The 115343-nt window shown below is 61.6% G+C and carries 92 protein-coding genes and 2 tRNA genes (2 of these 94 cut by a window edge); 45 read left to right on the top strand and 49 right to left on the bottom strand.

Translation table 11 applies throughout. The features are described from left to right. The 13 genes from PLO63_08620 to PLO63_08560 form a co-directional block, all read right to left on the bottom strand. Positions 1 to 731, bottom strand: partial view of a flagellar hook-length control protein FliK gene (locus PLO63_08620; protein ID HOI74195.1) — the start only. The gene continues 1117 nt to the left of window position 1, outside the view; the window shows 731 of its 1848 coding nt (coding positions 1-731); its start codon is at positions 729 to 731; its stop codon lies beyond the left edge, outside the window. A 228-nt stretch (positions 732 to 959) separates the two neighbouring features. Further along, complete coding sequence (locus tag PLO63_08615; protein ID HOI74194.1) at positions 960 to 1565, bottom strand: hypothetical protein; 606 nt, start codon at positions 1563 to 1565, stop codon at positions 960 to 962. Further along, on the bottom strand, positions 1562 to 2002 hold the full coding sequence (fliJ, locus tag PLO63_08610) for a flagellar export protein FliJ (GenBank protein ID HOI74193.1): 441 nt from the start codon (positions 2000 to 2002) through the stop codon (positions 1562 to 1564). The genes PLO63_08615 and fliJ overlap by 4 nt, the downstream gene beginning before the upstream one ends. A 4-nt stretch (positions 2003 to 2006) precedes the next feature. After that, positions 2007 to 3320 carry a flagellar protein export ATPase FliI gene (gene fliI, locus PLO63_08605; protein ID HOI74192.1) on the bottom strand — a complete coding sequence of 438 codons (1314 nt, stop codon included), beginning with the start codon at positions 3318 to 3320 and terminating at the stop codon, positions 2007 to 2009. 4 nt (positions 3321 to 3324) lie between these two features. Continuing rightward, positions 3325 to 4044: a FliH/SctL family protein gene (locus tag PLO63_08600; protein ID HOI74191.1), complete on the bottom strand. Its 720-nt coding sequence runs from the start codon at positions 4042 to 4044 to the stop codon at positions 3325 to 3327. Further along, complete coding sequence (fliG, locus tag PLO63_08595) at positions 4031 to 5026, bottom strand: flagellar motor switch protein FliG (protein ID HOI74190.1); 996 nt, start codon at positions 5024 to 5026, stop codon at positions 4031 to 4033. Before fliG ends, PLO63_08600 begins: the two co-directional genes overlap by 14 nt. Before the next feature lie 39 nt (positions 5027 to 5065). Continuing rightward, complete coding sequence (gene fliF, locus PLO63_08590; GenBank protein ID HOI74189.1) at positions 5066 to 6655, bottom strand: flagellar basal-body MS-ring/collar protein FliF; 1590 nt, start codon at positions 6653 to 6655, stop codon at positions 5066 to 5068. Positions 6656 to 6735: 80 nt separating this feature from the next. Beyond that, positions 6736 to 7029, bottom strand: coding sequence for a flagellar hook-basal body complex protein FliE (gene fliE / locus PLO63_08585; GenBank protein HOI74188.1), 294 nt, complete (start codon positions 7027 to 7029; stop codon positions 6736 to 6738). Positions 7030 to 7095: 66 nt separating this feature from the next. Further along, a complete protein-coding gene (gene flgC, locus PLO63_08580; GenBank protein HOI74187.1) occupies positions 7096 to 7521 on the bottom strand; it encodes a flagellar basal body rod protein FlgC in 426 nt (141 codons plus the stop codon). A 1-nt stretch (position 7522) separates the two neighbouring features. Continuing rightward, the gene (gene flgB / locus PLO63_08575; protein ID HOI74186.1) at positions 7523 to 7906 is read right to left on the bottom strand and encodes a flagellar basal body rod protein FlgB; all 384 of its coding nucleotides are present in this window, start codon (positions 7904 to 7906) and stop codon (positions 7523 to 7525) included. Between the two features lie 71 nt (positions 7907 to 7977). After that, the gene (locus PLO63_08570) at positions 7978 to 9369 is read right to left on the bottom strand and encodes a sigma-54 dependent transcriptional regulator (protein ID HOI74185.1); all 1392 of its coding nucleotides are present in this window, start codon (positions 9367 to 9369) and stop codon (positions 7978 to 7980) included. A gap of 32 nt (positions 9370 to 9401) precedes the next feature. Further along, the gene (locus PLO63_08565; protein HOI74184.1) at positions 9402 to 10223 is read right to left on the bottom strand and encodes a histidine kinase dimerization/phospho-acceptor domain-containing protein; all 822 of its coding nucleotides are present in this window, start codon (positions 10221 to 10223) and stop codon (positions 9402 to 9404) included. Then, a complete protein-coding gene (locus PLO63_08560) occupies positions 10190 to 12544 on the bottom strand; it encodes a tetratricopeptide repeat protein (GenBank protein ID HOI74183.1) in 2355 nt (784 codons plus the stop codon). Before PLO63_08560 ends, PLO63_08565 begins: the two co-directional genes overlap by 34 nt. Positions 12545 to 12778: 234 nt before the next feature. On the opposite strand from PLO63_08560, the gene PLO63_08555 reads away from it, so the two are divergent. From PLO63_08555 to PLO63_08545, 3 genes are read left to right on the top strand one after another with little or no spacing between them, the layout of a single operon-like run. Continuing rightward, positions 12779 to 13318, top strand: a complete 540-nt coding sequence (locus tag PLO63_08555; GenBank protein HOI74182.1) for a PilZ domain-containing protein — start codon at positions 12779 to 12781, stop codon at positions 13316 to 13318. A 3-nt stretch (positions 13319 to 13321) separates the two neighbouring features. Next, positions 13322 to 14179: a flagellar motor stator protein MotA gene (gene motA / locus PLO63_08550; protein ID HOI74181.1), complete on the top strand. Its 858-nt coding sequence runs from the start codon at positions 13322 to 13324 to the stop codon at positions 14177 to 14179. 20 nt (positions 14180 to 14199) lie between these two features. Further along, positions 14200 to 15090 (top strand): flagellar motor protein MotB, encoded by an 891-nt coding sequence (locus PLO63_08545; GenBank protein HOI74180.1) that lies wholly within the window; start codon positions 14200 to 14202, stop codon positions 15088 to 15090. A 64-nt stretch (positions 15091 to 15154) separates the two neighbouring features. Here PLO63_08545 and PLO63_08540 read toward each other — a convergent pair whose 3' ends face one another. The 10 genes from PLO63_08540 to PLO63_08495 form a co-directional block, all read right to left on the bottom strand. Continuing rightward, the gene (locus PLO63_08540; GenBank protein ID HOI74179.1) at positions 15155 to 18046 is read right to left on the bottom strand and encodes a PAS domain S-box protein; all 2892 of its coding nucleotides are present in this window, start codon (positions 18044 to 18046) and stop codon (positions 15155 to 15157) included. Positions 18047 to 18155: 109 nt separating this feature from the next. Continuing rightward, positions 18156 to 19079 carry an MBL fold metallo-hydrolase gene (locus PLO63_08535; protein HOI74178.1) on the bottom strand — a complete coding sequence of 308 codons (924 nt, stop codon included), beginning with the start codon at positions 19077 to 19079 and terminating at the stop codon, positions 18156 to 18158. A gap of 1 nt (position 19080) precedes the next feature. Continuing rightward, complete coding sequence (locus PLO63_08530) at positions 19081 to 19956, bottom strand: HDOD domain-containing protein (protein HOI74177.1); 876 nt, start codon at positions 19954 to 19956, stop codon at positions 19081 to 19083. A 35-nt stretch (positions 19957 to 19991) separates the two neighbouring features. Further along, positions 19992 to 22493: a PAS domain S-box protein gene (locus PLO63_08525; GenBank protein ID HOI74176.1), complete on the bottom strand. Its 2502-nt coding sequence runs from the start codon at positions 22491 to 22493 to the stop codon at positions 19992 to 19994. Between the two features lie 242 nt (positions 22494 to 22735). After that, positions 22736 to 23209 (bottom strand): chemotaxis protein CheX, encoded by a 474-nt coding sequence (locus PLO63_08520; protein ID HOI74175.1) that lies wholly within the window; start codon positions 23207 to 23209, stop codon positions 22736 to 22738. Positions 23210 to 23232: 23 nt separating this feature from the next. Beyond that, positions 23233 to 23607 (bottom strand): response regulator, encoded by a 375-nt coding sequence (locus tag PLO63_08515; GenBank protein HOI74174.1) that lies wholly within the window; start codon positions 23605 to 23607, stop codon positions 23233 to 23235. A 24-nt stretch (positions 23608 to 23631) separates the two neighbouring features. Then, complete coding sequence (locus tag PLO63_08510) at positions 23632 to 24090, bottom strand: chemotaxis protein CheX (protein ID HOI74173.1); 459 nt, start codon at positions 24088 to 24090, stop codon at positions 23632 to 23634. A 27-nt stretch (positions 24091 to 24117) separates the two neighbouring features. Further along, on the bottom strand, positions 24118 to 24963 hold the full coding sequence (locus PLO63_08505) for an HDOD domain-containing protein (protein HOI74172.1): 846 nt from the start codon (positions 24961 to 24963) through the stop codon (positions 24118 to 24120). Further along, positions 24964 to 25443, bottom strand: coding sequence for a chemotaxis protein CheD (locus tag PLO63_08500; GenBank protein HOI74171.1), 480 nt, complete (start codon positions 25441 to 25443; stop codon positions 24964 to 24966). 122 nt (positions 25444 to 25565) lie between these two features. Then, positions 25566 to 26936 carry a sigma-54 dependent transcriptional regulator gene (locus PLO63_08495; GenBank protein HOI74170.1) on the bottom strand — a complete coding sequence of 457 codons (1371 nt, stop codon included), beginning with the start codon at positions 26934 to 26936 and terminating at the stop codon, positions 25566 to 25568. A 361-nt stretch (positions 26937 to 27297) separates the two neighbouring features. On the opposite strand from PLO63_08495, the gene PLO63_08490 reads away from it, so the two are divergent. The 9 genes from PLO63_08490 (at position 27298) to PLO63_08450 (ending at position 39471) form a co-directional block, all read left to right on the top strand. Beyond that, positions 27298 to 29172 carry a methyl-accepting chemotaxis protein gene (locus PLO63_08490; protein HOI74169.1) on the top strand — a complete coding sequence of 625 codons (1875 nt, stop codon included), beginning with the start codon at positions 27298 to 27300 and terminating at the stop codon, positions 29170 to 29172. Position 29173: 1 nt separating this feature from the next. Beyond that, on the top strand, positions 29174 to 30013 hold the full coding sequence (locus PLO63_08485; GenBank protein HOI74168.1) for a protein-glutamate O-methyltransferase: 840 nt from the start codon (positions 29174 to 29176) through the stop codon (positions 30011 to 30013). A 27-nt stretch (positions 30014 to 30040) separates the two neighbouring features. Next, the gene (locus tag PLO63_08480) at positions 30041 to 30463 is read left to right on the top strand and encodes a response regulator (GenBank protein ID HOI74167.1); all 423 of its coding nucleotides are present in this window, start codon (positions 30041 to 30043) and stop codon (positions 30461 to 30463) included. A 24-nt stretch (positions 30464 to 30487) separates the two neighbouring features. After that, a complete protein-coding gene (locus PLO63_08475) occupies positions 30488 to 31519 on the top strand; it encodes a chemotaxis response regulator protein-glutamate methylesterase (protein ID HOI74166.1) in 1032 nt (343 codons plus the stop codon). Positions 31520 to 31522: 3 nt separating this feature from the next. Beyond that, positions 31523 to 33727, top strand: a complete 2205-nt coding sequence (locus PLO63_08470) for a chemotaxis protein CheA (GenBank protein HOI74165.1) — start codon at positions 31523 to 31525, stop codon at positions 33725 to 33727. Positions 33728 to 33736: 9 nt separating this feature from the next. Next, entirely contained in the window at positions 33737 to 34843 is a 1107-nt protein-coding gene (locus PLO63_08465) for a methyl-accepting chemotaxis protein (protein ID HOI74164.1), read from the top strand. 7 nt (positions 34844 to 34850) lie between these two features. After that, positions 34851 to 35366, top strand: coding sequence for a chemotaxis protein CheW (locus tag PLO63_08460; protein HOI74163.1), 516 nt, complete (start codon positions 34851 to 34853; stop codon positions 35364 to 35366). Positions 35367 to 35991: 625 nt separating this feature from the next. After that, complete coding sequence (locus PLO63_08455) at positions 35992 to 37506, top strand: methyl-accepting chemotaxis protein (GenBank protein HOI74162.1); 1515 nt, start codon at positions 35992 to 35994, stop codon at positions 37504 to 37506. Between the two features lie 27 nt (positions 37507 to 37533). After that, positions 37534 to 39471, top strand: a complete 1938-nt coding sequence (locus PLO63_08450; GenBank protein ID HOI74161.1) for a methyl-accepting chemotaxis protein — start codon at positions 37534 to 37536, stop codon at positions 39469 to 39471. Between the two features lie 163 nt (positions 39472 to 39634). On the opposite strand, the gene PLO63_08445 is transcribed toward PLO63_08450, so the two are convergent. The 3 genes from PLO63_08445 to PLO63_08435 form a co-directional block, all read right to left on the bottom strand. After that, a complete protein-coding gene (locus tag PLO63_08445; GenBank protein HOI74160.1) occupies positions 39635 to 40576 on the bottom strand; it encodes a chemotaxis protein CheX in 942 nt (313 codons plus the stop codon). Between the two features lie 28 nt (positions 40577 to 40604). After that, on the bottom strand, positions 40605 to 43388 hold the full coding sequence (locus PLO63_08440; GenBank protein ID HOI74159.1) for a PAS domain S-box protein: 2784 nt from the start codon (positions 43386 to 43388) through the stop codon (positions 40605 to 40607). Positions 43389 to 43537: 149 nt separating this feature from the next. Next, positions 43538 to 43957 (bottom strand): response regulator, encoded by a 420-nt coding sequence (locus PLO63_08435; GenBank protein HOI74158.1) that lies wholly within the window; start codon positions 43955 to 43957, stop codon positions 43538 to 43540. A 617-nt stretch (positions 43958 to 44574) separates the two neighbouring features. Between PLO63_08435 and PLO63_08430 the strand changes: the two genes are divergently transcribed. Further along, a complete protein-coding gene (locus PLO63_08430) occupies positions 44575 to 45126 on the top strand; it encodes a gamma carbonic anhydrase family protein (protein HOI74157.1) in 552 nt (183 codons plus the stop codon). On the opposite strand, the gene msrB is transcribed toward PLO63_08430, so the two are convergent. The 3 genes from msrB to PLO63_08415 all read right to left on the bottom strand — a co-directional run bounded on the left by msrB (position 45110) and on the right by PLO63_08415 (position 47250). Further along, positions 45110 to 46141, bottom strand: coding sequence for a peptide-methionine (R)-S-oxide reductase MsrB (gene msrB / locus PLO63_08425; GenBank protein HOI74156.1), 1032 nt, complete (start codon positions 46139 to 46141; stop codon positions 45110 to 45112). The two genes, PLO63_08430 and msrB, sit on opposite strands and share 17 nt — an antisense overlap. Positions 46142 to 46452: 311 nt before the next feature. Next, complete coding sequence (locus tag PLO63_08420; protein ID HOI74155.1) at positions 46453 to 46902, bottom strand: PaaI family thioesterase; 450 nt, start codon at positions 46900 to 46902, stop codon at positions 46453 to 46455. A gap of 30 nt (positions 46903 to 46932) precedes the next feature. After that, positions 46933 to 47250: a hypothetical protein gene (locus PLO63_08415; GenBank protein ID HOI74154.1), complete on the bottom strand. Its 318-nt coding sequence runs from the start codon at positions 47248 to 47250 to the stop codon at positions 46933 to 46935. 825 nt (positions 47251 to 48075) lie between these two features. Between PLO63_08415 and PLO63_08410 the strand changes: the two genes are divergently transcribed. The 4 genes from PLO63_08410 (at position 48076) to PLO63_08395 (ending at position 51981) form a co-directional block, all read left to right on the top strand. Next, complete coding sequence (locus PLO63_08410) at positions 48076 to 48858, top strand: PhzF family phenazine biosynthesis protein (GenBank protein ID HOI74153.1); 783 nt, start codon at positions 48076 to 48078, stop codon at positions 48856 to 48858. Positions 48859 to 48969: 111 nt separating this feature from the next. Continuing rightward, positions 48970 to 49626, top strand: coding sequence for a flavodoxin family protein (locus PLO63_08405; protein HOI74152.1), 657 nt, complete (start codon positions 48970 to 48972; stop codon positions 49624 to 49626). Positions 49627 to 49657: 31 nt separating this feature from the next. Beyond that, the gene (locus tag PLO63_08400; protein ID HOI74151.1) at positions 49658 to 50359 is read left to right on the top strand and encodes a type 1 glutamine amidotransferase; all 702 of its coding nucleotides are present in this window, start codon (positions 49658 to 49660) and stop codon (positions 50357 to 50359) included. 260 nt (positions 50360 to 50619) lie between these two features. Next, positions 50620 to 51981, top strand: a complete 1362-nt coding sequence (locus tag PLO63_08395) for a DEAD/DEAH box helicase (protein HOI74150.1) — start codon at positions 50620 to 50622, stop codon at positions 51979 to 51981. An 84-nt stretch (positions 51982 to 52065) separates the two neighbouring features. On the opposite strand, the gene PLO63_08390 is transcribed toward PLO63_08395, so the two are convergent. Further along, the gene (locus tag PLO63_08390; GenBank protein ID HOI74149.1) at positions 52066 to 52386 is read right to left on the bottom strand and encodes a cupin domain-containing protein; all 321 of its coding nucleotides are present in this window, start codon (positions 52384 to 52386) and stop codon (positions 52066 to 52068) included. A gap of 123 nt (positions 52387 to 52509) precedes the next feature. Continuing rightward, on the bottom strand, positions 52510 to 52929 hold the full coding sequence (locus tag PLO63_08385; protein ID HOI74148.1) for a secondary thiamine-phosphate synthase enzyme YjbQ: 420 nt from the start codon (positions 52927 to 52929) through the stop codon (positions 52510 to 52512). 470 nt (positions 52930 to 53399) lie between these two features. On the opposite strand from PLO63_08385, the gene PLO63_08380 reads away from it, so the two are divergent. Genes PLO63_08380 through PLO63_08370 form a run of 3 tightly spaced genes read left to right on the top strand, consistent with a single transcriptional unit; the run spans position 53400 to position 55686 of the window. Continuing rightward, a complete protein-coding gene (locus PLO63_08380; protein HOI74147.1) occupies positions 53400 to 54683 on the top strand; it encodes a [FeFe] hydrogenase, group A in 1284 nt (427 codons plus the stop codon). A gap of 15 nt (positions 54684 to 54698) precedes the next feature. After that, the gene (locus PLO63_08375; protein ID HOI74146.1) at positions 54699 to 55025 is read left to right on the top strand and encodes an iron hydrogenase small subunit; all 327 of its coding nucleotides are present in this window, start codon (positions 54699 to 54701) and stop codon (positions 55023 to 55025) included. 13 nt (positions 55026 to 55038) lie between these two features. Further along, on the top strand, positions 55039 to 55686 hold the full coding sequence (locus PLO63_08370) for a cytochrome b/b6 domain-containing protein (protein ID HOI74145.1): 648 nt from the start codon (positions 55039 to 55041) through the stop codon (positions 55684 to 55686). Positions 55687 to 55857: 171 nt separating this feature from the next. On the opposite strand, the gene PLO63_08365 is transcribed toward PLO63_08370, so the two are convergent. From PLO63_08365 to PLO63_08350, 4 genes are all read right to left on the bottom strand, one after another. Next, positions 55858 to 57396, bottom strand: coding sequence for a response regulator (locus PLO63_08365; protein HOI74144.1), 1539 nt, complete (start codon positions 57394 to 57396; stop codon positions 55858 to 55860). 8 nt (positions 57397 to 57404) lie between these two features. Continuing rightward, a complete protein-coding gene (locus tag PLO63_08360) occupies positions 57405 to 57788 on the bottom strand; it encodes a response regulator (protein HOI74143.1) in 384 nt (127 codons plus the stop codon). Beyond that, the gene (locus PLO63_08355; protein HOI74142.1) at positions 57763 to 59721 is read right to left on the bottom strand and encodes an ATP-binding protein; all 1959 of its coding nucleotides are present in this window, start codon (positions 59719 to 59721) and stop codon (positions 57763 to 57765) included. The genes PLO63_08360 and PLO63_08355 overlap by 26 nt, the downstream gene beginning before the upstream one ends. Positions 59722 to 59828: 107 nt before the next feature. After that, complete coding sequence (locus PLO63_08350; protein HOI74141.1) at positions 59829 to 60551, bottom strand: enoyl-CoA hydratase/isomerase family protein; 723 nt, start codon at positions 60549 to 60551, stop codon at positions 59829 to 59831. Between the two features lie 298 nt (positions 60552 to 60849). Between PLO63_08350 and PLO63_08345 the strand changes: the two genes are divergently transcribed. The 3 genes from PLO63_08345 (at position 60850) to PLO63_08335 (ending at position 67021) form a co-directional block, all read left to right on the top strand. After that, a complete protein-coding gene (locus PLO63_08345) occupies positions 60850 to 62349 on the top strand; it encodes an FAD-dependent thymidylate synthase (protein ID HOI74140.1) in 1500 nt (499 codons plus the stop codon). Next, positions 62346 to 62555 (top strand): hypothetical protein, encoded by a 210-nt coding sequence (locus PLO63_08340; GenBank protein ID HOI74139.1) that lies wholly within the window; start codon positions 62346 to 62348, stop codon positions 62553 to 62555. Before PLO63_08345 ends, PLO63_08340 begins: the two co-directional genes overlap by 4 nt. Positions 62556 to 62764: 209 nt before the next feature. Beyond that, on the top strand, positions 62765 to 67021 hold the full coding sequence (locus tag PLO63_08335) for an acyl-CoA dehydratase activase (protein HOI74138.1): 4257 nt from the start codon (positions 62765 to 62767) through the stop codon (positions 67019 to 67021). Here PLO63_08335 and PLO63_08330 read toward each other — a convergent pair. Beyond that, positions 66933 to 68180, bottom strand: coding sequence for a class I SAM-dependent rRNA methyltransferase (locus PLO63_08330; GenBank protein ID HOI74137.1), 1248 nt, complete (start codon positions 68178 to 68180; stop codon positions 66933 to 66935). The two genes, PLO63_08335 and PLO63_08330, sit on opposite strands and share 89 nt — an antisense overlap. A 157-nt stretch (positions 68181 to 68337) precedes the next feature. Here PLO63_08330 and sfsA point away from each other — a divergent pair, with 157 nt between their 5' ends. From sfsA to PLO63_08315, 3 genes are all read left to right on the top strand, one after another. After that, the gene (gene sfsA / locus PLO63_08325; protein ID HOI74136.1) at positions 68338 to 69486 is read left to right on the top strand and encodes a DNA/RNA nuclease SfsA; all 1149 of its coding nucleotides are present in this window, start codon (positions 68338 to 68340) and stop codon (positions 69484 to 69486) included. 105 nt (positions 69487 to 69591) lie between these two features. Then, complete coding sequence (locus PLO63_08320) at positions 69592 to 70662, top strand: mannose-1-phosphate guanylyltransferase (protein ID HOI74135.1); 1071 nt, start codon at positions 69592 to 69594, stop codon at positions 70660 to 70662. A 206-nt stretch (positions 70663 to 70868) separates the two neighbouring features. Next, positions 70869 to 72203, top strand: a complete 1335-nt coding sequence (locus tag PLO63_08315; protein ID HOI74134.1) for a pyridoxal phosphate-dependent aminotransferase — start codon at positions 70869 to 70871, stop codon at positions 72201 to 72203. Positions 72204 to 72393: 190 nt separating this feature from the next. Here the strand turns inward: PLO63_08315 and PLO63_08310 are convergent, their stop codons facing one another. Together PLO63_08310 and PLO63_08305 are read right to left on the bottom strand one after the other, a co-directional pair. After that, positions 72394 to 73170 (bottom strand): ABC transporter permease, encoded by a 777-nt coding sequence (locus tag PLO63_08310; protein HOI74133.1) that lies wholly within the window; start codon positions 73168 to 73170, stop codon positions 72394 to 72396. Then, complete coding sequence (locus PLO63_08305) at positions 73167 to 74102, bottom strand: ABC transporter ATP-binding protein (GenBank protein ID HOI74132.1); 936 nt, start codon at positions 74100 to 74102, stop codon at positions 73167 to 73169. The genes PLO63_08310 and PLO63_08305 overlap by 4 nt, the downstream gene beginning before the upstream one ends. Before the next feature lie 334 nt (positions 74103 to 74436). Between PLO63_08305 and PLO63_08300 the strand changes: the two genes are divergently transcribed. The 11 genes from PLO63_08300 (at position 74437) to PLO63_08250 (ending at position 92369) form a co-directional block, all read left to right on the top strand. Beyond that, positions 74437 to 74637, top strand: coding sequence for a hypothetical protein (locus PLO63_08300; GenBank protein ID HOI74131.1), 201 nt, complete (start codon positions 74437 to 74439; stop codon positions 74635 to 74637). 84 nt (positions 74638 to 74721) lie between these two features. Then, positions 74722 to 75687 carry a tetratricopeptide repeat protein gene (locus tag PLO63_08295; protein ID HOI74130.1) on the top strand — a complete coding sequence of 322 codons (966 nt, stop codon included), beginning with the start codon at positions 74722 to 74724 and terminating at the stop codon, positions 75685 to 75687. 290 nt (positions 75688 to 75977) lie between these two features. Beyond that, positions 75978 to 77303, top strand: a complete 1326-nt coding sequence (locus PLO63_08290; GenBank protein ID HOI74129.1) for a TolC family outer membrane protein — start codon at positions 75978 to 75980, stop codon at positions 77301 to 77303. Between the two features lie 110 nt (positions 77304 to 77413). After that, complete coding sequence (locus PLO63_08285) at positions 77414 to 77887, top strand: DUF2846 domain-containing protein (GenBank protein HOI74128.1); 474 nt, start codon at positions 77414 to 77416, stop codon at positions 77885 to 77887. Between the two features lie 117 nt (positions 77888 to 78004). Continuing rightward, positions 78005 to 78652 (top strand): hypothetical protein, encoded by a 648-nt coding sequence (locus PLO63_08280; protein ID HOI74127.1) that lies wholly within the window; start codon positions 78005 to 78007, stop codon positions 78650 to 78652. A 59-nt stretch (positions 78653 to 78711) separates the two neighbouring features. After that, positions 78712 to 79950, top strand: a complete 1239-nt coding sequence (locus PLO63_08275; protein HOI74126.1) for a tetratricopeptide repeat protein — start codon at positions 78712 to 78714, stop codon at positions 79948 to 79950. 1333 nt (positions 79951 to 81283) lie between these two features. Continuing rightward, the gene (locus tag PLO63_08270; protein ID HOI74125.1) at positions 81284 to 87223 is read left to right on the top strand and encodes a tandem-95 repeat protein; all 5940 of its coding nucleotides are present in this window, start codon (positions 81284 to 81286) and stop codon (positions 87221 to 87223) included. A gap of 61 nt (positions 87224 to 87284) precedes the next feature. Then, positions 87285 to 88286 carry a hypothetical protein gene (locus tag PLO63_08265; GenBank protein ID HOI74124.1) on the top strand — a complete coding sequence of 334 codons (1002 nt, stop codon included), beginning with the start codon at positions 87285 to 87287 and terminating at the stop codon, positions 88284 to 88286. After that, entirely contained in the window at positions 88283 to 90439 is a 2157-nt protein-coding gene (locus PLO63_08260) for a type I secretion system permease/ATPase (GenBank protein ID HOI74123.1), read from the top strand. The genes PLO63_08265 and PLO63_08260 overlap by 4 nt, the downstream gene beginning before the upstream one ends. Then, positions 90429 to 91823: an HlyD family type I secretion periplasmic adaptor subunit gene (locus PLO63_08255; GenBank protein ID HOI74122.1), complete on the top strand. Its 1395-nt coding sequence runs from the start codon at positions 90429 to 90431 to the stop codon at positions 91821 to 91823. The genes PLO63_08260 and PLO63_08255 overlap by 11 nt, the downstream gene beginning before the upstream one ends. Positions 91824 to 91886: 63 nt before the next feature. After that, positions 91887 to 92369 (top strand): toxin-activating lysine-acyltransferase, encoded by a 483-nt coding sequence (locus PLO63_08250; protein ID HOI74121.1) that lies wholly within the window; start codon positions 91887 to 91889, stop codon positions 92367 to 92369. 455 nt (positions 92370 to 92824) lie between these two features. On the opposite strand, the gene PLO63_08245 is transcribed toward PLO63_08250, so the two are convergent. The 4 genes from PLO63_08245 to PLO63_08230 form a co-directional block, all read right to left on the bottom strand. Beyond that, on the bottom strand, positions 92825 to 94327 hold the full coding sequence (locus PLO63_08245; protein ID HOI74120.1) for an ATP-binding cassette domain-containing protein: 1503 nt from the start codon (positions 94325 to 94327) through the stop codon (positions 92825 to 92827). 127 nt (positions 94328 to 94454) lie between these two features. Continuing rightward, positions 94455 to 94952: a hypothetical protein gene (locus tag PLO63_08240; GenBank protein HOI74119.1), complete on the bottom strand. Its 498-nt coding sequence runs from the start codon at positions 94950 to 94952 to the stop codon at positions 94455 to 94457. Between the two features lie 41 nt (positions 94953 to 94993). After that, the gene (locus PLO63_08235) at positions 94994 to 96175 is read right to left on the bottom strand and encodes a PilT/PilU family type 4a pilus ATPase (protein HOI74118.1); all 1182 of its coding nucleotides are present in this window, start codon (positions 96173 to 96175) and stop codon (positions 94994 to 94996) included. Between the two features lie 43 nt (positions 96176 to 96218). Then, positions 96219 to 97301: a type IV pilus twitching motility protein PilT gene (locus PLO63_08230; GenBank protein ID HOI74117.1), complete on the bottom strand. Its 1083-nt coding sequence runs from the start codon at positions 97299 to 97301 to the stop codon at positions 96219 to 96221. A 254-nt stretch (positions 97302 to 97555) separates the two neighbouring features. Here PLO63_08230 and moaA point away from each other — a divergent pair, with 254 nt between their 5' ends. The 3 genes from moaA (at position 97556) to amrS (ending at position 100422) form a co-directional block, all read left to right on the top strand. Next, entirely contained in the window at positions 97556 to 98563 is a 1008-nt protein-coding gene (gene moaA / locus PLO63_08225) for a GTP 3',8-cyclase MoaA (GenBank protein ID HOI74116.1), read from the top strand. Between the two features lie 67 nt (positions 98564 to 98630). Next, complete coding sequence (locus tag PLO63_08220; GenBank protein HOI74115.1) at positions 98631 to 99398, top strand: class I SAM-dependent methyltransferase; 768 nt, start codon at positions 98631 to 98633, stop codon at positions 99396 to 99398. 13 nt (positions 99399 to 99411) lie between these two features. After that, on the top strand, positions 99412 to 100422 hold the full coding sequence (gene amrS, locus PLO63_08215; protein HOI74114.1) for an AmmeMemoRadiSam system radical SAM enzyme: 1011 nt from the start codon (positions 99412 to 99414) through the stop codon (positions 100420 to 100422). Positions 100423 to 100455: 33 nt separating this feature from the next. On the opposite strand, the gene PLO63_08210 is transcribed toward amrS, so the two are convergent. The 3 genes from PLO63_08210 to PLO63_08200 all read right to left on the bottom strand — a co-directional run bounded on the left by PLO63_08210 (position 100456) and on the right by PLO63_08200 (position 103347). Beyond that, positions 100456 to 100716: a DUF2007 domain-containing protein gene (locus PLO63_08210; GenBank protein ID HOI74113.1), complete on the bottom strand. Its 261-nt coding sequence runs from the start codon at positions 100714 to 100716 to the stop codon at positions 100456 to 100458. A 118-nt stretch (positions 100717 to 100834) separates the two neighbouring features. After that, positions 100835 to 102628 carry a transglutaminase domain-containing protein gene (locus PLO63_08205; protein HOI74112.1) on the bottom strand — a complete coding sequence of 598 codons (1794 nt, stop codon included), beginning with the start codon at positions 102626 to 102628 and terminating at the stop codon, positions 100835 to 100837. Positions 102629 to 102753: 125 nt separating this feature from the next. Next, positions 102754 to 103347 (bottom strand): pyruvate kinase alpha/beta domain-containing protein, encoded by a 594-nt coding sequence (locus tag PLO63_08200; GenBank protein ID HOI74111.1) that lies wholly within the window; start codon positions 103345 to 103347, stop codon positions 102754 to 102756. A 162-nt stretch (positions 103348 to 103509) separates the two neighbouring features. Between PLO63_08200 and PLO63_08195 the strand changes: the two genes are divergently transcribed. From PLO63_08195 to PLO63_08175, 5 genes are all read left to right on the top strand, one after another. Next, entirely contained in the window at positions 103510 to 103812 is a 303-nt protein-coding gene (locus PLO63_08195; GenBank protein ID HOI74110.1) for a hypothetical protein, read from the top strand. A 430-nt stretch (positions 103813 to 104242) separates the two neighbouring features. Next, a complete protein-coding gene (locus PLO63_08190; protein ID HOI74109.1) occupies positions 104243 to 105853 on the top strand; it encodes a tetratricopeptide repeat protein in 1611 nt (536 codons plus the stop codon). A 32-nt stretch (positions 105854 to 105885) separates the two neighbouring features. Continuing rightward, positions 105886 to 109812, top strand: a complete 3927-nt coding sequence (locus PLO63_08185; protein HOI74108.1) for a FecR family protein — start codon at positions 105886 to 105888, stop codon at positions 109810 to 109812. Between the two features lie 206 nt (positions 109813 to 110018). Continuing rightward, complete coding sequence (locus PLO63_08180; GenBank protein HOI74107.1) at positions 110019 to 111890, top strand: glycosyltransferase family 39 protein; 1872 nt, start codon at positions 110019 to 110021, stop codon at positions 111888 to 111890. Between the two features lie 156 nt (positions 111891 to 112046). Next, complete coding sequence (locus PLO63_08175) at positions 112047 to 112505, top strand: hypothetical protein (protein ID HOI74106.1); 459 nt, start codon at positions 112047 to 112049, stop codon at positions 112503 to 112505. An 81-nt stretch (positions 112506 to 112586) separates the two neighbouring features. Here PLO63_08175 and PLO63_08170 read toward each other — a convergent pair. The 4 genes from PLO63_08170 to murJ all read right to left on the bottom strand — a co-directional run. Further along, positions 112587 to 112680: transfer RNA gene (locus tag PLO63_08170), tRNA-Ser, on the bottom strand. 47 nt (positions 112681 to 112727) lie between these two features. After that, a tRNA-Ser gene (locus PLO63_08165) sits at positions 112728 to 112813 on the bottom strand. A 6-nt stretch (positions 112814 to 112819) separates the two neighbouring features. Next, complete coding sequence (gene serS, locus PLO63_08160; GenBank protein ID HOI74105.1) at positions 112820 to 114091, bottom strand: serine--tRNA ligase; 1272 nt, start codon at positions 114089 to 114091, stop codon at positions 112820 to 112822. Positions 114092 to 114186: 95 nt separating this feature from the next. Continuing rightward, a protein-coding gene (murJ, locus tag PLO63_08155; GenBank protein HOI74104.1) for a murein biosynthesis integral membrane protein MurJ crosses the window boundary here: on the bottom strand, positions 114187 to 115343 show its 3' portion. It continues 451 nt past the right edge of the window; 1157 of the gene's 1608 nt are visible here — the last part of the coding sequence; the start codon falls outside the window, past its right edge; it ends in the stop codon at positions 114187 to 114189.

Raw genomic sequence — 115343 nt, 5'->3', positions numbered from 1 at the left:
TCAGCCGGCCGGAGGTCGGAGTCGCTGTAGAACCGGGCCGTCAACCCGGCGGCATGGGAATTCTTCGTCGCGGGTCCTTGAGCGGCCGATTCCATGACCTCCTCCGACTCCATCCCGGTCAGGCCGGAAAGGGTGTCGAGGGGTCTCTGGTCCACGGTTGCGGCTGCGGCCTGATCGTCCGTCATGGTCCCGGGACCTGCCATTTCGACGGGGGCGGGCATTCCCCCGGCAACCGGCGGAGCGGGAAAAATTTTCCCGGTGGCATCCGGTCCGGAAGAATTGGAGGAGTCCGTGAAGGGAACCGTCCCTGTCGTCCCGATTCCTGGTTCCATTTCCTCCGCCTGCCCGGCGGGGAGCGGAACGGGTGGGATGACGGGCTGGGCCTGGAGAAGGGCAAGGGCATCCGTTGGGACGGATTCGGTCTTTTCCCCGTCGGAGGCCTTCCCGGTGTTTTCTTCCGTTTCGTGAACGACGGGCTCCGCATAGCCGTGACCGGTGATCGCGGCCTTTTCTTCTCCATCGGCCGCCTGTTTCGGCTCCGCCGTCTGCTCGGCGAGAATGCGGGAGAAAGAAGGCTCCATGGATGCGGCCGGACGCGAGGCCCGGTCTTTCCCGACAGCCGTAAAGCCGTCCGGAGATTTTACGGGAGCGCCCGCCGGCATGGATCCTTCCCTGAAGAAGGGAGTCTCGCCGATCGGGAATGTCATCATCTGTGTCGCTGCTGGGGTCATCGTTCCATGTTTCCTTTGCCGACTCCTGATTGCAACGGCCGTGCCATCCCACACATCAAACGAAACATGTGCAATTACATTATGTTACAATATGGCCTCCTGGCAAGATGCACCCGGAAGGAAAAACTTTCCGGCCCTGGGAAAGGCAAAAACATCCCGTCGAAGGAACGAAAAAGGGGGGCAGGTTTCAACCTGCCCCCCTCCTGTTGCACTGCTGAACAAACGACCCTATTTTTCCGGCTGGGTCGGCGTCGAATGGGTGATTTCCTTCGTGATCTGGACGGCCTTGTCGACGTTGAGATGCTTCAGCACCAGGCCGGCCCTGTCCTTCTTCATGTACATCGTGATCGCCGCCGCGGTCTTCGTGTCCAGTTTCTCGAGCATGGCCCCCGCCTTGTCCGGGGCCGTCGCGTCGTAGACCTTCGCCAGGTCCTTGAGCCGCTTCACATCCTGGTTCTTTTCCGCCTCCAGGCGCGCGTCCAGCCGCTTCTCCAGGGCGCCCAGGGCGTTCATCTTGTCCAGGATCTCCTTTTTGAGGGCCAGGAGCCTGTCCTCATCGGCACGCACCAGCGCCTCGCGCCTGTCCAGCTCCGCCTTCCGCTTGTCCAGTGCCGCGACAAGGTCCCGTTCCCGCTGCAGTTCATCATCCAGGACGTCCTTGACCCCGGACGGGTTCGCGGATCCACCCTGTCCCGCCGAGGTTCCAGCCCCGGCCAGGACCGGCCGCTCCGATCCGGTCGCCCCGGCGCTCGACAGGGCGCCGCCCGTGGCCGCCAGTTTGATGACCAGGGCAAGAACCACGAGGATCTGCAGGATCCAAAAGGCTTTTCTCATGTTTTCTTCCTCCGGGAGCCGATGACGGCCCGCTCATCCATGGCGGCCTGCTCACGCGTCTCCTCTTCCTTCTTCTGCTCGGAGTCATGACGGTCCCGAAGGGCTTCCATGACCTTCCGCTCCCTCATTGCCTCCACAAGCCGATCCCGCCTTGCCTGCACCTCGTCTTCCTGCTGCTCCACCAGGGATTGCTGCTCCCGGACCAGGCGGCGGCAATTCCGGATATGAACGAGGTGCATCTCCATCTCCATGACCTCGACCGTCTTCTCCTGAAGCTCCCGGAGCCGGCCCAGGGCTTCGCCCACCTGTCTCTCCAGCCCGCCGAGCCGCTCTTTTTCCTCCTTCAGGCGCCGCACCTCTTCCGCGAATTCCATCAGGGAGCGCTCTTCCTGGCGCTTGCGGACATCGAGAACGGTCTGGAGCGGAAACGGCGTCATGTCGTCAGGCTGCCAGCAGGGTCAGAAGCTCGTGCCGCGCCCGGGCAAAATCGATTTTTTCATCCATTCCCTGGCACAGGTAGGCGTTGACCCGGTCGATCATGGCGATGGAGCGGTCGATCTCCGGGTTGCTGCCCTTCACGTAGGCCCCGATGTTGATCAGGTCCTCCGCCTTCCGATAGGTCGCAACGATGTTCTGCAGCTCCCCGGCACACTTGCGATGCTGGTCGTCCGTCACGTCGATCATCACGCGGCTGATGCTCTGCAGAACGTCCACCGCGGGATAATGGTTGCGGCTCGCCAGGGTCCTGGTGAGCGTGATGTGCCCGTCCAGGATGGAGCGCGCCGCGTCGGAGACGGGCTCGTTGAAATCGTCCCCCTCCACGAGGATCGTGTACAGGCCGGTGATGCAACCTTTCCCCTCCACGGGGCCGCACCGCTCCAGGAGCTTGGGCAGCATGCTGAACACCGAGGGCGTGTATCCCTTCGTGGCGGGCGGCTCGCCCACCGAAAGCCCGATCTCCCGCTGAGCCATGGCATACCGGGTGAGGGAATCGATCATGAGCAGGACGTTTTTCCCCTGGTCCCGGAAATACTCGGCGATGGATGTGGCCAGGGAGGCGGCCCGCATGCGGATCAGGGGATGCCGGTCGGAGGTCGCCACCACGACGACGGACCGTTCCAGTCCTTCCCGGCCCAGGTTCTTCTCCAGGAATTCGCGCACTTCCCGCCCCCGCTCGCCGATCAGCCCGATTACGTTGACGTCCGCCTCGGTGCTCCGGGCGATCATTCCCAGAAGGACGCTCTTGCCCACGCCCGATCCGGCGAAGATCCCGAGCCGCTGGCCCTTCCCGCAGGTGAACAGGCCGTTGACAACCCGGACGCCCAGATCCATGGGCTCCCGGATCCGTCCCCGCAGGAGGGGGTTGATGGGGTCCGCATAGAGCGGATAGGAGTCGGTACCCTCGATGGGCCCCCCCACGTCCATGGGGTTGCCCAGGCCGTCGATCACGCGACCCAGCAGGCTGCTGCCGACCCAGACGGAGGCCTTGCGGCCCAGCGACTGGATCTGGCAGCCGGGGCTGAGTCCCTGCATTCCCTCCAGCGGCATCAAAAGGACCTTCCCCTGCCGGAATCCCACCACCTCGGCATGGACAGCCTGGTCCGGACCGGAATGGATGGTGCAGACCTCGCCGATGGAGACGGCGGGGCCGTGTCCCTCCACGACCAGGCCGACGATCTCGCTGATCTTTCCGTAGACCCGGATGGGCTGGATGGAATCCATTCGCTGCCTGAGACGGGACAGGTCAAGCCTCACGAATTCAGCCCCCTCCCTTTTGTTCCGGCGCGCGCGGCCCCGCCGCCGGCCCGGAGGGTCTACCTTTTAAAAGCTCCGCTTTCAGTTCTGTAAGCTGGCGGTCCAGGCGGGCATCCACGTCGCCGAAACGCGTCTCAATGAAGACGCCCCCCCGCCTGACGCCTTCGTCCTGCTCGAAGACGACGTTCCGGAGACCGTCCGTCTGGCGCATGAAATCCTCCCGGATATCAAGCAGGTGCTGGTAATCCTGGGGGTGCATGCGGATCTTGACGCCGTCCCGGTCCATGACGTTCTTCATCGCCGCCTTCAGGACATGCACGACCGAGTCGGGCTGCCGCTCCACTTCCCGGCTGAGAACCTTTTCCGCAACGGTGAAGGCCAGTTCGAGGATGTCCGGCTCCGAATCCTCAATGATCGTTCGCTTCAGGGATGCCATCTCCGCCAGGAGCCCGGCAAGCGTGTCAAGCTGCCGGCGCGCCTCGGCCCGTGCGGCATCCCGGCCCCGCTTCACGCCTTCCCGGAGGCCTTTTTCATAGCTTTCCGCCGCGGAGCGCTCGATCTTCTCCTCGAACTCCAGCCGGAGTCGCTCGCCGTTGGAGCCCTTCCCGCCCTCGCCGGACGCCCCATCACCCCCGGGATACCCCCCCGGAGACGGGAAGCCCGCCGGCCTTTCCACCATCCGGACGTCCGAGGGCCGGAGGATTTTCGACTTAGACGAACTCATCCGCATCCTCTCCCCGGAGGATCACGATCCGCCCTTCCGTCTCCAGGCGCTTGGTGACATCCAGGATGCTCCGCTGGCTGGCCTCCACCTCGGACACCCGCACCGGAGGCATCATCTCGATCTCTTCCTGGAGCATCTCGGCGCCGCGTTTCGACATGTTCTTGTAGACCTTCTGCCGGAGACTCTCGTCCACCATCTTCATGGCCTTGGAAAGCTCCTCCGAGCTGACCTCCCGGAGCAGCTCCTGCAGGCTCCGGTCGTCCAGCTTCAGGACGTCTTCGAAGGTGAACATGAGGCCGCGGATCTCGCTTGCCAGCTCCGGGTCCTGTCCCTCGATGGACGTCAGGATGGCCCCCTCCGTTGAGCGGTTCATCCGGGTCAGGATCTCCGACGCCGTCCGGACGCCGCCGATCAGCTGGTCGGTCATCGAGCCGGTCACGATCTCCTGCTCCAGCGTCCGGGCCACCTCTTCGATGAATTCCTGGGGAACGCTCTTGAGGGTCGCGACCCGTCGGACCACCTCGGTCTGCATCTCCGGCGTAAAGCTCTCCAGGATCATGGCGGCCTGGTCCGGCTTGATGTTGGCCAGGATGAGCGCAATCGTCTGGGGGTGCTCGTACCGCGTGAAATCCATGAGCAGCTTCGGATCGATGTCCCGGAGCTTGTCGATGATGGGATTGTCGCTGCTCCGGGCGGTTCCGACGTCGGAAAGGATTTCCTGGGCATCCTTCTCGCCAAGCGCCTTGGTGACGATGTTCTTCGTCACCCCTTCCTGGACGACGACGGTCCCGCCTCCCTCCTGGGCCATGACGAGGAACTCCCTGGCGACGCCCTGGATGACATCAGCCGGGATGCTGCTGATGCGGTTCATGTACTTGCCCACCCTCCGGATCTCCGACGGCCGCAGGTTGCGAATGACTTCCGCCGCCAGATCCTCGTCCAGGGCCAAGAGCATGATTGCCGCCTTTTCCTCGCCCGTCATGATTTTGTTCCTTCCCTCATGAAGCGTCCGCTTCCTTCTTTATTTCAGCCAGTTTCTGAGCAGTTCGGCAAACTTCTTGGCATCCGCCCCGGCGAGCTGCTGCACCATGGCATCATGGGAAAGCGACGTCAGGTCCGGTCTAGGCTGTGGCAGCGATGCAGCGCCCTCCCTGCTCACACCGGGGATCTCCCGGGAAGCGCCGGGCAGGGACAGAGAAGGGGCCTCCGTACCAACGGCGGCCGGCGGCATCGCCGACAGCAGGCCCCGGAGAAAGGGCCGGACGATGAAAAGAACCACCAGGGCGAGCGCGGCGAGGATCACGATGTAGCGCACAAAAGGCAGAAACGGGGTGAGGCTGTCCTGCCATCGGGCCGACGTGCCGGGACCGTCCGCCTCGGCCCGGCTGAAGGGCATGCTCGTGACGGTCACCTGGTCTCCCCGGGTTGTGTTGAGTCCCGCCGATTTGCGGACCAGGTCTTCCAACTGCTCGACGTCCTTCTTGGGGCGCTCCTGGAACGCCTCCTCCCCCTTGTCGTTCTTCGTATAGACGCCGTCCACCACGACGGCGATGGAGAGCTTCCGGATCTCCCCCGCCGGCAGGACGGTCTTGTTCACCACGCGGTTGATTTCATAGTTGACGGTTTCGTCGGTTTTTTCCTTCTCCGAGCCGGAGCCCGCCGTCGCGGCGCCTCCCGGGGTGGCTGTGGCGCTTCCCGCGCCGCCCCCGGCCGTGCTCCGCTCAGACTGCTTCTGGGTGCTGCGGACCACCGCCGAATCCGGGTCGTAGGTCTCCTCCGTCTTCTCGGTCACGCGGAAATCCAGGTCCGCCGACACGCGGACGACGGCCTTTCCCTTGCCCACCACGTTTTCCAGCATGCTCTGGATCTGGCCGGCCATGTCCTTCTCCACGTTTCGCTGGTACTCGACCTGGGAGGTCGTCAGCTTGGCCAGCCGCGTATCTCCCGGGGCCCGCGACAGGATGTTCCCCTTGCTGTCGACCACGAGCACGTCGTCGGGACTCATTCCCTCGACGCTGCTTGCGACCAGGTAGGCCACTCCGTCCACCTGGTTCTGCCGGAGCGAACGCCCCGACTTCAGCTTCAGGGTCACCGAGGCCGTGGGTCTCTTCTGCTGGTCGATGAAGAGGGAATCCTTGGGAATGGCGATATGGACGCGGCTCTGCTGGATCTCGTCGAGGCTGTTGATCGTCCTCGCCAGCTCCCCCTGCATGGCCCGGCGATAATTCAACTGCTGCTCGAACTCCGTCGCCCCCAGGGATTTCTGATCGAAGATTTCATACCCCACGTGCCCTCCCCGGGGCAGACCGGCGGAGGCAAGCTCCATCCTCAACTCCGGGATGCGGTCGGCAGGCGCCGACACGGTTTCCCCGGACGGGGAGAGCTTGTAGGGAATCTTCTTTTCCTGGAGGCGCTGTACCACCGCCCCCGCATCCTCGCTGGAGAGACCCGAATAGAGAACGCCGTAGTCCACCTGGTTCGACCAGTAGACGAGTCCGAAGACGAGGGCGATGGAGGCGAGCCCCGTCGCAAGAAGGGCCAGCCGCCGTCCCGGCGGGAGGGCCGTCAGGGTCTGTCGAAGGGAGGCGATAATGGCTGAAAAAGGCTGCATGGATCCTTGTTTCCCCCTTTGTCAGCGGCAGGCGTCTCCCTGCCGGAGCAATGGCATTCTTCTCTTGAAGTGACGGCCGCCTACACCGTCATGCGCATGATTTCCTGGTAGGCATCCAGGACCTTGTTGCGTACCTGGATCATGGTCCTGAGCGAGAGATCCGCCTTCTCCATGGCGATCATGGTGGCATGGATGCTGCCGCTGTCCTGAAGCTGGACACGGTTGATCTCCTGGTCGGCCTGCCTCTGGAGCGAATCGATTTCCTGTACGGCCTTCTTCAGGGCATCTCCGAAGCCCTTGCCTGCCGCCCCCTGGCTTTTTCCCGCCCCTGCCGGGGAAATGCCCGCCCCGCCGGTGATTCGCATGTCACTCATGACCGTCTCTCCTCCTGCCCGGTTCCCCGGGCCGCTTCCGTCCGGCCCCACGATGGAGGCCCGGCATTATTTTCCGATCTCCAGGGTCTTCAGGGCCATGTTTTTGGCGGCGTCAAAAGCGGTGACGGTGGCCTCGAAAGACCGGTTCACCGCGATCAGTTCCGCCATCTCGACGATGGGTTGCACATTCGACATCGTCACGACCCCCTTGTCGTCCGCATCGGGATGAGCGGGATCGTAGACCTTGCGGAATCCCTGCGCATCCTCCCGGATGCCATCGATCTTGACGGATCGCACCGAGTCTTTCAGCGCGTCTTCGAAGCTCCCCCCAACCTCCTGGGATGACATGGACACGACCTTGCGGCGGTACGGCCCCCCCTCCGGCGTCTTGGTGGTGGAGGCGTTCGCCAGGTTGCTGGCCACGACGTCCATCCGCGCCCGCTGTGTCGCCAGCGCGTCTCCGCAGATTTTAAATGATGTCATGAAATCCATCTTACTTCGTCTCCTTCAGGACATTGCCGATCCCGCGGAACTTGCGGGCCAGCATCTCGACCGTCATGTTGTACTGAAGCTGGTTTTCCGCCAGGCGGGTCATTTCCCTGTCAAGGCTTGCCCGGCCCTCTTCCCTGCGGACCGAGTAGGAGGCGTCCTTTCCTCCTGTCCGGCCGTCCAGGTGCCGGGGATGGTCCTTCGTGAGCGGCATCGCCCCGCCGGAATGCATCGCCTGCCTGAGGTCCCGGTTGAATTCGAGGTCCGAAGACCGGTAGTCGGGTGTATCGAGATTGGCGACGTTGGACGTGAGAAGCTGGTGGCGCTTTGACCGATAATCCAGCATTTTCGATAGCATATCGATTGTTTTACCGAAAAGTGCGTCCATGTCTCCACCTGTCTCCGTTTGGGGAACAGTCTTGCAAACCCCGTACCACGCTCCTGCTTTTTTCAGCATGGTCAGGATCGGCGATCTTCCTCTTCATATTCGTGAAGCTTGTTCCTCATGGTGCGAACACTGATTCCCAGGATCTTCGAGGCGGCAGTCCGGTTTCCGTTTACTTCTTTCAACGTCTTGAATATCAAGGCCTTCTCCGCATCCCGGAGCGTCATGGCCGGGGTTGCCTGGGCCTCTTCCGGGGACTCCGCGGCAACAGAGGGCGGAGGAGACGGCGGCCGCTCGTCCCGGAACCCTTCCAGGTGAAGGTGTTCCGGACGGACAACCCCGTCCTCGCAGAGGAGAACGGCCCTCTCCATGACGTTTTCCAGCTCCCGCACGTTCCCCGGCCAGTCGTACCGCAGCAGGAGGTCCAGGGACTCCCTGCTCAGGGACGGCACGGACCTTCCGTTCGCCTGGCTGTATTTCCGGAGGAAGTGGGAGGCCAGGAGAGGAACGTCATCCTTGCGCTCCCGGAGTGCGGGAATTTTGACGGGGATGACGCTGAGCCTCCAGTATAGATCCCGACGGAATTTTGACTCCTCCGCCGCCTTTTTCAGGTCCACGTTTGTGGTGACGATGATGCGGACGTCGACGGGAACGGGCTCCCGGCCGCCGACGCGGTCCACCTGCGATTCCTGGATGACCCGGAGCAGTTTGGCCTGCAGGTTGACGTCCATCTCCCCGATCTCGTCCAGGAGGAGGGTGCCGCCGTGGGCCAACTCGAATTTTCCGATTTTCCGCTGGACGGCTCCCGTGAAGGCCCCCTTTTCATACCCGAACATCTCGCTTTCCAGGAGCTGCTGCGGAATGGCGGCGCAGTTGACGGCCACGAAGGGCTTCCCGCTGCGGCCGCTGTTCAGGTAGACATAGCGGGCGAAGAGCTCCTTGCCCGTGCCGCTCTCCCCCTGGATCAGGACGGTGGAGCGGCTGTCGGCGACGCGCTTGAGCAGATGGAGCATCTCCAGGATGGCGGGGTCCGCCGTGATGATGCCGGCCTGGCCGGCGGGGCCGGGGGCGGGACCGGTTTCCGCTTTTTCGGGCGCTTCATGGGAAGCAAGGACGTTGCGGATGATGAATTCCAGGTCGTCCAGGGTGAACGGCTTCATGATGAACTCCGAGGCGCCTTCCTTCATCGCCTCGACGGCGGTGTTCACGGTTCCGTAAGCCGTGGCGAGGATCACCGGCGTGCCGGGGGACTGCCTCTTGATCTCCCTCAGGACGTCCATCCCCCCGACCCGGGGCATTCTCATGTCCGTCACGACGACGTCGTATTTTCCCTCGGCGAACATTTTCAGGGCGACGGCTCCGTCCTCCGCCGTATCCACCGCAAAGCCGCATATCTCAAGGGATTCCGACAGGGCATCCCGCATGGAGGAATCGTCATCGACGACCAGCACGTGCGTTGCTTCCATTCCTTTTCCTCATGTCACTGCATTTCCCCGCTTCACCGGGACGCCGATTCGTTGCCGCCGGAACCGGCCGCCTCCTGGATGCAGGGTAGATAAAGAACCATGGAGAGGCCCGAGGCTTCGTCCTCGACAAAGCGGATGATTCCCCGATGGGCCTCAACGATGTTCCGGATCACGGCCATGAAAATCCCCTGTTCGCTGCTTTTCGCCCCGAAGACCGCCCGGATTCCGGCATGGGAGGGGCTCCCCCCGCCCATCCCGAAGAGGCGGAAACGGATGGCCGCCCAGGCGGCCTCCCCGTCCCGGGAGAGCGCCACAGGGCAAGAGGTCTCGATGACCAGGCGGCCGCCCGCGGTCGAAGCCGTGAGCGCCTTCAGAACCATCTGAACAAGCAGATGCTTCAGCATCGGGCGGTCTCCCCGGATCAGGGGATCTCCCGCGCCGTAGCGGATTTCAAGAAACGTCTCGTCACCATCCATGAACGTCTCGGAGGACTGGAAGATCTCCCCCAGGACCTCGTGGATGCGGACCGGGCGGAGGCTGAATCCGTAGATCCAGCTCGCCGACAGCAGGCTGGAGATTCTTCCCTCGATCTCGCGCACGCAGGACAGGATGCGCTTCAGCCGGAGCCGGACCTTCTCGTCCTCGATGTCCCGGAGCAGGAGGGCCGTCGTCAGTTCGATCGAGCCCAGGGGGTTCCGGATCTGGTGAGCCACCTCCTCCGCCATCCCCCCGAGCGCCGCGAGGGTCTCCCGGCGCCAGAGGGCCTCATCCTCTTCCCGGGAGCGGCGCACGGGCTGATCATCCGGCGTTCCCGGTCCGCTCAGCGGATGACGTCCCTGAATTTTCTCGACCAATGCGCATCCTCCTTCGAAAAGTCGGCCACTTTCCCCCAGAATTCATCCTCTCCCGCGCCTTTCACCTGGGCAAACGCCTTGTCCGCCCCGGCCAGGTTGCCCTGCTTCTCCAAAGTCCGACCCATGCGGTACCAGGACCACCGGCGAAGTGACGCATCCGGGGCCGTGTTCGAGACCTCCGCCAGGAGCTTCATCCCCTCCTCGGCTGCACCCTCTTTCAGATAGGAGTCCGCCAGCCGGAGGCGTCCGTCAGCCAGGAGGGTCGCCTGCCGCTCCGGGTCGGCGGAAAAACCCTGGAGCGCTTTCCGATACTGGTCGATCGCCTGGGGAATCCGCCCCTCCGCCTCCAGGAGCATGGCCAGCTCCCGGTGCAGAAAAGGATCCTCCACCTGGTCGGCGTGAACGTTCAGGGCCTCCCCATACCGCAGGATCGCGTCGCTCTTCCGTCCGGCGATCCGGTCAACCCCCGCGCGGAGCGCGGCCAGCTCCTTCTGCAGGCCCGCGTCCCCGGGTTGCCGGATCTCCTGCAGGATGCGCGTCGCCTCCGCTGTATCCCGCCGTTCGAGATTCAGCCTGGCGATGGAAACCGCCAGCCGATCCCGGGCCCGTTCGTCCGGCGCCTGCCGGCGGAGGGCCATCCACAGGGATTTCGCATCCGCGTCAAGGCCAACGGCGGCCAGGCTCTTGCCGATTCTGTAGAGGCGATCGAAATTGAGACCCTGCCGGAGGTCCCGGAAGGGGACCTGGAAATACAGGGCGGCCGCCATGGTGTGATCGCCCGCATGGAAAGACTCATCCAGAACCTTCTCCACGGAGGCCATCATCCAGTTGCGGCTGGAGGCGGCAAACGCCCCGAGAGGATAGGTCGCCACCACATGCTGAAACTCGCGGTAGGCTTCCCGGTGACGCCCTTTCCGCCACAGGCCGTAGGCTCTCTGAAACCGGACCCGCTCGATGAGGCCGTGATTTGTGGTCGCCTTCAGGATCTGGTTGTACGTCTCCAGGGGATCCCGGAATGCCGGGGCCAGGGCCAGGAAGAACGGGACCTTCAGGTCCGGCCTGGCCAGCCCGATATTCGCCGCGGCGAGCGTGCTTTCCACACCCTCCCAGGAATCGGGCTTCATCTCCTTGACCCGGCTGAACACCGCCATGGCGGCGGCCGGCCTGTCCGCGTTGTAGAGCGTACATCCCAGGACATAAAGCGTGACCGCTGTTTTCTCGCCTGCCGGATGGAGGCTGGCTGCAAGGGAGAGGATCCGGATGGCCTCGGCATGCTGATTCGACCAGTAGTGGGCCAGGCCCAGGTTCAGCAGGGCGTCCGCGGGCAGGGCCGACAGGTCCGGCCACCGGGCCAGGGCGGCCTGCGCACTTTTCAGGGCCGAATCGATCCGCCCCCCGGAAAGGTGGATTCCAACCAGATGCAGGATCGCCTCCCGGGCCTTCGGATGATCCGGACGGCGGGCCAGGAAGTCTTCCAGGCGCGCGGCCGCCAGGTCCAGTTTCCCCGTCTTCATGTTCATTTCGCCGATGAACAGGGGGGCATCCGCGGCCAGAGGGGAATCGGGATAGCGAATCAGCAGCTTTTCCATTGCCGCCGCGGCCTCGTAGTAGAATTTCAGCTTCTCATAGGCTTGGGCCAGGTTGAAATAGGCCCGGTCGTTTCCGGCGACGGGATCCGGATGCCCCTCCAGGATCCGCTTGTAGTCTTCGACCGTCTCCAGCAGTTTTTTGTTGTTTCCTTCCGCCAGATGAAAGGAGCAGTCCGCCAGGAGGCGCTTCGCCTGCTCCTGCGCCGTTGCGTCGACATTATTTTGACGCAGCAGCTCCGACAGCATTCCGGCGGCCCGTTCATAGCGGCCGCCGTCATACTCCGCCCGGGCGGGCTGAACGAGGGGATGGACGGATACGGCGGACGGTGTTGAGCCTCCGGAGGCCGCCGGCGTCGACGCAGCGACTCCGCGTTCCGCCCCGCCGGAGGCATTCTCCATCTTGTCAATCTCTTGACGCGTTGCCTTTTCTGACTCCGAAGCGGGAGCGGGGGGGGCCACGGAAGGAGCAGCGGGAGCCGCCGTAGAGTCGGCCCGGCTGACCACAGCGGGGACGGCAACGTCCGCCGGACCGCCCATGGCAAAATGCCAGACGGCGGCGGAGGCCGATGCCAGGACGATGACGCCCAGAGAGAGGATCATCGACATCCTTTTGACCCGCGAACCCTGGAAGGCCCTCTTCAGGGCCCCGGCAATCCGGGTCCCTTGGTTCCGGATCGTCCCGGCATAGCTGCCCATCACCCGGAACCCTCGTCCGAACAGACTGAACGACACCTTTCCCTCCCGTGAAGATCCGTCCCCGGCCTGCGGAGACGGGTGGTTGAATGCAGACAAGATGAAGATCCGCAAGGATCCCGACCCTGGAAAAGCAAGTTGCATACCATTCCATCATGAGAGGACTGCACCCTGGCCGTCCTCCTGGCATTTCCTTTGCATTAAAACCGGGTCGAAGCGATGTCGGTTCGAGCCACACACGAACACGGAATACAAAAGGATGAGATGACACCCATGGAAAAGGAAACATCGGCAAACCGCAGGGAATTCTCGAGAGTGTATGCGTATATCCCCATGTCTTTCCGCAAGATCCTGCCGGAGGAGCGTCCCATCGTGCGCTGCCGTATGGCAGGGGATTCCCTGCTCACGGGATCGAACGTTCCCGTCCCCGAAATCGGAGACCGTATCCTTTATGAATGGCTGAAGATGCTCAACAACAAGCTGGACGGCATTGTACGGCTGCTGACGATCCACGCCGAGGGCTTTCAGTCCCTCCAATCCAAGGCGGTCCAGATCAGCGGAAGCGGCATGAGCTTCTCCTCGGCGGAGCCGTTCGAACCGGGGGACATGGTGGAGATCAAGATGATCCTCACCGTAAACCAGCCGGCGGCCCTCTTTGCCTACGGGGAGGTCATCAAGGTGGACCGGCAGACCAGCGGGCATATTATAGCCACATCCTTCGTAAAAATGGACGACCAGATCCGCGACGAGATCGTCCGGTTCGTATTCGAGCGCGAGAGGGAAATCCTCCGTGAAAAAAGGCAGGCGGAGTAGTTCATGATCGTCATCATCGGTTGCGTCGTCGTACTGGTCGCCGTCATCGGCGGCTACCTCATGGAGCATGGGAACCTCTCGGTCCTCTTCCAGCCCGCGGAGCTCGTCATCATCGGCGGGGCGGCCATCGGAGGCCTCATCATCGCGACGCCCATGAAACTGCTCAAGAGCATCATGGCTTCGTTCCTCGACCTCTTCACGGGCAAGTCCCTCGGATCCGCGGACTACCTGGAGGCCCTGATGCTTCTCAACGGCCTCTTCTACAAGATCCGCCAGGAGGGGCTGGTCTCCGTCGAATCGGACGTGGACCAGCCGGAAAAGAGCGCCCTGTTCAACAAATATCCCAAGATCCTGAAGAACCCCCGCGCCATCGGCCTCGTGACGGACACGCTCCGGATGGTCATGACCACGACCATCGCCCCCCACGAGTTGGAGGCCCTCATGGACACGGAAATCGAAGGGCATTTCGAAGAGATGATCAATCCCTCCAAGACCGTGACCTTCGTGGCCGACGGCCTCCCCGGACTCGGTATTGTCGCCGCGGTCCTGGGCGTCGTTCTGACCATGGGAAAGATCGGCGCCCCGCCGGAGGTCCTCGGGCACAGCATCGGGGCGGCCCTGGTGGGAACCTTTCTCGGCGTCCTTCTGTGCTACGGGTTTGTCGGACCCATGGGCCGGAACATGGAGCACAAGGCCATGGAGGAGATCCAGTACCTCCAGGTCTACAAGGCCGCGCTGATCGCCTTCATCGGCGGGGCGGCGCCGAAGGTGGCCATTGAATTCGGACGGAGGGTCATCCCCTCCCACGACAAGCCCAGCTTCCTCGATGTCGAGGCGGCCCTGCGGAAAGCGAAGCGCTGACCGCAGCGGAGGAAACCGGCATGGAAGATCGCGCTCCCATCGTCATCCGCAGGATCAAGAAGAAGAAGCACGCCGAGCATCACGGCGGCTCCTGGAAGGTGGCCTACGCCGATTTCGTCACGGCCATGATGGCCTTTTTCCTTCTCCTGTGGCTGATCACCATGGTTTCGCCCGACAAGAAGCTTGCCGTTTCCGAATATTTCAAGAATTTCAATGTATTTAAAGAGGAGTCCGCAGGTGGCCGCTCTTTCATGGACAAGAACGCCGCGGTCCTGACCCTGACCAACAAGGCCATCCGCCTGGGCCCCCAGGACCTGGCAACGAAGCTCAAGAAAGCCGTGGACGAAAAGCTGGGGCAACTGAAGGACCAGGTTCAGGTGGACATCATCGAGGGAGGGGTTCGCATCCAGATCATCGACCTGGAGGGCAGCACGATGTTCCAGAGCGGCAGTGCGGACCTGACCGACAAGGCCAGGACGATCCTCAACCTTGTTTCGGAAAACCTCCGGGAGCTGCCGAACCGGATCGCCGTGGAGGGACACACGGACTCGGCCCCGTTCCGGGGATCCCAGATCACGAACTGGGAGCTTTCCACGGCCCGGGCATCCGCCGCACGTCGGGAAATGGAGAACGACGGCGTCGACCCCGGCAAGATCGCCCGGGTCGTCGGCTACGCGGACCAGGAGCTCTACATCAAGGAGAATCCCAAGGACCCCCGGAACCGGCGCATCAGCGTGATCGTCCTGCAGGGAGAAGGAACCGCGGCATCGCCCCCGGCGGCACCGCCCATTCCTCCCGGCGCGACCGTGCCGATCCCGGCGGCCACCCAGGTGGGAACGGGAACATCGGAAGCGCCGCCGGCACCTTCACAGGGCCCGACCCAGGGCGGCTCCGCTCCCGCGTCCCGCTGAGCGCGGGACCCGCCATACCCGCTTTCCTGCCGCAGGAGCATCGTCCGCCAGAGTTCTTTCGTGCTCAGGCTTCGATGACCTCGCGGATCTTCCGGGAAAGCTCGTCCAGGCGGAACGGCTTCTGGAGAAACCCCTGGACCCCCTTCTCCAGGATCTCCGAGGCCTGGCCCTCCAGGCTGTACCCGCTTGACAGAAGGACCCGGACCCCCGGCCGCATCGCCTGCAGTGCATCATTCACCTCGCCGCCGCCCATCCCCGGCATGATCATGTCCAGGATCACCACGTCGATCTCCGACCCCCGGGATCCGAAAACCTCCAGAGCCTCCGGACCGCTCTCCGCTGTCAGGACCTGGTATCCCAGCCCCGTCAGCATCTCCCGCGTCACCTCCCGGACCATCGGCTCATCATCCACCACCAGAATCACCCCCCGGCCCCGCTCGATCCCCGACGGTGCCGGCTCTTCCCGCAAGACAGCCTCCCCCGTCGCCGGGAGATACACCTCGAACGTCGTCCCCCGGCCGGGCTCACTGGACACGGTGATGATCCCCCCGTGACCTTTCAGGATGCCGTATGCCGACGCCAGTCCCAGGCCCGTTCCCCGGCCCATCCCCTTCGTCGTGAAAAACGGATCGAAGATCCGCTGCAGCGTCCGCTCGTCCATCCCGACCCCCGTGTCCGATACGGACACCTTCACGTAGCGGCCCGCCCCAATCCCGTATATCCGGCAAAACACATCATCCAGCTCCACGTTCGACGTCTCCAGGCTCAGGTCCCCTCCCCCGGGCATCGCCTGCCACGCGTTCACGAACAGGTTCAGAAACACCTGCTCCAGCTGGCCCCGGTCCACCTCCACGCTCCACAGCGATCCATCGTACTTCTCGTCGACCCGGATCTCCTTTTTTGTCCGGCCGAACATTCTGGCTGTCTTCGCCACCAGCTCGTTCAGGTCCGTCGGCTTCACCTCGTAACGTCCGCCGCGCGCAAGCCCCAGGAGCTGGCGCGTCAGTTCCGACCCGCTCCGGACCTGCGACTCGATCGCCTTCAGCTTCTCAAGGTGCGGATGCCCCTCCTCCAGGTCCAGCATCATCAGCGACGCATACCCCTGGATCCCCATGAGGAGGTTGTTGAAGTCATGGGCAATCCCTCCCGCCAGCGTCCCCAGGGACTCCAGCTTCTGTGCCTGCAGCAGCTGCTCCTGCATGTGCTCCAGCTTCTCCCGGGCCTCCCGGATCTCCGTAACGTCCATGTTGTTGCCCAGGACCGCCGCCTGCCCCTGGTAGGTAACCGACGTCACCGACTCGAGAATCCAGCGGATCTCTCCGCTCCCGTTTACGATCCGGTACTCGTAGGGCGGACCCGGTTCCCCTCTCAGCATCCGCCGCGCCTTCGTCCTCACCATGTCCCGGTCCCCCGGGTGCACGATCTCCCGGGTGGAGGTCCCGATCAGATCCTTCTCCGAGAGACCCGTGTACTGCAGCACGTGGCGGTTTACGAACCGGAACGTCCCGCCGATGGCGATAAACTCCCCCGCCTGGGAGTTGTTCGCCATGATGCGGTACTGCTCCTCCGCGCGGACCCGTTCCGTGATGTCGCGGAAAACGCCCCGGAAACCCGCGGGACGACCGTCCGCATCCCGGATAACCGATGCGGAGTGCTCGACGGTGCGACGCTCCCCCTTCCTGGAGAGAAGGTCCAGCTCATATCTCCGGATGGGCGCCCCTGTGAGGAACATCTCGCCATAGGCCCGGGCAATGTGCCTGCGCACGTCCTCGTCCGCCGTGAATTGTTTGTAGCTGGAGCCGAGGATCTCCTCCTCCCCGTAGCCCATGGCCCGCCGGAAGGATTCGTTGCAGAAGGTGACATGCCCGCCGATGTCGAACTCGACGTAGCCTTCCTCGATCTCCTCGAGGATCGTGCTGTAGCGTTGCTCGGTCCTCCGGAGCGCCTCTTCCGCCGCCCGGCGGTCCGTCACATCCAGGAGGATCCCGTTGAAGACGACCTCATCTCCCCTCCATGTCGGCACGGACAGGCCCCGGAACCACATTACATCACCGGAATCTCTCACGTACCGGCCCTCGAAATCCCATCGGCGAAAGGCTGCGACCGACTCCGCAATCGAATCCACGAATCGTTTGTGGTCGTCGGGGTGGACCCGGGAGGAAAACTCCTCGAAGAATGCCGCCGTGTCCCTGGATAATCCAAAAAGCTCCGCGGCCCGGTCGCTTAGGTAAGAAAGCCCCATCTCGCCGTTCGGGCGGGCATAGAACTGATAGACGAGACCCGGCAGGCTGGCAGTGACGGCGGACACCTGCTCCGTCCTCCGCTGCAGTGCCTCCTCGGCCTTCTTGCGTTCCGAGAGCTGCTCCCGGGCGGACCGCAGCAGGTCCTCCTGCGCCCGGAAGGATTGACGGAGCGTCGCCGCCAGGAGGACGATGCCGAAGGCGAGGGTGATCCAGCGGGCCAGGGGCGGCTGGGGGAAAAAGTACAGCGGCAGGACTCCCCGGATCTCCAGGACGGCCAGCGTGAGGCAGGTCAGGACGGCCAGTGCGATCGTCCAGACGGCCGCCCGCCAGCCCAGGATCAGCCCCGCCACGGCCGGCAGGACGACGAACTGGACCAGGTTCGTGTCTTTCATGCCGCTGCCCAGGATGACGACCGCGAGGAAGTGGATCCAGAGCCCGGCGATCACGAACGCGCCGGCCGCGCGGATGCGCCGGCGGTGCATCAGCAGGTAGCCGCCCAGGACGACGAGCAGGGCAAACAGGCTGGTGGCGGCGCTGGCCAGTTTCTCACCGTAGATGAAGGGGACTCCGACAAGGAGGGAAAAAAGCACCAGCGCGAGCATGAACGCCAGCATGGTGGCGAGCACCCCGGCCGCGCGGGTCTGGAACTCGTCGTCCGGAAACACGGGGGGACGGAGCCAGGAGCGGAGCGTCGTCAAAACATCCATCGGCATGCGGCAGGCCTCCTTTCCCGCTCTGCCACCCGTGCCCGTTCCGGAAGGGCATCACGGACCCGGCGACAGGATCGCAGCAGCAGCGGTTTCCGTTTTAACGTCGCGAGCGTTACCCGATATCCAACTCCAGGCCCTCGCGGGCAAACAGCACCTCCGGCCGGCCTCCCGTGCCGGCCGGGCAGAGTGTTGCCGCCAGGGCGTTCATCCCGGCATCGGTCCGCATCGGCTCATGGTGGAAAAGGACCAGCTTCCCGACACCGGCCCTTCCGGCCGCCTCGATGGCGTGCTCCATCGGCGAATGCCCCCAGCCGGTTTTCCCGTTTTCATACTCCTCCCGGGTGTACTGGGCGTCATGGACCAGGCAGTCGGCGCCCCGGAAGAACGCCTCGAGGCGCTGGTTCCGTTCCCTGGCAACGGCTTCCCCCTCCGCGGCCATTTCCGCGCTGTAGGAGGGATCGTCGGGATCCGTCGCAAAGATGTTCCGGAACGGCTCCGTGTCGAAGACGGTGCAGAGAACCGCGCCCTCCCGCTCGAACCGGTATCCCAGGCTCAGGACGGGATGGTTGAGATAGATGGTCGAGACCCGGAGCCCCTCTCCCAGGTCGATATGCTCTTCCTTCAGGTCAAAATACCGGATCTCCGCGGCCAGGTCCGTCCAGCGGACCGGGAAGTACCGGTAGGCCATCTGCCCGCCCATGACATCCCGCATCGTCTCCGCTTCATAGGTCGCGGGCCCGTAGATGTTGATCCTCGTTCCGGGAACGTAGACGGGCGTGAAGAAGGGAAAGCCCATGATGTGGTCCCAGTGGGTGTGAGTGAGAAAGAGGTCGGCACGGATCGGCCCCCCGGGGAGGTCGCGGGCCATCATGAGGTTGCCCAGTTCCCGGATGCCTGAACCGGCGTCGATGATCACGGTCCGTCTGGAGCCTTCAAGCCGAAGCTCGATGCAGGGGGTGTTGCCGCCGTATTGGACGGTGTCGGGCCCGGGGCAGGGGATGGATCCCCGAACCCCCCAGAACCGGATCTTCATCATGTCAGGCCTTCCCCGCGATGCTCAGGAATATCTTCGCCCGCTCGATTTCGTCCGTGACGGCGTCGCGGAGCTCCCCGACCGCCGGCATGTCCATCCCGGTCTCCGCCCCCAGGCGGGCGACCCGGGGATCGTCCGCGGAGAGTTCCCGGCTTCCGCAGCGCCTGAATAGATGATAGCAGTCATCCGCCAGCCGGACGATCGTCACCATGGGCCGCCACTCGTCCTTCGCGGCCGGGGGATCGTGGTGGCAGCGCATCACTTCCCGCATGGACTCCGCCTGTCGCCATTTGTCGGCGATCAGGACGCCGATCCGCCCGTGATTCATCCCCAGGACCCGCTCCTCCGCCTCGCTGCTGGATTCGGCTGTCCCGTCCTCCAACAATGCGACCGCGTCACCGTAATCATCCGGAAACACGCTGCTCAGGGGGATTTTCCCCAAGTCGTGGAGCAGACCCGCCACGAAGTATTCCTCCCGCCGGATCGCGGGAACGCCCTGCCGGGCCGCCAGGGATTTGGCAATCACCCCCACCCCGATGGAGTGGGTCCAGAACTCATCCATGGACAGCGCCTTGCGGCCTCCGCCGCCTCCCAGAGCCTCCAGGATCGCCGTGCTCAGGGCCAGGTTCTTGACGGTGTTGATGCCCAGGACGATGATGGCCCGGGTGAGGGACGTCACTTCGTCGGGAAGGGAATAATATGCGGAATTGATCAGGTGGAGCACCCTTCCCGTCAGGACCGGATCGAGTGAAATCACCCGGTTCAGGTCGTTGGGAGACGTGTCCGGCCGGTTGCAGATGTCCAGGACCTTCGCGACTGTCGTGGAGAGGCTCGGCATGCGGCCGATATAGGCTTCAACCTGCTTCAGGCGCTCATCCATGGGGTACCCCGCCTCCGTCTGCCGTTCATGACGGCTCACTCCGCCAGGACGCTGCGGACCTTCCGGGAGAGATCCTCGATGCGAAAGGGCTTCTGGAGGAACTCGCGAATGCCGCGCTCCATGATTTCCCGTGCCATCCCGTCGATGCTGTATCCGCTGGAGAGGATCACACGAACCTCCGGATTCATGGCCCGCAGAGCATCATAGACCTCTCCGCCCCCCATTCCCGGCATGATCATGTCCAGGATCACCAGGTCGATTCCTCCGCCCCCGGAAGCGAACAGGGAAACCGCCTCCTCGCCACTCCCCGCCGTCAGGACCCGGTACCCCAGATCTTCCAGCATCTCCTTCGTCACGTCGCGAATGAAGGTCTCGTCATCCACCACCAGGACCGTTTCACACCCCGTCTTCATCGCATCGTCTCGGGATTGTGCTTCTTCCTCCGGCGCCCGGTCCGACGCCGGCAGGAAAATCCCGAACGTCGTCCCTCGGCCGGGCTCACTCGACACCTGGATGAATCCTCCGTGTCCCTTGACGATCCCGTAAGCGGAGGCCAGTCCCAGGCCCGTCCCCCGTCCCATCTCCTTGGTTGTGAAAAACGGATCGAAGATCCGCTGTCGCGTCCGTTCATCCATTCCCACGCCGGTATCCGCGATCACGGCCTTCACGTAGCGCCCCGGAGCAACCAGGTGGACCCGGCTGTCCTCCTCGTTCAGCATCACGCCGGACGTCTCCACATAAAGCTCGCCGCCCCCGGGCATCGCCTGCCAGGCATTGACGAGCAGATTCAGGAAGACCTGCTCCATCTGCCCCCGGTCCGCCTCGACCGCCAGGGGACGGCCCGCATACTTCTCGAATACGCGGATCTCCTTTCTGGTCCGGCCGAACAGGAGTACCGTTTTCCGGAGCAGATCGTTGAGATCCGTCGGCTTCACCTCGTATCGCCCTCCCCGGGCAAAACCCAGGAGTTGGCGGGTCAGATCCGAGCCACTCCGGACCTGCGACTCGATCGCCTTCAGTCTTTCGTGATGCGGATGGCTCTCCTTCGTCTCCAGCAGCATCAGCGATGCATAGCCCTGGATGCCCATGAGCAGGTTGTTGAAGTCGTGGGCGATGCCGCCCGCCAGCGTCCCCAGCGACTCCAGTTTCTGTGCCTGGAGAAGCTGCTCCTGCACCCGTTCGAGCTCTTCCCGGGCGTCCCGCAATTCCGTGACATCCATCATTTCGCCGAGAACGGCCCGCTGTCCCTGGTACATGGCCGGGGTGAACGTGCCCATGAGCCACCGGACACCGCCTGTCTTCGTCCGGATCCGGTATTCGCAGGGAGTGGTCCGCCTGCCCGCCAGCATGTCCCGGGCCTGCCGGCCCGCCGTCTCCCGGTCCTTCGGATGGACGTAACGAATGCTCGACGTTCCCAGGAGCTCTTCCTCCGCGTATCCGGAAAGGAAGACGGCCTTGGGATTTATGTAGCGGAGAAGTCCGTCCGTGGCAATAAAGATTCCCGACTGGGAATTGTGCAGCGTGATGCGGCGCTGCTCCTCCTCCCTTCTCCGGGCCGTGATGTCCCGGCAGACAAAGACGGCGCCGAAGGGGGAGCCGTCCTCGCGGCGGAGGACGTCACCGTTGACCTCCGCGGTGAGCCGCCCGCCACTCTTCAAAAGGAATTGGTACTCGATCGGGCCCAAAGGGGCCTCCTGCATCCGAATCGTGTTGAGGAAGGCCCGGTCCCGGTCGTCGGGTGCGAGGAAGGACAGCATATCGGCCCCGACCATTTCCTCCCGCCGGTAGCCTCCGACCTCCAGCGCATGATCATTCACGTATTCGATCACCCCCTCCCCGTTGACCCGAATCACGACATCGGGAATCGTGTTCACCGTGCGGACAAACAGTTCCCGGCTCTCCTGCAGGGAATCGAGTGCAGCCAGGCGCTCCCGGCTCTCCCGGCGGGACGTCCGGAGAGACCGGTCCAGGGTCCGGAGGGCGTCGTTCAACATGAGGACGGTGACCAGGATGGCGAAGGTGGCCTGGCTCCACTGCGAAAACGGAGGCTGGGGAAAGAAGCGAAGGGGCAGGAGACCCCAGGTTTCCAGCAGCGTCAGGACCAGGAGCATCGCGACGGAAGCGGCCGTGGCACCCAGGGCGGCGCGCTGCCCCAGGAGGAGCCCCGTCATCACGATGAGTGCGGTGACAAATGTGATGTTTGCGTCCCCGAGACCCTTCCCGGCGATCATGACCAGGAATATGACGATCCAGAGGGAGGAGAGAAGGAGGGCTGCGCCCCTGCGGACGGCACCCCGGTGCAGGAGATGCCGGCAGACGAGGACGAGGACGAGGACCACGGCTACGAACACGGCGCTGGTCCCCTTGCGCTCATAGAAAAAGGGGATGACGATCAGGACGGCCGGCAGGCACAGGAGCAGGATGCCGTTCGTCAGGTGATGGAGAAGAACGGCCGCATGGCGGACATCCTCCTCTCCCGCTACGCGGGGGGGCTGAAAAAAAGAGCGGAGACGCGAGAACGCTTCCCGGCTCGTCATGACGGTTCCTCCGATGTCGGCGCTTTCCTTCGGCCCGGCCGGAGACGACCGGTGATCCGGTCAATCACCCATGCGGCGATTATCCTGGTCCCGTTCGGGAGAGGTCATCGCCGTGGGCCGCGCGGACCGGGAACTTCCCGGGTGTTCCGGAGAAGATCGATCCCCCGGGGGGGGGGATTCCCGCCGCTTGTTGTCGTTTCACCGCGTTCATCGATCCGATACCGTCCTTGAGGGGAATCGTTTCAGGAACCGTTGGCGAGTATCAGGCAGACATCCACAAAAAAGGGACCGTAATCCGTCTCAAAAGGAATGATGATGGAAGGGCCTCCGAGAACGTGCCGGATGGAATGCCCGCCGCCGGACACCACCGTGGGGATGGCTGCCGTAACGCTCAGGCCTTCCGACTCCAGCTTCTTGCGGGCGGATCCGGAGACCATGTTGGTCAGCTCCCCCACAGCATCTTTGACATCGCCGTTGATGGAGGTCTGTTCCTCGCCCAGCATGTTCGAAACGACCTTCAAAATGCAGGATTCGCTGAACGTGAGGGCCAGCGAACCGCGAGCGGCACCGGTTAGGCCGATGACGCCGGAGACATCCCCCTTGGCCGCGTTGTCTTTCTTCAGGAAGGCCTTCCCCGGCCTCGGCTCCACGAAAGCCATCATCTGGAGCACATCCGTGGTGCCGGCCAGGAATGCATTGATAAAGCGAACGTCCATAGGTCTCTCCTAACCGTTCTTCACTACCCCAGAATTTTCTGCAGCTTTTCATTCATCGCTTCCGCCGTGAAGGGCTTGACGATGTAATTGCTCACCCCCGCCTTGACCGCCGCCACGACGTTTTCCTGCAGCGCCTCGGCCGTGACCATGAGGAAGGGTGTCGCCTTGAGCTCTTCATCGGCGCGGACGGCCTTGAGGAGTTCCAGGCCGGTCATGTTGGGCATGTTCCAGTCGCTGATGATCAGGTCGATCTTCTGGGACTTGAGTACTCGGAGCGCAATTGATCCGTCTTCCGCCTCCACGACGTTCTCATACCCGATCTGCTTGAGAATGTTCCGGATCACCTTCCTCATGGTGGCGAAATCATCAACAATCAGAAGTTTTAATCCCTTGTCCATATTGGGTGCCCCTTTCTATGTACCTTATGAAATCGTTGCCCTGAACACGACCTGCATCCCGTCGGCATCGAACCGGAGATGGATCTCCCCCGCCTCCCCGCCTTCCGCCGGCACAGGTGCCGCATCCGCCCTTCCGCAGGACGGCAGCGTGAGATTCGCAATGCGGTCGGAGTCGACCAGCCGGAGAAAACTGCCACATATCATGTTGACGCACTCCTTGAGGCAGTCCTCCCTCAGGGCGTCCGTCACATCATCCCCTTCCAGGACCAGGCTGTTCTCCACCATTGCCGTGGCGATCTCCCCGCTGAACCAGGCGTCAAACCGTCCGTTCAGGACTCCCGTGAACCCGATCGAGGCCTGCCATGACGGCGCGCTCTCTTCTCCCTCCAGCGGCTCCAGGTACAGGTAATACATCTTCTCAAAGACATCGAAGATGGCCTTGACCAGTTGCTGCTCGGTTTCTCCGTATCCCTGCTTCTTCATACTCTCTCCCCTCTGGAATCCGCCCTTTCAATTGACCAGATGCAGGACGTCCGCCGCCTTGTCGAGCTCGTCGAGAAGGACGATCAGGTTCTTTTCCAGGTCGACCTCCCGGAGCTGGAACTGTTTCATGACCGAACCGATGCCCCGGTGGGCAAGGCCGTCGAGTCCTCCGTCAATGCCCGCCATCAGGCAGAACTGATCGGAAAGATAAATCAGGCCGGCATTGGAATTTTCGTCCTCGAGGAGGTCCGGGCGATGGTGGAACGCAATCCCGTCCCGGATCGCCGGCGGAAAATTCCACTGATCGGCGATCCTTCCTCCCAGCTCCGCATGGTTGATTCCCAGGATCTCCTCCTCCGCTTCCAGGAAGGAACAGCTTCTGCGTTCCATCAGGACCTGGATCTTCTCGAAGGCGTCCTGGACGAATTCCCCCAGGATCAGTTTCCCGATGTCGTGCATCAAGGCCGCTGTGTAGAGCTCCTGGTCCTCGCGCTTGCGCAGCTGCCGGGAGAGGATCTGGGACATCACGGCTACGGCGACCGAGTGTTCCCACAGCGCCTTCCCCTTGTCCACGTAGCCGCCCTTGGACGCCTGGAAAAAACGGGACGCGCCGGCGGTGAACACGGCGGACTGGAGATGTCTCCGCCCCAGGAAGACCACGGCTTCATGGATGGTCCGGATCTTCTGCCTTGAGCCGAAATACGCGGAGTTGCTCATTTTCATAATGTTGGCGGTGATGGCCTGATCGTACTGGATGACCTTCACCAGATCCTGGGTCGAATAGTCGTCGTCCCGCAGCAGATCCGCGACTTTCTGCACGGAGGCCGGAAACGCGGGCAGCTTTCGGATGGACTGCAGTATTTTCTCGACCATTTAGATTTCCTTCAAAGTTCCGTTCGACACCTTGACGAGGCACTTGCCGTCGGACACGCTGAGTCGAACCGTCCGGTTGAAATTCAGCCCCGTATCTTCCGCATTGATCAGGACATTGTTCCTCCAGAAGATCTTTCTCATGGCCGTGATGTTTTTCTTCCCGATCCGGAAGTAGTCCGTATCGTTCAGAATGCTGGCTCCACCGGCCACCTTGACGGTCATTCTCTTCTTCTCGGCGCCCAGTTGATAGCAGGACTTGAACAGCATGGGGATCCCCGTATCGGCGAACATGGCCGGCGCCTGGCCCGCCTTCGCCTGGTCGAGGGTGGAATCGGGGAGCATGAAATGAAGCAGTCCCGCCACCCCGGCCACGGGATCATGGACGGCCACGGCGATGCAGGATCCCAGCGCATAGGTCACGAGGACGTCCTCTTTCCGGTTGCTGCACTTGATGTCAGAAATGCCGACGACGATATCCACCTTGCCATCCTGAGCGAGGAATCATTTCAGGATGCGGCAATGCAAATTCGAGACCACACTCAAAAAGGCCTCGACGCCGGACGACAAAGGAAGGTCCATTTCGGGAACAAAACAGGAAGTGGTTACAATCGTTTCAGTTTTTCCACAAGGGTAGTCCGATTGAGATTCAGCAGCTTGGCGGCTCGATTCTTGACTCCCCCCGATTTTTCCAGGGCCTTCAGGAGAAGATCCTTCTCGAACTGGATCACCATGTCGTTAAAATTGACGCCCTCGTCAGGAAAGTCGACAGAGTAGACCTGCTCGACCCTGCTCTTGCGCGAGGCGATTTTCTCCGGAAGATCCTCGACGGTGATCTCCCCGGAATCCTTCATGACCACGAGCATCTCCACCATGTTTTCCAGTTCCCGGACATTGCCCGGCCAGGGGTAGTCCATGAGGGCCTGGATCGCCTCGGCGGAAAACCGGGGCACCGTCTTTTTGTTCTGCTTGTTGAATTTCTTGAGAAAGGAGTTCGCCAGGATGGCCACGTCCAAGCCCCGTTCCCGGAGGGGCGGCAGGTAGATCGGGATCACGTTGATGCGGTAAAAGAGGTCCTCCCGGAAACGCTTTTCCCGGACGGCATCCTCCAGGTCCTGGTTCGTTGCGGCGATGATCCGCACATCCGCGTTGAAGGTCCGGACTCCGCCGATGCGCTCGTACTGCCTTTCCTGGATGACCCGGAGCACCTTGACCTGCAGCGCCTGGCTCATGTCGCCGATTTCATCCAGGAAGATCGTGCCTCCCTGGGCCAGTTCGAACCGTCCCATCCGGGTCCGGATGGCCCCCGTGAAGGCGCCCTTCTCGTGGCCGAAGAGCTCGCTCTCCAGGAGGTCTTCGGGAATGGCTCCGCAGTTGACCGGCACCAGGGGCGCCTCCTTGCGTTCGCTGTTGAAATGGATCGCCCGGGCGGCCAGCTCCTTCCCCGTCCCGCTTTCCCCGTGAATCAGGATCGTACTGTCGGTGGTGGAAACCTTTTGAATCTTCTCGAAGACTTTCTTCATGGTCTCGCTGTAGCCGATCAGCTTGCCCAGATCGAATCGCTCTTTCAGGTGGTCCCTCAGAACCACGTTTTCTTCCTTCAGTTTATGGAAGGACAGCGCCCGGTTGACGGAGATCTTGAGACGGTCTTCCCGGATGGGCTTGGTGATGTAATCGAACGCGCCCATTTTCATGGCGTCCACCGCCGTGTTCACCGTTCCGTAACCGGTAATCAGGATGACCAGCGCATCCGGATTGATTTCCTTTATGAAGGATAGAAGCTCCAAACCATCGATGCGGGGCATTCGCAGGTCCGTCAGGACCAGGTCGTAGCGGTCGGTGACATAGGCATCCATGGCCTCCTTGCCGTCGGTGAAGGCGACGGCCTCGTAACCGCTTTCCTCCAGAAGGTCCTTCAGATTCTGGCGGCTCATGTCATCATCTTCGGCGATCAGGATCCGGTGGCGCTTCGCCATGGGTTTTTCTCCTCCGACTCCAAGGGTTTGACGGATTGTCAATTTCATGACAGGAATTGTCAAGCAATTTGTAAGGCTGGAATCATTATCTTTTCGTCCCTCCCGGTTACCCCTCGCACCTGTCCCGTCTTTCGATCCGTCGGAGAAACGGTGGCACATCGCAGCAATACCGCAGAACCGGCTTTCCCTGCTGCATCGTGATTCCCTGTCGTTTTCCCGCTACGCGACGGGCAGGCGATACGAGATCGTCCGGAACAATCGCAAAATCAAGATGGCCCTAAAATTGCTTTGGACTGCCCAGACGCATAATTCCCGCAACGACCCCGCGAGGGCCGAAATAGATGCAAGGAGGCGATTTTTCATGAAGAAGCGGTCTTTGAACTTCAAACTCATCACCGGCGGAATCCTGATTGTCCTGATCCCGCTGATCGTGGTCGGCACGTTCAGCGCCTGGAAGTCGTCCGAGGCATTGACCGACATCTCGGAAAACCAGGTCGAGCTCGTCGCAAAGAACGTAAGCGGACTCGTCAACATGGCGCTCCTGGAGGAAATAAAGCTCATCTCCGGGATCGCAGCCGACGTGAACGTAATCGAGGCGACAAGCGGCAAAATCGACGGGGCGACCCAGCGCCTGACGGCAACCATGAAGAAGATCGGCCATGACTACGAGACGATCTTCGTGACCGATTCGACCGGCGCGATCCGCGCGGACGGCGTCGGCGGATCCTATGTCGGCATCAACATCGGCGAACGGGACTATTTCGCCGCGGCGAAGGCCGGCAAGGCAAACGTCGGGTCCGTCATCAAGTCCAAGAAGACGGGGAGTCCCGTCGCGGTCGTGGCCGCCCCCATTGTGGGAGGCAACGGCGAGTTCCGGGGGATCGTGGCGGTCGCCCTGAAGATCGACTTTCTCGTCGAGCAGATCGTCTCTGTCAAGATCGGGAAGACAGGGTACGCCTATATGACCGACCACGTGGGTACCGTCATCGCCCACCCGAAGAAGGAATTCATCCTGGAGCTCAACGCTACCAAGATGCAGGGCATGGAAAAAATCTCCCAGCGGATGATCGCGAAAGACACCGGCACGGAGAAGTATGTCTTCAACGGCGTCGCCAAGATCGCCGGCTTCGCCCCGGTTCAGCTCACCGGCTGGTCCGTTTGCTTCACCCAGGATCAGCAGGAGTTTCTCGCGGCGGCCCACATGATCCGGAACTTCATCCTGGTCATCGCCGTCGGCTTCCTGGCCCTGACCGTCGTGGGCGTCCTCTTCTTCGCCCGCAGCATCAGCCGTCCCATCACACACTCTGCCGACCAGTTGGGCGAGGCGGCGCAGCAGGTTTCCGCAGCGGCGGGTGAGGTCTCCGCCTCCAGCCAGTCCCTGGCGGAGGGAGCCTCCGAGCAGGCGGCGGCCCTGGAAGAGACCTCCTCCTCCCTGGAAGAGATGTCCTCCATGACGAAACAGAACGCCGGCAACGCCTCCCAGGCGGACGCCCTCATGAAGCAGGCCAACACCGTCGTGAAGAAGGCCAACGATTCCATGGAACATCTGACCAGCTCCATGCGGGAGATCACTGCGGCGAGCGAGGAGACCTCCAAGATCATCCGGACCATCGACGAGATCGCCTTCCAGACCAACCTCCTGGCCCTGAACGCGGCCGTGGAGGCGGCGCGGGCCGGGGAGGCCGGGGCGGGATTTGCCGTCGTGGCGGAAGAGGTCCGGAACCTGGCCATGCGGGCCGCCGAGGCCGCGAAGAACACTTCGGGCCTGATCGAGGGCACCGTCAAGAAGATCCGGGAAGGGTCCGATCTGGTGGGGAAAACAAGCGAGGCCTTCAGCGAGGTTGCCGTAAACTCCGCCAAGGTCGGGGAGCTGGTCGGGGAGATCGCCGCCGCCTCCAGCGAGCAGGCCCAGGGCATCGACCAGATCAACAAGGCCGTCGCGGAGATGGACAAGGTCACCCAGCAGACGGCGGCGAACGCCGAGGAATCGGCCTCCGCCTCGGAAGAGATGAACGCCCAGGCTGAGCAGATGAAGCAGGTGTCCATGGAGCTCCTTTCCGTCATCGGCGGCAGCAGCTCCAACGGGCACGGTGCCCTACATCTGTCGGAAGGTCCTGCGCGAAAGCTCCGCCTTCCGACCCTGAAGCGTCCCCCCGCGGCCGGCACAGCCCCGGCAAAAGGGATGAAACCCAAGGACATCATCCCCCTCGAAGACGGCGAGTTCAAGGATTTCTAAGATGACACTCTTTCAGTCCGCCACAGAACTGAAGGATAACGAGTACGACAAGATCAGCCGTCTCGTCTACGAGCAGTGCGGCATCTGCCTGCACGAGGGCAAGAAGGACCTGGTCAAGGCAAGACTCGGCAAGCGCCTGCGGGAAGGGGGGTTCAAGTCCTTCCTGGATTACTACAAGTATGTGACGACGGCGGAGGGAACGGAGGAGCTGATCACCATGATCGACTCCATTTCCACCAACGTCACGTACTTCTTCCGGGAGGAAAAGCATTTTCAGAAACTGACGGCCCTCCTTCCCGAGCTTGCCAGAGAGAAGGAGAAGAAGGGAAGGACGGAGGCAATCCGGATCTGGACGGCGGGCTGCTCCACCGGCGAGGAGCCCTACTCCGTCGCCATGTGCTTGAGCGAGGGTCTCAGGGACCGGCCCGTGCCTTTTCAAATCACCGCCACGGACATCTCCACCCGTGTTCTCCGCACGGCCATGCAGGGCGTGTACCCGGCGGACAAGGTGAAAGGCGTCCCTCCGCCGATGATGAAACGGTACTTTCAGTACGGCACGGGCGCATCCGAGGGCCAGCTCCGGGTCAAGCCGGAACTCCGCCGGCAGATCAGCTTCGAGCGGTTCAACCTGATGGAGGTCCCCCGTTTCACGCATCCGTTTGACCTCATTTTCTGCCGGAACGTGATGATCTATTTCGACAAGAAAACCCAGAGCGGGGTCGTCAGGCGCTTTCACGACGTCCTTTTGCCCGGCGGCCACCTCTTTATCGGCCACTCGGAAACCCTGACGGGCCTGGACCACCAGTTCCACTACGTGCAGCCCAGCATTTACAGGAAATAGGGCGGGCCGCCGCACAAAGGAGACCACATGTCCTTCAACATCCTCATCACCGACGATTCGCTTTCCATGAGGGCCGTCATCCGCAAGGTCATCAACCTGTCGGGGATCCCCGTAGCGGAATGCTTCGAGGCGGCCAACGGACGCCAGGCCCTGGAGATCCTTTCCCGGCACTGGGTGGACGTCATCATCTCCGACATCAACATGCCGGAAATGAACGGAATGGAACTATTGCAGGAGCTGAAGAGGGACAAGCTGTTCCAGGAGATTCCCGTGATCATGGTCTCCACCGAGGGAAACCGCGAGCGGATCGAAGAGGCGGAGCGCATGGGTGCCCGGGGGTTTCTCAAGAAACCCTTTGTACCGGAGGAGCTGCGGTCGGAGTTGTACCGCATCCTGGGACTCACCGAAGAAGGGACATACCAGGACGACTCGGGAACCAGTGATTTCTAACAACGAGAAGGACGGATCGCAGCCATGATCAAAGTGCTCATTGTAGACGACTCGGCCATCGTCCGGAACGTATTCACAAAGGAGCTGTCCACCTATCCGGACATCGAGGTGGTCGGCACCGCACCGGATCCCTTCGTCGCCCGGGACAAGATCGTCCAGCTCAAGCCGGACGTTCTGACCCTGGACATCGAGATGCCCCGGATGGACGGGCTGACCTTCCTGAAGAAACTGATGAAGTACTATCCCGTTCCCACCGTCATCGTCAGCTCCCTGACGCCCAAGGGCAGCGCCATGTCGCTGGAGGCCCTGGACGTCGGGGCCGTGGATGTCGTGGCCAAGCCGGGCGGCTCCTACTCCGTGGCGGATATCCGGGCCGAGCTGGTAGACAAGATCCGGGCCGCTTCCGTCGCCAACCTGTCTCGCGACCGGTCGCAGGAGAAACAGGAGACCGTCGTGGAAAGAACCACGGTCAAGCGGTCCATGACGGAGACGACCAACAAGGTGATCGCCATCGGGGCCTCCACGGGCGGCACGGAGGCCATCAAGGCGGTCCTGACGAAGCTTCCCGCGGACATGCCGGGCGTCGTGATCGTCCAGCACATGCCCGCCAATTTCACCGCGGCCTTTGCAGACCGGTTGAACGGAATCTGCCAGATGACGGTGCGCGAAGCGAAAAACAACGATCCCGTGGTGCCGGGCACGGCCCTCGTCGCGCCGGGCAATTTTCACATGATCCTCCGGCGCAGCGGCGCCCAGTACTACGTGGAGGTCAAGACGGGCCCGATGGTGCACCACCAGCGACCCGCTGTGGACATTCTCTTCAAGTCGACCGCGCGATACGCCGGCGCCAATGCCGTCGGCGTCATCCTGACAGGGATGGGGAGCGACGGCGCGGAAGGGCTCCTGGAAATGAAGAAGGCAGGGGCGAAGACCATCGCCCAGGACGAGAAGTCCTGCGTTGTTTTCGGAATGCCGAAGGAAGCCATCAAAGCCGGCGCAGCGGACCGGGTCATGTCCCTGACCTCCATCGCCGGCGAAATTATCCGAATGGTATGAGACATGGAAAAAGACAAGCTTGCAGGCAAAATCGATGAAATGGCCTCTGATTTCCTGTTCCTGGAAGGACAGGAAATCGACATCCCCACGGCGGGTAAGTTCCTCAACCACCTGGAGGGCCTTCTCCAGGAAGCGGCCTCGGAAGAATTCGCGCCGCTCCGGACGATTGCCGACGGCATGAATCTCCTCCTGGAGCGAATGGTGCTGGACTCCCTGGACGACAAGAAGGCCGGCTTTGCCGCTCTCGAGTCGGGCCTACAGCTGCTGCAGGGCATGGTCCGGGACGCGGACCTTCCTGCGCAGCCGGGACCGGATCAGACGGCGTTTCTCCGGAGCGTGACAGCCCTCACCGGAGTCACCCTGGGAGAAAGCGGAGCGGAGGAAGCGGCCGCGTCGCCGGAAACCGCCGCCCCGGAGGAAAAGCCGGAGGCCATCGTGTTTCAGGACGAGGCGCTGGTGCGCGATTTCATCATAGAATCCCTGGAATACATCGGGGAGATCGAAGTCAACATCCTGAACCTGGAGCAGAATCCGGAAGACCGCGAGTACATCAACGTCATCTTCCGGCCGTTTCATTCCATCAAGGGTGTTGCCGGCTTCCTCAATCTGAACGTCATCCGCGATCTGGCCCACAACCTGGAAAACCTTCTGGACAAGGCCCGCAACGGCGAGTTGACGGTGACCCCTCCCGTCATCGATGTCGTGCTCGACGGCTCGGACGCCTTGAAGTCCATGATCCTGCAGATCAAGGAACAGCTGGAAGGCCGGATTGAAGCGGCGGAGTTTGCCGATACGACATCCATCTACGAGCGCATCAAGGCCATTGATGAGGGCCGCGCGGAACCGGCCCAGAAGCCGGCAAAGCTGGGCGAGATCCTCAAGACCGACGGCGTCATCACGGAAAGGGGCCTGGATGCGGGTCTCAAGGCGACGCAGGCCGAACCGGGAAAGAAGCTCGGCGAGGCCCTGATCGAGGAGGGAATCGCCACTCCGAAACAGGTCACCCAGGCGCTCCGCAAGCAGGCTGAGCAGGCCGCCGATACGGCCACGATCCGGGTCGACATCCGGAAGCTCGACGACATCATCGACATGGTGGGGGAACTCGTCATCACCCATTCCATGATCCAGCAGAACATCAGCCGGACGCTCAGCGCCGACCGGGCGCTCACCCAGAACGTGGCCCAGTTCTCCAGGATCACATCGGGGCTCCAGCGGGCATCCACCAGCCTGCGCATGGTTCCCATCAAGCAGACATTCCAGCGCATGTCCCGCCTCATCCGCGATCTGGCGAAGAACAACGGGAAAAACGTCGGCATCGAGCTGGACGGGGAGGACACCGAAATCGACCGCAACATGGTCGACGAGATCTACAATCCCCTGGTTCATCTGGTGCGAAATGCCGTCGATCACGGCCTGGAAGCACCGGAAGAGCGGCTCCAGAGCGGCAAGCCGGAGCGCGGTCTCGTCCGTCTGAAGGCCTATCACCGGGGAGGGAACATCATCATTGAGATCTCCGATGACGGGCGCGGCCTGAACCGGGAAAAAATCATCAAGAAAGCCGAGAAGAACGGCCTCATCTCGGGAGGGGAGATTCTGACGGACCAGGAGGTGTTCCGGCTGATCCTCCTGCCGGGGCTGTCCACAGCGGAGAAAGTCACCGACGTCTCCGGCCGCGGTGTGGGGATGGATGTAGTCAAGCAGGCCGTGGAAAAACTCCGGGGCAAGATCGAGATCGAAAGCCGATCGGGAGCGGGAACGAGATTCGTCACGAGTTTCCCCCTGACACTGGCCATCATCGACGGAATGATCGTCCAGGTGGGGCCGGAACGGTACATTCTTCCCACAACGGCCATCCGGCAGGCGCTTCGTCCCGCCTCGGATGCCTACACGAACGCCGTCGGCAAGGGAGAGATGATCCACGCCATGGGCCGTCTCTACCCGCTGGTCCGCCTGAACGACCTGTTCTCCATCAGCGACTCCATCCAGAACCCCATGGAGGCGATCATGGTCCTCACGGAGGGCGAAGGCCGCAGCAAGTGCCTCATGGTCGACGAGATCCTTGGGAAAACAGAGGTCGTGATCAAGAGCCTGGGCGACGGGATGAAAAACCTCAGGGGGATCTCCGGCGGTGCGATCCTGGGAGACGGACAGATCGGGCTGATTCTTGATGTGGAGGGGATCTTCGAACTCAGCGAAACGAACACATAGGAGGGAACCATGAATCTGCGGCAGAGCATGTTGCTGAACAATCTCTTTTCATCCGCACTGATTCTCGGCGGGGGGACAATCGGATATGCCGGATCTGCGAATCTTCTGAAAAACTACCTCAGTCCGGGAGCTCAGGCCGCCCTTCTGATCGGGGGAACCCTCGCCGGCGTCATGCTCTGCCTGCTGGGCGGCTGGTTCACGATCCGATCCGTCAGCAACCGGTTCTCAGGCATCCTGGCGGGCCTTTACGAAAGCACACACCAGATCTCCAGCGCTTCCGTACAGGTGGCCGCCAGCAGTCAGGCCCTGGCGGAGGGGACCTCCACGGCGGCATCGGCCATCGAGGAGACGTCCGCATCCCTGGAGGAGTTGTCGTCCATGACCCATAAAACGTCGGACCACTCTACCAGCATGACCAGATCGGGGGATGTGACCTTCGGGCTCATGAAAAGCTGCCACAAGTCCCTCCGCGAAACCGACTCCTGCATGAAGCGGATCGGCGATGCGGGGGATCAGGCCGCCAAGGTGATCAAGACAAGCGACGAGATCGCCTTTCAGATCAACCTGCTGGCCCTGAATGCGGCCGTCGAGGCGGCCCGGGCCGGGGAGGCCGGCGCCGGTTTCGCCGTCGTCGCCGAAGAGGTCCGGAATCTGGCGACCCGTTCGGCGGAAGCGGCCAGGGACACGGAACGGATCATCGGCGCCATGTCCGGCCATATCCAGGAGGGGGCCTCTCTCGTGAGCAAGACCCTGGAGCAGTTCTATTCCATGGGAGACGAGGGCAAGAAGACCAACGCCCTCATCAAGGAAATCAATGCTGCCTCGGGGGAGCAGGCCCAGGGAATCGTGCAGATCAACCAGGCCATCGCGGAACTCGACAAGGTGACCCAGCAGGCCGCTTCCGGCGCGGAGGAATCGGCAAGCGCGGCGGAGGAGCTGGCCGCCCAGGCCCAGCAGATGAGCATGCACCTCGGAGAGGTTACGTCACTCTTCGGCACCAGCCTGGACACCATTGACAACCGGGCCGGGAGGCCGGCGGATCAAGGCGAGCGTTTTCCTGCAAACGCTCCGGAGCAGCTTGAGCACATTCAGACAGCAAACACACTCAGGAGGTAAAACAATTATGAGCCAGAATGAACATGAAGCAATGGAACTCATGGGAAAATCCACAGTCGAGCGCGAGGGGAAATATCTGACCTTCACGCTGCACGACGAGGAGTACGGGATCGGTATCCTCAAGGTCAAGGAGATCATCGGCATGATGCCGATCACGACGGTCCCCAAGACACCAGAGTACGTCAAGGGGGTCATCAACCTCCGGGGCAAGGTCATTCCCGTTGCGGATCTGCGGTTGAAGTTCGGAATGGACCCCATGGATTACACTGAGCGGACCTGCATCATTGTCGTGGAGATCAGCGGTGCGGGAAAGAAAATCCATATGGGCATCGTCGTGGACTCCGTTTCGGAAGTCCTGAACATCAAGGCGGGCGACATCGAAGACACCCCCAACTTCGGCAGCCGCTTCGACACGGACTATATTCTCGGAATGGCCAAGGCAGGCGGCGGGATCAAGATCCTGCTGGACATTGACGAGATTCTGAACATCGACGAGATCGCCGTTCTGGAGCGGGCGGCCTGATCCGGGGCCGGAGCGGGCAGGCGAAGCAGTCGGATAGGGTTTCACTGCTTCCTGCGTTTCGCCTGCCCGCCCTTCGGGCCGACGGCTTCTGAAGGCCGTGGGATTTCTTCCGGACAGGATTTTCCTCCACCGGCCGTTGCGACGGCGGGAAGGGTGATCCCTGTCCGGCAGCGGCCCGGCCGTCCAAGGCAACAAAGAATAAATATCATGGAGGATTGACAAGTCTTTCCATCCAGGGCGGCTCCCAAGACGGCGGGTAACCGCAGGCTGTCCCGAAAAGCAGTTACGATCATCATCGAGGAAGGGACCGGATGAATCCCGGCCCCTTATTGAAATCGCACGAGAGCGGAGGGCATCGGAATGCTGGCAGGCGTGCAGGCCCACTATTTCATCAATATCCTGATACATGCTCAGGTACATCACAACCTGGTGATCTCGGCAGTACATCCATCCCGCACCCTTTCCCCACCCGAAACTCGCGCAGTAGACCAGACAACGGAACAGCAGACCTGACGTGAACGGCTGACCCGCCGGACCTGTTGAAGGCGGCGGTCCGCAGACCCTACGGAAGGCGCGAACCCGATGATCGCTCGGGTATTTCCGTCCGATCGATAAGGAGACAACCATGTTCTCAACCCTGCGCTTGCAGACCAAGACATTGATTCTACTCGTTCTATTCGCCGTTTTCTTCACCGGTGCAATCCTGTTTACCGTCATGACGGTTCGCGAAAAAATCATCCTGACCGCCCAGGAGAAACTGAAATCGGACATGGCCTTGGGATACGCCATGTTCAACGACCGGCATCCGGGAGACTGGTCCGTCCGGGAGGGCAGGCTCTTCAAGGGAGACCTGCAGATGAACGACAACTTCACCGCCATCGACCGGATCGCAGAGATGACGAACGACGCCGTGACCGTCTTCCAGGGAGACACGCGGATCGCCACAACCGTCAAAAATGCATCCGGAGCGCGGGCCGTGGGAACGAAAGCGGCAGCCAACGTCGTCGAGACGGTCCTCCGGAAAGGCCAGCCCTACACGGGCAAGGCCAACGTCGTCGGCACCTGGTACCAGACGGCCTACGAACCGATCCGGAACGGCAGCGGCGACGTCGTGGGCATGTTCTACGTCGGCGTCCCGGATACACGCTACAACCAGGTGGTCTACGACATTGTCGTGAAGGTGGCGATCTTCGGCGCTGTCAGCCTGCTGATCGTCTTCGTCCTGGGATTCCTCGTGGTTCGCTCCATCACCGGACCGATCCAGCGCATCGCCCGGGGGCTGTCGGAAGGCGCCGACCGGGTCGCCTCCGCGTCCGGCCAGGTGGCTTCGGCAAGCCGGTCCATGGCCGAGGGAGCCGGGGAGCAGGCCGCCTCCGTCGAAGAGACGTCCGCCTCCGTCGAGGAAATGTCCTCCATGACGCGGAAGAATGCCGACAACGCCGGCCTGGCGAAAGCACACATGTCGGAGGCCCGGGTCATCGTGGAGCGGGTCAGCCGGCACATGGAGGGCATGGCGGAGGCCATCGGGGAAGTCACCCGGTCCAGCGAGGAGACCGGGAAAATCATCAAAACCATCGACGAAATCGCATTCCAGACGAATCTCCTGGCCCTCAATGCAGCCGTTGAGGCGGCCCGGGTGGGAGAAGCGGGGGCGGGCTTTGCCGTCGTGGCCGGCGAGGTCCGCAACCTGGCCACGCGTGCGGCGGAAGCGGCCCGCAACACGACCGGCCTGATCGACAACACCATCGGCGTCGTCAAGAGAAGCGGCGAGATCATGAACCAGACGCGCGAGGCCTTCGAAGAAAACATGCAGGTGGCATTCAAGATCGGAACGGTCATCGACGAAATTGCCGCCGCCTCGGAAGAGCAGGCCTCGGGCATCCAGCAGATCAACAAGGCCGTCTCCGAGATCGAGAAAGTCACGCAGCGGGCGGCAACGCATGCCGGAGAGTCCGCGGCCGTCAGCGGGGAACTGAACGCCCAGGCGGAGACGATCAAGGAACTCATGGCCGCCCTGTCGGCCCTGGTATCCGGGAAAAATGCCCTTGCGGAACGGGGCCGTCCGCACGACACGCCGGTCCCGGTTGTCGGAAACGCGCTCTTTCCGCTGCGCGAATCCGTTTCGAACCGTTTAACCTGATCAACTTCAAGCAGAAAGGAGAGGAAGATGTTGAAAAAATTTTCATTCAGGAAAGGTGGATTGCGGTCGAAACTCATGATCGGCGGCTGCCTGATGGCGCTCGTTCCGGTCGTCATCCTCGGGTCCATTGCCGTCTTCAACACCATCTCGACCATCCGGCAGGAAACCGGACAGCAGATCACGGCGGTCTCAAAGAGCACTGCGGACATGGTGGACGCGGTCCTGACATCGGAGATGGCCTCCATCGCCATGCTCGCGCATCGTGATTCGGTGATCCAGGCCATGAAGGAAGCCAATTCCGGGGGCGCAGGACCGAAGGCCGACGCCCTGCTGAAGGAGATGACCAAGCTGCATCCCATCGTGCAGGAACGCTATGAGGTTTTGATCGCCGTCGGGGCGGACGGTACGACGTTTGCGGACAGTCTGAACGGCGCCATCCGGGGCATCAAGATCAACGACAGGGACTACTTCAAGGAAGCGATCCAGGGCAAAGCAAGCTTGAATTCCGTTGTGATCTCGAAAAACAGCAAGGAGCCGGTCTGCACGGTCGCCTATCCTGTAAAGGATGAAAGCGGCAAGGTGCTCGGGATCATGGCCGGAATCATGAAGACAACCTTTCTGATGGCCAAGATCAACGAGATCAAGCTGGGGAAAACAGGCTATTCCTACATGATCAACAGGGAAGGCCTGGTCATTATTTATCCCGACAAGAAACAGATCCTCCAGTTGAACCTGGCCAAGCAGCCGGGCATGGAAGAGGTGATGAAGAGGACCGCTTCGGGAGAGACGGGCGTTCAGGAGTACACATATCAGGGTATCCGTAAGTATGCGGGATTCGCCCCGGTCAAGATCAACGGCTGGAGCGTCGTGTCGGCCGTTCCCGTCGAAGAGATGCTGCAGTCAGCCTATACGACGAGAAACATCATTTTCATCGGCGTCATCATTTTTGTGGTGCTCGCGGCCATCCTGGCCTATTTCGCCGCCGGATCGATCGCCGTTCCCGTCCAGAAGGCCGTAAGAAAACTGATGGCCAGCTCCGAAGAGATCTCCGCGGCTTCCGGCGAGGTCGCCTCGTCCAGCCAGTCCCTGGCGGAAGGAGCCTCCGAGCAGGCGGCATCCCTCGAAGAGACCTCCTCCTCCCTGGAAGAGATGTCCTCCATGACGAAGCAGAACGCCGGCAACGCTTCCCAGGCGGACGCCCTCATGAAGCAGGCCAACACCGTCGTGAGCAGGGCCAACGACTCCATGGAACACCTGACCGGCTCCATGCGGGAGATCACCGCCGCAAGCGAGGAGACCTCCAAGATCATCCGGACCATCGACGAGATCGCCTTCCAGACCAACCTCCTGGCCCTGAACGCGGCCGTGGAGGCGGCGCGGGCCGGGGAGGCCGGGGCGGGATTTGCCGTCGTGGCGGAAGAGGTCCGGAACCTGGCCATGCGGGCCGCCGAGGCCGCGAAGAACACTTCGGGCCTGATCGAGGGCACCGTCAAGAAGATCCGGGAAGGGTCCGATCTGGTGGGGAAAACAAGCGAGGCCTTCAGCGAGGTTGCCGTAAACTCCGCCAAGGTCGGGGAGCTGGTCGGGGAGATCGCCGCCGCCTCCAGCGAGCAGGCCCAGGGCATCGATCAGATCAACAAGGCCGTCACGGAGATGGACAAGGTCACCCAGCAGACCGCGGGGAACGCCGAGGAATCGGCCTCCGCCTCCGAAGAGATGAACGCCCAGGCGATGTCCATGAGAGAGGTCGTGCAGGAGCTCATGCTCGTGATCGGCGGAAGCAGCAATGGGAATCATCCCGCCGCCACGCGCGCCGTCCCGGGACAACGAACGAGGGTGCAGCTGCCGGAGCGCAAGATCATGGCGGGACAGGCATCGGCAAAGGGAAAAGGCATGGCGGCACTGCCCGTAAAACCAAGCCAGGTCATCCCCCTGGAAGAAGAAGGGGAATTCAAGGATTTCTAAAAAGACGGGCTGATCCGGGGGAGGCCCCAGGGCCTCTCCCGATCCCTTCGGCCTGTACAAAGACCGGAGCCGAACCGGAGCCTCCCGGGTTTTCGATCTGCGCCGGGAGGAGAGCGGACGGTGCGCGCACCCGGGACAACACGGTCCGCAGGAGCGCAACTTGCTACGATTTGTCCTTGGGGCCGTAGTGCTGGTAATGACGGGTGATTGTCGGATTGTCCAAATCGTCCTGGGACAGCTTGGTCAGCATCTCCAGGGCCTGCATGTCCAGCTTGAGGCGCTTGATCTTCTCGTCCAGGAAGGGCAGCTTTTTCTTGTAGGCCTTCCGCTGTTCCACCGCCATGAACGGTTTGTCCCGAAGCTCCTGGAAGATGTGGTTCCGGGCCTTGACCATTTCGGAGAGCGCTTTCTTCATGTGATCGATCCGCTCCGCTTCGGTCATCGAGGCAACACTTTTCGCCGGCGGGGCGTCCGGGGCACCCTCCGCCGCAGGGGCCGGCCGGGGCGGCTGCGAAGGCGCCGGCGGGGGAACGACCGGGGATGTCCCCGGCCCTTCGGCTCCGACAGGGGCCGCGGCCTGTTTTTGGACCTGCGTGCGGACGTTCATCACCTGGTAGCCTTCCTCCTTCTTCTCCGACTCTTCGGAGCGGCGGATGCAGACGTCCAGGACAAAGTTCCCCTGTTCCGTGGAAAAGGGGATCACGATGCTGGGGGTCTTGAGGATATGGTTGAGCTGGTGATTTTTCCCGTGAATGACCGAGGGAATGGCGGCATACACCGACAGCCCGTCCTTTTCAATGCCGCGGCGGGCAGCGCCGGATATCATGTTCGTGAGCTCCCCCACGGCGTCGAGCACGTCGTCGCTCACCTCGGAGATCGTTTCGCCGAGCATCTGGCCGGCAATGCGGCAGATGCAGGACTCGGTGAAGCTGATTGCCATGGAGCCGAGGGCATCGCCGGTGATGCCGATGATTCCGGAGACGTCCCCGTATGCCGTATCGTCCTTCTTCAGAAACGGCTTCCCCACGACGGCGTTCGTGGACGCCATGGTCGAGAGAACCTCGCGGGTTGCGTTCAGGAAGGGGTTGATGATCCTCACATCCATCGTTATGCCTCTGTTTTCTGGAGTTCCTTCACGAGTCGAGGATCTGCCTGATTTTCAGGGACAGTTCCCCCGGCTGGAAGGGCTTCTGGATGAAACCGTTGCAGCCCTTGTCCATGATTTCCTGGGCCTGATCGCCGAGGCTGAATCCGGTGGACAGGAGAATCCGCGCCTCCGGATTCATCTCCCGGATCCGGTCGAAGACTTCGCTTCCGCCCATGCCCGGCATGATCATGTCGAGAATGACCAGTCCGATCTCCTTTCCCATCCCGCGGTAGAGATCGACCCCCTCCCGTCCGCTCGCGGCCGTCAATACACGATACCCCATGAGCTCGACCAGTTCGCGGGTCACATCCATGACAATCTCTTCGTCATCCACGATCAGGATGGTCTCCTTTCCCGGAACGACACCCTCCTCCACGGGCTGCTCTTCGACCGCCGAAACCAGCCTGGCCGGGAGGTAGATGTCGAAGCGCGCCCCGGCATTGAGGCTGCTGGTGACGAAGATATATCCCTGGTGCGCCTTGACCACGCCGTAGACGGCGGCGAGGCCGAGGCCGGCCCCTTTTCCCATGAACTTCGTCGTGAAAAACGGCTCGAAGATCCTTTTGCGGGTTTTTTCGTCCATGCCCATCCCGGTGTCGGTGACGGAGAGCCGGACGTAGCGGCCGGGGATCATGGGAACCTCCATGACGTCGGAGTCGCGGATGAGACGGTTGTCCGATTCGAGGAAGAGGTTCCCTCCCCCCGGCATGGCCTGGCCGGCATTCACGTACAGGTTGAGGAGAACCTGCTCCACCTGCGCACGGTCCACCATGGCGCTCCACAGCGCGGGCTCCAGCCGCTCATGGACCACGACATCCTTGCGCGTCCGGCCGAACAGCTCGGCGGTCTTGCGGATGAGGTCGTTCAGGTTCGTCGGCTTCATTTCATACTGCCCGGCCCGTGCAAATCCGAGGATCTGGTTCGTCAGACCGGCACCGGTGGATACCTGCTCCTGGATTTTCTGCAGTTTTTTCACATGCGGATGCTCCGGAGCCAGTTCCATGAGCATCAGGGAGACCAGCCCCTGAATTCCCATGAGCAGGTTGTTGAAGTCGTGCGCAACTCCTCCGGCCAGCGTGCCGACGGCCTCCATCTTCGCCGCCTGGGCGAGCCGGGCCTCCATCTTCTTCCGTTCGGTAATATCGATAAAGCTTACCAGGGCGGCCTCTTCCCCCGCATAGGGAATCGGAACCGCCGACAGCAGGGCGGCAAAGGTCTCGCCGCCGGCGCCCCGGAAGATCCTCTCCACATTCGCGATGCTCTTGGATCGGCGAAGCTCTTCCCGGAGAGCGTCCCTCTCGGCCGGATTCTCGTAAAATTCGTGGACCGTTTTCCCCCTCACCGTCTCTTCGGAGAGTCCGAAGATCTTGGCCGCCCGGGGGTTGAAGTAGAGGATCCCGTCATCGGAAAGGCGGGAAACAACGACGGCGATGGGGATTCCGTCAAGAATCCTCCGGAGTCCCTGTTCCGATTCCTTGAGGGATTCCTCCATCAGCTTCCGGGACGTCACATCGTAGAACGTCCCAAGGCCGGCGGGTTTCCCTTCCCATTCCACGGCCACGGCGAAACAATCCACCCACCGGTCGGCTCCCGCTTTCGTCCGGATCTTGAACTCATAGTGCGACGGGGCTTCCTGGCCATGAGGACTCGAAAACCCATGCTTCCGGAGCATATCCCGGAAATCGGGATGCGCGATATGCCAGAAGGGCATGCTCAGAAGCTCCCGGGAACCGAATCCCGTGATGGCCTCCATCCCCGCATTGACGTAGCGGTAGCGATCGTCCTGGTAAATGAAGATCGCGGCGGTCGTGGCTTCCGTCAGCTTGCGGAAACGATCCTCACTGCTCCGGTAGGCGTTCTCGATCTGCTTGCGCTCCGTAATATCCCGGATGGACTCGATGGCTCCCACCGCTTCACCGCGGCTGTTGTAAATAACGCTGGCTTTCCCCCACAGGGTCCGCTTCCGGCCTTTGATGCAGGGCGCATCCGTCTCCGCGATGAGGAGGTTCTTCTCTTTCTGGATGAAGGAATACTTCTGTTCGATCTCCTCGTGGGGTGCAAACACCAGGTCGATGAGAATGGGTCTCCGCTCGTTGTAGAAAGGCAGGGCGTATTCATAGTCTCCCCGGCCGATCATGTCTTCCTGCCGGACGCCGGTCATCTCCTCGATCGCCCGATTCCAGACGATCACCTTCCCCTCGCGGTCGATGACGAGCGTGGGGTCGGGAAGAAAGGAGATGATGTCGCTCATCCGCTGCTGCGACTCCCGGAGGGAATCCTCCACCTTGATTCGCTCGCCGATGGTGGCGCTCAGGGTTTCAAGGACTCCCGAGAGCTCCAGGGACTGGTCCTGGACCCTCATTTCCAGGGCCCGGCAGGTCTGACGAACCGCCTCCTCCAGCACCCTGCGTTCGGTGATGTCCTCGTAGGTGGCCACGATCATTCTGTCCCGGAGCGATGCCCCGGTCCGGGACGTGCTGATCATGCATTCGATGTCCTTCCCATCCTTGCGCCGGCAGGGAAAGGGCTCGGAATGGGTCCGTTCGTGCTCGAGGGCCGAATAAAACCGCCGGCCCACCTCTTCGTAATCTTCCGTGCTCCGGTAAAGAAAATGTGTATCCCTGCCGACGACTTCATCGGGACTCCATCCGAAGACGCCGGCCACCGCCGGATTCGCGAACACGATCCGTCGATTTGTCAGCACCAGAACGGCATGAGGAATGGCGTTCAGAACGGATTCCAGGATGTCCCTGCTGTCTTCCGCGCTCATTCAACCCGCCTTCCAGTCCGCTTCATCATGCCCATTCGGTTCCCGCTCCGTCTCTCATTCCGGCCCGGCCATCCGTATCGGCCGTTTTGAATCCCGCAATTCCCAAAGCTGCAGAGAGACAGCGGGAAACCCGGCGCACATTGTATCCGTCAGATCTCCCGGGCATGTCCTTTTCGCCAGCGGCCCAGTTTTTCGAACGCATCTTCCACAACCCGGAACAGAAAGTCAACGGGCAGGGGTTTCGCGAAGAAGTCGTCGAATCCTGCCTCCCGGCATTCCTCCACTTCGAAGAGTCCTGTCCAGCCCGTCATGGCGTAAAGAATGCAGAGCGGCTTCTCCCGCCGGATCTTGCGGCACAGTTCAATGCCGTTCATCCCGAAGAGATTCAGATCCAGGAGCAGGAGTCCCACCTCTTCATGGGACAGGATCTCAAGGGCGTCGACGGCTCCTTCGGCCGTAAGGACCCGGTAGCCTTCGTCCGTGAGGATGTCGCGAAAGAACTCCCGCAGCGACTCCTCGTCATCCACGACCAGAAGGGTCTTCTCGACCGGTAAATCCGATTGATTCACAAAGACTTCTCCACTGTTTGTCAAGACTTCGGGGCAGCGGATGCTTTCCTCGGGGATATGGAGCACGCACCTGTCCGGACGCGGCATTCCGTCACAGGCCTCCACAGCACCCGTTCCTGAGGCCAGTGCATTCCCATGCAGAGGCCCGTCAAATCAAACACCTCCGCGGGGAATTCCCCCCGGATCGACGGGAACCCTTCTCACGGGGAAACACATGGATATCTATTCTATTTTCGTGCCGAAGCGGCCAAAACTTGAAAAAAAAGCGCCGACACGGCGCAACGCACTGATAATCAAAGATTATTCATGAACCCACCGAGGGTCTTCCGGGGAATTGCGAACACCGTGTTCCTGCCGTTCAGGGCAGGGGGAGGCCTCCTATGACACATTTTTGACATGCCGTCATAAACCGCACGAGAGGATTCCTGCCGGCATGTCTTCCGCAAGCCCCCGGAAAATCTCTTTTCAAAGTCCCCCTTCACCGGTATCCTGTCCGCCCCCGACCGGGCCCCGACCGGGGGTGGACCACAACCCGCCAGGCGGGAGCGTGCCGGGACAGGAGGGCCTTTTCTCCACCGGTTTTCCGCAAGGACATGAAGACAGGGAAAGGAAGCAACATGCCGTTATACGAGTTCGCCGGGGAAAGACCCCGGATTGGAGAAGAAACCTTTGTTCATCCCCGGGCCGTCCTGATCGGGAATGTGACCGTCGGCAGGGAGTGCTTCATTGGCCCCGGCGCGGTCATCCGGGCAGATTTTGGACCGATTACAGTCGGCAGCGGTTCCAGCGTCCAGGACAACGCCGTCCTGCACGTGACCCCCGGCGATGAAGTCAGGATCCACGACCGGGTCATCGTCGGCCATGGCGCGATCCTCCACGACGTCAAGCTGCACGAGGGATGCACCATCGGGATGGGAGCCATCCTCCTGCAGCGAGCGGTATGCGAGGAATTCTCGCTGGTGGCCGCCGGGTCGCTGGTTCCGCAGGGAATGACAATCCCCGCCAGGATGATGGCCGCGGGAAGCCCCGCCCGGATCGTCAAGGAGGTGCCGGCGGACCTGGCGGCCTTCATCGTCATGGGCGTCGACGAATACCGAAACCTGACCCGGCGGTACCTGGAGACCTTCCGGGAAGTCGCTCCGGAGCCGGAAATCAGCGGTCGCGGTTGAACAGGCGCAGATACGCGCCGTATCCCTCCCGCTCCAGGTCCTCTTTCGGGATGAAGCGGAGAGCGGCGGAGTTCATGCAGTATCTCAGCCCCGTCGGGCGCGGGCCGTCCGGGAAGACGTGCCCCAGGTGGGAATCCCCGCGCCGGCTCCGGACCTCGGTCCGGGTCATGAGAAGTCTCCGGTCCTGCTTCTCCACGATGTTGTCCTTTTCCAGGGGCTTCGTGAAGCTGGGCCAGCCCGTTCCCGAATCGAACTTGTCAAGGGAGCTGAAGAGGGGCTCCCCGGAAACGATGTCGACGTAGATTCCCTCCCTCTTGTTGTCCCAGTATTCGTTGCGGAACGGCGGCTCTGTGCCTTCGTGCTGCGTCACGTCGTACTGGAGAGGGGTCAGGCGTGCTCTGAGCGCTGCGGCGTCAGGTTTCGACGGAGCGCCGCTCCCCGCTCCCGGCGTGATCGGGCATTGGGGTTTCTTCTCCTCATCCCGCCAGGATCGCTCCAGAAATGAATCCCGTCCCGATCCGCTCCGGTAAAGCCGGTATCGGAGCGGACTTTTCCGATGGTAATCCTGATGATATTCTTCCGCCTCCCAGAAACGGCCGGCGGGGAGGATCTCCGTCATGAGCGGCCGCGAGAAGCGACCCGACTTCTCCAGGGCCGCCTTTGACTCCTCCGCCTGCATCCGCTGCTCCTCGTCGTGGTAAAAAACGGCGCTCCGGTACTGGCTTCCCCGATCGACGAACTGACCGCCGGCGTCGGTGGGATCGATGTGCCGCCAGAACACGTCCAGAAGCTTCGTATAGGAGACTTTCGCCGGATCGAAACGGATCTGCACAGCCTCCAGGTGGCCCGTTTTCCCTGCGGATACGTCCTCATAACGCGGATTATCCGTCCGTCCCCCCGTGTAGCCGGAGACGACCGCAATGACACCGGGGATCTTTTCAAAATCCGCTTCCACGCACCAGAAGCATCCACCGGCAAAGGTCGCCAGGCGGACGCCGTCTTTCGAACCGGACATGGCCCCTCCCACCTCCTTTGAATTTCCAGCCTGTCCGCAACCGGACAGGAGAACCGTTAGAATCACGGCGACGCTCATCGCCAGGCGTACGTTCATGACCTGCCATCTCCCTTCCCGGCATCAGCCGTGAAAAAAAAGGTAGGGCGCTTTCGTCCGATGTCAACCGGACGATCCCGTACAACCACGTTCATGGGATCGGGAATCAGGGAGAAAGGATGGATGCGCCGGTGGGGCCGTCCCGGCCTGCGGGATTCCCCACCCGCCGGAAAGGCTCTCCCCGACGGGAATCCCGGGTGCGGCAATGGCCCCTCTCAGAAGCGGTCCAGGACCTCGGTGACCTTCTCCGGACGGCGATGGGCGAGACCCTGGACCACCGCCAGGAGCTCTCCCGTGTCATCGGTGACATGGACCGTGTAGGAAGCGAGGGTCCGGCTCGAGGAGATTTCCCAGGCCTCGGCGGTCAGGCACCGCCCCCTGGGTGATTTGAGAAACGTCACGGACGCATTGACTGCCACGGCGACACGCCCCCTGGAGTTGGCAGCGGCGGCAAAGGCCAGGTCGGCCAGCGTATAGATCACGCCGCCGTGAACGATGCCGATGCCGTTGAGGTGTTCGTCGCGGATCGAAAGAACGGCCTTGGCCCGGCCGTCGAAGACTTCGATGAGATCAATCCCCACGAAGTTGCAGAAAACATCCCTCCTGAAAAAACGTTTCAGGCTCTCCTCGGATACAGGCGGCTCGGGGACGGCATGTTTCGTCATGATCGTCGGTCTCCATTCCGGACTCCTTCTTCAGGCTCCATCGGCCGGAAATCGCTCGTCCAGCCGCCCGGGAATCTCCAGCAGGTCCGCCCCGGCCGGGGTCAGCATGAAGAAATCGGGCCGGCGGTGTCCCGTTGTTGTGGAGCCGGTGCATTGTATCAGCCCGGAATCGTTCAAGTAATACAGATCAAAGAGATTCGCCCTCCCCGCTTCCGTATGCCAGTCGAAAACCTCCGGATCGCAATAAGCAAATTCAGGGTAACAGGCATAGGCATCCCGGAGAATCTTCCGGCGGTTCCGGCTGATTTCCGGATAGGAACGTTCGGGCAGGGGGGGCAAGGAATTCACAGCTTCGCTCCCTGATGATGAGGCTTGCGCAAAAGCTCTCTTACGGCCGTCATACCTCATTTTTGGGGTACAGGCAACGGGCGGGCGGGAAATCGCGAAAACCTGAATATGGATCTTCCATAAACGTTCGGGAGTTCTGAGAAAGGAGTGGCGACCCCGGGCTTGCACAACCCGGGGTCGCTGAGAGGAAGGTAACTTCTGTGGATGCGTTAGACTTCCGCTGTCTCGATCCGAGAGGCACCCTACGCGATGAGCACAAGGGGTCCAATCGGGTTCAGGCCTTTTTTGCGTTCGGTATGCGTCCGAAAGCCATATCGGTGTTTGTCCTATCACACCTACCTTTTCGTCAGGGTACAAACACACTTTTATCGAAATGCCGTCCCGTACCGGGAAGCAAGAAGAAAAACGGACAGGCCGTTCCAGCGGCTTGACGACGGGGCCGCGGCATTGTAACGTCCCGTTTCAAACCGGATCATTCCCATCCGGTGTCTCGCCGGGCCGAAAGGAAGCATCCGGCCCGTTTCCGAGGCCGCCCTCCGTACCATAATAACGGCCTCATAAAAGTATGCAGGCGAGGCGCGGACGGAGCGAGGAGGGAAGCGTACCCTGGGGTACGCCGCACTGACGAGAACCGCGACGCAACGAAGCATCCGACCCATTTCCGAGGCCGCCCTCCGTACCTTCAAAGGCCTCGCAAATGGGGCGCAGGCGAGGCGCGTACGGAGCGAGGAGGGAGGCGTACCCTGGGGTACGCCGCACTGACGAGAACCGCGACGCAACGAAGCATCCGACCCATTTCCGAGGCCGCCACACAGGAGGAAAGACATGCATCTCCCCCTCTACCAGATCGACGCCTTCACCAACCGCCTCTTCGCAGGCAATCCGGCGGCGGTCTGCCCGCTGGATGAATGGCCCGCGGACGCCGTCCTCCAGTCCATCGCCGCCGAAAACAATCTCTCCGAGACGGCTTTTTTCAGCGGCCGGGACGGCGAGTACCGCCTGCGGTGGTTCACCCCCGCCGCGGAAATCGACCTGTGCGGCCATGCAACGCTTGCCTCGGCATACGTCATTTTCCGCTATCTCGAGCCCGCCCTGGGCCGCGCGGAGTTCCAGACCAGAAGCGGAATCCTCACGGTGGAAAAACAGGGAGACCTCCTGGCCATGGACTTCCCCGCCCGGCCGGCGGATCCCTGTCCCCTGCCGGAGGCGCTGACGGCGGGCCTGGGCATTTCGCCCCTGGCGGTCTTCCGTTCCCGGGACTACATGGCGATCCTGGACAGCGAGGAGACGGTCCGGGGACTCCGGCCCCGGATGGAGGAACTGGTCAAGCTCGACTGTACGGGAATCATCGCGACAGCGCCGGGAAGAGAGTCCGATTTTGTCTCCCGCTTCTTCGCCCCCCGGGTGGGCGTGCCGGAAGATCCCGTCACAGGATCCTCCCACTGCACCCTGATTCCCTACTGGTCGGAGCGGCTGGGAAAGAAGGATCTGCATTCCATCCAGGTCTCTCCCCGGGGCGGAGAGCTCTTCTGCGCCCACCTGGGCGACCGCGTCCGGATCGCAGGCCGGGCCGTGACATACCTCGAAGGAATCATACACACCGATTGACGGGATGGGGGTCGTGTTCCACCGCGGCCGACCGTCACGGAAGCGGACGGTCCCGTTCAGGAAGGCCGACAAAGAGACGATCGCGGCCGGCAAGGAGGGAAACAGGCATTCATGGAAACAATCAGGGTTCTCGGCATTCACTCCAGTCCCATAAAGAACGGGAATACCGCCTCGCTGACGGAGTACGCCCTCCAGGCCGCGGCGGCGGAGCCGGATGTGGCAACGGAAATGATCGCCCTGGCGGGTCTCGCCATCGGCGACTGCAACCACTGCAACTGGTGCATGCGCAAGCAGACGCCGGAGAAGCTCTGCAGCATCGAGGACGACGCTTCGGACATCCTGCAGAAGATCCGGGAATGCGACGTCCTCGTCCTGGCGACCCCTGTCTATTTCACCCGCCTCTCCGGCCGGATGGCCTGTCTCGTCGACCGGACGAGATGCTTTACCTTCGGCCGCCAGGGCCACACGGCCCTTCGGGACAAGGTCGGTGTGGCCATCGCAGTTGGCTGGCTCCGGAACTTCGGTGTCGAGTCCACCCTCCAGAGCCTCCACAACGCCTTTCTTCTTCATGAAATGTGGACACCGGCGGTCCACCACGCGGGGGTTGCCTGCGGGATCGGGGCCGTGGCAGGCAAATTGAACGACGACGGCACTTTCTCCGACAGGAAACGGGCCGTCATGGACGATGCCTGGGCCCTGTCGGCGACGGAGCAGGTCATGAAGAAAGCCGTGCATACTGCCCGGAGGCTCAAGGAGCGGAAGGCTTGATGCCACGGGCTTTCAAGAAACGGACTGGGCCATGGATACCATGAGAATTCATTATCTGCAGCACGTTCCCTTTGAAGGCCCTGCGGTCATCCAGGCCTGGGCGGAGTCCAGCGGCCATCAGCTCACGGCGACCCGCTTGTTCGAGGACGGCGGGCTCCCGCAGATGAACGATTTCGACCGGCTGGTGGTTATGGGCGGCCCCATGAACATCTACGAAGAGGATCATTATCCCTGGCTGGCCCGGGAGAAGCGCTTTATCGGCGAGGCCATCGCGGCGGGGAAGACCATGATCGGCATCTGCCTCGGCGCACAACTCATCGCCGATGTTCTCGGCGCCAGGGTCCGCAGGAACCCGTACAAGGAGATCGGCTGGTACCCCATCGAGTGGACGGAGCCGGCCCGGCGGTCCGACGTCTTCGGATCTCTGCCGGAACGGCTCGTCGCTTTCCACTGGCATGGCGACACCTTTGACATTCCACCGGGAGCCGCTCACCTGGCCCGCAGCGAGGCCTGCGAGAACCAGGCGTTCCTTTACGGCGGACGCGTCCTGGGGCTCCAGTTCCACCTGGAATCGACACTGGAGAGCGTTCGGCTCCTCGTGGAGAACTGCCGGGATGAACTCGTCCCGGCCCCCTGGATCCAGAATGAAGCCGAGATTCTGTCGCCTGGCACACATCGGTTCTGCGGGATCAACGAGGCGGTGTTCGGGATTCTCGACCGTCTGCCGGCCTGAATCGGCGCGTACCGGCGGAAGTTGGCGGCCCCGGACACAAGCGTGCTTTCCGAGTCGGGATCCCGCCTTTTCCATCCGCCTGAAGGCCTCTCCGGGAGACCGGAACGATAATAATCCTTGCATTGAAGCCGGATCGGGGATACAAGCCGCCGCAATCCATGCGAACCATACGGTTCGTAAATCAACCACGCAAAGGAATTTGCAGAGCTTCATCGAGCTGAGAGTGCCCCTTGGCTCAACGGAGTCAAGGAGAACCATTCGTGCATTTTGAAGAGTTTCAGCTCGAGCCCCACATCTTTGCCGGCATTCGGAAGGCCGGCTACAAAACCCCCACCCCCATCCAGGAACAAGCCATCCCTGTCGTCCTTGAAGGACGCGACGTGATGGGCCTTGCCCAGACCGGCACGGGAAAATCGGCGGCCTTTGTGCTGCCCATCCTGCAGCGACTGGCCAGGGGGCCTGCCAAGCGCATCCGCGCCCTGATCCTCGCCCCCACCCGCGAACTGGCCGAACAGATCCACCAGACCATCGCGGACCTGGGCCGCTATACCCCCATTCGCAGCGTCGCCGTCTACGGCGGCGTGGGAAAGGGAGGACAGGTCGCGGCCATCAGGCGGGGCGCGGCGATCATCGTCGCCTGCCCCGGCCGCCTGCTGGACCACATGGGAGACGGAAACATCGATCTTTCCCGGGTCGAGACACTGGTTCTGGACGAGGCCGACCGCATGTGCGACATGGGCTTCCTGCCGGACATCCGCCGGATCCTCCAGAAACTGCCGGCGAAGCGGCAGACCCTGTTCTTCTCCGCCACCATGCCGAAGGACATCCGCTCCCTGGCGGACAGCATCCTGACCAACCCCGCCACGATCCAGATCGGTGCCACCGTGCCCGTCGAGACGGTCTCCCATGCCCTCTACCCGGCGGCGGACGGCCTCAAGACGAAGCTCCTCACGACCGTGCTCAAGGAAACGGCGACGGGCCGTGTCCTGGTCTTTACCCGGACGAAGCACCGGGCCCGCAGCCTGGCGGCACACCTGGAGAAGAGTTCGTTCCGCGTCTCGGCCCTCCAGGGAAACATGACACAGAACAGGCGCCAGAGTGCCATCAACGGCTTCCGGAACGGGACGTTCGACATCCTCGTCGCAACGGACATCGCCGCCCGCGGCATCGACGTCTCGGACATCTCCCATGTCATCAATTACGACATGCCCGACACGGTCGATGCCTACACGCACCGCATCGGCCGTACGGGACGCGCCAGCAGAACCGGCGAGGCCTTCACCTTTGCTTCGAAGGGGGATGAGGGGATGGTGCGGGAAATCGAGAGAGTCCTCGGCGCCCGGATCGAGCGGAGGCGCCTGCCCGATTTCGATTACAGCGGAACCATGGAGGAGGGCCACGCCCGGCAGGCAAAAGAGAGGAAGCAGAGCCCGCGACCGGCATCGCCCCGCCCCCTCGCCCGATCCGGCAAGGAACCGATCCGCCGGTCTCTCCCGGCGACAACGGGGTCTGCGGGCTCGCAGCAGCAGGGCGGCGCCGCGGCCGGCCCGGCGGGTTCCAGTTCATCCGGCCATCACCGTTCACCGCGGCCCCTGCGTTTCTCCACCCGGGGCAAGCGCTGACGGCGGCCCGTCGAAGGGCAGATCGACATCTCATCTCACAAGCGGCCCGCCGGCCAACCCGGCGGGCCGATCGTTTTTCGACGCCTATTTGTAGTCTTCCCGGACAGGGGAAAAGACGTCGATGACCCGGCAGTCCGTCTGCGATTTGGCGGAATGCGGCACGTGCGGCGGGATCACGGCAACATGGCCCGCCTCGAGGACCTTCGTCTCGCCGCCGACGGTCATCGTGAAGGTGCCCTCCAGGATCGTCGTGATCTGCTCATGCGGATGGGAATGGTCCGGCAGGGACGAGCCGGCCTTGACGTCCCAGTAGGAAATCGTCATGGCACCGGCATGGATCATCCGGGCCGTGAAGCCGGGCAGCATCGGTTTGATCGCCAGCTCCGAAATCTCGAAAAAAGGCATGAGGTCTCTCCTTTCGGCTTGGGTCAGACGGGATCTGCCCGCCTTCCCCGCTTTTTCATCCTTCCAGTCCTGGTCGGCGGGAGCCCGTATTTCTCCACGAGATCCGCACCCGGACCCGCTTTTTCACACCCCGGACACCTGGACGACCACCCTGCGCCGCCGCGGCCGGTTGTCGAAATCCATCAGGACGATCTGCTGCCATGTCCCCAGGATGAGCTGCCCAGCGGAAACGGGAACGGTGAGGGACGGCCCCAGCAGCGCGGCCCGGACGTGGGAATAGCCGTTCCCGTCGCCCCAGCGGGCGTCGTGGCGATAGGGGATGCCCCGCGGCGCGATCCGTTCAACGGCCTCCGCAAGGTCCCGGACGACTCCCCGCTCATACTCGATGGTGGTCAGGGCGGCGGTGGACCCCGGGACGAACAGGAGGACCTGGCCTTCCCGGATCTCCGATTTCTCCAGGACTCCGGCTGTCTCCAGGGTGATATCGATCACGTCGGTGTCAGCCGATGTGGCGAAACCCAATTCGTCCCGATGGATCTTCATGTCCGATCTCTCCTCCCGAGTATCATCCTGAATTCACGCATACTCCCTACCATGCGGAACGGCTCTTCCACAAGGTAGCCCTTCCCCCAAATCATGCCCGTTTCCGGTTTACCAAACAGATCAATCCTACTTTCGTCGTCTCCTCAAGATGGCTCAGTTCCTGTGTATCCATATGCCATGGCCCCGTAAACCCCGTCATATATAGATTCTCTGAACAGAGGAGCAGGATAATCAGACGGATGCAGATCACGCTTGACATTATGCAAAACATGACATAAGGCACGAGTCGAGCATTCGTGGCACGCGTGATATTGATCTCTTTCATGACTGCATGGACGAACCGGATGTTCAAACAACCGGCAGGCCTCGCGGGCCACCTGTTTCATTCCGTTTGAAGGGTACAGGAGGCGGGCAGGCCGGGTTTGGACCCGTCCGATCCGTTCGAGACGACCACAGGGAGGTTTGGGACATTGAACCAGGAGACAAAAACCTATCGGAAGGGGGAGATTCCCGGCGTCATCGCCATCAACGCCCGGGAATGCAAGGGATGCGATGCCTGCAAACGCTTCTGTCCCACGGGAGCCATCACCGGCCTGTTCGGCGCAACACACCGCGTCGAAGTGGATCTCTGCATCAGCTGCGGCCAGTGCCTGGTCAATTGCCCGTTCGGGGCACCGTATGAAACGGTGGACCCGGTGGACGAGGTAGCGGCGAAACTGGCGGACAAGCGCACGACCGTCGTCGGAATCATCGCCCCGGCGGTCCGCGTGGCCATCGGCGAACCCTTCGGCATGCCCGTCGGCAGCCTCGTGACGGGCAAAATGTACAGCGCCATGAAAAAAGCCGGGTTCGTGATCCTGGACAACAACTTCGCCGCGGACCTGACGATCATGGAGGAAGGGACGGAGTTCATCCAGAGGGCCCGCCACGCCCTCTTCGGGGAAAAGGCTGAGCACGGGGGCGAGATCGGCCCGCTGCCGCAGTTCACGTCCTGCTGCCCGGCCTGGGTGCGGTTCGTGGAAACGAACTACCCCGCCATGATCCCCAACCTGTCCTCGGCGAAGTCGCCCCAGCAGATGGCCGGCGCCGTGGCGAAGACCTACGGGGCCGCGCAGGTCTTCAAGGTGGCCCCGGAGTCCGTCTACACCGTCGGCATCATGCCCTGCACGGCCAAGAAGTTCGAAGCCTCGCGCCCGGAGTTCCAGTCGGCCTGGCATTTCATGAAGGAGAAGGGCGCCACGGCAGCGTCCAAACCCTATCCGGACATCGACGCCGTCCTGACGACCCGGGATCTGGCGCGGCTCCTGAAGAAAATGAAGATCAACCTGGCCGCGGAAAATGAAGTCGAAGGGGGCACGCTCTTCGCGGAATACACCGGCGCCGGGACCATCTTCGGCAACACGGGGGGAGTCATGGAGGCAGCCCTCAGGACGGCCTGGGTCGTCCTGACGGGAACCCCCCTCGCCAGGATCGAGTTCCAGGCCGTCCGCGGCCTGAAGGGAGTCAAGAGCGCCGCCGTTACCCTCCGGGACCGGAAATACGGCAAGGAAGTGACCGTGAAGGTCGCCGTCGTGCACGACATCCGGGCGAACATCCGGCCCCTCCTGGAGGATGTCATGGCCGGCCGGTCTCCCTATCATTTCGTCGAGGTCATGAATTGCCCCGGCGGATGTGTCAACGGGGGCGGGCAGCCCGTCTGCGATACCGGTTCGTCCTGGATCGGCCGCGTCCTGCCATCGTTTGCCTGGTCCTGAGGAAAGGAGAAGAACATGAGCAAGAACGATCCGAACCATGAATTCATCGAAAGCCCTTTCATCCTGTCCCGAAGGGAATTCATCGCCATCGGCGGCATCATCGTCGCCCTCCTGGCCCTGCCGGCCGTCTGGGTCCGGTCCGCCCTGATCAACCGCAACCAACACATCCAGGCCCGGACCAGGGGGCTCTACAAGGACGACGTCACGTCGAAGATCCGCCTGAGCCACGAGAACCCGGCCGTCATGAAGCTGTACAGGGATTTTGCGGGAAAGCCCCTGAGCCCCGTATCGGAGGAACTCCTGCACACGAAGTACGTCAACCGAACCAAGGCACTTGCCTGAAAGGAGCATGGGCATGTCCGAATCATCCTTCATCCTGAAACACCCCCTCAGGGTCCGCGTATTTCACTACATTCTCGCCGCGAGCTTCCTGACGCTGGCAGTGACGGGCGTCATGCTCTACTTCAAGCTCCTGGCCGAGCCGGCTATGAATACGGCCATGCAGGTTCACGTCCTGGCGGGAATCGTCCTGACCCTGGACGCCCTGGCCTTCTTCTTCCTGGCCTTCGACCGAGTCGTCCTGTTCACGAAGCGAACCTTCACCTTTTCCGGCAACGATATCAAATGGTTCGCCGTCCTCGGCGGTTATCCCCAGAAAATCCTCCTGCATCGAAAAGTGACCGTTCCCCCCATGGGGAAATACAACGCCGGCCAGAAGCTGTTCGGCATCTGCGTCCTGGTGGGCGGAACACTTCTCATTCTTTCGGGATGGGTACTCTGGACGATTCCCCACGCCGTGGGCCACGGCGCGGCATCCTGGGCCGGCTCAATCCATGTCGTCGCCAGCTGGGTCCTGATCCTCTTCCTCTTCGTCCACCTGTTCCTGGGCATCTACATGTGGGACGATTTCAAGGCGATGTTCGGCGACGGCCGGATCCCCTATGAGGATGCGGCGGAGAAGGCCCCCCTGTGGGTGAAGAACGACCTCCGGCGACTGTGCTGACCCCTCGTCGCATTCCGCCGTCTGATCCACAAGGGCAGGCGGCCCTCGCAGAATCCATTTCCCGGCGCCCCGGGAAACGAATCGGCCAATCATAAAGAAAAAGGCCGGGGGCTTCTTACCGCCTCCGGCCTTTAAAGATCCTCCTGACCATCACACGGGAGTCGTGAACGCTTAATAGGTCTCCTGCAACCGGTAACCCCGTTCCCGGAACAGCCGGATACAGGCATCGACGACGTCCGCATCGAACCGGATCCCCCTGGATTCCAGAATCTCCGCCAGGGCCGCCTCGACACCGAGGGCCGGCCGGTAGGGCCGGTGGGACGCCATCGATTCCACAGTGTCCGCGACAGCCAGGATCCTGGACGAAAGAAGGATCTCCCCTCCTTTCAAACCCCGGGGGTAGCCCGATCCGTCCATGCGCTCGTGGTGCTCCAGGACGGTCCGGCTGATTTCCCAGGGGAACGGGATCTCCCGCAGAATCCGGACCGCCGTCTCCGGGTGCTCCCGAATCATCAGCATCTCCATGTCATTCAGTCTCGCCGGCTTACTGAGGATCTCCGCCGGAATGGACATCTTCCCCACGTCGTGAACCATCCCGGCCATGAGGAGTCCTTCCATCTCTTCCGCATCCAGGCCCATCTCCCCGGCGATGGCCGCAGCGAGATCGGCAACCCGCTGCTGGTGCCCCGCCGTGTAAGGATCCCGCTGCTCCACGACCCTCACCAGCACCTGGATCACCCCGCGCAGCGCCTGCTCTAGCCTCTCCATTCCCTCGCGGATCTTTTCCTCCGCCCTTTTCCGGTCCGTGATGTCGATGACCCGTCCTTCGTAGGAAAGCATCCCTCCCTCATCGTCCCGGACGACGCGCGCCGTCAGCGAGACCCAGAAGGGGGCTCCGTCCTTCCGCCTGTGCCGCACCTCCACGTCCCGGACCATCCCGCGCTCTTCCAGCTCCACCCGGATGCGGTCCCGGTCTTCCAGCATGCAGTAGACCTGACGGTCCGTGGCAAGAACCCCGTCGACCATCTCCCGGGGCGTTTCATAGCCATACATCCTGGCAAAGGAAGGATTGACGAAGAGGAACCGGCCCTCCCGCGTGCATCGGTAGATCCCCTCCACCGCATTGGTGAACATATCCCGGTACCGGGCTTCGCTGACCCTCAGGTTCCCTTCGACCAGCCTGCGCTCCCGGATTTCCCCCTCCAGCGAGCGATTCGCCTCCTCCAGGCGGATCATCTTCGCCTCCAGTTTCCGGACGAGCACCTCGTTGTATTCCTTCAGGTAATCCGACTCCGGCAGGAGGGCTTCCCCCTCCGCGGCGGAGGGCTGCGATCCGCTTTCCTTCTTCTCCAGAAAGGAGGCGATCTCCTTGAGCAGCCTTTCCGGATCCAGCGGTTTCACCAGGAAGCGGTCCGCCCCGAGGCCGAGGGCAAAGGCCTCATCCTTCGGGTCCGTGTACGTCGCGGTATAGAAAAGGAACGGGATCTTCTTCAACCCTTCATCCCGCCTCCACTCCCGGCAGAGGGTAAAGCCGTCCATGACGGGCATCAGGATGTCCGTAATCAGGATGTCCGGCGGATTGCGCCGGGCTTTCTCCAGGGCCTCCAGGCCGTTCGCAGCGGTCTCCACCTCGTATCCGCTCCCCTTCAGCAGCGCTTCAAGCAGATAGAGATTCTGCTCCTGGTCGTCCACAATCAGGCATCGGTTCATGGTACTCTTCATTCTCCCTGTTTAACCCCGGGAAGGAAACCGGCGATCTGGTCCATGAACGTGTCCGGATTGATCGGCTTCTCGATGTATCCCGAACAGCCGGCGTCCAAGGCCTTCTCCCGGTCCCCCACCATGGCGTAGGACGTCACCGCCACGATGGGAATGTCCCTGAGAACCGGATTGGACCGGAGCTCCCTCGCCACGGTGTACCCGTCCATCTCCGGCAACTGAATGTCCAGCAGGATCAGGCAGGGGTTCTCCTTCAGCGCCAGCTCGATTCCCTGCGGACCGTCCCGGGCCTGCAGGACCTCCTGTCCGTGACGGGTCAGGATGAACGTAAGCAGGTACATGTTCTGCTCATTGTCCTCAATGATCAGAATCTTCGGTTTCATCGGTTTTCTCCCTCTTCCACGGCAGCGTGAACGTGAAGACACTCCCCCTGCCGGGGCCGTCGCTCTGAACCATGATGCGCCCCCCCATCAGTTCGACCAGCCGCCGGCTGATCGAAAGTCCGAGGCCCGTCCCCTCGTATCGACGGGTCAGTCCCGTCTCGATCTGGCGGAACGTCTCGAACAGGCTCCCCATGTCTTCCGCCTTGATCCCGATCCCCGTGTCCCGGACGCTGACGACGACTTCATCGCCCAGGCGCTCGCACCGGACATGGACTTCGCCCTGCTCCGTAAACTTGACCGCGTTGTTGACGAGGTTGATCAGGACCTGCTCCACCCTCCGCCGGTCGTGAAAGAGACGGTCCGCATCGGCGGGAACGGGCTCCACCCGGATCGGCAGGCCTTTCTTGTCGGCCAGGGGCCGGACGAGCTTCTCGACGGATTCGACCGCCTGCGTCAGGTTGAACCAATCGGGTGACAGCTTCAGTTCCCCGGCCTCGATCTTTGAAATGTCGAGGACCTCGTTGATCAGCTGCAGGAGATGCTGGGAGCTGTTGCGAACCATGGTCAGCTGCTTCACCTGCTCCTCGTTGACGGGACCGGCCAGCCCCTGCAGCAGGATGCCCGTGAAGCCGATGATGGAGTTCAGCGGCGTCCTCAACTCGTGGGACATGGAGGCGAGAAAGGCCGATTTCAGCCGGTCCGCCTCCTGGGCCTTGTCCCGCGCCAGGGCCAACTCCTCGGTCCTCTCCTTCACCAGTTCCTCCAGGTGCTCCTGGTGGCGGATGAGGTTCCGCTCCGTCTCCCGAAGCGCTTTCTGCGTGGCGTTCAGGGCTGCGATCATCTCATTGAAGGAGGTGCCCAGCATCCCGATCTCGTCCTTCGAGGAAATGCGGACCTGGCGGCTCAGGTCGGATGTCCTGGCGATCAGGGCGGTTTCCTCGCTCAGGTGGTCGAGGGGGCGGATGATGAAGGCGTTCAGCCCCATCAGGCCGAGGGCGCTGAGAAAGAGCAGGCCGAGGACCAGCCCCCCCGTGGTCAGCATGACGGGAAGCCGGATTTCCTGTTCGATCGCGTCGACGGGAATGAGAACGGCAAGCTTCCAGCCGACCCCCTCAATTTCCCGCGAAAAGACGTGATGGTGGGCTCCCTCGATCACGACGCTTTCTTCCACTTGGTGTCCACCCTGCAGAATCTGCGCGAGCTCTTTCGAATAGTCCCCGATTTTCGAAAACAGGAGGTCACTGGTCCAGGAAGCCAGCACCGTTCCGGTCCGGTCTACAATCAGGATCCTGGAGGCAGGCCCGATCCGGAAATGGAGAATGTAGTCCGTGAGGTTCGCCAGCGTGACGTCCGCGCCCACGACACCGTACACATGATCGACGCTGTCGACCAGCGCCTTCACAACGCCGATGTTGACGTCTTTCGTCGTCAACGAGGAATAGGGCTCGGTGATGACGACTCCGCCGGGGGACTGCTCGGCCTGCCTGTACCAGGGCCGCGTGCGGGGGTCGTACCGGGTCGGGCGTTCCCGGCTGTGGGAACGGACGAAGCTGCCGTTCGCCCGCCCCATGTATACGGAGTTCACATAAGGATGGGTGATTCGGTACGCGTTGAAAATGTCGATGATTTCCTGTTCGGTGGAACCGATGCGGTATTGAAAGGTCCTTTCGTCGGTCGCTGTGAAATTCGTAAAACCGGAATCGTTTTTCGTGCAGACGGTCTCGTTCTGCGCCAGGGCACGGACGTCGTTCTCCACCTCGTCTAAAAATACGCGGACGGAGAATGCGATGTGGCGAAGCTGCTCCAGTGTATTCAGGCGGATGGACTGAAACCGGTCCTCACGGAGTTGGTGGTAGAGAAGAATGCCCAGCGTCGCGGTGATCACAAGCGACGTGACGCCGAAAAGGACCAGGAGTTTCCATTTCAGTTTCATGGTGACCGGAACCGGATGCGGGAATTCCCGCCTTGATTGCAACATGCCAGGCAGCGCTTCTTCCTGCCTGCATGCCTCCGTCGAACCGTCCCGTCGACCGGGAAGTCCTACTTTTTCCGCGCCGTCTCGGCAAGGGCGGGAAGGACCCGCCGGAAACCCTCATCGTGCTCCAGAAGGAAAGCGGCCTCCATGGCGGGATCGATCATGAAGCCCTTGGTGGCCGTCAGGGCCGGCAGGGGCGCCTCCAGGAGCGTCGCGGCGGTCGCCAGAGCCCGTTCGAGCGCTTTCCCGTCTTCCGTGACCTCGCTGACCAGGCCCGTCCTCAGGGCCTCCTCCGCACCCATCATCCGACCCGACAGGCAGAGGTCCCGGGCGATCCCCTCCCCCACGATCCACCGCAGGGGGGTGTAGAGCACGGGGGAGCCGAACTTGATCTCCGGGTGACCGAAAACGGCCGAACGGCTGCAGATCCGGATGTCGCAGAGCTTCGCCAGGTCGAACCCGCCCGCCAGGGCGAGCCCGTTGACGGCGGCGATGACGGGTTTCGGGAATTTCCAGACATCCCGGTGATAGCGGGATGACGTCGTGAAGATCTCCTCCGTCAGGGCCGGGTCACGAAACTCCTTCAGGTCAAACCCGGCACTGAAGACGGCGCCGGCGCCCGTCATGACGAGAACGCCCACGGCGGAGTCCTCTTTCCAGGCATCCAGGCAGGCGGAAATTTCCTTCCTCATTTTTATGGAAATGGCATTCCGCAGCTCCGGGCGGTTGAGGGTGAGCACCCCTACGCCGCCCGGATGGATCTCCGCCCGGATCGTCCCAAATTCCATTCCCGCTCCTCCTTTCTCATCAATGCCGTTGACACGGGGACCGATCCTGCAGATCCCGGGGATGGATTGGACATCCGTCCCCCGGCTCTCCCGATTCGTTCATCCGGACCGGCCCCTTCACCGCAATGAAAACCAATTCGTCCTTGCAAACGCATCGGGGGTCCTTTACAGTAGCCGTCCGGTCAGACGGCCGGAAAAGAGTCTCAAATATCAATCAACATATCAAGCCCTTTAACGTATTTTTCCGGACGAGGACGTCCGTCCCGAAGGTCATTATCCCGGGGGTCATCACATCGACATGGACATTCGCTTAGCAGGTTACAACGTGGACGCCGAACTCCTGGAAAGCCTCCGGGAGGCCCTGCCGGAGAAGATGGAGCTGACACCGGAGACCGTTTCAGCGGCCTACGCCCGGATCAGCCGCAGCCCCAGAACCGTGGGTGAACTGCGGGCCTCGGCCCGTCTGGAAGTGGAAAAGGCCCGCCGGTCGAACCGGACGATCGTCTTCGACATGGGCCACAGCTCCGTAGCCGAGCACGCCGTTTTCAACCTGGACATCACCGGGATCTCCCGGCTCGTGGTGGAAGAAGTAGAGCGGTTCCGGCTTTGCTCCTACATGGAGAAGTCCCAGCGCTATGTCCTGTTCCGGGACGACTTTGTCCGACCCGAGGAAATCATCCGGGCAGGGCTGCTGGAGCCTTACGTGGACACAATCCGCGCCCAGCAGAAACTCTATGCTGAATTGTACGAAGCGCTCCGTCCACTCATCTTTGAGCGCCATGCCGACCTGGCCGCGGAAGGGAAAAACCGGTCCCTCCTGGAGGGGTGGGCCAAGGAAGACGCCCGGTACGCCATCGCCCTGGCCACGGAGACACAACTCGGCCTGACCGCCAATGCCCGGAACCTGGAACTCATGATCCGGCGCCTCGCCGCGTCTCCCCTGGCGGAAGCGGCCGACTGCAGCCGGCGCATCCTGGAAGCCGTCCAACCGGTCGCCCCTTCCCTGATCCGCTACACAGAAGCCACCGAATACGATCGGCTGACCCGGGAAGAGCTCCGGCGTCAGGGGGACATCCTGGCCGGTCAAAAGGCCGCGGAGGGAAGGCATCGCTCCAGGATGCGGGAGGTCTCCCTGGTCCATGCCACCCCCGATGCGGACACGCAGACGGTGGCGGCCCTCCTGTTTGCCTCGACCCGCTGGCCCCTGGCCCGTTGTGCCGGGGAAGCGGAGCGGATGGGGTCGGACGGCAGGGAGGAATGGATCCGCGCGGCCCTTTGCCGCATGCAGTCCCATGACGCGGCCCTCCGCGAATTCGAGTATCCGGAACTGGTTTTCGAGCTGGTCGTGAGCGCCTCCTGCTTTGCGCAATTGAAGAGACATCGAATGGCCACGCTGATCGCCCAGGATTACGATCCCTCCCTGGGGGTCACGATTCCCCGGGCGATCCGCGAGGCTGGAATGGAGAAGCGGTTTCTGGAAGTGATACGGCAGACGGAGAAAACCTACGCCAGGATCCGGAAGGCGGCTCCCGCCGCCGCTCCCTACATCCTGACCAACGCCCACCGGCGAAGGGTCTGCATCAAGCTGAACGCCCGGGAGCTGTATCACCTGGCCCGCCTGCGCTCCGACGGACACGCCCAGTGGGACATCCGGAACATAAGCGACAGGATGCTGGCCCAGGCCCGGAAGGTGATGCCCCTGACCCTGATGCTGGCCGCGGGCAAGGACGGTTTCTCCAGGACCTGTGAAAAGGCCTTCGGCAAATCCGGGGGCAAAGGAAAGCGAAAAGAAAAATGAACGGGACCGGCGCCGCCTGCTCCGTCTGCGGGCAGGCAACGTTCTTCGTCTCCTGCATCGACTGCCGCGTTCCGCTGTGTGAACGCTGCGCCCGCTTCGAGCTGCTCGCGGAAGGGTGCGGCACGGTCGTGCCTGCTTATTTCTGTCCGAAATGCGCCGTCGATCCCCTGGTCAATCCGAACGCCGCGTTTCGAGATGATTTCTGAAACCAGACCCTGCCACCGTTCATACCATTGCGTTCTTTTGGCCCATGCGTGTTCATGCCTACAGAAAACATTCGCATTTTTGGATTATTGCCTTTTATGCCGCCCCCTTCATAAACGGGCAGGAAAAAGATATGCTGCGAAATCATTTCATCGGCAGACGATTCATCCTGTAGCGGGCTCTCTTCACTCGGCAGCACGGAGGACATGAAATGAAATCTCTCGGCATCTGCATCGGTGCATCGACGCTATCCGCCGTGGAGCTCCTGCAGTCGGACGGTGGAAACCTCCGGGAAGGCCTCGTGGTAACCGCCGCCCACGCGGGAAACCCGCGGGAGGCCGTCCGGACGATTCTCAACCGGTACCAGACCGGAGAAGACTGCCGGGTGGCCGTGACTGGCCGCAAATTCCGGGGGCTCCTGAACCTGTCGTCGATCTCGGAGCCCGAGGCGGTCGAACAGGCGTTTCGCGCCTCGGTCCAGGGAAACGGCTCCTTCGACGCCGTCGTCAGCGCCGGCGGCGAGACCTTCATGGTCTACCGCATCGGCCCCGACGGACGGATCTGCGGCGTCAACACGGGCAACAAGTGCGCCTCCGGGACGGGGGAATTCTTCCTCCAGCAGATCCGGAGGCTCGGGCTCAGCCTTCCGGAAGCGCTGCCCCTGGCCCGGTCGGGCGATCCCTACCGGGTCTCCGGCCGCTGCAGCGTCTTCTGCAAGAGCGACTGCACCCACGCCGCCAACAAGGGCATTCCCAAGGGCAGGATCACCGCCGGCCTCTGCCAGATGATGGCGGGCAAGATTCTGGAGCTGCTCCGGCAGACCGCCCGGGAGAACATCCTCCTGGTGGGCGGCGTCTCCCGGAACGAGGTCCTCCTGGAGATCCTGCGCCGGGAGATCCGGAACGTCCATGTCCCCCCGCAGGCAGCCTGGTTCGAGGCCTGGGGCGCCGCCCTGTGGGCCCTGGAAAACGACGCGACCCCGCTTCCGGAACCCGGCTCGCTGTTCCGGCCGGAGCACCGGTCTTTCCATTACCTGTCCCCCCTGGCCGAATCCGCGGCGCGGGTGTCATTCCGGGAGAATGGGATGGAGAGCTCCCCGGCGGGCGGCGAGGCGATCCTCGGCCTCGACGTCGGCTCGACCACCACCAAGGCCGTGATCATGCAGATCGCCGACAGCCGGATCCTGGCCTCGGTATATCTCCGGACCGGCGGCGACCCCGTTACGGCCTGCCGCGCCTGCTACGCCGAACTCGCCCGTCAGATGGAACAACAGGGGGCGACCGTGCGTATCACGGGCCTCGGCGTCACGGGCTCGGGCCGCCAGATCGCCGCCCTCCACGCCGGAACACGCGGCATCGTCAACGAGATCATCGCCCATGCCACGGCCGCCCGCTATTTCGACCCGGACGTGGACACCCTCTTCGAGATCGGCGGCCAGGACGCCAAGTACACGCATCTCGTCAACGGCGTCCCCATGGACTACGCCATGAACGACGCCTGCAGCGCCGGGACGGGGTCCTTCCTGGAGGAGGCAGCCCTCGAGACGCTGAATGTCGCCATGGAAGACATCGGCCCCCAGGCCCTGGAGGGGAGCCGCCCGCCCAATTTCAACGACCAGTGCGCCGCCTTCATCTCGAGCGACATCAAGAACGCCCTCCACGAGGGGATCGGCCGGAAGGACATCCTGGCGGGGCTCGTCTACTCGATCGCCATGAACTACAGCGTGCGGGTCAAGGGAAACCGGCCCGTCGGCCGGCGCGTCTTCATGCAGGGAGGCGTCTGCTACAACCGGGCCGTCCCGATGGCCATGGCGGCCCTCACGGACAGGGACATCGTGGTTCCCCCGGAGCCGGGACTCATGGGGGCCTTCGGCGTGGCCCTCGAAGTCGTCGACCGCCGGCGCCGGGGTCTCCTGGAGCCGCAGGAATTCATCCTGGAACAGCTCCGGGACCGCGACTTCTCCCAAGAGACACCATTCGTCTGCAAGGGCGGCTCCCGGGAAAAATGCGACCGGAAATGCGAGATCTCGCGGGTCCGGATCGGCGGCAAGATCCATCCCTTCGGCGGTGCCTGCAACCGCTGGTACAACCTGCGGATCCGCCGCGACACCGAGGACACGCCGAACCTGGCCGCCGTCTATGAAAGCCAGATCCATCCCGTGCCCGCCCCTGCGGCGGAGAAGGCGGCGGGAATGCGCACCGTCGGGATCAACCGGTCTTTCCACGTCCACGCCTGCGCACCCCTCTTCCGCTCCTTTTTCCGCGGCCTCGGCTTCGACCCCGTCCTGCCGGAAAAACCCGAGCCGGACGGGATGGAGGCCCGGGGAGCGGCCTTCTGCTACCCCGCGGAGCTGGCCCACGGTTTCTTCCTCGACCTGCTCAACCGGGAGCCCGACTTCCTGTTCCTGCCCCACGTGCGGGACCTGCCGGCGCAGCCGGGGGCGCCCCGGAGCACTACCTGCCCCGTCACGCAGGCGGAGCCCTACGTTCTGGCGACGGCCTTCGGGGAGCACCCCGTCTTCCGCCGCCTGCAGTCGGAAAAGCGGGTTCTTTCGCCGCTCCTGGATTTCACAAAAGGATGGGCAGGGGCGGAAGAGGCCTTCGTTCAGATCGGCAGGGATCTCGGGGCCACGGCCCGGAAGAGCCGTTTTGCCTTCCGGGAGGCCCTGGAGGAACAGCGGCGGGTAACCGAAGCGCTTCATAAAGAAGGCCGCAGATTCCTGGAGGAGCTGGAGGGGCGGCCAGACCTGTTCGCCGTGGTTCTCCTGGGCCGCACGTACAACACCTGCGTTCCCGAGGCCCACCTGAGCATTCCCCAGAAGTTCGCCACCCGGGGAATCCCCGTCATCCCCTGCGGGATGCTGCCGCCGGGCGACTTCCCGCCGGATCCCGACATGTACTGGGCCGCCGGGCAGACGATCCTGCAGGCGGCCCGGAGGATCCGGGAGCACCCCCAGCTCTTCGGCTGCTACATCATGAACTTCTCCTGCGGCCCCGACTCGTTTCTCCTCGGGGATGCGCGACGCATCATGGGCCGCAAGCCCTTCCTCGTCCTGGAGCTGGACAGCCACACGGCCGACGCCGGCCTGGAGACGCGCATCGAGGCGTTTCTCGACATCATCACCAACTTCCGGAGCGCCGCGGAGGAGCCGCCCCGGCACCCCGCCGCCGCAGCGCAGCCGGCCCGCTGGGACGAAGCGCGCAAGTCCTTCATCGATTCCCGGGGACGCCCCCGAAACCTCACGGACGAATCGGTCCGCATCGTCTTTCCGTCCATGGGGCGTTTCCTCTCCGAGGCGGGGGCCGCGGTCTTCCGGGGCCTGGGTATCCGGGCCGAGGCCATGCCTCCGGCGGACACGGAGATCCTCCAGCTCGGACGGGGGGAAACGACGTGCAAGGAGTGCCTCCCCCTTCTCCTGACAACGGGAACGCTTCTCAAGACCGTCCGGGAGCGTGACACGGCGGATGATCTCCTGGTCTATTTCATGCCCACCACCGGCGGCCCCTGCCGATTCGGCCGCTACGCCCCGTTCATGAAAGACCTCATCCGCGGGCAGGGCTGGGAAAACGTGGCCATCCTGTCGCTGACTTCGGAAGACAGCTACACCGGCCTCCGGGAAAGCGGCGCATTTCACCGTCTCTGGCTGGGCGCCGTGACCGCCGACATCCTGCAGGACGTCCACTCGGTCCTGCTGTCGGACGCCTATGACCGGGAGCTTGCCCTTGGCATCTTCGAGGCCGAATGGCAGCGGATCCTGCTCGCCCTGGAGCGGATGAAAGACGAGACGGAGATCCGCGAGGCCATGGCCGGGGCGGCGGAGCGGCTGGGCCGGATCTCCCTGAAGCGGCCCGTCCCGGACATCCCCGTGATCTTCCTGACGGGCGAGATCTTCGTCCGACACGACGACCTGTCGCGGCAGTTTCTGGTGGAGCGGCTGGCGGAGGAGGGATACGCCGCGAAGGTGGCCAGCGGCATGGAGTGGGTATACTATACGGACTGGTGCCTGCGGCAGGGAATCGGGAAGGAGCGTCCGGACCTGCGCGGCAGGCTCTCCCGGGCGGTCCGCGGGGCCGTCATGCGGAGAGGGGAGCGGTCTCTCAAGGAGGCCATGGCGCGTTCCGGCCTGTATGCTCTCCACGAGGAGGATGTCGGCGCCGCCATCGAGTGCGCCCGGCCTTACCTGGATCCCCGCCTGACGGGGGAGGCGGTCCTCACCATCGGCGGCTGCCTGCACGAGGTTCCCTCGCGGGCCTGCGGGGCCATCGCCATCGGCCCCTTCGGCTGCATGCCGAACCGGATCGCCGAGGCCATCCTGTCGCGCCGGATACCTCCGCTCCCGTTCCTGGCCATCGAGAGCGATGGAACCCCGTTCCCTCAGCTCATTGCCGCCCGGCTGGAGGCCTTCCTCCTGCAGGCCCGGCGGGTCCACCAGGAGAGGCGCCGTGGACGGCAAGAACCAGCCCCTTGAGGTAGCGGCCTTCCGGGTGGGCCAGGGAAACCGGATGATCCGGCCCCGCCCCGACCCGGAACAGCACGGAGGCGGCCCGGCCGGCGTCCTGCAGCGCCCCCTGCACGATCCGCTCGAAAAGGACCTCGTCCACGGCATTCGAGCAGGAAAACGTCGCCAGGATCCCCCCTTCCCGCAGCCGGAGCAGGGCCTGCAGGTTGGCGTCCTTGTAGCCCCGGGCGGCCCGGGTGACGTCCCGTCTTGTTTTGGCAAAAGCCGGCGGGTCGAGGATGACCAGATCGAAGGTCTCCTCCGTCTCCCGGAGATACTGGAAGACGTCGGCCCGCACGACGGGATGATCCTCCGGGGAAAGGCCGTTGGCGGCCAGGTTTTCCCGGGCAAGAGCGCAGGCGTCCTCGGAGACGTCCACGGAAACAACCCGCTTCGCCCCGCCCCGGCCGCAGGCGACGGAGAACCCCCCGGTAAAGGCGAATCCGTTGAAGACCGACGCCCCGGCGGAGAGGCTTCCAAGAAGGGCCCGGTTCTCCCGCTGGTCCAGGAAAAAGCCCGTCTTCTGTCCCTTCAGGACATCCACCCGATAGCGGAGCCCCCGTTCGAGCACCTCCACCGGTCCCGGCGGGACGTCCCCGAAGAGAATCCCCTGCCGGTCCTGGAGCCCTTCCAGGCGGCGGGCCCTGCCCTCGGAGCGTTCCAGCACGCAGTCCGGTTTAATCTCATCCACGAGTGCCGAGACGATCTCCTCCCGCTTCCGGTCCATCCCGGCGGTGGCAAAAGACACGACCAGGACCCGGCCGTACCGGTCCACGATCAGCCCCGGCAGGCCGTCCCCCTCCGCGTGGACCAGCCGGTACGCCGTCGTCTCCGGCGGCACGACCTGGCTTCTCAGGTCCATGGCCTGCCGGATCCGCCTGCGCCAGAAGGCGCCGTCCACAGGTTCGTCGGTGCGCCCCGTGAGCAGGCGGAAGATGATGTCCGTCTGCGGCTGGTAGAACCCCAGGCCGAGGGGCCGGCCGTCCCCGGAGACGGCCAGGACGACGTCTCCGGCCCTGGCGGGTGGGCACACCGACGCCACGGCCCCGGAGAACACCCAGGGATGCCCGTGGCGCAGGGACCGGTCCCGGCCGGCCTTGAGAATCAATTGGGGGACGCCGTCGCTCACGGTGGGGATTCACCTCCGATGGGGTCTCCGGTCCCGGGGGTGCGGAATCCGTCCGTCCGCGCCTCCGCCTGCCGCCATCCCCGGGACCAGGGTTGCATTTGGCCCTGGCAATGTACCGGCGGGCAGTCTAAATTGCAAGAAAACCGCGAGGCGCCCCTTGAACCTGTTCCGCGATCCACTGTACCCCGAACTGTACCCGTCGACGTTTCGCCGCCGGCTCCACCGTTTCGCCGTGGAATGCGACCTGGACGGAAGGACGGTGACAGCCCACCTGCCCAATCCGGGCCGCCTCTGGGAGCTCCTCCTGCCGGGCCGGACCGTCCTCCTGGCACCCGCGACCGATCCCGGGCGAGCCCTGTCCTGGACGGCCGTGGCCGTCATACGGGACGGGGCCGTGATCCTTCTTCATACAACCCTGGCGAACCGCGTCGTGGAATTCCTGATCGAAGCCGGCCGGATCCCGGAACTTGCCGGCTCGTCGGTGGCGCGCCGGGAGGCGACCGTCGGGGACAGCCGCCTGGATTTCATCCTCCGGCGGGGAGAAGAGGAGATCCTCCTGGAAGTGAAATCCTGCACGCTTTTCGGAAACGACCTGGCCATGTTCCCAGACGCCGTCACCGAGCGGGGGCGCCGCCACCTCCTGAACCTGGCCGGGCAGGTCCGGCCGGGACGGCGATGCGGCGTCGTCTGGCTCGTCCAGTGGCCCCGGGCGCGGAGGTTCCTCCCGGACTACCACACGGACCCGGCCTTCGCCGGGACCTTCCTGGAACAGAAAGACAGGCTCTTCTACCTCCCCGTCGCCGTGTCCTGGACGGAGGACCTGCGCATCGAGGACGACGTCCGCGTCCTCCCCGTTCCCTGGGACGTGCTCCGCCGGGAATCCCGGGACCGGGGCGCCTACCTGCTCCTCTGCCGCCTTGACGCGGCGCGGTCCGTCGAGGTCGGCTCCCTGGGGCGCATCGATTTCCCGCCGGGGACCTGGTGCTACGTCGGGTCCGCCAGGAAGGACCTGTCCCGCCGCGTCTCGCGGCACCTGCGGCTCCGAAAGACCCTGCACTGGCACATCGACCATCTGAGGGCCGCGGCGGACGTCTGCACCGCCCTCCCGATCCGGACGGCCGACGACCTGGAGCACGAACTCGCCCGGGCCCTGGCGAAAATCGCCGAGTTCACCATCCCGCGCTTCGGATCCTCCGACTGCACCTGCGCCAGCCATCTCTTCGGATGGCGGGCCGATCCGCGACGTGATCCGTCCTTCATCGCCCTGCTCCAGCACTTCCGCATGGACCGCCTCCCTCCGGATTGATCTTGTCAACAAAGCCTGTCTCTGCTATGCATCCCGGGGCCGGATAACCGGCCGTATTCATATGAAAAGTCGAAAGCCCACCACGATTCTGCAAGGAGATCCCACATGTATGCCGTCATCATGGCCGGAGGCCGGGGAACCCGCTTCTGGCCCAGGAGCCGCGACCGGAAACCCAAGCACCTTCTGGACATCCTGAGCGAGCGGACGATCATTCAGGAGACCGTGGACCGCCTCCTGCCCATGGTACCACCGGAGCGGATCCTCGTCGTCACCGGCCGGGCGCACGCGGCGGAACTGGCCCGCCAGCTCCCGGACATCCCGGCGCGGAACATCCTCATCGAGCCCATGGGGAGAAACACCGCCCCCTGCATCGGCCTGGCGGCCCATGCCGTCCACCGGCTGGACCCGGGCGCGGTCATGGCGGTCCTGCCGGCGGATCACCTGATCATCGACGAAGCGAGATTTCTGGAAGTCCTCCGGGCGGCCGCCGAGGCGGCTGCGCCGGGACGGCACCTCGTCACCATAGGCATCGCCCCCACGGCCCCGGAGACGGGATACGGCTATCTCGAACTGGGGGAAGAGACAGGAACGGCCGGTATGGAAACCGTCCGGCGGGTCCGGTCCGTCCGCGAAAAGCCGGACCAGGAAACGGCAAAGGCCTTCCTGGCAGGGGGAAACTACGTCTGGAATAGCGGGATGTTCGTCTGGACCGCTGGGGCCGTCCTCGAGGCGATCGGCCGGTGGCTCCCGGACCTGGCGAAAGGACTGGAGACGATCGACTCCGCCCTGGGGACGGAGCGCGAAAATACCGTGCTGGATAATGTCTATCCGGGATTGCCCTCCATCTCCATCGACTACGGTGTCATGGAAAAGGCGGACAACGTCCTGGCCCTCCGGGGGGATTTCGGCTGGTCCGACGTGGGGAGCTGGGACGCCCTCTGGGAGGTCTCGCCGAAGGATGATTCGGGAAACGTCCTGAGAGGATCCGTCGCCGCCGCCGCAACGAAAAACTCCCTTGTCGTGGCCCGGGACCGGCTGGTCGCCCTGGCGGGGGTGGAGGACCTGATCGTCGTGGACACGGAGGATGCGCTCCTCGTTTGCAGGCGCGGAGACTCCCAGCGGGTCCGGGAGGTCGTTGAACTTCTGGAGAAGAAGGGGCTCCGGGAATACCTGTAGCCGGCGGGAGAAGGCCTGTCCCGGAAGACACGACGGAAACGACACCGGAATCGGCACAAATATGGCCCTCCGGGCGGCCATTACCCATTTATGACGGCCGGTTCCGCCGCCTCCGTCACCCGGAAAAAAATGTGGATAATTTGGTTTGATTATATTAAGCACTTTCACTTAATAAATAGCCACCTTGATACAGGGGATAAATTCATATGAGGTTCGAAATCTGCAAAGGCGGCGTAGGACTCACCTACGAGATCCGCAACATCGTCAACATCGCCAAGAAGCTGGAGCAGTACGGAATCGAGATCTGCTGGGAGAACATCGGCGATCCCGTCCAGAAGGGTGAGCACATCCCCGACTGGATGAAGGACTGCATCATCGAGATCATCCGGGACGACCGGTCCTTCGCCTACTCCCCCACAAAGGGCATGGAGGAGACCCGCAAGTTCCTTGTGGAGCGGGTCAACAGCCGGGGCAAGACCCAGATCACCCCCGAGGACATCATCTTCTTCAACGGCCTGGGCGACGCCATCGCCCGCTCGTACAGCGCGATCCGCCTGGACGCCCGGGTCATTGTCCCCGAGCCGACCTACTCGACCCATTTCATGGCGGAGGTGCTCCACGCCTCGTTCCCGCCCAACACCTACCGGATGAATCCTTACAGCAACTGGTATCCGGACATCCGGGAGCTGGAGCAGAAGGTCAAGAGCCATAACGCCGTCGTGGGCATCCTGGTCATCAACCCGGACAACCCGACGGGCTTCGTCTACCCGGCGGACACCCTGCGGCAGATCGTGCGGATCGCCAAGGAATACGACCTGTTCCTGATCTTTGACGAGACGTACATCAACATCGTCTACAACAACAAGAAGACGGCCCAGCTCTCCGACGTGATCGAGGACGTTCCGGGGCTCAGCATGAAGGGCATCTCCAAGGAATTTCCGTGGCCCGGATCCCGATGCGGATGGATCGAGGTGTACAACGCCGACAAGGACGAAAAGTTCGCCAGCTACATCAATACGATCCTGCACCAGAAGATGTCCGAGGTGTGCTCCACCACGCTGCCCCAGATCGCCATCCCGAAGATCATGAGCCACCCGGAGTACCAGAATTACCTGGCCGAGCGGCGCAGCCTCTACGAGCGCCTGTCCAACACCGCCTACCGGATCCTCAAGGACGTGCCCTACCTGATGGTGAACCGTACCAACGGCGCCTTCTACATGACCGCCGTATTCAACGAGGCCGTCCTCAACGCCAGGCAGTTCCTGCCCATCGAACAGGAGGAGATACGGGAATACATCGAGCAGCTGACGGGTCCAAACATTGAGTTCGACAAGCGCTTCGTCTACTATCTCCTTGCCTCCACGGGAATCTGCGTGGTTCCCCTGACATCGTTCTTCACCAACATGCCCGGCTTCCGCATGACCCTGCTGGAGAAGGACGAGGAGAAGTTCACCCGGAACATCTACACCATCGCGGAGAAGATCGTGGAGTACATCGAGTCCTCCAACAAGCAGTCCGTCAACCCCATGGTGGGACCGTAACCATCCAAAGGAATCGGACACAAAGGCGGGCCGGAGATTCCGGTCCGCCTTTTCTTTTGGCAGGCTGTTCAAAAATGCCCGGATGCAAGGCGCCCGACATCCCGGGCCGTGAGGCGTACTTGGCAGTACGTTGAGCGGAGCGGGATGAGGGCAACGCCGCAGACGGGCTTTTTTCAACAGTCTGTAGACATTACTTCACGAGGCGGCGATACATCAGCCGCAAAGCCAGCGGGTAGGAAACCGCCGCAAAGGCCAGAAAATACAGAAGGCCCCACAGGGCGGACAGGTCCCTGAACCCGATGCTGATCGCCCGGGTGACATTCACCAGGTGGGTCAGGGGCAGGGCCAGGGCCGCATGGCGGGCCCATTCGGGAAGGGCCTCCAGGGGAAAGAACGTTCCACCGAAGAGGTACATGGGGGTAATAAAGAGGAAGAAGGGCAGGTTGAACAGCTCGATGTGCGGCGTGACGGCCGTGAAGATCATGCCTACGGAACCGAAGGCGATCCCGCCGAGAAACGCCAGGGGAAGCAGGAGAAGCGCCTCGGGCCAGCGCAGGAGCCCAAAGAGGCTGATGACGACCAGCATGATGGCCGTGGCGATGACGGCCTTCGTGGCGCCCCAGACGATCTCGCCGGTGATGATCTCCGAGACCGTCAGCGGCGTCGCCATCATGGCATCGAAGGTCTTCTGGTAGTACATCCGGACGAAGGAGCCGTAGGTATTCTCGAAGAAGGCGTTGTTCATCACCGTCATGGCGACCAGGGCCGGTGCGAGGAAGAGGGTGTAGGGAACGGTCGCCCCGCCGTAGGGGACATCCCCGACGAGACGGCTGAACCCCACCCCGAAGGCCAGCAGATAGAGAAACGGCTCCAGCATCGGGGTCATGAAACTGACCATCCAGTTCTGCCGGTAGACGGCGAAATTGCGCCTCCAGACCCTCCAGAACCGACCCGATATGGCGTTCATTCGCGAAGCTCCCGTCCCGTCAGTTTCAGGAAGACATCCTCCAGGGTTGCCATCCGGAGCAGGCAGCCGTCACCGGGACACCGGCCGGCGATCTCCCGGAACAGGCCCTCGCTGTCGCTCTCGTTCCCGAAGACGATCAGGCGGTGACCCAGGTCGTCACTTTGCAACCCACGCTCCCGGACCCAGGCGCGCAGGTTCTCCGTCGGCTCGGCCACCTCGATGACATGCCGCCCGGCGAAGCGCTCCACCAGGTCCCGGGGGCTCCCCTCCACAAGCAGTTTTCCCTTGTCCATGATGATGAGCCGGTCGCAGAGCCGCGCCGCCTCGTCCATATAGTGGGTCGTCAGCAGGATCGACAGGCCCCGGGAGCGAAGCTCCTCCAGGCGCTCCCAGACCTGGTGCCGCGACTGGGGATCGAGGCCCGTCGTCGGCTCGTCCAGGATCAGGAGGTCCGGGTTGTTGATGAGCGCCCGGGCAATCACCAGGCGACGCATCATCCCGCCGGAGAGCTCCATGGCCCGAGTGTCCCGGCGGTTCTCCAGGGACATGAAGGACAGGAGTTCCAGGGCCCGACTGCGGGCCTCCCGCCGGGGAACATTGAAGAAGCCGGCATAGACCTCCAGGTTCTGGACCACCGTCAGGTCCGGATCCAGGTTGTTTTCCTGCTGGCAGACGCCGATCCGGTTCTTGACGGCCCGGTAGCGGCGGCGGATGTCCATGCCGAAGACGTTCAGGTCTCCCGCCGTCATGGGCGAAAAACCGTAGATCATGCGGATCGTGGAGGTTTTGCCGGCGCCGTTGGGTCCCAGGATGCCGAAGCACTCGCCGCTCTCCACGGCAAACGACAGGCCGTCCACGGCCACGAGATCGCCGAAGGTCTTCTTCAGGCTGGTTGCCTCGATCACCGGCTCCATGCTGCGCTTTGCTTCCATTGTGTCGATTATCATTGATTGTAGAGGAACAATTTCTCTTCCCGTTTGCCAACCGCTCCCGGGATGATTATGTTGGATCGCACATCGCTGATACCATACCCTCTCAAGAAAAGGGAACTCCCGGCCGATTTTTATTGCATCGGGATTCCAGCCGGGATATGGGGAAAGGCGTCAACTCAAGGGACACCAAGGTGTCGGAAAGGACAGGAGAAACATGTTCACGGTAACGGAAAAAGCAAATGAGATGATCAAGGATTTCATGAAGAACCGGGATGCGGACCAGCCGATCCGGGTGATGATTTTCGAGGGCGGCTGAGCGGGGCCCTCCTTGGGCATGGCTCTGGATGAGCCGAAACAGGACGACAAGACGTTCGAGGACAACGGCCTCAAGTTTGTGATCAACCAGGCCCTGTACGACGAGATTCAACCCATCACCGTGGACTTCATCGAGACCCCGCAAGGGTCCGGTTTCAAGCTGTCGTCCAGCTTCGTTCCCGCTGGCGGCAGTTGCAGCACCTGTTCCTCCTGCGGATAAACGGACATCTCTCGACCAACCGCGGCGCGGGGCGGTGGATCATCGGCTCCACATCCCCGGCCGCTTCCTCATTTTTAAACAGCTATGACACCGAACGAAACAAGCCAAAGCGGTCGTGATGCAGCGGACCGGCTGTACCAGAACGGGCGGTTCGAGGAAGCGATCGCGCTGTACCAGGATCTCCTGGCATCCTCCCCCGACGACGACTCCATCGTCCTCTCCCTCGCCTGGGCCTTCCACGACGCCGGCCGCCTGGAGGAGGCAATCGGACTCTTCGAGCGGCTTTATCAAAAGGAGTTGACCCGGCGGGTCTTCACTGGGTTCGGCTTCGACGAGCTCGTCCGCATCTTCAAGGACAATGCCATGTTCGACCGGCTGGTCGATGTCTGCGAACGGGCCACAAAGGTCCAGCCGGAGGATTTCGCCCTCAGCGAAGCACTGGCGGATGCATACATCAAGGCGGACCGTCCCGGGGACGCGGTGAAGGTGCTGGAAAAAATGACGGAAGAGGAACCGGAGGCGGCCGCCGTCCTCTGCCTCCTGGGCAACGCCCTCCTGGCCCTCTCGGAGTGGGACCGCGCCGAGGAGGCCTACAAGCGGGCCGTCTGCCTGGAGCCCGAGAAGACCGGCGTCTTCTACGGCCGCATGGCCCACATCCTCCTGGATCTCAATGAGCCCGAACGGGCGCTGGACGCCTACAGCCGCTGCATCGACTTCCAGCCGGACGATCCCCTCTACCGGTGCGGCCGGGGAGACATCCTCCTCCAGCTCGGCCGGATCGAAGAAACCCTGGAGACTTACGACCGGGCCGTCTCCCTCAACCCGGAACAGGCCGGGGCCTACCTGAACCGCCTGGGCCACAGCCTGGCCCGGCACAACCGGCACCCGGAAGCCGCCGACGCCTTCCGCAAGGCCGCCGCCGCCGAGCCCGGCAACCCCCTCTACCCCCTCCATCTCGCTGAATGCCTCCTGGCCATGGGGAAGGAAGAAGAAGCGAAGGACATCCTCCGGAAGGCCGGGATGCTGCAACAGGAAGATCGCGCTTCCTGAAGCCTGCAGAAAACCAGACCGGCGGCAACAATGATAGGCCTTCCTTCTGGATTATTTATTTTTGTTGACTTTTCTTGCGACATCGTTTAGCGGGTGTCCATCATGAGCAGGATGATTAGAATCCTCACCATATCCTGCAATTGAAACCATTCCCCCGACAAACCAGCCATTTTTCAACATCCTGAAGACGTCATCGGTTCGTCCGATCCCCGGGAGTTCAGGAAACCCCGGCAGCTCGGATCTCTGAGGCCGTCTCCTTTTATTTCTTCCATCATTTTCGGAGAATCTGCATGCAAGACGGCTTGCGAGGCCATCTCTACCGCTTCGTGGTGCGTCCGCTTCTGTCCCTCCTCATTCTCTTTGCCATGGGGATCGACCTCTGCGCCGCCGATCTTTCGGTGACGATTCAGGCGGCAAAGCGATACGACGCGGCCTACCTCGCCGGCGTAGCCCAGTATCAGTCCGTCCTGACCAGGGAATCCCAGTCTCTTGCCTCCCTGCTGCCCCGCCTGATCGCCTCCGGCAATGCAACACAGAACGCCGCGGAAACGAGCTACGGCAATACCTCCCAGCCCGATGTTTCCCGCAACTATACGAGCGGCGGCTATACTGTGCAGTTGACACAGCCGCTCTTCCAGATGGGCGCCATCCATTCCTATGTTCAGTCCAAGTACCTCGTCGCGCAGGCGGAAGCGCAGCGGACACAGGCGGAAAACGATCTGATCCTCCGGGTCGCCCAAGCCTATTACGACGTCCTGCTCGCCCTCGACAGACTGGAGCTCATCCGCGCCCAGAAGAAGTCGATCAGCGAACAGCTTGCAGTGGCAAGCAAGAGCTACAAGGTGGGGGCGGGCAGTGTCACAGACGTGGAGGAATCAAAAGCGAAATTTGAGCTGGTGACGGCGCAGGCCATCGAGGCGGAGGCGGAGGTCGAAAACAAGCGCCAGGCTCTCGCGACGGTCGCTGGTCCCGATATCGGCAACCCGCAGCCGGTGAGAAGCAACCCGGCGTTTCCCGCAGGAGTCGTCGATGACTGGATGCCGAAAGTGGACGGTAATCCTTCCGTGGCCGCCGCAAAAGCCGCCATCGACGTCGCGGAAAAAGAGATTTCCAAGGCCAGGGCTGGTCATTATCCGAACCTGAATCTCGTCGCATCCTACAGCGACACCCTTCAAGGGCCGGACTCCAACAGCTCTCTCTCCACGGACATCCGAACGAACAACAAGGCCGTCGGTCTTCAGCTGCAGATCCCCATCTTCGAGGGCGGCGGCACCCAGGCCAAGGTCGACGAGGCGACCAGGCTCCGGGAAAAGGCCCGGAATGAATATCAAAATGTACGCCGCCAGGTGATCCTGCAGCTGAATCAGGCATTCCTGGGCATCGTCACCGGGCTGGCTCAGATCAAGGCGCTGGAAGCAGGCGTTGCGTCCAGCGAGATGGCCCTCAAGTCGAATACCAAGGGCTACAGAGTCGGTATACGGACCAACGCAGACGTCCTCAATGCCATGCAGCAGCTCTACTCGGCCAAGACCGACCTGAATCGAGCCCGATACAGCACCTGGATGCAGCATATGAAGCTCAAACTGAGCGTCGGCGAGGCGTGGGACGGGAAATGAGGATGAATGGAATCAATAGAGCTCAATCGTTTCGGAATGGGTCGTCAGTAAAATGGAATACCAATGGAGGCCCAAAAGTCTCTGTTGAGAATAAAAACGGAGGGAACTTCATGAAGAAATCAGTTTCTTGGTTCATCGCTGTCGCATTGCTGGTTGTAACCGTTCAGCTCAGCGGGTGTGCAACACCTGCCGCCCTGAACCTGAAAGAGCATGCTTCACACTTCCAGCCACCGGCAAACAGCGAAAAAGGCTACATCTACTTTTACAGGGAATTGTCGATGTTGGGGGCCGCCAGGGGAATATATCTCGTTGTTGACGGGAATCGAGTCGGCGGGGTCAACAGTGGAACCTACTTTGTCTATGAGGCCGTACCTGGAAGTCATTGGATTGCGGCAGAAAATTCTATTGAAGGAGTAAAAAAAACGAAGAAAACGCTCAATGTGGCAGCAGGCAAAGAATATTTCGTCAGGACAACGATCAACTTTGGACATCCGGATGCCTGGGGAGACATTCATCGCGTCGGCGAGGAAGAGGGAAAAGAAGCAATCAAGTCATTGAAATATGCAACACTGAACGAAAAGTAAAAAAGTCATTTCTTAACAACATGATGAACCATCCATCGGAACAGGCCTCCGGCTTTGCCGGAGGCCCCTATTTGAGTGCGTCACAAAAATGAAAGAGGCACTTTTGAGGAGATCAAAATGCAAAGAACAAAAAAATATTCCAAAACGATCTGTTTGTTGCTGGGCATAATCATTCTAATCGGTTGTTCACCGGGGGCTTCCACAGTCGTAAATATCCGTCGCGATCATTACAAGCCCGATATGGGACAAGTCCTTCACGATCTTTATAAGGAACGGAAAATTTTCCTGAATTCCGTCATCGACGAATCGAAGGACACAACGAACTTCTATTCATACAACCCCGACCGTTCAGTCGCTTTTTGCTATTTCTATGAAGGGAATTCATGGAACCAGCCGCTTGCATCTTTCTACTGGTATGCCTACCAAAAGGCCCTCGAATCGATGGACATGATCGTTGAAGAGAGAAAGCCTTCCAAGGACTCGCCAGAGTTGACCATAACATTCAAATCGATCAACAGCCAGCAACTGCGATTTCACGTCCTTCTCATATCGAAAATGACCCCGCAAAAATCATTCGCGAAGGACTATACCATCTCAATGCCCCAAAATGCGGCAAACGATCCTGAATCCATGGAAAAATCAGCCTATGCAATGATCGACAAGACTGTGATCATGATTCTTGGCGATCCGGAGTTTCAGAAAGTATTTTTTAATAAAGGGGATGATAAGCGGACCAGCGCCATGATCGGCTTACAGAAACCATGAAGTTAATCCCGCAAGATCATTTATATGGTGCCCACAATCAAGAAAAGAAAGGAAATGACATGAAAAAATTTATCATATCATTGTTACTTGCAATTATTTTCCCATCTCTGGTTTTTGCCTCAGCATATGGAAACTATGACGTAAAAAAAGTCCTTTCGCTCAAAAAAGACACTGCGGGCAAGAATATCGTGTCCGTCGATAGAGACTATCTGGAACACATTCTTGCTGATCTGATGAATCATGCCGGCAACTACCCTGTAAAGTTCGATTCTGCAGCAGACAAGGAACGAGCCGTGAATAATGTCATGCTCCTGTCCAACGTTCTGGATATTCTCAACAAGAGCAAGAAAGCAGAACCAAGCATTCTGCTTCATACGGGAATACTCAACAGCATTGGTCACAACCTTGATATTCATAATTCGACAGAACGCGCCAACGCTGCATTTCAACGATTGTTGGAATCGTCCCCCAATGATCCACAAGGCAATTACCATTATGGCGTATTCCTCGGAAACAGCGGCCGGGCAAAAGAAAGCATTCCATATCTGGAAAAGGCCCTGCGGCTGAATGTGAAGAATGCTTCCTATTCCCTTGGAATGGCCTACGTCGCAACTGGTGATAAAGAAAAGGGCATAGAATATCTGAAACAATATTTAACAAATCATCCTGATGACAAAAACATTCAGCCTTTAATCAATGATGTCCGAAGCGGAAAGTATCGTGTGAAGCATGTGGTTGAGCAAGGACGTCCATCAAGTTCTCGGGAAAAGGCAAAGAAAACATTGGAAGTGTTTCAAGTCGATCAGCCGGAAGGATATCTTGTCTTGTCGCGTGTGGATCGAGCGGACATACTGATGATCCAGATGATTCCAAAAGGCCAGACACGGAAAGATTTTTCTGAAAGCCTGACTCAAGTGCATTTCAAATCAAAATCCAAGCATACAACAACAGAATTTTACAAAGGAATGACCTTAAAAATTTTGGACACTGCCTGCAACGGCGGTGCAATGCACGAAATATCAAAAGATACGGATAATCACTATCCGTGCATGATCTTGTTTTCCGAATGCCCGGCCCCCCAAAAAACCGGCAAGCCTTTCTACAAATTGTCCAAGACCATCGAAGGGAATGAAGGCTTATATCTGCTGGAAAAAGAATGGAGAAACAAACCGGCCAAGCACGACAGGGAGAAATGGGAAAAGATCTTTCGTGCATCTACTCTTTGTGACCTCGAAAGGCCGGGACATCCCTGTCCCAAAACCTTAAAACTGCAAACAGGAGAAACGAAAAGCAATTGAAGTTCTTTTTAGATTAAATAATCCGCATACTAAAAGCGAAGATACATTCATATTGAGCCTGTTCACCGGAGTTTGACACCATGAATAAATTTACCGGGGCCTTATGGATCATCAATATTTTTATTACATATTTGATTCCCCCATTCATTTTTTTTGTATTGCTAATGATGGGAGCTAACAAGGGTTATATTTTTAAAATCCTGACGCCGGTTGAAACAGCTCCGCGAATTACAATGGACATATTACACAACAAATACGCGGTTATTACTTATATAGCACTCCTATTATTTTTTATTTATTTATTGATGTCTCCCCCCATCCTAGATTATTGTTGCACATTCATGCCAGTTATTTGTACGTTCTGGCTTTTATTTGTGAGCTTCAGAAGATTAAAGCCAATCCAATTCATTATAATATATTTATCATTTCTGTCATTAGGTATAATGTTCGGCTTTATTTCTTGCGACATCAAAACATCATTGTACCACAATGACCCATATATCTTCGTCAGCCTTAACTATGCTTTATCATTTCCATTATTGATTATATACTTATTATACTATGGTTCTTCTAAAACCATCCCCACTGTTATGAAATACGAAAAGTTACGCCTGATGGCGCTTTATTTATTTATGTTCTTTTTAGAATATCATTCTGCAGTCTTCAAATTTAGTTTTGATTAATTAATCCATCAAGGAGGAATCACATGCCTTACATTACCGTTTACAGCAAAATACCTTCTTCGCAATTCTTTTCAAACAAATCATTTATGCACTCATTCATACAATTGAGTCACGACATAAAGCAAGTATATGGCTTTTACAATAAATATGGCATCACTGAAGGTAAACCAGGCCAGATCCTGGATGACAGCTGGCGAATTGAAACAGGAGATTATCAGGCAAAAAAGGACATCTATGTAACAGAGGAACAATATAATCGCATTGTAGAAAGGATCAACAAAAGCATCGAGCATTCAGGAAATTATAACTATGTAGCGTTTCTTACAAAAGACCCAAACGATATTGAATGTACGATGTGGGTCAACAATTTGTTAACCGACAGCGGAGTTAAGACGGATTTAACCAAGTTTCAAACTCCGATCGGTCAATATTTCTGGATGAAGTATTCAGATAACCCCTTATTGTCAGCGGAACAGTTAAAAAGCATAGAAGATGATTGGATTCGTCACTACAATATACAAAAAGAAAATGGAAACCAAGAACATCAATATGATCAATTACCTGAGAGCTTTGTAAAAGACTTTATGTCAAGCGTTAACAACCACATATCTGACAAGCTCGCCGAGAGCCTTATTCCCAAGACATCCACAATGCTTGCCGACTCAGGTGACAGCGGCGGCAATCAAGCGGTGGTGGAGGCCTGGCAGAACGCGCAAGCACGAACGGAACTCGTCTCCACCCTGAAATCCATCCTCGAGGAGGAGCAGGACACCCGGATGCTCAGCGTCCGATCCTCCACAGACAACACCGTCACCTTTACCTTCGACAACGGCAAGACCTACTCCGTCCATTCCGACAGCAGCTACGATTATGCCCGGCAAGACGGGAACGGCGATATCGTTTCCGGGCACGTCAACGCGGACGGGAGCTGGATGGAACAGGTCTCGACCGCCGACGGCACACCCGTCTCCTCGCAAGCGGTAAACACCGACGGCAGTTGGACCGCCAACACGTATGACTCCAACGGCTACCTGATCAGACAGGAGACGACCGACAAGGACGGAAACGTCACCGATACAACATACGACGCCCAGGAGGCCGCCGCACGGGCCGCCTACGAGCAGGCCCTCAAGGATACCGCCCCCATCGGCTACGCCGCCACCCTGGGCGAGGCCCTGGCCAACGGAGACGGCCTCGGGGCCGCCGCCGCGGCGATTCACATGCTGAACTATGAGTGTGCGATTGAAGCAATTGTCGGGAAGGAAAGTACACCGACTTACGTAGCCGGCCTCGGCGCCGTCGCGGCGGGCCTCGACCTGATCCATTCCATCCAGAACAAAAACTATCTCGGTGCGGCTTCCTCCGGCATCAATCTGCTGAAGGATATCGGAACCCTGGCAGGCCTTCAATCCACAGACGGCTTGATGAACGGCCTGGGTGCCGTGGGCGGGGTTCTGGGCGCAGCCGGCGCAATCCAGGGGCTGACCTCCGACGACGCCCTGACGCAGATCCAGAGCGCCGGGAATCTGGTGGTCGCCTTGGACAACACCTGCAAGGGAGTTACGGGTCTGATGGGAACCAGCAGCGGTTTCCTAACCCCCGGCGTCGCCGCGGGGATTGGACTGGTCACCTCCGCGATCTCCATGGTGCAGTCCTTCGAGTCCGGCAATCCGGCGGCGATTGTGAGCAGTATGGCCAATGTTGCACTTGCCGGATATACCACCGCCGTTGCCCTTGAATACGGCATCCTTCAGGCCTCCCTTTGCACCTTCAATCCCTATGTCATCGCCGCCGCTATCGTAATTACCCTGATCTCCACCCTGGTGGGCGGCATGTTCGGTGATGATGACGAAGAAACTCCGCCGCCTCCGCCGCCGGAGGGCGAAGCCCATTTTGTCCGGTACGAAGACGGGAGCATCGGCATCTCCGTCGAGGGCAAAAACGGCGGATTCGAGATCCTGCAGGCCAAGATGACGGAGCTGCTGGCCGATCTACGGCACCAAGCGGAAGCGGCGGGATTGGAGATCGTTCCCGAGCGCCTTCCTTCCCTCGCCCTCGCCGGCTGGCCCTCCTTCATGAGCAACAATTACATCTACGTCATGGAGTTTGCCGATCCGGTCACCGGCGAGCCCCGCATGCTGGCGGCTCCCATTGCGGATGCGGCAGACAAATTCATGGGGGCTTCCTCCTACGCGGAAGGATTCGTCGAGAAATGGGAGGCCGAGCAGATCGAAACGCGCCGCGAAAACGGCGATCCGAATTATGCCGAGACGGAGGGGCAGTATGCCCACAGGTTGAGCTCGCAAGCTGCCGGCGAGGCCGAAACAGACGCCGGGCACCAGGCCCTGACGGCGCTGGTCGTGGACATTGCCGGAGACGGGGTGCCCAAAATCGCCCTGCCCGAGTCCGTCGCCAGGACCCTGACGGCCCTCCTTTCGGACGGCGTGGCCCGCTTCGACGCCGACGACGACGGATACAAGGAAGCCACCGAATGGATCACCGGCCGGGACGCCTTCCTCGCCATCGACCGGGACGGCAGCGGCACGATCGACAACGCCCGGGAGCTGCTGTCGGGCATGAATGTGGCGGCGGACATCCGCGGCCGGGAGCTCCTGTCCTTCTTCGACGCCAACCACGACGGCGTGCTCGACCGGAACGACCCCGCCTTTCTGGCGCTGAAACTCTGGCTGGACGTAAACGGCGACGGGACAAGCGACGTCCGGGAGGTCTTCGGCCTGGCGGATCTGGGAATCGAGCGGATCGAGCTGAACGGCCTTTCCGATGAGGACATCCTTCTGCGCTTCGCCGAAGGTGAGGGTCTCCGTGCGGAGGAGATCACCCTGGAGGCCGAGAAGGACGGCGCCGCCGTCTGGCAGGACGAACGGAGCGGCAACATCGTCGTCAACGCGGAAAACGGCCTGGACGGAAAGGGAGCGGACGCCCGACTCAACTATGTCGTGGATGCGGACGACCTGGCGGAGCTGCAGAAGCTGTTCGACCCGGAGGCGGATCTCTCGGAGGAGGAGCGCGAGCGGCTGATCGCGCTGGCCAGGGAGTACAACCTCGATCCCGAGGCCCCGGATTTCGAACAGACCGTGAAAAGCCTGCGGGTCCGGGGCACCGCGCCGGTCTCTTCCGCACCCATCTACCTGGAAGACGGCAGCGTCGATTCCGACGAAGATCCTCTCGCCGGCGGGACCAAGACCCAAAGGACCATCCAGCGCATCCTTTCCGCGGCCTCGGAGGACGCCTCGCTCCTCTTTTCCGGAACGGGGGCCGCGCTGACGGCCCTGGCCATCGGCGCGGGAGCGATCCCCCTGGGAGAGGCGGAGGCGGCCCCCACCGAAGCTCCCACGGATACCATGCAACCGTCGGCTGCCGTGACAACCCCCGTCCAGGCGGACGAGCTGTCCGTCCTGGCCTCGACGGAAACGATTACAGCGTCTCCCTACGAAACCATCGTCATCACGTCCGAAGACGTCTTTTCGCTGCCCGAGACCGGCAGCATCGCCGCCTCACCGGACGAGGAAAACCTTCTGTACCCGGACCGGCAGGCGGCTGGAGAAATCGAATCCAGGGAGGAAAGCGATCCCTTCCCAAAGCCCGCCGCAACAGAGGCCGCGGCAGGCTCCACCATACAGCAACCGTCGGAGGACGCATCCGATGCCGGCCGTGGCGGGATCGACTTTCCTGAAAACAGTCTTCCGGATTCACCACCGGTGGCCATGGACGATCCAATCAGAGCAGAAGAAGATGTAGCGCTCCTGCTGACGCCCCAGGACCTCCTGGGAAACGATTACAATCCCGACCCGGACCGCATCCTGAGGATCATTGAAATCGGGAAGGCGGACCACGGCATGGCGAGCCTCAATCCGGACGGTACGGTTCTCTTTGTTCCGGATCGCGATTATCACGGACCCGCAAGCTTCACCTACATCATCTCCGACGACGCGGGGGGAATCTCGAAAGGAACCGTGATTATCGAGGTTGCGGCCGTCAACGACAATCCGACCGTCGTGGGCGAATACATCCCGGCAGGTGTGGAGGACACGGCGCTCCTCATTGATCCCGCACTCCTCCTCCAAAACGATTCGGACGTGGACATCGCCACGGGGGACGGCGACGTTCTTTCCGTCGCAGCCGTCGGCAATGCGGTCCACGGAACTGTCCGGATGGTCGAAGGCCGGGTCGAATTCATCCCCGACACCGATTTCAACGGGCTGGCCTCCTTTGACTACACGGTTTCCGACGGCATGGGCGGCCGGACCACCGGCACCACAAGCATCCGCATCGCCGCCGTCAATGACGCGCCCATCGGCGTCGGGGAAAGAATCGAGATCGATGAAGACACGATTGCGGTGATCCCCCAGTCGGTGCTCCTGGCCAACGAGATCGATCCGGACATCGCCACCAACGGCGACACACTCAAAATCATATCGTTCTCCAACGCCTCCCACGGCACGGTCTTCTTCAACGACGAGAACGAGGTCGTCTTCGTTCCCGATGCCAACTACCATGGAACGGCGGGCTTCGACTACACAGTGTGGGATGCAGCCGGCGCGGAGACCACCGCCCACACGACCGTTGACATCGCGTCGGTGAACGACGCGCCCGTTGCCGTCGGCGAGACATTCCACGGGGGCCTGGCGAACGCGGTTGTATACATTCCCATTTCCGCGGTCCTGCAGAACGATTACGACGTTGACGGGGATCCGGTCCGATTGACGGGCATTCTCTCGACCGAACACGGCGAAGCGCTGATGGACTGGGAAAATCAGCGGATTGTCTTCACGCCGGAGAAGGACTTCACAGGTACGGCCGGCTTCCGGTACCAGATCACCGACGATCACGGCGGGGTCGCCGAGGCGACGATGGACATCCGGATCAACACGCCGCCGGAGGCCGCCGCGGACGGGATCACGGTACTGGAGGACGGCGGCGCCGTGGACTACGACCAGTCGTGGGCAACGGTCATCCTGCCGGAAACCCTGCTGGCCAACGACAGTGACGTGGACGGAGACAACCTGACGATCAGATGGGTCGGGAACTCGGAGAACTGCACCGTCGAGATCCAGGACGACGGAACGATCCGGCTGACAACGCCGCAGAACTACAACGGGCCGGCCTCTTTCCAGTATGAAACGACGGACGGTTACGGCGGAACCGCCGTCCAGAGCGTTTCCGTGAACGTCCTGGCCGTGAACGACCGGCCGGTAATAGAGAGGGTGGCACAGGGATTCCCGATCTACTGCTATGAATACAAGCCATCGGAAATCATCGGATATCGATACGAAGAGTTTAACCCGGTCCCCATCCCGGTCTACTCCGAACCATCGTGGACGGTTATTTACGATAATGAGAAGGCAATTCAGGTCTACCGGGAGGGACACGCCGTGGCGGCTTCCGGGAGCGAGGAGCCGATCACACCGTCATTTTACAGGAACGGGACGCTGGTGCCGATCGCTTATGACAAAGACGAGCCCCTGCTTTCCGCGGACGATGAGCTGAAAGACACCCTTACGAAAGACTTCGGCCATATCGTCGCCTGGGACCCGGACGGCAATTCGGAATCGCTTTCTTATCAGATTGTTGCAAGTCCGCTCCACGGCAGCGCTACCCTCGGCAGCGCGCAGGGTTATCTCGGGTATACCGACGCGAGATACGGGGGCGAGACCGACAGCCATGGAAAAGTTGTCTTCTGGGAATTCAACCCCACTTCATACGATACCTACTTCGGGAATTCGACCTTCACCGTTCGTGTCAGCGACGCGGAGGGTGCCTACGCCGATGTTCCGGTGACTTCCTTTCATTATGGCTACATCCCCGGCGGCGGCAAGCCCGTCGCCATCGATATCGACCGCGACGGGCTGGAGTTTGTGGGCGTGGACGACTCGAACGTGTTCTACGACATCAACGGGGACGGCTGGCGCGAGCACATCGCCTGGACCGACAGGGACGACGGGCTCCTCGCCTTCGACAAGGACGGCGACGGCATCATCGACCGACACGACGAGATTTCGTTCACAGGCTACAAAGAAGGAGCCCGAACGGACCTCGAAGGCCTGCAGGCTTTCGATACCGACGGCGACGGCAGGCTCACAGCGAACGATTCGGACTGGGCGAGGTTCGGCGTCTGGCGGGACGCGAACCTGGACGGCATCACGGACCCGGGGGAATTCAAGTCCCTGGCGGAGATGGACATCGCCGCCATCAACCTCCAGTCCGACGGGAATATATCCGTGGAGGCCGAAGGCGACGTTACGCTCTTCGGGACTTCCTCCTACGAGATGGAGGACGGTACGACGGGGAACATCGGAGACGCCGCCTTCCGGTACACCGATGAGACGATGCCTGCCCAGGAAGCTCCCGTCGTTCCGGATTCATCCGCCGCCGTCGAGTCGGCCTGCATGAGCGACGCGGATATCATGCGCATGCTTCAGCAGTTCGTATCCGACTGCGCCGGCGAGATGGTGCAGCCCCCTTCGGAGCTATGCATTCCCCCGTCCACGGCACCGCTTGACGTGATCATCGCGGAAAACGTCCTCCACGAGTTCATGGAGCCCTCCGCCCAGAATACCGTGGTTTCATGAAAGCCGCCTTTATTCTATCGGAGCGGGAGACTGGGATCTTCTTGCCGGGGGCGTTCCGACCATGGGGCTGATTCGATTCGCAACCGCAGCGGACATCCCGGCACTGGTTGAGCTGGGGAAGGAGATACACGCGGGAACCCGGCTGTCCGCACTGCCTTACGACGAGGACAAGCTGGCCTCCCAGTTCCAGGCCATCCTGGAACCGCAGAACGAGAGCTACTGCATTTTTGCGGCGGTGGTCCCGGGTGAAGGGTTCGTCGGCGCGCTCATGGGAGCGGTTGCGGAGTACCCGTTTACCGGCGCCCGTATGAGCAGCAATTACGTGTATTTCGTAAGATCCCGGTTTCGCGGGAGCTCCCTGGCGGTGAGGCTGCTCTTCGCGTTCCGCCAATGGGCAACGAACCGGGATGCCAGGCTGTTCTGCATCAGCCAGAACGCCGGCGTCGATACCGGGCGCTTCGACAAGTACATGCATCATCTCGGCTTTGTACGCACGGGTGGCAACTATTCCCGGTGGCTGAACGGCCGGGAAGAGAAAACACAGGCCGAAACGATTCCGATCGGGAAGATCACCATCCGGCCCGCCGGCGTGCCGGACATACCCGACATTTCGGACCTGTTTGGGAAAATGCATGCGGAAAGCCCGCAATCCCGAATCCGGCTGCAGCAAGGCCGATTCTTATCCCACCTGAAGGCCGAGTTGGAGCGGCCCCGGCCCGAGGAAGTCTTTCTTCTTGCGGAGGAAACCGGTGGAAAAATCGCGGGCATCCTCTCCGGGCACGTGACGGAGTACTTTTTTTCGCGGGCCCGCATCGCCATGAGCCACCTGTTCCATCTGACGCCGGAACATCGGGAAGGAGCCGCCGCAGGCATCCTGCTTCGGGGCTTTCAGTCCTGGGCCGAACGGCGGGAGTGCCGGGAGCTGAGCCTGAGCCTGACTTCGGGTATCGAACCCGGGCCGCGGGAAAAGCGGATCCTGGAGGCGGGATTTGTCTTCACGGGCGGAAACTACATTCAATGGCTTACAAAAAAGGATGGGAAAGGGGACGGATCCACTCCATGAGCGATCAGAAAAAGGCAGCGGGGAAAGACCAGACGGGACTGGACTGTGTGCGCATGATCGCCCGGCTGCACCAGCAACCGGCGGATCCCCAGGCGCTGAGGCACGAGTTTTCGCCCGAGGGAATGCCCTTCGACCAATCGGCCGTTCTTCGTGCCCTTCGTTCTCTCGGGTTCACGTCGGAGTCCATCTGCTGCCGATACAAGGCGCTCCTGAATATGGCAATTCCAGCGATAGTGGAACTGTCCGACGGCCGTTTCGCCCTCCTTGGCAAGATCGACGAGAATCGCGCCCTGCTGCAGGTTCCGGGTGCCGAAAGGGCGATGCTGCTTTCCCGAACCGATTTTGAAAAAATGTGGAGCGGCCGCATTATCACCGCGAAGCGCACGTTTGAGCCGGAAGAACAGACAAAATTCGGCATCCGCTGGTTCTGGCAGGCCCTGAAGAAATACCGGGGCCTGCTCTCGGAAACGCTGGCGGCATCCTTTTTTCTGCAACTCTTCGCCCTCATCACCCCGCTGGCCTTCCAGCTCGTCATCGACAAGGTGCTGGTCCACCGCGGGCTGTCCACCCTGGACGTCATCGTAATCGGTCTGATCTTAGTGACCGTTTTTGAAGTCACGCTGGGCACGCTCCGCACCTATCTCTTTTCCCACACGACCAACCGGGTGGACGTGGAGCTGGGCGCCAGGCTCTTCCGCCACATGCTGGCGCTGCCCATCCATTACTTTGCCAGCCGCCGGTCCGGCGACACCGTCGCCCGCCTGCGGGAGCTGGAAACGGTGCGGCACTTCCTGACGGGCTCGGCCCTCACGGTCACAATCGATCTCCTGTTCACCATCGTCTTCCTGGCGGTGATGGCCTACTACAGCTGGCTCCTCACCCTGATCGTCGTGGTCTGCATCCCGCTGTTCGTGAGCGTTTCCGCCCTGCTGACACCCCTCCTGAAGCAAAAGCTCGACGACAAATTCGCCAAGAATGCCGAAAACCAGTCCTTCCTATTCGAGACCGTCTCCGGGATCGAAACGGTCAAGGCGGCGGCGGCGGAACCGATGCTCCGCCGGCAGTGGGAAGAGCGGATGGCCGGCTATGTCCGGAGCGCCTTCCAGTCGAGTCACCTGGCCAACCTGACGCAGCAGGGCATCCAGTTGATCAGCAAGGGGCTCACGGTCGTTCTGCTCTGGTTTGGAGCCAAACTGGTCATCGATGGACAGTTGACGGTGGGCCAGTTGATCGCCTTCAACATGCTGTCGGCCCGTGTCAACGCCCCGATCCTGCGGATCGCCAACCTGTGGCAGGAATTCCAGCAAATGCGGGTTTCGCTCCGGCGGCTGGCGGACATCCTGGACGCACCGGCTGAACCGGTCTTCCGCCCGGGCAAGAGCAGCCTGCCCGAGCTGAAAGGGGCCGTGAAATTCGAAGACGTCACCTTCCGCTACCGCCCGGATGCGCCGGAAGTGCTGAGAAACCTGACGTTCGAAGTCAAACCGGGAGAGGTGATCGGCGTCGTTGGTGCCACCGGTTCCGGAAAGAGCACGCTGGTCAAGCTGCTGCTCCGGTTCTATGTGCCCGAGCGTGGCCGGGTTCTGATCGATGGGATGGACGTCTCCATGATCGACGCTTCATGGCTCAGAAGGCAGGTCGGCGTGGTGACGCAGGATGTCGTCCTGTTCAACAGGACCATCCGGGAGAACATCGCTCTGTCGAACCCGGCGATGAGCATGGAGCGGATCGTGGGTGCCGCCGAGCTCGCCGGCGCGGACGAATTCATTCGCCGGATGCCGGAGGGATACGACACCCTGGTGGGGGAGCGGGGCGGCACGCTCTCGGGGGGGCAGCGCCAACGCCTGGCCATTGCGCGGGCGCTGGCCCTCGATCCCCGGATGATCGTCATGGATGAGGCGACCAGCATGCTCGACGCCGAATCGGAAGACCGGCTCTGGCAAAACATGGATACGATCTCCCGGGGACGGACGGTCTTCATCATCACTCACCGGCTCTCGACCCTGAGGCGGGTGGACCGGATCTTCACGCTGGAGGACGGTGAACTGGTCGAAGAAGGATCCGAGCAGCAGCTCCTGAAGCAGGACGGCCGGTATGCCCGCTTTCATCGCCTGCAGCTCGGCTCAATGGAGGCTCGCGGCCATGAAGGATAAAAAAAGGGAGGAATCCGCCAAAACCGGTCCGGGGTCTTCGAAGAACAGGGGATTGGACAGAATGCTCGAGGGGGGGGATGAGGAGGCCTTCACGCCTGCCTACCTCGAAATCCAGAAGCACCCTCCCGCCCCGCTGGCCCGGACCATGGCATACACCCTGATGGGCGTCGTCGCCGCGGCTTTTCTATGGGCGTTCCTGTCCGAATTCGACATTGTGGTCACTGCGCCGGGAAAGGTCGTTCCCTCGGACCGCATCAAGCTCGTCCAGCCTTTCGAAACGGGCATTGTGAAGGCCATTCATGTCCGGGACGGACAGGCCATCAAGGCGGGGCAGATATTGATCGAGCTGGATCCGACGTCCAGCCAGGCGGACAGAAACCGCCTTTCCAGAGACGTCCTGGAAACCGGCATGGAGGTGCGCCGCCTGAACGCACAGGCCGCCGGAAAGCCGAGAATCGAAGATGTTACGCCGACGGATGACCTCTCCCTGATCCGGACGCAGAACCTGCTGCTTAAGAACCGCCTGGCGGAGCACGGCCAGAAAATGGCGGCCCTGAACCAGGAGATTGCCCGGAAGCGGGCCGAAAGAGCGGGCGTGGAGGCAAGCATCCGGAAGCTCCAGGCGACCATGCCCCTCCTGGAAAAGCGGTTGAACATGAAGGAGGAATTGGTTAAGGACGCCTATGTATCCGAAATGGCGGTGATCGACAGCAGGCTGGAGGTAGCCAACCAGAAGAACGACCTTGTGGTGCTGAAGGCAAAGCGGAGCGAAACGATCGCCGCCGAAAACGCCGCCGCCAAAAGCAGGACTCAGGCCGATGCGGAATTCCGATATCGCACACTCACGGAACTGGCGGAGGCCAAAAAACGATACGAGACGGCGGCCCAGGAACTTGTCAAAGCGGAGCAGAGAAAGCAGCAGCAGTTGCTGACGGCGCCCTGCGACGGGATCGTTCAGCAGCTGGCCGTGCATACGGTCGGCGGCGTCGTCACGGCGGCACAGCCCCTGCTGACGGTCGTCCCGGAGGGAACAAACTTCGAGATCGAGGCCCAGGTTCTGAATAAAGACATCGGGTTTGTCCATCCCGGCCAGGACGTGGTGGTCAAGCTGGACGCCTTCGAATACACGAAATACGGATACCTGAACGGCAGGCTGCAGTGGGTGGGGACCGACGCCATCCAGGATCAGAAGCTGGGCCTGATCTATCCAGTTCGCATCCTGGTTTCGAGCAATCAACTGCCGGGCAGGGTGGCGGGAAGGAATCCGTCGATCGGCGCCGGCATGTCCGTCACGGCGGACATAACCGTTCAGAAACGCGGGGCCTACGAATATTTCCTGGGCCCCCTCCTCAGGTACAAGAACGAAGCGATGCGTGAACGCTGACGCGATAAGCGATATCAGCGTTCGGAACACAACTGAAATCGGAAATAGAAAAGGAGGGCAACCATGACAGAAAATAAAGAAGCGGCCGGTGGGCAGCTTCCCCGGCAGCAGGCAGAGCTGGTCAAACTGGCGGTGGAACAGGCAAAACTGGTGTTCAAAAAGCTGCCCCTTCTCGGCCCCGTGTGCTTTCTGGCCATGAATTCACCGGCCCACCGGTTCATGTTTGTCGCCGATTTCGAATGGCGGATTCTGCCCCCGGTCGTACTCGACCAGGCGAAGGTGTACATGCGGGATGAATCGCCCGTTGCCTTTGCCAGCTGGGCCTTCCTGTCGAAAGAAGTTGCGGATCGCTACCGGAAGATCGGCCGGCTGGCGCCTCCGGACTGGAAAAGCGGCGATGAACCCTGGCTGATCGACGTCATCGCCCCCTTCGGCTCCGTGGAGGAAGTCGTCAAGGATCTCAAAACAAACACGTCTTTGGCGGGGAAGACGACCAGAATGCTCGGCCCCAAGGTCGGTGACGAGCAGGGAATCATCGAATTCTGATCTCTCGATTGACCGATATCTCACTCGTGCTCCAATTCAAGTTCATATTCTTCTGAAAGGACTTCTCTGCTTAACTTGAAGCAAAAGGCCTTTTTTATTGCTTCATAGAATGAGGCATTCAGGGCGGCAAATGGCTTGATACCTCCGGCAGTGTCCGAACCGGACACTGTTTCGCTGGAGCAGCCAGGAGATGCTCGCTGGCTTGGCGTAGCCGGTCATTGCAGGGCGAACTGCTCACTAAGGTGATGGCCTTGGGGCTGACACAGGAAAGCCTGGTCCGTGAAATCCTTACAGAGAAAGCCCTGAAAGCGCTCCTGATTGAGATGGAGAGGCGTATCCGGCAAAAGCCGGTTCGAGGGCCGTTCAGACTGCGAACGGCACCGGGATGAAATATCCATGTGAACGTTTCGCAGGCCAGTAACTCTGCGCTTCCACCACAGAGAAAAGTCGTCCTGTCACAGGCAGAGGCGGCTGTCGCCCGCCTCATCCATGACAAGCTCCCACCGGATGTCCGTCAACCGCCCCAGGAACGCCTCATCGTGACTCACCAGGAGCAGGCCGCAGGGACACCCGGCGACGGCCTCTTCCAGGCAGTGGATGGAGGGAAGATCCATGTGATTCGTGGGCTCGTCCATGACAATCAGGTGGGGCTCCAGCGAGATGCCCAACGCCAGCAGGATCTTCCGCATCTCTCCGGGGCTGGGCTCCCGGCTCTCCAAAAGCTGTGCCGGGCGGGATCCGAGGCAGCTCACCACGGTCATGACGCGGCCGAGACGGTCGTGCTCCAGGCGATGCACCTCATTCATGATGCCTTGCGAGGATTGAAGGTCTATTTCCTGAGGAACGTAGATCAGCCGCTCGGGGGGGATGTCAAGATGACGGAGAATGTGCCGGAGAATCGTGCTCTTGCCGGCCCCGTTCGGACCCGTCAGGGACACGCGGTCCGCCGGTCGCATCGCCAGATCGGGGTAATCCATCTGCCTTGACCCGCCAAGCGGAATCCGGCCGGCCGGCAACCGGAAAAGGAAGTCCCGCAAGGACTGTGAGCCCTCGATCCAGATCCCAAGGTCGTACATCTTTGGGATTTGAAGAGATATCTCCTTGTCCGCGGCGCGTTGCAGGCGGGCGTCCACCTGTCGGAGCAACTTACCCGCAACGGCATCCTTCCCGGTAACGCGGGCGAGATCCTTCCTGGCGCAGCCGTCGTGGTCCTTCCTGTCCAGGTGGCGCTTGGAACGGCGCTTGTCGGCCTCAGCCGCTGCCGATCGCCGCTTGACCGCCGTGTGCTTCAGCTTGAGGTATTCTCTCCGGGCGGTTTCCCTCTGCCTTCTAAGGGTGAGGGTGTCCCGCTCAGCCTGCGACGATGCCTCGGAATAATTCCCCGGCCGCAGCCTCGCCCCTCCGGGTTCCAGGAAAAGGCACCGGCTGCAGAGCATGTCGAGCAGCTCCCGATCGTGGCTTACCAGGAGACCGACTCCCCGGTAGGTGTTGAGTGCCGAGATGAGCATACGCCTGGCGTCCCGGTCGATGTGGTTGGTGGGTTCGTCAAGGGCCAGCACCGCCGGGCTCGACCACAGCGCCACGGCAATCTGCGCCCGCTTGCGTTCCCCATGGCTGAGTGTCTCCCACCGGTGGTGCCAGTCCGCGGCAAGGGCAAGCCGGCGCCGGATGTGGAAGGCCTCCGCGTCTTCTGCAAGCAGCAGCTCGGCAAGTCTTCCCGGCGGATCATCGGTGCGCTGGGGGCAATAAATCGCCGCGCCCGGGATATGCAGCGAGCCGGACAAAGGCTGCAGATCACCGGCTGCTAGCTTCAGGAGCGTGCTTTTCCCCGCACCGTTCGCCCCTACGATGCCCGTCCAGCCCTGGGTAAAGTCAACGGTTAGATCCGTGATCAGAGGTTTTTCAAGGACGTCGTAGGAAAAGCCGATCTTGTGGAAAGCCAGGAAACGTCCGTTCATGCTCGTATCGTTACTACACGCGGATCGGAAAAGAAAGGTCACAGCCATTGCCCGCATAAGCCGCCAACGAAAAAAGGGGACTCGCCGCCCCCTTTCTCCGTTCCACTCAAAATGTCTCTGCCGGATCTCAGATCTTCCCGATCTTCCTCATGCCGTCCATGAACACGGAATAGAATTGCTTGTTGTCGTTGATTCCCCGGCGCAGGATCGGTCCCACGTCCTCGATGTTCTTCTTGTTGATTACCAGGTTCACGCTCAGGTGGAAGGCCGCCATGTTGTCCATGGTCCGAAGCGCGCCGGTGAGCAGGACGACAAAGATATTCCTCCGGGTGTTCATGTTCAGGGTTTCCAGGTAGTCCAGGACCTCCCTTTCGAAGCCCTCGTCCACGGCCACCAGGTCGAAAACGTGGAAACGCATGCTCTTCAGGGCGTCCTTGGCCGAGGCCGATTCGCTGATCTGGTACCCCATCGCCTGCAGCGCCTGGATGATCTTCTCCCGGCTCGCCGCATCGTTTGAGCACACGAGGGCCGTCTCTCCCTCCTCGAGGACGAAGTCGAAGGGCCGGTCCGAGGAATCGTAAGTGTCCGCCGCCACTTCGTTCAACAGTTTCTTTTCATCTTCCATCGTCTATCTCCCTTGTATCCGTTGACGAGCTTCAGAGCGGATTACCAGCCCGGCCTCTTGGGGGGTTTCCCGTAATCCGAATCCACCTGGAGTTTTCCCAGGTCCGTCGTCTTTTCGCCCCGGGCGCTCTTGACGGTGTCGATGCCCCGTCCCACCGCGCTCTTGTTGGATGCATAGGCCTTCGCCGTCTCCTCCGTGATGAGCCCCTCCTTATAGAGATCCACGATGGATTCGTCGAAGGTGATCATGCCGAAAGGCCGGCTCTGGTCGATGATGTCGTAGAAGGTCTTGCCCTCCGACTCGCCGTTCAGGATCGTATCCTTCACCCGCAGGTTGGAGCCCATGATCTCGAAGGCCGCCACCCGCCCTCCGCCGACCTTCGGAAGCAGGCGCTGGCAGGCGATCCAGCGGACCGTGTCGGCCAGGCGGATGCGAATCTGCTTTTCCTCTTCCGTGTTGAACATGCCCAGGATGCGGTTGATGGTCTGGCCCGCATCGACGGTATGCAGGGTGGTCAGCACCAGGTGCCCCGTCTCCGCAGCGGAGAGGCCGATCTCGACGGTCTCGCGGTCACGCATTTCGCCGACGAGGATCACCTTCGGGGCCTGGCGCAGGGCCGCCCGGAGGCCGTTGGAGAAGATGTCGAAGTCCTGGCCCATTTCCCGCTGGTTGAAGGTGGCCTTCTTCTGGGGATGGACAAATTCGACCGGGTCTTCCAGGGTGACCACGTGGACCGACTGCTCGTCGTTGACCTTGTCGAGGACCGCCGCCAGGGAGGTGGATTTTCCGCTTCCGGTGGCGCCGGTGACGAAGATGATGCCGTTCTTTTCCTGGGCCATCTTCTTGAAGGCTTCCGGCAGGTTCATCTCGGCGATGGTGGGGATCTTTGTCTCCAGTTTCCTCATCACGATGGAGAGGTTGCCCTTCTGGGAGAAAATGTTCACACGGAATCGGGCCCGTCCGGGAAGCTCGTAGGCCAGGTCGCAGGATCCCTTCGTCAGGAGATCCTCCGTGAGGCGGCGGTCCCGGTTGATGAGGTTCATGGCGAAGATTTCCGTCTGGAACGGGGAGAGCGTTTCAAAACTCGGTTCCAGGTCCACTTTCGACAACTGGCCGGACGTCTCCACCTGGAACGGCTTGCCCACCGTCATGTTAAGGTCCGAAACGCCTTTGTGGGCATCCAGCATTTTCCCCAGGATGTAGTCGACCTCTTGCTTCCTCATGTTTCTGCCTCCTCGATGCCGGTCGCGGGGACCGGTCCGGCGGTTACACCTCCGTGAAGTCCGTCGGCGGATTCTTCAGGTACTGGCGGAACCGGCCCTTGTCGTTGCACTTCTGGTAGGCATCATCGCCGGAGATCCAACCCTTGTTCATGAGATCCATGATGGCGTCGTCCAGAAGCTGCATGCCGTATTTCTTTCCTGTCTGGATCATGGACGGAATCTGGAAGGTCTTGGATTCCCGGACGAGGTTGCGCACCGCCGAGTTGGCGATGAGGATCTCCAGGGCGGCGCAGCGGCCCTTCTTGTCGACCCGCTTGAACAGGGTCTGGGAAATGACGGCCCGGATCCCGTCTGCCAGGGTGGAGCGGATCTGCGCCTGTTCGCTGGACGGGAACACTTCTATGACGCGGTCCACCGTCTTGGCGGCGCTGGTGGTGTGCAGGGTCCCGAAGACCAGGTGGCCCGTGGAGGCCGCCTCGATGGCCAGGCTGATCGTTTCCAGATCGCGCATTTCGCCGACCAGGATGATGTCCGGGTCCTCGCGGAGGGCGCCCCGGAGGGCCGCCGAGAAGCTCTTCGTGTGGAGCCCGACTTCCCGATGGTTGACGATACAGCCCTGGCTCTCATGGACAAACTCGATGGGATCTTCAACCGTAATGATGTGATCCTTCCGCAGTCTGTTCGCCTCGTCAACGATTGCCGCCAGGGTCGTCGATTTTCCGCTGCCGGTGGGGCCCGTGACCAGGATGAGTCCCCGGGGCAGGAGGGCCAGCTTGGCGATCACGTCGGGGAGTCCCAGGTCCTTGCAGGTCAGGATCTTGCTCGGAATTTCCCGGAAAACAGCCGCGCAGCCCCACTTCTGCTCGAAGAAGTTGGCGCGGTAGCGGGCCAGCCCCGGGATTTCATAGGCAAAGTCGACGTCGCCCGTCTCCTCGAACTGCTTGATCTTGATCTCCGGGGCGATCTCGTAGAGCATGGCCTTCAGCCCGTCGTTGTCCAGGCGGTCGTACTTGATCCGCTCGATATCACCGCGGATCCGGAGGGCCGGCTGCTGACCCGTCACGAGGTGCAGGTCCGAGGCCCCCTGCTCGTTCATCAACTGGAAAAAGGCATCAATCTTGGCCATGGGATTCCTCCTCTGTCGGTTTGACGGCCCCGGTCGCTCCGGAAACCACCCTTTCATCGCGGAAGGGCGGAGTCCGGGAAAAGGGTCGGCTTTTATTCTGGAAAGCCCGGCTCTCGATCCTGCATTCAGGTCGATACCGGCATGTGCGGATGCGAAACGTATAAGGGATACGTAAAAAGGATGTCAAGCGTTTCTGAATCCCTGCGCCTTGCCAGGGTGTCCCGGGTGTGTTAATGCTCCCGGAAGGAGGTTCGTTGAAACGCGCCATGTCCAAGAAATTGCCAAAAAAGATCAACTACCTGCGGGTGTCCGTCACGGACCGCTGCAATCTGCGCTGCATTTACTGCATGCCCAAGGAAGGGCTGTCCCTGCTGGGGCACAACGACATCCTGCGCTACGAGGAGATCCTGCGGGTTGTCCGGGCAGCCATTCCGGAAGGCATCAACAAAGTCCGTCTCACCGGCGGTGAGCCGCTTACCCGGAAAGGGATCGTGGGATTCATCGACAATCTGACAAAGATCGAAGGGCTCTCGGACGTCAGCCTCACAACGAACGGCATTCTTCTGGCGGATCATGCAGAAGCGATTTACCAGGCCGGCATCCGGAGGATCAACATCAGCGTCGATTCCCTGAATCCGGACCGCTATCGGACCATCACCCGGGGCGGGGATCTGGACGCGGTGCTCCGGGGCATCCGGAAGGCCGCCGAGGTCGGCTTCTCCCCCATCAAGATCAACATCGTCCTGATGAAGGGAACCAACGACGATGAAATACTGGACTTCGCCCGGGCGACGCTTCGCTGGCCCTATCAGGTCCGGTTCATTGAAATGATGCCCATCGGCCGGAAAAGCGCCGATTCGCCCACGGAGTACCTGTCCAACGACGTGGCCCGGGAACGGATCGGACAGTCGTTCAAGATGGAGTACCTGGGCGAAAACGGCGATCCGGAAAACCGGGGACCCGCCCGACGCTACAGGATTGACGGGGCAATCGGGGAGATCGGCTTCATCAGCCCCATCAGCCATGAATTCTGTGGCGAATGCAACCGCCTTCGGCTCACCGCCGAGGGTCATCTCCGGGCCTGCCTGCTCTCCGACGACGAGATCGACCTCAAGCCCGACCTGAGAAGCGGCTGCTCTGACGAGCTACTCAAGGGGCTGATCCGCAGGGCGATCGCCGCGAAGCCGGCGGGAAGGCATGCGCTGCCGGGTGATCCGTCACCGAGAAAATGCAGCCGGCAGATGTCCGCAATCGGGGGATAGACCGGGCTGGAACACAGGCGGGCGATTCACACCTCGGGGCGCCGCCGCCCGGCAAAGGAGCAGAATTGTGATTTTCACCGAGGATGTCGCCCGAACCTATGACGACTGGCTCCTGACCCCTGCCGGCGCGTACATGGACCGGCGGGAGAAAAGCCTGATCCTGAACCACCTCACACCCCGCGAGGGAGAGCGGCTGCTGGACGTGGGATGCGGCACCGGCGATCACCTCGCCCTCTTCCGAGCGAAGGGATGCGCCGTCTCCGGTATCGATTCATCTCCCCCCATGCTGGCCCGGGCCCGGCAAAAGCTGGGCGCCCACGCGGACCTGCGGCTCGGCTCGGCGGAAGAGCTCCCTTTCTCGGACAACGAATTCGATATCGTCACGCTTGTTACGTCCCTGGAATTCACCGCCGATCCGGAACGGGCCGTCTCCGAGGCGATCCGGGTCTGCCGGGGCCGCATTTTCGTGGGGACACTCAACCGCTGGTCCATCATCGCCGCGGCGCACCGCATGGCGGACCGGCGCGGTCCAACCCTTTTCCGCCATGCCCGCTTTTTTACCGCCGGCGAGCTTCGGCGCCTGATCCGCAGACTTTTGCCGGGATCGCACATCCAGTGGGGAAGCGTCGTTTTCCTTCCCTATGCATGGTACCCTTCTCTGTCGGACCTGGAGGAACTGATCCCGGTAACCAAGAATCCCTTCGGGGCCTTCCTTGGGCTGTCCTTCCCCGTTACCTTCTCCACCCGAACGATCCAGGAACCCATGCGGATCACCTTCGGAATGGAGGCCCGGAAGCAGCGTCCCATCCCCGGTGCCATCCGGGTGATCAAGTGATACGGAGCATGACATGGTTCGGGAAGCCCTGCTCTACGAAAGGAAGGAAGAAAACAAGGTAAGGTGCGGGCTCTGCGCCCACCGGTGCGTCATCGCTCCGGGGAAAAGGGGGATCTGCGCCGTCCGCGAGAACCGGGACGGAGTCCTTCACACCCTTGTTTATGGTGCCCTGATCGCCGGGAACGTCGATCCGATCGAGAAGAAGCCCCTCTTCCACCTCCACCCGGGATCCAAATCCTTTTCCATCGCCACCGCGGGCTGCAACTTCTCCTGCACGTTTTGCCAGAACGCGGACATATCCCAGCTTCCCCGGGAGGGCGGCCTCATCCAGGGACACGAGACTCCACCAGCGGTCGTCGTCGAATCGGCCGTCCGCTCAGGGTCCCGAACCATCGCCTACACCTATACGGAACCCACGATTTTCTTCGAGTATGCCCTGGATATTGCCCGGATGGCCACCGGGAGAGGGCTCGAAAACGTCTTCGTCACCAATGGATACATGACACCGGAGGCACTCGACAGGATCGGCGCCGACCTGCACGGAGCCAATGTGGACCTGAAGTCCTTCTCCGACGAATTTTACCGCAAGCGCTGCGGGGCCAGGCTGGAGCCGGTCCTGACCACCCTGCGGGAGATGAAGAGGAGGGGCATATGGGTCGAAGTGACGACGCTGGTCATTCCCGGCCTCAACGACAGCGACGGGGAGCTTCGGGAGATTGCCTCGTTCCTTGTATCCCTCGGTCCGGAAATCCCCTGGCACATCAGCCGGTTCCACCCCCGGTACCGGCTGATGTCGGCGCCCGCGACCCCTGTGGAGACCATTCACCGGGCCGTGCAGATCGGAAAGGAAGCGGGGCTCAAGTATGTCTACAGCGGGAATGTTCCGGGAGATGCGGGAGAAAGCACGGCCTGCGCCTCCTGCGGGAAATTGCTGATCCGGCGCTGGAGCTTTACCATCGTGGAAAACCGACTCCAGGGCGGCGTCTGCCCGCAATGCGGCACCCGCCTGGACGGGATCTTCTGAAGATTGCCGGGGAAAATCCACCCGGCAGGGACGTCATTCCGGTCCGTCTTCCTGCCAGCTGAGATCGTGTTCCTCATAGCTCCGGCCGAGGATCGCCCTGGCCTGCTCGACCCAGTCTTCCGGAACGAGAATTTTTACCGCCCCCAGGCCGTTCACGGTGATTCCGTAGAGGGATCCCGCCACATCATACCGCAACCGCACCGGGACTCCTTCCACCTCCAGGCGTCCGGCCATCACCTGTGCCTCGGCCATGCCAGCGGCCGTCACGGCAACAGACCAGGATTCATGGTCCATCACGCCCTCCTCCACAATCCGGATTCCCCGCCACGGCGCGTTCGGGATTGCATCCCGGCCATCCCGGGCGATACGCGGAGGGTCGGACGCCGCGCTATCCTCCCCCCGAACGGCGTTTTCATCGTTTCTTGATGACGACCCTCTTCTTTAAAAGTTTCTTCTTCATCCTGTCGCTCTCCGAGACCTTCTTCGCGGCCACCGGAGCGACGGACTCGTCCTTCGTCGTCAACCCCGCCACCCGGTAGTTGAACTCGAAGGCCAGGGCGCCGCTCCAGTCCTCGTCGAAAATGCCCTTGTAGCGGGTGCCTTCGACGGGTCCCACGGGTTTCCCGTAGGTATAAAACCAGTTGACGATGGGATCCCCCGTGAAACCGAGGGCAATCCAGTAGGAGCCGGGCATCAGGATCGGGCTGTCCTTCGTGAAGTCGAAGTCCGCCCACCGGTAGCCGGGTTTCCTGGAAAGCTGGTCCAGGGTAACAAGGGCGCTAGTCACCAAGGGTGCCCCGGGTTTTCCGCCGTTGTCCCCGTAGATCTCAACCCACAACTGTCCGTCGCCGCCGAAATTGTGCAGGGCGAGCCCCACCTTCTGCAGCTTCACGGGTTTTTGCAGGACCACCACCTGGGCATACTGGGTGGCCTTGGTGGTCACGTATTCCGCCGTCTCCACGAGAAAGCTCCGGGCCATCTCGAACTGGTTGCCGGACTTCTTCGTCACCCGGGGGAAGGCAAAATCAATGTTTTCCGGATATTCCAGGTTGCCGTAGAGGAAGGGAACGTCATAGCGAAGCTCCTTTTTCACCTCTTCGGGGATGACCGGTGGAGGGGGCGGCGGTTCGACGATGATCTGCTTGAACTCGGCCTTGACCTCCGGCGACAGGAGCAGGTTTTTCGGCCCGTATGCCTGGCGGCTGCCGCGGACCTTCACCGCATCGTTCAGAAACGAGGCATCGACGTTCTCCCGCATGGTCGGCTTGGTCCTGGCATTTGCCACCTGGGACCATCGCATCAGCCCGTCGTTCTTCGTCTCGTTGTTGTCGACACCCACTTCGACCCGGATAAAGCGGTTCGGCACGAACAGGACCGTGCTCTGGGGATCGAAGGGAACCCAGCCCATATCGGGAAACCAGACCTCGATCCAGGAATGGCGCCCCTTCCCCATCTTGAAGGTCATGACACCCCGTTCCCAGGTCACGTCGTAGGCCCGGTCCAGGGTTATGCCATTGATGATGCGGACCGGTATGCCGACGGAGCGGAGCAGTGCCGCGCTCAGGTGGGAGTAGTTCTGGCAGTTTCCCTTGCCCGATCCAAGGGAATACAGGGCGTCATACTGAACCGGAGGGGTGACGTACCGGACATGATCCACGACCCAGGAGATCACGCGCTGGACGGCATCGAATTCCGTTTTCACGTCCTTCGTCAGGTCTGCCGCGAGAAGACGGACCTTCGGGTTATCCGACTGGACCTGATCGGTGGGTTTCAGGTAATCCTCCAGGCCCGGTTCGACCTTTCCCAGCGGGAATGGCGTCCGGGTCTCCAGGAGCTTCAGGTTCGTCCGGTTCAGGGCATTGCAGGACAGCTTGACGTCCACCGCCGCGGGTGGATCCGTCCAGGTGGCCGTGACGATCCGGTTCCCCCGGGCGTCGGTGGTCTCCTGGCGGTCCTGCGGCTTCGGGCTCAAGTCGAGGGAGAAATCCGAGATGGCCTGCCGGTAGGTGGGAGACTCGAAGCTCTGGGGAATCACGAAGCTCATGACGATCTTCCGCATCCCGTCGCCGGAGATCACCTTTTCCTCCAGCACATAACGGATCGTGGAGCCCATGTCGCCCTGGACGGTTACGTTTTCCGCCCCCGCCGTCGAGGCTGCAAGGATCAGCAATGCTGCACACAGGATCTGGACGGCCGATCGGATCATGATGGAACCTCCCTGAAGAATATCCGCCGACAAAGATAAGGTTCTCCCCCGGCCGGCACCGGGCGAGCAATGCTTCTGAACCATTCCGGCGGGCCGGTTATCGAGGATTCGGAATCCGCATTCCCTCAGAATGATGAGGGCTTGCCGATGATCTCCTTCACTTTTAGGTCGAAGATGTTCGAGCTGTTGGCGGGCCGGATAAGCAGGGCGGCGTCGCACCCCTCTTCCGTACCGCCGATGGCGATGACGTCCTCGTCGGTTCGGATGAGGCCCGCATCGGAGGCCATCAGGGCCAGCTCGACGGCAACCTTCGTCCCCTGGCCGAAGAGCCGGAGGGTGAAGGCCATGATCTCTTCCAACTGGTATGTCCCCAATCGCTTCCGGATTCCCCTGCCGACGCCGCCGAAGGCATGCTGCGCCGTCAACACGGAGACGCCGAGCGACTCGAGCTTCCGGCGGTTCGTATCGGAAAGCTCCTGGTGGTTCGGCTTCTCGAAGCCGGTAAAATGGGTTACCGCGACGATCCGGATGTGCGCCGGAAAGACCTTCCGGGCCTCGAAAGCCGTTCTTCCGCTGCACGTCGCCACGAGAACGTTCCGGATGCCCGTCTCTTCGGCCCTCCGGGCCGCCGCATCGAGAATAGCCCTGGTGTTGCGCTTCCCGGGCCGCTGAAAGCAGCGGCAGGAGACATCTTCATAATCAGGCTTTGCCCGGGTCATGCATTTTCTCTCCGTTCTTTTTGCCTTTTTTATCTTCACGTCCCCCGGGTGTCAAAGAAAAACTCCCGGCCTGCCCCACCCCGGCGGCAAGCCTGCCCGTGAGCCGTAACAAGGGCTGCCGGAGCTTGAGGAAATGCGCGATCCATGGTACCCCTCTGACCCATGAAACGATCCCACGGATTCGGAATTTACGGTGTTCTCTGGGCCGCCGTTCTCTGGTTCCTCTTCGCCGTACCGGGCTGGTCTCCCGCGGGAAGCTCGCGGGGCGCGGCCATGGCCTGGTTCATTCTCCAGAAGGGCCCGGCGGTTCTCGTTCTGTTTGTGGCAACGGACTACCTGATGCTCCATTGGAAGGAAAAAGTCTTTTCCCTCCGGAGCATCCAGGATCATCTGAAAAAGCGCCCCCTGCCCGCCGTGATTTTCATCCTCGGGATGACCCTCTTTGCGATCCTGAACATCCTGTAATTCCTCCCCCGTAAACAAATCCACCGGCCGCGCATTTATGGCTTTCTTTCCCAAGGCCGCGGATATCCGGTCCTCACGAAGGTTTCCGGCAGAACCCCGCCTGATCCCAGCCGCGGTTCAATCCCATTTCATCGGATGATGATTCATTCCCCGAAGACCAAGCAGGTGGACAATACACCTATTCGTTAGGTATCCGCTTTTTCAGGGTATTTCTGCTTGACTCTTATGCGGCATGTAAATATATCTTAAGTGTAGTTTACGAAACGCTGTTCACGGTACCCGTTGAGGGAATGATCGATCTGAATCCTAAAAGAATGCCTCTTTCCGGTCCCATCAACCACCCCGGCAGTCATGATCGGCGGGGGTGTCTTTCTGCATTGCCGGCGCATCCGCACCGTTCATCACCGCTTCTTCGAGAAAGGATCTGCCGATGAAAAAGAACTCCCTGCTCATCCTCATTCTCACGGTCTTCCTTTGCTGCTCCCTTCCCCAGGCACTCCTTGCGCAGGCCCCATCGGGCCTGCAGGCCGGCATTCAGCAGTTCAGGGCCGACGACTACGAGGAGGCGCTGGAAACCTTCAAAAAGGTAAGGGAAGAAAATCCTGCATCTTCGGAAGCCGCCTTCTGGCTCGGACTGACCTACAAGCAGATGAACCTCACACCGGAGGCGATCCCCCACCTGGAAGCGGCGTCCACCATGAAACCATCCGTCAGGGAGGCGGTCATCGAGCTGATCGACGCCCTCTACCAGACGGGCAGGCTCGTCGAGGCCAGGAAATGGCTCGCCGTGGCGGAAGAGAACAACATCTATCCCGCCAAGACGGCCTTCCTCAGGGGGATGATCCTCGCCAGGGAGGGAAAACACGGTGAGGCCATCGAATCCTTCGAGCAATCCAAGAAACTGGATCCCGCCTACAAGACCGCCGCAGACTTCCAGATCGGCGTCTCCCTGATGCTCGAAAAGAAGTTCGACCGGGCGAAGGATCGATTCCAGGCCGCCATCACCCAGGATCCTCTCTCCGATCTGGCCGCATACGCCCGGCGCTACTCGGACATCGTGGAGCAACGCAGCTTCCTCGAACGGCCCCTCCGCTTCACCTTCAGCATGATGGGCCAGTACGACACGAACTTCATCCAGGAGCCGAACGACTACCTCGGCATCCCCCTCCCGATGCCGGGCCAGCTCGACATGGGCAAGGAGTACGGATACGCGATGGTCACCTCGGCCCGCATGGACTGGGTTCCGGCCCTCAAGGGGCCCTGGCTCTTCAATGCCGGCGTCGCCGTCCTGAGCACGCTCCACGAGCGCTTCATCATCGCCCAGAACGGAAACGTACCATCGACCAACTACGACATGTTCGCCACGAGTCTCTATATGGCGCCGGGTTATGATTTCGGCCGCGCCGCCCTCAACCTGTCGATGAACTACACCAGCACGCTGAAGCGTAACCCCAGCTACGAGCGCTACATCGACACGTACAACATCGGACCTCTTTTCCGGATCGCCCTGAACCCGGTCAATACACAGATCCTGGAGTTCTATGCCGGCTACTCCAAGAAAGACTACGCCCACAAGGCCAACTCGGAAGTGTGGCCGTACCTGGATGTCCTCGACCGCGACGAGGAGGATCAGACCTCCGAAGGGTTCAACACCCATGTCAGCTGGTTCTGGCTGTTTAAGAACACCGGCCTCTTCAACCTCAAATACGCCTACAACAAGGATCACGCCCGGGGCGTCAACTGGGACAACGAAGGACACCGGTTCACGGCGAACCTGATCTATCCCGTCTGGAGGGCACTCAAGCTCCAGCTCTCCGGGGACATCTACCTCCAGGACTTCACCCATCCGAGCACGCTGGGCATCTTCAGCGGAACGACCCGAAAGGACCGGGTCTACACGGGCACGGCCGGCCTCACCTGGGAATTCAGCCGGCACCTGAGCGCCCTGGTTCAATACAGCCACATCCGGTCCCATTCGAACCTGTTCCTGTACGACTACAACCGGGAAATCTACGCGGCAGGATTTGAACTGCGGTTTTAAACGCCAGCCATATGGAGAAAGGAGTTTGACCCATGAAGGCAAAAGCATGGTGGACCCTTGGAGTTTTCCTGATGGTGCTGCTCCTTGCCGGTCCGGCGCTGGCCGCCCCGGTCGGTAAAGTAACCCATCTGGAGGGGAAAGCCGACCTCACCGGTCCGGCCGGAAAATCCCGGGTCCTCAAGCTCGGCGACCCGGTCGAAAACGGCGACATCCTCCGGACGAAAAGCAAGACCAGGGTGGGCGTCACCTTCACGGACGGCAACACCCTGTGGCTGGCGGAAAAAACCCGCATGAAGATCAGCCGGTACAACACCGCCGAGCGGTCGCATAGTTACTTCGACCTGTTTCGCGGAAAATCCCGGACCGTGGTGACGAAACTGGCCCGCGGCTCCCGCATGGAGGTCCATACACCGACGGCCGTCTGTGGTGTCCGCGGCACCATCATCATCGGCCTGTTCATGAACGGCGAGAGCGCCTTCTTCCTCCAGGGCGGCGCCGGATACGGCTACAACAAGAGCGAGCCCGGCAAGGAAGTGGCCATCCCGCCGGGCAGCGGAATGGTGGTGACGAACGAAAAGGCCGAGCCCGTGGTCAAGCCCTCCACGGCGGCGGATATCGAGATGCACATGCAGGATACCTCGGCCGGAACGGGCGATACGTCGGGGACAACCGGCACCACGGACGGCGGGACAGCACTCGACGTTGCGATCCCCTGGACACCGCCGCTCGGCACCACGACCCCACCTCCGACGATCACGGACCAGACCAGCGACGTCAGCTTCTCAATGACGGTCGCGCAGGACGGTTTTGCCGGCCTCCTGGAGGGAAGCTACGGCCTGCTCACGCGCATTGGAACGATCGGCTACAGCGGCACGGGACCGTCGGGACCGGCCGTCACGTCGCTGGCCACGCCGCTGACCGGGACCCTGAGCAACGGTGCCACGTACACGGGGCTGATCGGAGGCGTGACCGGAACCTATCACGGCTTCTTCAACAGCATCATCAACAACGGCGGGGCTCTCGGCATCCTGGCGGGAAAGCTGGACGGGACGTACTCCGGCGGGACCATCACCGCCACCGGAACCTTGAACTACGACACCACGAGCTACGCTGCGGCGAGTGCGTTCCAGGGCTTCAGCAGCGTTGCCGTGCCGACCTTCGCGACAACCAAGCTGAGCAGCCTCTTTTCCTATTATGCCCCGGTTGAAACGGGACTTGCCTACGGGTACCTCACCTCGTCGGGAGGCCTCTTCGGCCTGTGGGGGTTTTCCGGGAGCAGTGGGGAATACATAAACGACGGCGGCTATACGACCTGGATCAGCTACTACGGTTATGATTTCACAAGATCCTCGGTGGGAGGGCCGTCGGACGTCTTCATGCTGGGTCTTGTTAACGGAACGGACGACCTGGCGGGACACACGACCCTGACCGGCAACGACTCGATCCAGTACATGGACCGGGATTACATGGGCCTTATGAGCGTCAGCTACATGGGCGAGTATATCGGTGCGACGTATGAGATCGCCGGAACGGGGATCTACAAGCTCGCCCCCCTGGCCTTCACCGGCGACTGGGGCGGCGACGGAAGCCATCCCGGGGCAAGTGCCGTGGGCGCCTTCATGTACGACAACGCCGGCTCTCAGGCCTTCGCCGGAACGGGTAAAGACATGTACGGCCTCGTCGGCGGCTTCTCCCTTCCCTGGTTCGGGAGCACCATGTATGCCATGGGAAGCTACACTCTGTCTCCGAACTCGCTTTCCCATTACCTCTGGCTCAGCGACCTCACCGGGAAAGCCCGGAGCGGCGGGGTGACGGACGCGTACCGCAAGTTCGACGGCTACATGACAGGGCTCTGGCTGCCCACCTCCGGCACGAACAACGGGACCATCGAGGGCTCCGCCCGGACACTTTTCCAGAATGTCGGCTACGGCGGCTATTACAACGGAACCATCGGCATCCTGAGCTCGGACAGCCTGAGCGGCGACTCCTACGGGTTATACAGTCCCAGCGCGGGCACCCTCCAGGGCATGTGGCAGGCCTCGGGCACGCTGGCGCCTTCCTACAGCGAGACGATCACCGATGCCACGCTGGCCACCGGCACCGGTACCATTCAATCCAATTCAAGACTCGCCGGGAAATTCAACAACGGCGGCTCCATCTATGCCGAGGCCATGGGATCGTTGAAATTCTACCTGGTGGACACGGTCTATCGCCCCTGGGGCATCTACAAAATGACCCTGCAGAGCAATGCCGGCACCTACAGTCGCCCGGCCGGCGCAACCACCTGGTCGGCCCGCCTCGGCGGCGAGGGGATCTTCGGGGACGGTGCCACCGCCGCTGGCTACTGGGTGGGCACCATGAACGGAACCTGGAACGACACCGGCGAGATCCGGGGCCAGATGGGCTTCGTCTCCGGCATCGCCGACTCCTTCAGCATGTGGATGACCCGCGATTACGTCGGCGTCCTGTCGGGTCAGGTCTACGGTGTCAGCGACTCGTCAACGTCCTGGGTCGGGGAAAGCGTCGGCAGTTACACCGGGACGAAGCTGGCATTCGTGTCCGAGGAGAACGGGAGCGGAATGTTCTGGGATTACGACGTCTCCAATGCCCGCTTCGTATCGGACGGAGGGATCCCGGGACTGATCGGCGGAACCGAATCCCTCTTCAACGGCGCAGGCGGGGTCACTCCCTACCCGTCCGTCCAGGTTTACGGCATCGGGGGACTCACGAAATCGACCAGCCTCACTCAATCGGCCATCCTCGCCCAGTTCACCGGCGGCATTCCGGATCAGGCGGGTTACCGCCTGTCCTTTGCAGGCCTTCGGACCGCAACGGATATGGTTTCATCTTTCCTGAGCGGTGTCTACTGGAACAAGATCAGCGAGGGGTTGTACAGCATCGGTTTCCTGTACTCTTCCAGCGACGGAGCCCGGAGTCCCTTCACCACGCACCTCTATGAAGAGCTTCCGTCGGGGGGGTACCAGATGTGGTTTCTCGGCGCCGATGCGAGGCTGCAGGCGTACCAGATCGCCACCGTGGCTTCGGCACCCGGGATCGATGACTGGGTATCCGAGGGAAGGAACAATTACGCCGTCTCGGCCCAGGGGCTGACCGACGGAACGATCACCCAGTATGCCTACCGAAACGATTTCGTCAAAATCACCAACGCAGCCTGGAGCGTGGGCGTGCGTCTCGCAGGAGGCACTTATGATATCGGGGACTTCACCCAATTCAACGGCCAGTCCTTCACCACGATCAGCTCGAATGTGGTCGGAACGGTGAATACCTACGACCGGGTCGACTTTACCTCTGTTGACGATACGGGGGTCTTCACCGCCACCGTTGCCGGGGCTCAGGTCGGCCTCGAAGCCGGCTGGACATCCGTAAACGGGGCCGTCGCCAAGGGGCTGTTTGACCCCGACACGTCGACCTGGCGGATGGCCGGAGCGGGCTTCTCCATGGAAACGGGGGCCTTCCTGGACAAGATCAACGGGCTGGACGAGGCGGGCCGGACAGCCTTCCAGAAGGCCACGGGCATCCCGACCGTCGTCGTCGGGACGGCCGACCTGGCCATGACGAACAATGCAAGCAACCCGAACATCACCGCCCTGAACATGAACAACGTCACCTTCCTCGCTTCCCAGAGCGGGTCGGCGCCGCAGATCTGGGCAACCAAGAACATCACTGGATCTTATTCGGACCTACCGCTTCTTGGCGCTGGTAAGAGCGTGACACTGGGCGGCGGCGGACTGACAGCGGACTTCACACCGGTCGCCTGGACGGGCGCCAACTGGGGCGCCACCGTTTCCGGAAGCGGTCTCTTGAGCGGCGGGTCGTACACCGGCACCATCACGTTCAAGGGCGGAGCCGCCGGCACCATCACACCCGGCGGCGGCACGGCCGGAACCATATCGGGAACCGGTGCCGGCACGGCACAGGCGGTAATAGGCGGTTTCTGAGCCCTATATCCGGCGGCATCCCATCGCAAAAGGGCACAGGCCCGGGGCCTGTGCCCTTTTGTATGCCCGCCGCCCGGGGACAGTCCGTCCCGCGGCAGCATCCCGCGGCGGCGCCCCTTGTGGCGGATTCCGTTTCCTGCTATGGAGGGCGGGCGTCGGCCACTCTCCATGACGGAGAGTCCATCAAGCCGGGAGAAGACCGCCGGATGACGGGAAAAAAGAACGCGCCGCCCGGGACGCTGCCGGGTCAGGCGGTACCGGACACATGGGAAAAGAACACTCCCTGGATCCTCGGGACCATTCTGCTTTTGGCCCTGGCGCTTCGCCTGCTGGGCCTCTGGAGTCTCTCCGGCACCATTTATTTCGACTTCCTCCTCTGGGATGAGCGGATTTACCACGAGTGGGCATCCCGGATCGCCGACGGCACCTTCCAGTCCAAATCGGTCTACGAATTCCCGCCGCTTTACGCGTACATGGCGGCGGCCCTCTACAGGGTCCTGGGCCCGGATCCTGTTTTCCTGCGCTTCCTGAACGTCGGCTTCGGCGTCCTCGCCTGCGGTTTCGTCTATCTCATCGGCCGATCCCTGGCCGGGCGGAAACCGGGGCTCCTGGCGGCACTGATCGCCGCCCTCTACGGGCCGTTCGTCTTTTACAGCGCCGTGCCCCTGAAAGAGATGTTCGGCGTCTGCCTGTTCGCCGGTGCCGCCTGGCTCCTCTTGTCGCTGGAGGGGAGTCCGGCCCCTGGAAATGTCGAGAATACGAGGAGATTTGTCCGCTTCCAGCCGCTGATCCGGGCGGCGGCCCTCGGTGTCACCCTGGGTCTCCTGATCAACGTCCGTCCCAACGCAGCGATCCTCCTGCCCGCGGTGCTCCTGATCCTGCCCTGGCTTTCCGGATTCCGCGGGCCCGCCATGAAAACAGCCGGGCTCTACGTTCTGCTCGTTCTCATCGGCACCGCTATCGCCCTCTCCCCGTTCGTCATCCGGAACTGGCGTACGGCCAGCGAATTCACCCTGACGACCTCCCAGGGGGGCTTCAATTTCCACCTGGCGAACAACCTCCGGAACCCGGACCCGTACACGTGGCCGGTACCGTTCGCCACGACCTCGCCTTTCGAGCAGGGAATCCAGTACACCATCGAGGCCAGCCGCCGCGTCGGGAAGAGACTTTCGCCCGGGGAGGCGTCCCGATACTGGACAAAGGTGACCCTTCAGGAAGCCCTGGAGCAGCCCGGCGCCTGTCTAAAGCGCCTCGGGGAGAAGACCCTGACCGTCCTGAACCGATACGAGGCGGGTGACCATTATGACATCGGCTTCATGAGCGATTTCGCGAAATTCTTCAAAATCCCCTTTCCGGCATTCTGGTTCGTCATGCCGCTGGGCATGGCCGGAATGGTCCTCATGAGGCGAAACAGCCGAAAGGCCGGGGCTCTGATCGTGCTGGCCGCCGTCTATGGATCGACTCTCATCGCCTTCAGCATGGTGGACCGGTATCGCCTTCCGCTCCTGGTCATCCTGATTCCCTTTGCCGCCGTCGCCCTGGAGCGAATGTACCGGCTCTTCCGGGAGGGGCGCCGCCGGGAAATGGTCGTTCCCCTGGCCGTCGCCGCACTCTTTGGAGTCGTCGCCTTTCTTCCCGTTCCCGGATCCAACGACCGGACGGCCTACTACAACACCCACGCCGTCGTTCTTGTCACACAGGGCTACCATGCTGAGGCACTTCGCTATTGGAAGGCCTCCGCCGACAGGAACGGCCGCTTCTCCGATTTCGCCCGCATCCCCCTGGCAGCAAATTTTTACACGAGGGGCATGGTAAGCGAGGGAGACCGCTACCTGGAGCAGGTTCGCGACAGTTCCTTTTTTGCCACCGGCAAGTATGAGCTCCTGGGGGATTACTATCTCCAGCAGAGACAGCTTCCCCTGGCCGCCGCCGCCTATGAGCGGGCGCTCCGGATCAATTCGGGCCTCCGGATGCCCCGCATCAAGCTGATCCGCGTTTACCAGGCGATCGCGCCGGAAAAGGTCCGGGCGGAGGGAGAAAAATTAAAGGATATTAACATGTTCTACGATCTCATGTAGCATCGGAGAGAGGATGGGAGGATTCCGGTTCCCGGCCCAGCCAGGGGTTTCAAAGAGACCGGGATTGCCCCGCCGCCCGGGTGGTGCTACAATCCGGTCCGCAGACAGCGGGGAGCGATCCCCAAAGGGAAATCACGTCTGCCGGGAGGACGATCGATGAGAACATATGCGATGCCTGCGATCCTGGTCGCCATGGCGCTGCTGCTGTCGGGCATCCCCGCAGCGGAAGCGGCGGAGCAGGGAGGAAAGCGATGGACCCTGGTCGGCTTCACGAAGTACCAGGACGGTGTCTTCGTGGACGGGGAGCGGCGGTCCGTCCCGTCTCCGGGACACACCGCCGCGTGGATCCGGGTGGCACCCCGGGGAAAGAGCCCTTACTTCAAAGAGATCCAGGACTACCTGGCATCGGCCGGAGTGGATCCCCGGACCTTCCGGGCCATTGAGATCCTGTGCGAGTACGACTGCGCCGGCAATCGGGTCCGATTTCTCACGTATATGTACTTGAACCGGAGCTGGAAGCCCATCCACGAGGCCGGCGAATCGACCCCGCCCTGGCACAGCGTTCCGCCGGGCAGCCTCTGGGACAAGGTTCAGCAGCCCGTCTGCCGTCAATAAAATAGGTCAGATTAATTTTAGCGCTGCAACAGGAACAGACGAGAACGGGGACAGACCAGACAGTCTGTCCCCGTTTTGTTCTGGCGGAGAGAGCGGGATTCGAACCCGCGGTACACCTTTTAAGGCGTACAAGCGCTTAGCAGGCGCTCGCTTTCGGCCACTCAGCCATCTCTCCGCTGGGCCGATCCGATGAAAACACCGTGAAAGGGAAGGTCATTTTTCTGGCGGAGGGAGCAGGATTCGAACCCGCGGACCTTTCGGTCAACGGTTTTCAAGACCGCCGCCTTCGACCACTCGGCCATCCCTCCGTTTGTCTATTTGATGACTTCCAGTCCTCCCATGTAGGGCCGCAACGCATCCGGTACGACCACGGTCCCGTCGGCCTGCTGATAGTTTTCCAGGACGGCCACGACCGTCCGCCCCACCGCCAGCCCCGAGCCGTTGAGCGTGTGAAGGAATTCCACCCGGCCTCCGTCGGTCCGGCGGAACCGCATCTGCCCCCGCCGGGCCTGGAAATCCTCGAAGTTGCTGCAGGAGGAAATCTCCCGGTACGCCTCCTGCCCCGGCAACCAGGCCTCGATATCGTACGTCTTGGCGGAGGAAAAGCCCAAGTCCGCCGTGCAGAGGCTGACCGTCCGGTAGTGAATCTTCAGGCGCTTCAGGACTTCCTCGGCGTTCAGCGTCAGTTTTTCCAGTTCGTCGTAGGACGTCTCCGGCCGGCTGAACTTGACCAGCTCCACCTTGTTGAACTGGTGCTGTCGGATGAGCCCCCGGGTGTCCTTCCCGTAGGATCCCGCCTCGGCCCGGAAACACGGCGAATAGGCCACGTAGTAGACCGGCAGGTCCTTCTCGTCGAGGATCTCGTCCCGGTGGATGTTTGTGACGGGCACCTCCGCCGTGGGAATGAGGTAATAGTCCGTCTTGTCCACGTGGAACAGGTCTTCCTCGAACTTCGGGAGCTGCCCCGTCCCGGTCATGCTGTCCCGGTTCGCCATGAAGGGCGGCAGAATCTCCAGGTAGCCGTGCTGCCGGGTGTGGAGGTCCAGCATGAAGTTGATGATGGCCCGCTCCAGGAGCGCTCCCGCCCCGCGATACAGCGTGAACCGCGCTCCGGTGATCTTGGCTCCCCGGGCGAAGTCGAGGATCTTCAGGTCTTCGCCGATGTCCCAATGGGGCTTCGGCGTAAAATCGTAAACGGGCTTCTCTCCCCAGGTGCGGATCACCGGGTTGTCCTCGGAGCAGGTCCCGTATTCCACCGACTCGTGGGGTATGTTCGGGATGACCATCAGGAAGGCGTTCAGTTCTTCCTCGGTCAGCTTCAGCGTCTCGTCGAGGGTCTTGATGCGCGTGGATACCTCACCCATCCGGGCGATGATCTCCGTGGCGTCTTCCTTTTTTTTCTTCTTCTCCCCGATTTCCTTGGAGACGGCGTTCCGCTCGCTCCGGAGGACTTCCACTTCCTGAAGGATGTCCCTTCGCTTCGCGTCCAGAGCCGTGAAGCGGCCCATGTCGATCTCCTGGCCCCGCTCCAGCATCTTGATCCGGACGTGCTCCAGGTTCTGCCTCAGATATTTGATGTCCAGCATGGCACTCCCACCCCGGTCATAATGGCCTAAAGGGACAATTTTCCTACCACCCGGCCCGGGTCAAGTCAACTTGTTTGTCCCGTTCTGCCCCGGGTTCAGGGGGTTTTCCCGCCTTTGGGACGCCCGATCCTCCGCCGCAGAGCATCCGCCAGGGAGGTCATCTCGGGGCTCCGAACCATCCAGGCGGAGAGGAGGAACGCCCCACCCCCGAGCGTCACCGTCAGGGCGAGGAAAACGGCCCTCTCGAAGAAGGGACCCGAGGCCCTCCATGGATAGACGAGATCAACCGCGAGGATGACGACCCACATCACCGCGGAGGAAAACAGCACCTTGCCCAGGGAGGGATAGAAGTCCCGCATCAGGAAGGGACCGATCCGGCGCCAGAGGATGACGGAAAGCATCCCCACGTTCACCGCCGAGGCGATGGCCGTCGCCAGGGCGATGCCTCCGTGCTTCATGGGGAACATCAGCGCCACGCTGAAGACGACGTTCACCACGAGGGCGACGATGGCCGCCTTCATGGGCGACTTCGTATCCTGGAGGGAGTAGAAGGCCGAGACGATGACCCGGATGACCGAAAATGCCCACAGGCCCGTGGAATAGCACAGGAGCGCCCAGGCCGTCTGCATCGTGGACTCCGTGGTGAAGGCCCCCCGCTCGAAGAGGACCGATATGATGGGGACCCTGAGCGCGATCAGGGCCACCATGGAGGGGATCGTGATGAAGAGCATCAGCCGGAGTGAAAAGGAGATCGTCTTCTTCATCTCGTCGAAGCGGCCCTGGGCCACCTGCTCGGAAAAGCTGGGGAGGGTCGCCGTCCCGATCGCAATGGCAAACACCCCGAGGGGCAGCTCCACCATCCGGTCGGCGTAGTAAAGGTACGACACGCTGCCTTTGGGCAGGAGCGACGCCAGGACCGTCCCAATGAAGACGTTGATCTGGTAGATGGCGGCACCGAAGACCGCCGGCATCATCAGGGCTCCGATGCGCCGGACGCCGGGGTGGCGGAAAGCGAAATTCAGCTTGAGCCGTACCCCCATCTTCACCAGGAACGGCCACTGCATGACCAGCTGAAGGACGCCGCCGGCCATGACACCGACGGCGAGCCCCACGATGGGCTCGGCAAAGAAGTCCTTCAGGAAGAGCGCCCCCAGGATCATGGTGATGTTGAGCATCACCGGCGAGAGGGCCGGGGCGGCGAAGTGCCGGAGGGAGTTGAGGATCCCCATGCACAGGGCCACCAGGGAGATGA

This window comes from Syntrophales bacterium (assembly GCA_035363115.1).
Classification (GTDB): Bacteria; Desulfobacterota; Syntrophia; order Syntrophales; family PHBD01; genus PHBD01.
Note: the sequence above shows the minus strand (reverse complement) of the source record. Positions and strands in the feature narration are given on the sequence as shown.

Excerpts from the sequence above, each read along its gene's own strand:
- PLO63_08315 (HOI74134.1), top strand. The coding sequence starts at position 70,869 with ATGAGGTTCGAAATCTGCAAAGGCGGCGTAGGACTCACCTACGAGATC.
- PLO63_08510 (HOI74173.1), bottom strand. The coding sequence starts at position 24,090 with ATGAAGAAGCAGGGATACGGAGAAACCGAGCAGCAACTGGTCAAGGCC.
- PLO63_08275 (HOI74126.1), top strand. The coding sequence starts at position 78,712 with ATGAAAAAATTTATCATATCATTGTTACTTGCAATTATTTTCCCATCT.
- PLO63_08305 (HOI74132.1), bottom strand. The coding sequence starts at position 74,102 with ATGGAAGCAAAGCGCAGCATGGAGCCGGTGATCGAGGCAACCAGCCTG.
- PLO63_08525 (HOI74176.1), bottom strand. The coding sequence starts at position 22,493 with ATGACGAGCCGGGAAGCGTTCTCGCGTCTCCGCTCTTTTTTTCAGCCC.
- PLO63_08495 (HOI74170.1), bottom strand. The coding sequence starts at position 26,936 with ATGGCGAAGCGCCACCGGATCCTGATCGCCGAAGATGATGACATGAGC.
- PLO63_08430 (HOI74157.1), top strand. The coding sequence starts at position 44,575 with ATGCCGTTATACGAGTTCGCCGGGGAAAGACCCCGGATTGGAGAAGAA.
- PLO63_08530 (HOI74177.1), bottom strand. The coding sequence starts at position 19,956 with ATGGATGAGCGCCTGAAGCAGGTTGAAGCCTATATCGGCCGCATGCCG.
- PLO63_08460 (HOI74163.1), top strand. The coding sequence starts at position 34,851 with ATGAGCCAGAATGAACATGAAGCAATGGAACTCATGGGAAAATCCACA.
- PLO63_08480 (HOI74167.1), top strand. The coding sequence starts at position 30,041 with ATGTCCTTCAACATCCTCATCACCGACGATTCGCTTTCCATGAGGGCC.
- PLO63_08520 (HOI74175.1), bottom strand. The coding sequence starts at position 23,209 with ATGGACGTTCGCTTTATCAATGCATTCCTGGCCGGCACCACGGATGTG.
- PLO63_08295 (HOI74130.1), top strand. The coding sequence starts at position 74,722 with ATGACACCGAACGAAACAAGCCAAAGCGGTCGTGATGCAGCGGACCGG.
- PLO63_08485 (HOI74168.1), top strand. The coding sequence starts at position 29,174 with ATGACACTCTTTCAGTCCGCCACAGAACTGAAGGATAACGAGTACGAC.
- PLO63_08230 (HOI74117.1), bottom strand. The coding sequence starts at position 97,301 with ATGGCCAAGATTGATGCCTTTTTCCAGTTGATGAACGAGCAGGGGGCC.
- PLO63_08235 (HOI74118.1), bottom strand. The coding sequence starts at position 96,175 with ATGAGGAAGCAAGAGGTCGACTACATCCTGGGGAAAATGCTGGATGCC.
- PLO63_08470 (HOI74165.1), top strand. The coding sequence starts at position 31,523 with ATGGAAAAAGACAAGCTTGCAGGCAAAATCGATGAAATGGCCTCTGAT.
- PLO63_08400 (HOI74151.1), top strand. The coding sequence starts at position 49,658 with ATGGATACCATGAGAATTCATTATCTGCAGCACGTTCCCTTTGAAGGC.
- PLO63_08310 (HOI74133.1), bottom strand. The coding sequence starts at position 73,170 with ATGAACGCCATATCGGGTCGGTTCTGGAGGGTCTGGAGGCGCAATTTC.
- motA (HOI74181.1), top strand. The coding sequence starts at position 13,322 with ATGATCGTCATCATCGGTTGCGTCGTCGTACTGGTCGCCGTCATCGGC.
- PLO63_08180 (HOI74107.1), top strand. The coding sequence starts at position 110,019 with ATGACGGGAAAAAAGAACGCGCCGCCCGGGACGCTGCCGGGTCAGGCG.
- PLO63_08360 (HOI74143.1), bottom strand. The coding sequence starts at position 57,788 with ATGAAACCGAAGATTCTGATCATTGAGGACAATGAGCAGAACATGTAC.
- flgB (HOI74186.1), bottom strand. The coding sequence starts at position 7,906 with ATGGACGCACTTTTCGGTAAAACAATCGATATGCTATCGAAAATGCTG.
- PLO63_08350 (HOI74141.1), bottom strand. The coding sequence starts at position 60,551 with ATGGAATTTGGGACGATCCGGGCGGAGATCCATCCGGGCGGCGTAGGG.
- PLO63_08280 (HOI74127.1), top strand. The coding sequence starts at position 78,005 with ATGCAAAGAACAAAAAAATATTCCAAAACGATCTGTTTGTTGCTGGGC.
- PLO63_08405 (HOI74152.1), top strand. The coding sequence starts at position 48,970 with ATGGAAACAATCAGGGTTCTCGGCATTCACTCCAGTCCCATAAAGAAC.
- PLO63_08540 (HOI74179.1), bottom strand. The coding sequence starts at position 18,046 with ATGCCGATGGATGTTTTGACGACGCTCCGCTCCTGGCTCCGTCCCCCC.
- PLO63_08475 (HOI74166.1), top strand. The coding sequence starts at position 30,488 with ATGATCAAAGTGCTCATTGTAGACGACTCGGCCATCGTCCGGAACGTA.
- PLO63_08285 (HOI74128.1), top strand. The coding sequence starts at position 77,414 with ATGAAGAAATCAGTTTCTTGGTTCATCGCTGTCGCATTGCTGGTTGTA.
- PLO63_08240 (HOI74119.1), bottom strand. The coding sequence starts at position 94,952 with ATGGAAGATGAAAAGAAACTGTTGAACGAAGTGGCGGCGGACACTTAC.
- PLO63_08490 (HOI74169.1), top strand. The coding sequence starts at position 27,298 with ATGAAGAAGCGGTCTTTGAACTTCAAACTCATCACCGGCGGAATCCTG.
- PLO63_08270 (HOI74125.1), top strand. The coding sequence starts at position 81,284 with ATGCTTGCCGACTCAGGTGACAGCGGCGGCAATCAAGCGGTGGTGGAG.
- PLO63_08335 (HOI74138.1), top strand. The coding sequence starts at position 62,765 with ATGAAATCTCTCGGCATCTGCATCGGTGCATCGACGCTATCCGCCGTG.
- PLO63_08320 (HOI74135.1), top strand. The coding sequence starts at position 69,592 with ATGTATGCCGTCATCATGGCCGGAGGCCGGGGAACCCGCTTCTGGCCC.
- PLO63_08515 (HOI74174.1), bottom strand. The coding sequence starts at position 23,607 with ATGGACAAGGGATTAAAACTTCTGATTGTTGATGATTTCGCCACCATG.
- PLO63_08410 (HOI74153.1), top strand. The coding sequence starts at position 48,076 with ATGCATCTCCCCCTCTACCAGATCGACGCCTTCACCAACCGCCTCTTC.
- fliE (HOI74188.1), bottom strand. The coding sequence starts at position 7,029 with ATGAGTGACATGCGAATCACCGGCGGGGCGGGCATTTCCCCGGCAGGG.
- fliF (HOI74189.1), bottom strand. The coding sequence starts at position 6,655 with ATGCAGCCTTTTTCAGCCATTATCGCCTCCCTTCGACAGACCCTGACG.
- PLO63_08290 (HOI74129.1), top strand. The coding sequence starts at position 75,978 with ATGCAAGACGGCTTGCGAGGCCATCTCTACCGCTTCGTGGTGCGTCCG.
- PLO63_08195 (HOI74110.1), top strand. The coding sequence starts at position 103,510 with ATGAAACGATCCCACGGATTCGGAATTTACGGTGTTCTCTGGGCCGCC.
- PLO63_08255 (HOI74122.1), top strand. The coding sequence starts at position 90,429 with ATGAAGGATAAAAAAAGGGAGGAATCCGCCAAAACCGGTCCGGGGTCT.
- PLO63_08345 (HOI74140.1), top strand. The coding sequence starts at position 60,850 with ATGGACATTCGCTTAGCAGGTTACAACGTGGACGCCGAACTCCTGGAA.
- PLO63_08555 (HOI74182.1), top strand. The coding sequence starts at position 12,779 with ATGGAAAAGGAAACATCGGCAAACCGCAGGGAATTCTCGAGAGTGTAT.
- PLO63_08175 (HOI74106.1), top strand. The coding sequence starts at position 112,047 with ATGAGAACATATGCGATGCCTGCGATCCTGGTCGCCATGGCGCTGCTG.
- PLO63_08505 (HOI74172.1), bottom strand. The coding sequence starts at position 24,963 with ATGGTCGAGAAAATACTGCAGTCCATCCGAAAGCTGCCCGCGTTTCCG.
- PLO63_08205 (HOI74112.1), bottom strand. The coding sequence starts at position 102,628 with ATGATCCGATCGGCCGTCCAGATCCTGTGTGCAGCATTGCTGATCCTT.
- PLO63_08265 (HOI74124.1), top strand. The coding sequence starts at position 87,285 with ATGGGGCTGATTCGATTCGCAACCGCAGCGGACATCCCGGCACTGGTT.
- PLO63_08245 (HOI74120.1), bottom strand. The coding sequence starts at position 94,327 with ATGAACGGACGTTTCCTGGCTTTCCACAAGATCGGCTTTTCCTACGAC.
- PLO63_08200 (HOI74111.1), bottom strand. The coding sequence starts at position 103,347 with ATGACCCGGGCAAAGCCTGATTATGAAGATGTCTCCTGCCGCTGCTTT.
- PLO63_08545 (HOI74180.1), top strand. The coding sequence starts at position 14,200 with ATGGAAGATCGCGCTCCCATCGTCATCCGCAGGATCAAGAAGAAGAAG.
- serS (HOI74105.1), bottom strand. The coding sequence starts at position 114,091 with ATGCTGGACATCAAATATCTGAGGCAGAACCTGGAGCACGTCCGGATC.
- PLO63_08375 (HOI74146.1), top strand. The coding sequence starts at position 54,699 with ATGAGCAAGAACGATCCGAACCATGAATTCATCGAAAGCCCTTTCATC.
- PLO63_08535 (HOI74178.1), bottom strand. The coding sequence starts at position 19,079 with ATGATGAAGATCCGGTTCTGGGGGGTTCGGGGATCCATCCCCTGCCCC.
- PLO63_08385 (HOI74148.1), bottom strand. The coding sequence starts at position 52,929 with ATGAAGATCCATCGGGACGAATTGGGTTTCGCCACATCGGCTGACACC.
- PLO63_08615 (HOI74194.1), bottom strand. The coding sequence starts at position 1,565 with ATGAGAAAAGCCTTTTGGATCCTGCAGATCCTCGTGGTTCTTGCCCTG.
- PLO63_08365 (HOI74144.1), bottom strand. The coding sequence starts at position 57,396 with ATGAACCGATGCCTGATTGTGGACGACCAGGAGCAGAATCTCTATCTG.
- PLO63_08355 (HOI74142.1), bottom strand. The coding sequence starts at position 59,721 with ATGAAACTGAAATGGAAACTCCTGGTCCTTTTCGGCGTCACGTCGCTT.
- PLO63_08300 (HOI74131.1), top strand. The coding sequence starts at position 74,437 with ATGGCTCTGGATGAGCCGAAACAGGACGACAAGACGTTCGAGGACAAC.
- PLO63_08390 (HOI74149.1), bottom strand. The coding sequence starts at position 52,386 with ATGCCTTTTTTCGAGATTTCGGAGCTGGCGATCAAACCGATGCTGCCC.
- PLO63_08210 (HOI74113.1), bottom strand. The coding sequence starts at position 100,716 with ATGGACCATGAATCCTGGTCTGTTGCCGTGACGGCCGCTGGCATGGCC.
- PLO63_08600 (HOI74191.1), bottom strand. The coding sequence starts at position 4,044 with ATGAGTTCGTCTAAGTCGAAAATCCTCCGGCCCTCGGACGTCCGGATG.
- PLO63_08250 (HOI74121.1), top strand. The coding sequence starts at position 91,887 with ATGACAGAAAATAAAGAAGCGGCCGGTGGGCAGCTTCCCCGGCAGCAG.
- PLO63_08440 (HOI74159.1), bottom strand. The coding sequence starts at position 43,388 with ATGAGCGCGGAAGACAGCAGGGACATCCTGGAATCCGTTCTGAACGCC.
- PLO63_08465 (HOI74164.1), top strand. The coding sequence starts at position 33,737 with ATGAATCTGCGGCAGAGCATGTTGCTGAACAATCTCTTTTCATCCGCA.
- amrS (HOI74114.1), top strand. The coding sequence starts at position 99,412 with ATGGTTCGGGAAGCCCTGCTCTACGAAAGGAAGGAAGAAAACAAGGTA.
- PLO63_08340 (HOI74139.1), top strand. The coding sequence starts at position 62,346 with ATGAACGGGACCGGCGCCGCCTGCTCCGTCTGCGGGCAGGCAACGTTC.
- PLO63_08190 (HOI74109.1), top strand. The coding sequence starts at position 104,243 with ATGAAAAAGAACTCCCTGCTCATCCTCATTCTCACGGTCTTCCTTTGC.
- PLO63_08445 (HOI74160.1), bottom strand. The coding sequence starts at position 40,576 with ATGGATGTGAGGATCATCAACCCCTTCCTGAACGCAACCCGCGAGGTT.
- PLO63_08370 (HOI74145.1), top strand. The coding sequence starts at position 55,039 with ATGTCCGAATCATCCTTCATCCTGAAACACCCCCTCAGGGTCCGCGTA.
- PLO63_08420 (HOI74155.1), bottom strand. The coding sequence starts at position 46,902 with ATGACGAAACATGCCGTCCCCGAGCCGCCTGTATCCGAGGAGAGCCTG.
- msrB (HOI74156.1), bottom strand. The coding sequence starts at position 46,141 with ATGTCCGGTTCGAAAGACGGCGTCCGCCTGGCGACCTTTGCCGGTGGA.
- PLO63_08455 (HOI74162.1), top strand. The coding sequence starts at position 35,992 with ATGTTCTCAACCCTGCGCTTGCAGACCAAGACATTGATTCTACTCGTT.
- fliG (HOI74190.1), bottom strand. The coding sequence starts at position 5,026 with ATGACGGGCGAGGAAAAGGCGGCAATCATGCTCTTGGCCCTGGACGAG.
- flgC (HOI74187.1), bottom strand. The coding sequence starts at position 7,521 with ATGGATTTCATGACATCATTTAAAATCTGCGGAGACGCGCTGGCGACA.
- fliJ (HOI74193.1), bottom strand. The coding sequence starts at position 2,002 with ATGACGCCGTTTCCGCTCCAGACCGTTCTCGATGTCCGCAAGCGCCAG.
- PLO63_08570 (HOI74185.1), bottom strand. The coding sequence starts at position 9,369 with ATGGAAGCAACGCACGTGCTGGTCGTCGATGACGATTCCTCCATGCGG.
- PLO63_08450 (HOI74161.1), top strand. The coding sequence starts at position 37,534 with ATGTTGAAAAAATTTTCATTCAGGAAAGGTGGATTGCGGTCGAAACTC.
- PLO63_08260 (HOI74123.1), top strand. The coding sequence starts at position 88,283 with ATGAGCGATCAGAAAAAGGCAGCGGGGAAAGACCAGACGGGACTGGAC.
- PLO63_08185 (HOI74108.1), top strand. The coding sequence starts at position 105,886 with ATGAAGGCAAAAGCATGGTGGACCCTTGGAGTTTTCCTGATGGTGCTG.